The organism is Enterovibrio qingdaonensis, from assembly GCF_028683135.1.
Classification (GTDB): Bacteria; Pseudomonadota; Gammaproteobacteria; order Enterobacterales; family Vibrionaceae; genus Enterovibrio; species Enterovibrio qingdaonensis.
The window spans coordinates 230685-321435 of the sequence record NZ_JAJUBB010000004.1 but is presented as its reverse complement, the minus strand read 5'-3'; the positions used below and the strand labels follow the sequence as shown (position 1 = coordinate 321435).

General features: G+C 47.0%; 69 protein-coding genes and 1 pseudogene (1 of these 70 running past the window's edge). 46 read left to right on the top strand and 24 right to left on the bottom strand.

Annotated features, from left to right (window positions below; all coding sequences use genetic code 11):
* Positions 1-26: 26 nt before the first annotated feature.
* Positions 27-1190, bottom strand: a complete 1164-nt coding sequence (locus LRP49_RS08430) for a D-alanyl-D-alanine carboxypeptidase family protein (protein WP_274141592.1) — start codon at positions 1188-1190, stop codon at positions 27-29.
* A gap of 341 nt (positions 1191-1531) precedes the next feature.
* Positions 1532-1987: a hypothetical protein gene (locus LRP49_RS08425; RefSeq protein ID WP_274141597.1), complete on the bottom strand. Its 456-nt coding sequence runs from the start codon at positions 1985-1987 to the stop codon at positions 1532-1534.
* Between the two features lie 257 nt (positions 1988-2244).
* On the opposite strand from LRP49_RS08425, the gene LRP49_RS08420 reads away from it, so the two are divergent.
* The 3 genes from LRP49_RS08420 (at position 2245) to LRP49_RS08410 (ending at position 3885) form a co-directional block, all read left to right on the top strand.
* A complete protein-coding gene (locus LRP49_RS08420) occupies positions 2245-2574 on the top strand; it encodes a hypothetical protein (RefSeq protein ID WP_274141591.1) in 330 nt (109 codons plus the stop codon).
* 124 nt (positions 2575-2698) lie between these two features.
* Positions 2699-3205, top strand: a complete 507-nt coding sequence (locus tag LRP49_RS08415; protein WP_274141590.1) for a CreA family protein — start codon at positions 2699-2701, stop codon at positions 3203-3205.
* Between the two features lie 101 nt (positions 3206-3306).
* Positions 3307-3885: a DUF1415 domain-containing protein gene (locus LRP49_RS08410; RefSeq protein ID WP_274141589.1), complete on the top strand. Its 579-nt coding sequence runs from the start codon at positions 3307-3309 to the stop codon at positions 3883-3885.
* Here LRP49_RS08410 and LRP49_RS08405 read toward each other — a convergent pair.
* Positions 3863-4525: a fumarylacetoacetate hydrolase family protein gene (locus LRP49_RS08405; protein ID WP_274141588.1), complete on the bottom strand. Its 663-nt coding sequence runs from the start codon at positions 4523-4525 to the stop codon at positions 3863-3865. The two genes, LRP49_RS08410 and LRP49_RS08405, sit on opposite strands and share 23 nt — an antisense overlap.
* 363 nt (positions 4526-4888) lie before the next feature.
* Between LRP49_RS08405 and yieH the strand changes: the two genes are divergently transcribed.
* Positions 4889-5581 carry a 6-phosphogluconate phosphatase gene (gene yieH / locus LRP49_RS08400; protein WP_274141586.1) on the top strand — a complete coding sequence of 231 codons (693 nt, stop codon included), beginning with the start codon at positions 4889-4891 and terminating at the stop codon, positions 5579-5581.
* Between the two features lie 46 nt (positions 5582-5627).
* Here yieH and putP read toward each other — a convergent pair whose 3' ends face one another.
* The 4 genes from putP to LRP49_RS08380 all read right to left on the bottom strand — a co-directional run bounded on the left by putP (position 5628) and on the right by LRP49_RS08380 (position 11990).
* Positions 5628-7124, bottom strand: a complete 1497-nt coding sequence (putP, locus tag LRP49_RS08395; protein WP_274141585.1) for a sodium/proline symporter PutP — start codon at positions 7122-7124, stop codon at positions 5628-5630.
* 63 nt (positions 7125-7187) lie between these two features.
* A complete protein-coding gene (locus tag LRP49_RS08390) occupies positions 7188-7910 on the bottom strand; it encodes a delta 1-pyrroline-5-carboxylate dehydrogenase (RefSeq protein WP_274141584.1) in 723 nt (240 codons plus the stop codon).
* Positions 7907-11014, bottom strand: coding sequence for a bifunctional proline dehydrogenase/L-glutamate gamma-semialdehyde dehydrogenase PutA (gene putA, locus LRP49_RS08385; RefSeq protein WP_274141582.1), 3108 nt, complete (start codon positions 11012-11014; stop codon positions 7907-7909). The genes LRP49_RS08390 and putA overlap by 4 nt, the downstream gene beginning before the upstream one ends.
* Positions 11015-11216: 202 nt before the next feature.
* Positions 11217-11990, bottom strand: coding sequence for an AraC family transcriptional regulator (locus tag LRP49_RS08380; RefSeq protein WP_274141581.1), 774 nt, complete (start codon positions 11988-11990; stop codon positions 11217-11219).
* Between the two features lie 650 nt (positions 11991-12640).
* On the opposite strand from LRP49_RS08380, the gene LRP49_RS08375 reads away from it, so the two are divergent.
* Both LRP49_RS08375 and LRP49_RS08370 read left to right on the top strand, forming a co-directional pair.
* Positions 12641-14479: an SUMF1/EgtB/PvdO family nonheme iron enzyme gene (locus LRP49_RS08375; RefSeq protein ID WP_274141580.1), complete on the top strand. Its 1839-nt coding sequence runs from the start codon at positions 12641-12643 to the stop codon at positions 14477-14479.
* Between the two features lie 467 nt (positions 14480-14946).
* Entirely contained in the window at positions 14947-15657 is a 711-nt protein-coding gene (locus LRP49_RS08370; protein ID WP_274141579.1) for a helix-turn-helix transcriptional regulator, read from the top strand.
* A 33-nt stretch (positions 15658-15690) separates the two neighbouring features.
* Here LRP49_RS08370 and pdxH read toward each other — a convergent pair whose 3' ends face one another.
* Positions 15691-16329: a pyridoxamine 5'-phosphate oxidase gene (pdxH, locus tag LRP49_RS08365; RefSeq protein WP_274141578.1), complete on the bottom strand. Its 639-nt coding sequence runs from the start codon at positions 16327-16329 to the stop codon at positions 15691-15693.
* 101 nt (positions 16330-16430) lie between these two features.
* Here pdxH and LRP49_RS08360 point away from each other — a divergent pair, with 101 nt between their 5' ends.
* From LRP49_RS08360 to LRP49_RS08325, 8 genes are all read left to right on the top strand, one after another.
* A complete protein-coding gene (locus tag LRP49_RS08360) occupies positions 16431-18260 on the top strand; it encodes a sensor histidine kinase (RefSeq protein ID WP_274141577.1) in 1830 nt (609 codons plus the stop codon).
* Positions 18235-19539 (top strand): sigma-54-dependent transcriptional regulator, encoded by a 1305-nt coding sequence (locus tag LRP49_RS08355; RefSeq protein ID WP_274141576.1) that lies wholly within the window; start codon positions 18235-18237, stop codon positions 19537-19539. Before LRP49_RS08360 ends, LRP49_RS08355 begins: the two co-directional genes overlap by 26 nt.
* Before the next feature lie 181 nt (positions 19540-19720).
* Positions 19721-21112 carry an HlyD family type I secretion periplasmic adaptor subunit gene (locus tag LRP49_RS08350; protein ID WP_274141575.1) on the top strand — a complete coding sequence of 464 codons (1392 nt, stop codon included), beginning with the start codon at positions 19721-19723 and terminating at the stop codon, positions 21110-21112.
* Positions 21113-21160: 48 nt separating this feature from the next.
* Positions 21161-22477 carry a TolC family outer membrane protein gene (locus tag LRP49_RS08345; RefSeq protein ID WP_274141574.1) on the top strand — a complete coding sequence of 439 codons (1317 nt, stop codon included), beginning with the start codon at positions 21161-21163 and terminating at the stop codon, positions 22475-22477.
* Between the two features lie 4 nt (positions 22478-22481).
* On the top strand, positions 22482-23075 hold the full coding sequence (locus LRP49_RS08340) for an OmpA family protein (protein WP_274141573.1): 594 nt from the start codon (positions 22482-22484) through the stop codon (positions 23073-23075).
* Positions 23076-23091: 16 nt separating this feature from the next.
* Entirely contained in the window at positions 23092-23760 is a 669-nt protein-coding gene (locus LRP49_RS08335; protein ID WP_274141572.1) for a transglutaminase-like cysteine peptidase, read from the top strand.
* 6 nt (positions 23761-23766) lie between these two features.
* Positions 23767-25701 (top strand): bifunctional diguanylate cyclase/phosphodiesterase, encoded by a 1935-nt coding sequence (locus LRP49_RS08330; RefSeq protein ID WP_337992943.1) that lies wholly within the window; start codon positions 23767-23769, stop codon positions 25699-25701.
* Complete coding sequence (locus LRP49_RS08325; protein ID WP_274141570.1) at positions 25694-27811, top strand: type I secretion system permease/ATPase; 2118 nt, start codon at positions 25694-25696, stop codon at positions 27809-27811. Before LRP49_RS08330 ends, LRP49_RS08325 begins: the two co-directional genes overlap by 8 nt.
* 71 nt (positions 27812-27882) lie before the next feature.
* Here the strand turns inward: LRP49_RS08325 and LRP49_RS08320 are convergent, their stop codons facing one another.
* The 6 genes from LRP49_RS08320 to LRP49_RS08295 all read right to left on the bottom strand — a co-directional run bounded on the left by LRP49_RS08320 (position 27883) and on the right by LRP49_RS08295 (position 35541).
* Complete coding sequence (locus LRP49_RS08320) at positions 27883-29544, bottom strand: DUF342 domain-containing protein (RefSeq protein WP_274141569.1); 1662 nt, start codon at positions 29542-29544, stop codon at positions 27883-27885.
* A gap of 291 nt (positions 29545-29835) precedes the next feature.
* The gene (locus LRP49_RS08315; protein ID WP_274141568.1) at positions 29836-30231 is read right to left on the bottom strand and encodes a PilZ domain-containing protein; all 396 of its coding nucleotides are present in this window, start codon (positions 30229-30231) and stop codon (positions 29836-29838) included.
* 136 nt (positions 30232-30367) lie between these two features.
* Positions 30368-31114: a phosphatase gene (locus LRP49_RS08310; RefSeq protein WP_274141567.1), complete on the bottom strand. Its 747-nt coding sequence runs from the start codon at positions 31112-31114 to the stop codon at positions 30368-30370.
* 7 nt (positions 31115-31121) lie between these two features.
* Positions 31122-33185, bottom strand: coding sequence for a GNAT family N-acetyltransferase (locus tag LRP49_RS08305; RefSeq protein WP_274141566.1), 2064 nt, complete (start codon positions 33183-33185; stop codon positions 31122-31124).
* Positions 33186-33360: 175 nt separating this feature from the next.
* Entirely contained in the window at positions 33361-34329 is a 969-nt protein-coding gene (locus LRP49_RS08300) for a ParB/RepB/Spo0J family partition protein (protein ID WP_274141565.1), read from the bottom strand.
* Positions 34330-34332: 3 nt separating this feature from the next.
* A complete protein-coding gene (locus tag LRP49_RS08295) occupies positions 34333-35541 on the bottom strand; it encodes an AAA family ATPase (RefSeq protein WP_274141564.1) in 1209 nt (402 codons plus the stop codon).
* A 1326-nt stretch (positions 35542-36867) separates the two neighbouring features.
* On the opposite strand from LRP49_RS08295, the gene LRP49_RS08290 reads away from it, so the two are divergent.
* The 7 genes from LRP49_RS08290 (at position 36868) to LRP49_RS08260 (ending at position 45514) form a co-directional block, all read left to right on the top strand.
* Positions 36868-38850, top strand: coding sequence for a replication initiator protein RctB domain-containing protein (locus tag LRP49_RS08290; RefSeq protein ID WP_274141563.1), 1983 nt, complete (start codon positions 36868-36870; stop codon positions 38848-38850).
* 401 nt (positions 38851-39251) lie between these two features.
* A complete protein-coding gene (locus LRP49_RS08285) occupies positions 39252-39593 on the top strand; it encodes a glyoxalase superfamily protein (RefSeq protein ID WP_274141562.1) in 342 nt (113 codons plus the stop codon).
* 38 nt (positions 39594-39631) lie between these two features.
* Positions 39632-40894 (top strand): ABC transporter substrate-binding protein, encoded by a 1263-nt coding sequence (locus LRP49_RS08280; RefSeq protein WP_274141561.1) that lies wholly within the window; start codon positions 39632-39634, stop codon positions 40892-40894.
* Between the two features lie 60 nt (positions 40895-40954).
* Complete coding sequence (locus LRP49_RS08275; protein WP_274141559.1) at positions 40955-41875, top strand: carbohydrate ABC transporter permease; 921 nt, start codon at positions 40955-40957, stop codon at positions 41873-41875.
* Between the two features lies 1 nt (position 41876).
* On the top strand, positions 41877-42707 hold the full coding sequence (locus tag LRP49_RS08270) for a carbohydrate ABC transporter permease (RefSeq protein WP_274141558.1): 831 nt from the start codon (positions 41877-41879) through the stop codon (positions 42705-42707).
* Between the two features lie 8 nt (positions 42708-42715).
* Positions 42716-44347, top strand: a complete 1632-nt coding sequence (locus LRP49_RS08265) for an alpha-glucosidase (protein ID WP_274141557.1) — start codon at positions 42716-42718, stop codon at positions 44345-44347.
* A gap of 9 nt (positions 44348-44356) precedes the next feature.
* On the top strand, positions 44357-45514 hold the full coding sequence (locus LRP49_RS08260) for an ABC transporter ATP-binding protein (protein ID WP_274141555.1): 1158 nt from the start codon (positions 44357-44359) through the stop codon (positions 45512-45514).
* A gap of 68 nt (positions 45515-45582) precedes the next feature.
* On the opposite strand, the gene LRP49_RS08255 is transcribed toward LRP49_RS08260, so the two are convergent.
* Both LRP49_RS08255 and LRP49_RS08250 read right to left on the bottom strand, forming a co-directional pair.
* Positions 45583-47118: a glutamate synthase-related protein gene (locus tag LRP49_RS08255; RefSeq protein WP_274141553.1), complete on the bottom strand. Its 1536-nt coding sequence runs from the start codon at positions 47116-47118 to the stop codon at positions 45583-45585.
* A 101-nt stretch (positions 47119-47219) separates the two neighbouring features.
* Positions 47220-48854 (bottom strand): alpha-amylase family glycosyl hydrolase, encoded by a 1635-nt coding sequence (locus LRP49_RS08250; RefSeq protein ID WP_274141552.1) that lies wholly within the window; start codon positions 48852-48854, stop codon positions 47220-47222.
* Positions 48855-49126: 272 nt separating this feature from the next.
* On the opposite strand from LRP49_RS08250, the gene LRP49_RS08245 reads away from it, so the two are divergent.
* The 5 genes from LRP49_RS08245 to LRP49_RS08225 all read left to right on the top strand — a co-directional run bounded on the left by LRP49_RS08245 (position 49127) and on the right by LRP49_RS08225 (position 55727).
* Positions 49127-50842 (top strand): PAS domain S-box protein, encoded by a 1716-nt coding sequence (locus LRP49_RS08245; protein WP_274141551.1) that lies wholly within the window; start codon positions 49127-49129, stop codon positions 50840-50842.
* Between the two features lie 210 nt (positions 50843-51052).
* Positions 51053-51232 (top strand): periplasmic nitrate reductase, NapE protein, encoded by a 180-nt coding sequence (locus LRP49_RS08240; RefSeq protein ID WP_274141550.1) that lies wholly within the window; start codon positions 51053-51055, stop codon positions 51230-51232.
* A 39-nt stretch (positions 51233-51271) separates the two neighbouring features.
* Positions 51272-52450, top strand: a complete 1179-nt coding sequence (gene torC / locus LRP49_RS08235) for a pentaheme c-type cytochrome TorC (protein WP_274141548.1) — start codon at positions 51272-51274, stop codon at positions 52448-52450.
* Positions 52451-52463: 13 nt separating this feature from the next.
* Positions 52464-54941: a trimethylamine-N-oxide reductase TorA gene (gene torA, locus LRP49_RS08230; protein WP_274141546.1), complete on the top strand. Its 2478-nt coding sequence runs from the start codon at positions 52464-52466 to the stop codon at positions 54939-54941.
* A gap of 78 nt (positions 54942-55019) precedes the next feature.
* A complete protein-coding gene (locus LRP49_RS08225) occupies positions 55020-55727 on the top strand; it encodes an SOS response-associated peptidase family protein (protein WP_274141545.1) in 708 nt (235 codons plus the stop codon).
* Between the two features lie 4 nt (positions 55728-55731).
* Here the strand turns inward: LRP49_RS08225 and LRP49_RS08220 are convergent, their stop codons facing one another.
* Positions 55732-56145 carry a globin family protein gene (locus tag LRP49_RS08220; RefSeq protein ID WP_274141544.1) on the bottom strand — a complete coding sequence of 138 codons (414 nt, stop codon included), beginning with the start codon at positions 56143-56145 and terminating at the stop codon, positions 55732-55734.
* 326 nt (positions 56146-56471) lie between these two features.
* Here LRP49_RS08220 and LRP49_RS08215 point away from each other — a divergent pair, with 326 nt between their 5' ends.
* From LRP49_RS08215 to LRP49_RS25315, 4 genes and pseudogenes are all read left to right on the top strand, one after another.
* Positions 56472-57038 carry a GNAT family N-acetyltransferase gene (locus tag LRP49_RS08215; protein WP_274141542.1) on the top strand — a complete coding sequence of 189 codons (567 nt, stop codon included), beginning with the start codon at positions 56472-56474 and terminating at the stop codon, positions 57036-57038.
* Positions 57039-57069: 31 nt separating this feature from the next.
* Complete coding sequence (locus LRP49_RS08210) at positions 57070-57867, top strand: alpha/beta fold hydrolase (protein WP_274141541.1); 798 nt, start codon at positions 57070-57072, stop codon at positions 57865-57867.
* A gap of 141 nt (positions 57868-58008) precedes the next feature.
* Positions 58009-59532 (top strand): annotated as a pseudogene (locus tag LRP49_RS25320) (PAS domain-containing protein); the annotation flags it as partial.
* Positions 59533-59565: 33 nt separating this feature from the next.
* A complete protein-coding gene (locus tag LRP49_RS25315; protein WP_420791533.1) occupies positions 59566-60441 on the top strand; it encodes a methyl-accepting chemotaxis protein in 876 nt (291 codons plus the stop codon).
* Between the two features lie 88 nt (positions 60442-60529).
* Here LRP49_RS25315 and LRP49_RS08200 read toward each other — a convergent pair whose 3' ends face one another.
* Positions 60530-61189 (bottom strand): N-acyl amino acid synthase FeeM domain-containing protein, encoded by a 660-nt coding sequence (locus tag LRP49_RS08200; protein ID WP_274141537.1) that lies wholly within the window; start codon positions 61187-61189, stop codon positions 60530-60532.
* Positions 61190-61419: 230 nt separating this feature from the next.
* Between LRP49_RS08200 and LRP49_RS08195 the strand changes: the two genes are divergently transcribed.
* Positions 61420-62997 carry an FAD-binding oxidoreductase gene (locus tag LRP49_RS08195; RefSeq protein ID WP_274141536.1) on the top strand — a complete coding sequence of 526 codons (1578 nt, stop codon included), beginning with the start codon at positions 61420-61422 and terminating at the stop codon, positions 62995-62997.
* 72 nt (positions 62998-63069) lie between these two features.
* Here LRP49_RS08195 and LRP49_RS08190 read toward each other — a convergent pair whose 3' ends face one another.
* Entirely contained in the window at positions 63070-65883 is a 2814-nt protein-coding gene (locus tag LRP49_RS08190; RefSeq protein ID WP_274141535.1) for a methyl-accepting chemotaxis protein, read from the bottom strand.
* Positions 65876-66463, bottom strand: coding sequence for a hypothetical protein (locus tag LRP49_RS08185; RefSeq protein WP_274141534.1), 588 nt, complete (start codon positions 66461-66463; stop codon positions 65876-65878). Before LRP49_RS08185 ends, LRP49_RS08190 begins: the two co-directional genes overlap by 8 nt.
* Positions 66464-66703: 240 nt before the next feature.
* Here LRP49_RS08185 and LRP49_RS08180 point away from each other — a divergent pair, with 240 nt between their 5' ends.
* A complete protein-coding gene (locus LRP49_RS08180; protein ID WP_274141533.1) occupies positions 66704-67813 on the top strand; it encodes an agmatine deiminase family protein in 1110 nt (369 codons plus the stop codon).
* Between the two features lie 36 nt (positions 67814-67849).
* Here LRP49_RS08180 and LRP49_RS08175 read toward each other — a convergent pair whose 3' ends face one another.
* Positions 67850-68743, bottom strand: a complete 894-nt coding sequence (locus tag LRP49_RS08175; protein ID WP_274141532.1) for a LysR substrate-binding domain-containing protein — start codon at positions 68741-68743, stop codon at positions 67850-67852.
* Between the two features lie 382 nt (positions 68744-69125).
* Here LRP49_RS08175 and LRP49_RS08170 point away from each other — a divergent pair, with 382 nt between their 5' ends.
* Positions 69126-70034, top strand: a complete 909-nt coding sequence (locus LRP49_RS08170) for a DMT family transporter (protein ID WP_274141531.1) — start codon at positions 69126-69128, stop codon at positions 70032-70034.
* Positions 70035-70070: 36 nt separating this feature from the next.
* Here the strand turns inward: LRP49_RS08170 and LRP49_RS08165 are convergent, their stop codons facing one another.
* On the bottom strand, positions 70071-70994 hold the full coding sequence (locus LRP49_RS08165) for a LysR family transcriptional regulator (protein ID WP_274141530.1): 924 nt from the start codon (positions 70992-70994) through the stop codon (positions 70071-70073).
* A 98-nt stretch (positions 70995-71092) separates the two neighbouring features.
* Between LRP49_RS08165 and LRP49_RS08160 the strand changes: the two genes are divergently transcribed.
* On the top strand, positions 71093-71812 hold the full coding sequence (locus LRP49_RS08160; RefSeq protein ID WP_274141529.1) for an SDR family oxidoreductase: 720 nt from the start codon (positions 71093-71095) through the stop codon (positions 71810-71812).
* Positions 71813-71872: 60 nt separating this feature from the next.
* On the opposite strand, the gene LRP49_RS08155 is transcribed toward LRP49_RS08160, so the two are convergent.
* Complete coding sequence (locus LRP49_RS08155; RefSeq protein ID WP_274141528.1) at positions 71873-72838, bottom strand: alpha/beta hydrolase; 966 nt, start codon at positions 72836-72838, stop codon at positions 71873-71875.
* 325 nt (positions 72839-73163) lie between these two features.
* Here LRP49_RS08155 and LRP49_RS08150 point away from each other — a divergent pair, with 325 nt between their 5' ends.
* From LRP49_RS08150 to LRP49_RS08100, 11 genes are all read left to right on the top strand, one after another.
* The gene (locus LRP49_RS08150; protein ID WP_274141527.1) at positions 73164-73616 is read left to right on the top strand and encodes a hypothetical protein; all 453 of its coding nucleotides are present in this window, start codon (positions 73164-73166) and stop codon (positions 73614-73616) included.
* 135 nt (positions 73617-73751) lie between these two features.
* Positions 73752-74156: a cupin domain-containing protein gene (locus LRP49_RS08145; protein WP_274141526.1), complete on the top strand. Its 405-nt coding sequence runs from the start codon at positions 73752-73754 to the stop codon at positions 74154-74156.
* Between the two features lie 341 nt (positions 74157-74497).
* Entirely contained in the window at positions 74498-75844 is a 1347-nt protein-coding gene (gene gdhA, locus LRP49_RS08140; protein WP_274141524.1) for an NADP-specific glutamate dehydrogenase, read from the top strand.
* 475 nt (positions 75845-76319) lie between these two features.
* Positions 76320-77807 (top strand): ABC transporter substrate-binding protein, encoded by a 1488-nt coding sequence (locus tag LRP49_RS08135; protein WP_274141523.1) that lies wholly within the window; start codon positions 76320-76322, stop codon positions 77805-77807.
* A gap of 8 nt (positions 77808-77815) precedes the next feature.
* On the top strand, positions 77816-78760 hold the full coding sequence (locus tag LRP49_RS08130) for an ABC transporter permease (protein WP_274141522.1): 945 nt from the start codon (positions 77816-77818) through the stop codon (positions 78758-78760).
* Positions 78757-79593 (top strand): ABC transporter permease, encoded by an 837-nt coding sequence (locus tag LRP49_RS08125; RefSeq protein WP_274141521.1) that lies wholly within the window; start codon positions 78757-78759, stop codon positions 79591-79593. Before LRP49_RS08130 ends, LRP49_RS08125 begins: the two co-directional genes overlap by 4 nt.
* A complete protein-coding gene (locus LRP49_RS08120; RefSeq protein ID WP_274141520.1) occupies positions 79590-80972 on the top strand; it encodes an ABC transporter ATP-binding protein in 1383 nt (460 codons plus the stop codon). The genes LRP49_RS08125 and LRP49_RS08120 overlap by 4 nt, the downstream gene beginning before the upstream one ends.
* An 804-nt stretch (positions 80973-81776) precedes the next feature.
* Complete coding sequence (rdrA, locus tag LRP49_RS08115) at positions 81777-84341, top strand: antiviral RADAR system adenosine triphosphatase RdrA (RefSeq protein ID WP_274141518.1); 2565 nt, start codon at positions 81777-81779, stop codon at positions 84339-84341.
* Positions 84341-87118, top strand: coding sequence for an antiviral RADAR system adenosine deaminase RdrB (gene rdrB, locus LRP49_RS08110; RefSeq protein WP_337992942.1), 2778 nt, complete (start codon positions 84341-84343; stop codon positions 87116-87118). The genes rdrA and rdrB overlap by 1 nt, the downstream gene beginning before the upstream one ends.
* A gap of 303 nt (positions 87119-87421) precedes the next feature.
* Positions 87422-87976: a non-canonical purine NTP pyrophosphatase gene (locus LRP49_RS08105; RefSeq protein ID WP_274141515.1), complete on the top strand. Its 555-nt coding sequence runs from the start codon at positions 87422-87424 to the stop codon at positions 87974-87976.
* Entirely contained in the window at positions 87976-88764 is a 789-nt protein-coding gene (locus LRP49_RS08100) for an SIR2 family NAD-dependent protein deacylase (RefSeq protein ID WP_274141513.1), read from the top strand. The genes LRP49_RS08105 and LRP49_RS08100 overlap by 1 nt, the downstream gene beginning before the upstream one ends.
* Before the next feature lie 229 nt (positions 88765-88993).
* Here LRP49_RS08100 and ppsR read toward each other — a convergent pair whose 3' ends face one another.
* Complete coding sequence (ppsR, locus tag LRP49_RS08095) at positions 88994-89830, bottom strand: posphoenolpyruvate synthetase regulatory kinase/phosphorylase PpsR (RefSeq protein ID WP_274141511.1); 837 nt, start codon at positions 89828-89830, stop codon at positions 88994-88996.
* Between the two features lie 183 nt (positions 89831-90013).
* Here ppsR and ppsA point away from each other — a divergent pair, with 183 nt between their 5' ends.
* Positions 90014-90751, top strand: the 5' portion of a protein-coding gene (gene ppsA, locus LRP49_RS08090; RefSeq protein ID WP_274141510.1) for a phosphoenolpyruvate synthase. 1656 nt of this gene lie beyond the right edge of the window; 738 of the gene's 2394 nt are visible here — the first part of the coding sequence; the start codon lies at positions 90014-90016; its stop codon lies off the right edge, out of view.

The following is a 90751-nucleotide window of genomic DNA, read 5'->3' as shown; positions in this document are numbered from 1 at the left end:
CTCACAGAGAGGCCTTTATAAAGGCGTTAGAAAATGGCAGACCATTTGGTGTGAAACCACAGCACTATGCCATCCCACACGCGACCAATCCATGAGGTTTGCTCTATCGACTCTGCGCTAATTAACGATACGGAGTTAACAACTTCACCGTTGCTTCGCCATTCGACGCGCCCCAACGGCTTGCCCTTTTCAATGGGTGCAACAACAGGCCCATCGATAACAACAGATTTAGTGACACTATCAGCTTGGTTGCGCGGTAAGGTGAGGTAAATATCATCTTTGTATGTCAGTGCCACTTCTTCCGTTTGCCCTTTCCACACTTTTACTTGCGTTTCTAAGCCGTCACGTTTTGCAACTTGTTGGCTGTCATAAAAACGAAAACCATAGTTCAACAGGTTTTTTGAGGCACTTTCACGCGCTTGCTGACTCGATGTTCCCATAACAACAGACACCAATCGCATTCTGCCTTCTGTCGCAGAGCTGGCTAAACTGTAGCCCGCATCTGAGGTGTATCCGGTTTTGCCGCCATCAACATCCAATGAGCGATCCCAAAGTAACTTATTGCGGTTGTATTGGGTGATTTTCGCCCACGTAAACACTTTTTCGCTGTAAAGATCGTAAACCTCGGGTAGCTCTTCAATGATGGATTGCATCAGTACTGCCATGTCCATCGCGGTCGATTGAATGCCATATGCGTCTAAGCCATGTGCATTTACAAATTGGGAGCTGTCCATACCCAGCTTTTCTGCCCAGCTATTCATCAGGTTTACAAAGGCCGATTCGCTGCCTGCAATATGTTCAGCGAGTGCGACAGCAGCATCGTTGCCCGATTGAATAATCAAACCTCGCATTAGATCTTTTACGGTGACCACATCGCCCGGCTTGATAAACATTTTTGAGGAGTCCGGAAATTTTGCTGACCACGCATTCTCACTGACATCGACCCTATCGTCCCAAGCAAGTCTTCCCAGCTTGATTTCTTGGCCTACCACATAAGCTGTCATCAGTTTGGTCAAACTCGCCGGTGCGAGTGGTTCATTGGCATCTTTTTCCGCAATCACCATGCCTGAATGGAAATCCATCAGAACGTAACCTTTCGCAGCGATTTGCGGCGGATTCGGCTTAACCGTTAGTGCTTGAGCAGGAAACAGTGTCACAAGAGAAAGTACAACAATAGCAGTCCGTTTCATGAATAGCTCTCTTCCAAAATCACGTAAATATCACCAGAGGAAGGCAATAATTCCTTTTTATGTTCAGACAGATACTGCAAGGTTTCGTTCCGACATATCATCACTACCTTCTTCATTTTCGCGATCCCTTTCTCACAGACTAACCGCTCGCACCTTGGGCCTACTGGCTTAGACCGCTCTCAAACGACCTCCGACAGCTGCAAAGAATGTCGTAAACAAATGTTGCTGACTTAAATTTGCGGAAGAATATTGACCGTACCTGCAGGACGTCTCGTTATTAGGCGAAAAAAAAAGCCAACGAGACGTTGGCTTTCAGGTTAGGTATTGCAAGGTGTGTTTGGTTAAGCGCTTTCTGCAACCGGCATGACATGTGCCAGTTTCAAGTAGGAATGCAGTTCGCCATTTTTGTACTCAATCGCCGAATGGATGTTCACCGCTTTATTGGCGATAACACGGCTATTGTAGGTGTTTTCACCTTTTCTTATGTCGAGGTCCAAAATGCCTTGTTCGAGTTTCCACGTACCGACAGTCGGAAGACGGTTGAACAGTGTATATTCCTCAAGCGTACCATCCTCATGCAAACACAGTTCAGTCACATAACCAGCACTGCACGACTTGATATAACGATGACCTTTCAATTCGGACGCAGAAAAAGAGCGTTTACTGGCCATCCAGTCAAAAAGGGCAATGGCGTCCACATTGGAAACGTCAGGGAGTTTGTCGAGACTCAGCATCGCTGCTGTCTTGGATTCCCGCATAAAAAGTTGCAGGTAAGAGCTATTAACCTGTTTTTGCATCTTCTGAATTATCATCGTTCCTTGAAAAATAAGAAGATAACGCCAAACAGGCCATGGCTTCATCCTTCTTATCGCAGGAATGTTAACCCGCACAGAAAACAAACAGTCAGGTACGCCGAGGGAAGAACAATAAGGTGAAATAAACCTTACCTATCAGCACAAAGAGGCAAGCCTTAAAAATGTCCACTCGTCTCAGTTGAGAGACAAAAGTCTGTGAACTATCTTTAAAGGTGTAGTCACTACTCAGGGGCAATTTCATGCGCTATCTTATTGTAAAATCGTTATTTATCGGCGTGCTCGTCATACCAACGCACGCTGTTGCTGAAAGAGATAAACTGGGCGAAGTTGTCACCGAGCGCAACGAAACCATTTGCAAACAGAAGTTCACACAAGAACTGTTCACACAACAACGTATTTTTAGCTCCGATCGGAATGGGTCAGACAAACGACGCATTGCAGAACGCAAAATCGAAGCTGCCAGAAATAAATATAATCTGACGGCTAGCTACTGCGATGCCTACGATGAACTGATCACCTTCAACCCAGAGACACTAGACCGAAGGCCGGGAGACGCGCAGTTCGAATAATCGATACCAAGGCCTTCACGTTGTGACAATCCATCTTGATGACAAGTCGTTGTTAGACATTTGACCGCATGCACTGATACAGTGCCAGTTTGAATCCACTAACAACGACTTACAGGTGTTTACGATGCGTCATCGCTTAACCTTTCTTTCTAGGTTGTCCAAAATTCGCTCTCTTATTGCCGTGTCGCTGGTCTCCGTCGCGCTGGTTGGTTGTTCAGATGATGAGGTCGGTGATGTTTCTCTCGGTCTATTCACGATGAAGGACATCAAAATTTCCTCTCTCGAGGATGAAGTTGTCACGGGTGTGACATGTCACATTGCCTCTATCGAAGCGAATTTGAGCCTCTCAGACCCAAGTGACAGCTCCATTTCTTGCCGCCAAACAGGTGATATTACGGCTGATATGATCGCCAATATTGATAAGAGTGCATCGGGTGAGGTGGTATTTAAAAAGTCTAAGAGTATCTTCTTCAAAACCATGAAGGTACGACGTATCTACGATCCGAAAAGTCAGACGCTGCTCTATTTGTCCTATACAACCAAAGAAACCGAAGGCAGCTTTAAACATAGTTTGTCTACTGTACCACTTTGGGGTACCAAAGCGTGGCAAGAGCCAATCGAGACCAAATAAGCAACACTTAAACCCAATTTGCAGTGTAAATCATCACTGCTGATTGGGTTTTTCCCTTTGGGCCGTTAACATATCCCTTACACCTAGAAAGGGAGCCCAACATGCATTCCAACGCATCCATCCAACACATTGAAGAACAGACCACTGCATGGTTAGAAAAAGTCGTGATTGGATTAAACCTTTGCCCTTTCGCCGCAAAGCCTCAACGCAACAAACAAATCAAAATTGAGGTGTGCGAGAGCACCTCAGACCAAGACGTGATGGAGTCCATCATCACTGAATTGACGCTACTTGAAAACAGCGACGTGGCTGATTTGGAAACGACGCTGGTCGTTACGCCTAACTGTTTTCAGGACTTTGACGATTACAACCAATTCCTTGATGTCGCTGACATGCTGATTGACCAATTCGGTTGGCGCGGAATCTATCAAATCGCGAGTTTCCACCCAGACTATTGCTTTGCAGATGTTGAGCCAGAAGATGAAAGCAATTTGACCAATCGCTCACCGTATCCCGTGTTTCATCTGATCCGGGAAGCAAGCATAGAAAAAGCACTCAAATACTATGGTGGTGATGCCGAGGCCATTCCCGACATCAATATTGACCGCGTCTGCTCGCTGACTGCTGAAGAAAAAAACGCGTTGTTTCCTTATCTTTTTAAGGGGCACTCACACAACTAAAATGCGCGAGCGTCTCATCCTCTAAGGTTAACGCCAGCGTATCACCATCATGCAGTTGCCCCACACCTTTAGGGGTCCCTGTCAGCACAATGTCCCCCGGTAGTAACGTGAAGTACTTGGTCAAATGACAAAGTAGCTCAACAACCGGGGTGATCATCAAATGGGTATCACCCCGCTGCCTTGCCTCACCGTTCACATCCAAACCATACCGTATTGATTTCAATTCATGTGCGAACGGGATAAATGGGCTTTGTACACAGCTACCATCAAAGGCTTTCGCGAGCTCCCAAGGCAGGCCTTTTTGTTTCAATGCCGATTGTGTTTCGCGGCGTGTGAGATCCAATGCAACACCGATTCCTGCAATGGCTTGACGTGCGTTGGCCTCTGTCGCATGACTCAATCCCGCACCAATCAAGATAGAAAGTTCAGCTTCATAGTGAATGGGGGCTAACCGATCGGATAGAACCAAATCACCTGATGTGCCGACCAATGCAGTTTGAGGTTTTAGAAAAAGCACAGGCTCATCTGGCACAGGGTTACCTAACTCTTTTGCATGGTCGACGTAGTTTCTGCCGATGCAAACCACTTTGCCGACAGGTAAATCGACCTTTGTTCCCTGCATCCATTCGTGTGCGTACATTATCTCTCCTTGCTTCTTCCATGAATCTAAAACGCATTAACATAGTATACGGAATGTCCAATTAATACGGGATGCTTACACACTCATATCTTCAAAGAACATTCACAGGCTCTCGTTGATCTTCCTTGATCATCGTTCCACTTAAAAGACAAGGTATTTCAATAACTCCTGACATGGGAACGATGGTAGTTTTACAGGCGTCTCACTCTTAATAAAATCAGACCCAGCATTGATTTTTATCGACTAACTGCGCCTTCGGTAAGACGCGTTTAACAGTTTCCAAGATCGCTCGTTGTCGGATTTCTTGGTCAGAGCAAGGATTACAGTACGACCTTTTCAATCAACTAGGTGAACTGAAATCAAATGAATGCTTTTGACTTTGAAACTCCCTTGTCATGCGTCATTTTTGACTGCGATGGAACCTTGGTTGATAGTGAGGTGCTCTGTCAGATGGCGATGGTGGAGGTATTCGCTCATTACGGCGTTACGCTTGATCTTCAGGAGTGCTTAGACAATTTCCAAGGCGGTAAGCTGGCGGACATACTCATGCATACGTGTGAGCGATACGGGCTTGCCATCTCGCTTGATGAGCTGGAACCACTCTATCGCGACAAATGCGCCGCGTTGTTCGAAACCAAACTTAAGCCCGTCACCGGTGTCCCCGATTTAATTAATATGCTTGAGAATATCGGCGTAGACATCTGTGTTGCATCCAACGGACCCGTTAGCAAGATGGAAATGACACTTCAGCTGACGGGCCTGATGCCACATTTTCGTGGGAAGCTGTTCAGTGCATTCGATGCGAACAGCTGGAAACCCGCCCCAGATCTCCTGCACTATTCGGCAATGAACATGGCAGCACCTATTCACGAGTGCTTGTTCGTGGATGATACGCTGCTTGGCGTTGAAGCGGGTATCAACGCAGGTATCCGCACTATTTATTTTAATACGGGCAACAAAGAGGATGTCGACCATCCGTTGGTTCGTTCAGTTCACTCAATGGATGAGCTCTCGATACTGTTAGAAAAGCTGCCATTGTGTAATAGCTGGGCATAGAACAAAAAAAGGGACGCATCTGCGTCCCTTTCTCATCCGCCTTTGATTAAGGCAACGTCTTTAAGCTTTGCTCATAGTCGTCGTATCGTTGCATTACGCTATCGCTTGCACCGCCAGTCAACTTACTGACAACCACAATCGAGATCCATGCGAAGATAAAGCCCGGTACGATCTCATACAGGTCGAAAATTCCCCCTGTAATTTGCTTCCAGACCACAACGGTTACACCACCAACGATAACACCGGCAAGTGCACCATTTCGGTTCATGTCTTTCCAGAACAGAGCAAGCAATAGCGCAGGACCAAATGCCGCACCAAATCCTGCCCACGCGTAAGACACTAGGCTTAGTACCGTGCTGTCAGGGTTCATCGCCAACATAAGTGCGACGATTGAAATACCGACTACCGCGAAACGGCCAACCATGACGACTTCTTTCGTCGAGGCGTCTGGACGGAAAACTTGTTTGTAGAAGTCTTCTGCCAGAGCCGAGGAAGATACCAACAACTGAGAATCTGCCGTACTCATTACCGCCGCCAAAATCGCCGCTAACAAGATACCCGCAACAATTGGGTGGAATGCCGCATTAACTAGGAACATGAAAATGGTCTCGCCATCGGCCAGTTCGCCACCCATGTGCTTATCCACGTACAAAATGCCAACCAGACCAATCAAAACGGCACCCGCCATTGAAATGCCGCTCCAGCCCACCGCGATGCGTCGTGCTGCTGTGATGTCATGGTTGCTGCGTGTGGCTTGGAAACGCGCAAGAATATGAGGCTGACCAAAGTAACCAAGTCCCCATGCCACCAGCGAAACAATCGCAATCCACGACAAAGGTTGACCACTAATGTCGTGGAACAAGGTCAACAGTTCAGGGTTTTTCGCTTCCAACGCCGCAGGCAGATCCGTGAATGAGCCGTCCATGGTAGCAATCGGCACAATCATCAGTGCCGCTGCCATCAGAAGACCTTGTACCAGGTCTGTCCAAGATACAGCAAGGAAGCCACCGAATAGGGTGTAAGAAACCACACAGACGGTACCCACGATAACCGCGGTACTGTATTCAAGACCAAACACAGTTTCAAACAATTTGCCGCCCGCTACCAAGCCAGAACTTGTATAGAAAAGGAAAAACAGCAGGATGAAGAACGCCGAAATGGTCTGAAGCAATTTCGATTTATCTTCAAAGCGACGCGACAAAAATTCGGGGATGGTCAATGCATTGTCTACTTCAATACTGTAAGTACGAAGCCTTTTTGCACAAATCAGCCAGTTTAAGTAAGTACCCGCTAACAAACCGCCCGCCAGCCAAAGCGATTCAATACCCGCTGCATACGCGTAGCCCGGCAAACCAAGCAGCAACCAGCCACTCATATCAGATGCGCCTGCAGACAAGGCCGCAGGCCAAGGACCCAGTGAGCGACCACCTAAGAAGTAGTCCTCAGAGTTTGACGTACGTTTGTATGCGTACACGCCAATGGCAAGCATAAGAATCAGGTACACGATAAACGTGGCACTGATTGCAACGCTATTTTCAATCATTCCAATTTCCCTCAATAACTTCGGGCACCAATATCCAGTGCCCAATTCCGGATTGTCTTAGTGTTAATGTTCACCACTACCGAGTTCCAGAAGCGTGGCATTGCCACCTACGGCGGTGATGTTTATGGTTCTCGTTCGCTCAGTGATAAAGCGAAGAAGGTAAGTTGGCGACGCGATTAGTGATAATTGTTCCACGTTGTCTTCAGCAACGAATTGGACCAATACCCCATCACGTTCTGCCAGTTTTTTGTTCCATGCAATCAAGGTTGCATCATCGGCAACAACAGCGACACCACTGATTGGCGCATGCGCAATTGCTGCGTTTAAATATGTTTCTGATAGGATTTGTACGACGCGATCGTGAGAGCTAACTTTCACAAAGTCTGCCAATAAAGCATCTGCAGAGTGCGCCATCTCTTTTGTCACAATGAGTAATACACAGTTTCCGGCAACCAACGCTGCCGCCAATTGTCCTGCCATGGCGGTGAGTGTCAGTGAGCTGTCACCGCTGACGATAAACAGTCCTCTGCCTGCCGTGTAAAGCTCATTGGTTTCACCGGTCGGCCCTGGCATTTCATGCACGGGTGCAATCAGATCTCTTGCGCATTGCGCATGAAAACGAATCAATTGAGCCGCTTCATTAAACGCCTTTCCTCGCTGAGTAATGGCGTCCGCCCAACCTAAAAGCACGTCGCAACGCACTTCAACATTTAAGGTGTTCCACGCATCCCATACCGCCAAGCTCTGTGCTGACGTACGCTCAATCATGTCGTTATTTACTGTCATGCTGATACCTCCTCACGAGTAAACCGGTAAAGGTAATGCGGCCCACCTGCTTTAGGCCCCGTTCCCGACAATCCCTGACCACCAAATGGTTGAACGCCAACCACTGCGCCAACCTGATCACGGTTGATGTAACTGTTACCGACGTTGACGCGCGATTCGATATACCGATACGTCCCTTCATTGCGACTATGGATACCTAACGTCAACCCAAACCCAGCCAGATTGATCTCATCGATCACCTTGTCGAGTTCATCGGCGTTGTAGCGAACGACATGAAGGATTGGCCCAAAGTGCTCCTGGGTCAGTTGAGCGATACCGTCAATTTCAAACGCCACCGGTGCAATGAATGTCCCGCGACGCGCTTCGCTGTCCATTGGTGCTTTGGCAATGAAGGTGCTGCTTTTAAACAGGCTGTTAATATGATTTTGCAGCTTCGCTTGCGCTAACTCATCAATCACTGGGCCTACATCCGTCTCGTGCAGGTATGGCAAACCAACACGCATCTCAGCCATCGCCCCTTTGATGAGGGTAATCACCCGATCGGCGATATCCGCTTGCAGATAAAGAACACGAAGTGCTGAACAACGTTGACCTGCTGAAGCAAAGGCCGAGCGTAAAACATCACGCACCACTTGCTCCGGTAACGCAGTGCTATCCACTAACATGACGTTTTGACCGCCGGTCTCCGCGATAAACGGGACGGGAAGCGCGTCTCGTGACGCTAAGGTCTGATTAATACGCTGAGCCGTCGGTGTTGAGCCTGTAAACGCGACACCCGCAATACGTGCGTCTTCGGTCAGGGCTTGGCCGACATCTGCGCCTTTACCCGGAAGAAGGTGAATCACACCTGGCGGGATACCGGTTTCTAGCAGGAGTTCAATGGTTCGACAGGCAATCAGCGATGTTTGCTCCGCTGGCTTTGCTACGACAGTGTTTCCCGTCACCAGTGCCGCTGAGATTTGCCCGATAAAGATTGCCAGCGGAAAATTCCATGGACTGATACACGTAAAGACACCGCGCCCTTCCCGTGTCAGTGATACGCGCTTCCCATCGAAACGGGTTAACGTGTCTGCCGACACCAACACAGATTTTGCTTGAATGGGGTAGTAACGCAGAAAATCGACCGCTTCACGCACTTCATCAATACTGTCATGAATCGTTTTCCCTGCTTCTTTGTGACATAGTGCTGCCAATTCACCAAGGTGACTTTCTAGCTTGTCTGAAAGTGCAAGTAAGTACTTACCGCGTTGCTCAGTTGATAGCGCATTCCACGACGCAAAACTTTGTTGAGCAGAAGACAAAGCCGCTTCAATGTCTTCCTGACTCGACCAACTCACGGTACCAACTTGAATGCTATGGTCGTAAGGCGCAACAACCTGATGAGCGTCACCTGTGCGCTTCTTGCCATTAACAATTGGACCGGCTTGCCAGTGCGTATCCCAATGCGCATTTACTGCGTCAAGATACACAGACCATTCGCTTTCAATGTCAGTCGCGACCCCCATCGAGTTTTGGCGTGAACCACCAAAAATATCGACAGGAAGCGGAATGCGCGTGTTGTTTAAGGTGGAATTCGCCAGCAGCGTATCAACAGGATGTTGTGTTAAATCGCCAATTGGGCAACGTGCATCCACCAAGCGATGGACAAATGAGCTGTTCGCCCCATTTTCTAGTAATCGACGAACCAAATACGGCAGCAAGTCTTTGTGACTACCTACTGGTGCATAAATTCTCACTGGCTGCCCAAACTCCGCTTTCGCGTGGTTATAGAGCGCATCACCCATACCATGCAGGCGTTGGAATTCGTAGTCTGTGTGTTTCGCCATTGAATGAATAGCGGCGACTGTCTGCGCATTGTGGCTTGCAAACTGTGGGTAGATCAGGCCGTTGATATGCGAGCTCAGTAAAAAGCGGGCACAAGCAAGATAGGAAACGTCCGTGCCTTCTTTGCGTGTGAAAACGGGATACCCTGATAGGCCTTTTTGTTGGGAAAGCTTAATTTCGCTATCCCAATACGCGCCTTTTACAAGACGCATCGGGATTGGGGTAGCGTTCGCTTTTGCCAACGACGCCAACCAGACAATCACGGGTAATGCACGTTTTGAATACGCCTGAACCACCAATCCAAATTGTCCCCAGCCAACAACGGCTTGGTCTGTGAACAGTTTTTCAAAAAGCGATAAAGAAAGTTCAAGGCGATCGGCTTCTTCAGCATCAATAGTGATAGCAACGCCCAGTTCACGTGCCTTTTTTAACAGCCCCAGAACCGTCTCAAACAACTCAGACATCACACGGTCTTTGTTGGCAACATCATAGCGAGGGTGAAGTGCTGAGAGCTTAATAGAAACAGACGGAGCTGGCCCGGAGCCCTCATTAAGATGACGAGCGACAGTTTCAATAGCCAGCATGTAATCATCAAAATATTTCTTCGCATCACTGGCTGTTAGTGCTGCCTCACCAAGCATATCAAAGGAGTAGGTAAACCCTTGTGTACGCGGTGCTTTTGCGTTTCCTAACGCCTCATTAATGTCCCGGCCAAGCACAAATTGATGCCCCATGATTTTCATGGCTTGATGCATTGCCTGGCGGATCACCGGTTCGCTCATTTTATTGACCAGCCGGTTGAGGACGTTTGTCGAACTGCCCTCAGTACGCTCATCCACGTTAACCACTTTGCCGGTCAGCATTAACCCCCAGGTTGAAGCGTTGACAAAAAGCGAGTCTGAGTTTTTCAGGTGCGCTTTCCAATCCGCAACCCCCAGCTTGTCTTTGATCAGCGCATCTGCCGTTTTGGCATCAGGAACACGCATAAGCGCTTCTGCCAAACACATCAGCAGGATCCCTTCACGGGTATCAAGGCTGTATTCGAGCAGCAAGGCATCAATCATCTGAATGGCGTTTTTGTCTGCACGCACATTTTCAATCAATGCAGAGGCAGACCGTTCCGTTAACCTGCGTTCTTCGTCAGTCGGTGTAGCAAGCGGCAAAAGCCTTTCAAGCAAGATCGCCTCATCCACACAATAGTGTGTGGAAATGTCCGGCCACAAAGCCGCAGGCATCTGCTCGACATAGTTGGGGTCCAACACGTCGGTCGCTTTTAACATAAGCAGGATCCTCTCTCCTTTAACCACGAGGCAGTGGCATATGTTACATATATGTTAGAATAACGACCGATTCTAGGTAGTACGCGGTGGGGAGTCTTTCAAAATTCTGCGGCATTATTGCAAAAAACTCCGATGATTAACAAACAGAGAACCAGCGCTTGTAGCGATTAGTAACAAATTAGTGAGGATTTAATGATTTAGATCAGTGTTGCTGGCGGAACCGGGCTGGCGAAACACCAAAAAAGCGAGTGAAGGCTGACGTGAAACCGCTTTGAGATGCGAAGCCGCAGCTGTCTGACACTTGGGCTAGGCTCAACTCGCTATTACAAAGCAAATCTTGGGCAAGTTCGAAACGTTTTCTCAACACGTATTGATGCGGCGTCATCCCCATTTGGGATTTAAACAGCTGATGAAACTGGCTCTCTGCCAAAAAGACAGACCCGGCCAACTGCGCAACACTGATCTTGCGGTTGATATGCTGCCGAATATACAAATCAAGCACATCCATATTCAAACGCTGACGTTGCCTGATAGTAGGCAGCTGATCACGCACGTGCCTTTCCATCACACACAGAAGGGTGTCAGCACAAGCACGACCAAGAAGTTGATCCTCAGGATTGGCGACCATTTCAGCCGTCAACGCGCGAACAAGCGTTTGTGCTTGGTTGTCGAGTTGAAAATAAGCGTCACGTCGAAATAGCGTATCGACTTTCTGCATCATAGTGACTTCGCCGTGCAACACGGACTGAGGTAAGTTGATAACCAGAATCTCGTTCTGGCCAATCCCTGAAAAAGCATGCAACTCAGATTCAGACACCAAACATCCTTGCCCCGGCCCGACGAGGTTACCTCGGCCCGAAAGTTCGAATTCTGTCTGTCCTTGCAATCCGATCACGACCTGCCGATAGTCATGCGCATGAAGCGAGGGATGACTGGGCAAAGCAATAACCTGAGAGTGCTTGAGATCTGATGCCATGGCGAAAATGTTTGAGAAACTAAGACGGTGCCTATTTTGCCACGCATTGAGGAGATTCGAGAAGCAAAATCATCTCGGAAACATGATCAAGTAGTGTGTAAACTACGGCCGATGTCTTTTCGACCCCAAATATGAGGAGGATCTCTCTGTTTCATCCTCCAATTACCATGCGTAAGCAAACATCACCCCGAACAAAAAACAACCTTAAACCAGACTAAACCACTGAGTTTAAGCAGTTTAATGGTTAGTTCCCATTGCAGGAAAGATGACTTTTTACACTTGATCATTCTTTCGGTGATCCCAACCCATGATCTTTTCATGATCATCGTTCCGGTGAAAACGGATCCTCCTCGTTACAAATTAACGAGTAGCAACGCAATTATTTTCTAGAAAATTGCGCCAAATTTATGGCGCAAGGTTAAAATAAGCGTCAATTAAAACGTTATTTTTTATTTTTTATTACCGCTTTCACTGTGTTGAGCTAATTTTTACATTAATTATTGAGTTGCCAGTCAAAATAAAGAATTTGAATAATAACGATAAGCGTCAAATAATTAGTATCATGAATAAGCGTATTAACATATCCATGTTAATGTAGCGATTTGGGACACAGGTTTTCTAAAGAAATTCTGAGAATAAGCAAGGGACTTATGAAAAGTAATCGCATCACCGCTCTGGTTCTTGCGTTAACGCCAATACTTCTTAGCAGTCAATCGCTTGCCAATGAAGCCACAGTCGCGACTGACGATCCCGTTGTTGCGTTGGAACAGAAGCTAGCGGATAAAAGAAGTGAAATTAGCTCACATGCGCAAAACCTTCAAACACAGAGAGATAAGCTTGATGCTTTGTTAGCTGAACGCGAAACATTAGCAAAAAGTGCAATCGATCTCGAAAAGAAACGTAATCTGGCTCAAGAACGACTGGATGAGCAATTCCGTCGTTTAATTGAAAATCCAGATACGGATTTAACCCAATACAGAGATGACTATCAGGTAGCTTGGAATGCGGTAAAACAAAACCAAAGTACCACGCTTACCAATGATCAGGCCGTCGCTGAACAGCAGCGTATTGTTGAAGGTGAAAATCGCCAGAAGCAATTGCTGATGACCTCAATGGACAATCTGCAAGAAGCCAAAAAAGAAGCGCGTGTTAAACGTCTTCGTCAAGAGCTAACTGTTGCCGATACCATTGAAGTTGTTCACACCATCACCTGTAGTGAATCTATGACGCTTGCAGCTTGTGCTAATCAAGGTAAAACCTTGACCATGCAAAAAGCCGTAAACACTTTCCAATCTCAAGTTCTCGATAACGTCACAGAGTCCACCACAGCAAAACTGAACGCAAATCGAGTCTCTTTCAACATTCATGTGATGAACAACAACGTCGTTGACAGCGGCTTTAGCGGTACAAACCGTTATATCACCCGAATGCAGGCAGAGATGCGCAGCCAGCCAGATGAAAATGCGGCCTGTAAACTGCTCGACTTTGCGGAAAGATATTGTGTAGAAAAACCCTTCACGTCAGCGAAAACTGCCCCAAAGCAGCAAGCGAAACGTTGGGTGAACATTAAAATCCGCTCAAACCGCTATGATGATAACGTCACCATTAATGGTGTGACCTACGGCTCAACGCCAGTCGAGATAATGCTACCTGCAGGTCAGCATCAAGTTTCCGTCGATAAGCCAGGTTTCGAATCGTATAGCCGCCAAATGTACATGAATAAAGATTCGGTCGTTTGGGCAAACCTTAAAGAGCAGGAGAACCAACCTCAGCCGGGAAAGCAATTCGCTGACAAACTCACCAATAACCGACAAGCCCCGCAAATGGTTGTTGTCGGCGCAGGGCAATACCGTGTCGGGTTTGATGCCAAGCAATCAGTTATGGTTGATCAGCCATACTCTATTGCCGCTACCCCAGTGACGGTTCAGCAATTTGGTGAGTTTGTTACCGCGACAGGTTACGTGACGAATGCAGAAGAAGGCCAAGGTTGCACCACATTGGAAAACGGTGAACCAAAGCAGCTACTGAATCATCACTGGCGTAAACCAGGCTTTTCCCAAACTGACAGCTCTCCGGTTGTGTGTATCACCCAAGAAGACGCCATGGCGTACTCAAAATGGTTGAGCTCACAAACAGGCTTCAATTACACCTTACCTTCTGAAGTGCAGTGGGAAGTCGCCGCACGTGCAGGCAGAGAGTCTGATTACTGGTGGGGTAACGATATCGGTGTGGGTAACGCCAATACCGGTTGGAGCGGTTCTGAGTGGTCTAACAAAAGTACCTCTCCCGTTGCTAGCTTCCCAGCAAATCCGTTCGGTATCTACGACACTGCGGGCAATGTTTGGGAGTGGGCAGAAAGCCATACACCTGTCGCTCGAGGCGGTGCTTGGAGCTTCTCACCGAGCAGTGCTCGCGTTGCAGAGCGATTGGAGTTGAAATCGGATCTCAGCGCAAACTATGTTGGTTTCCGCGTAGTACGCCAAATATAACTTTTCAGTTTACCGAGTCCCTAAAAGCCCACGAAAGTGGGCTTTATTTTTTTTCTTAGATACGTCAAACAGCTTCCTTTTTGAATGCAAACCCTCAACGTTAAAGGGTTTTCACTGTCATTCTTATTAATAAACTGCGAAATAGTACATTTCCCCCCTGCCCGAATTTCTGGCGACTGCGTATATTGAGCATCGAGCAGCGGATATTGCAGTATCTTGCTGTTTCATCACTGAAATTTACCTCGGTGAACAACCATCTCCTCGTCTCTTGAATACCCTCGAGCATGACGATAGATGGTCTCTTCTACACGTCGTACAGGATTTCACTCCTAGGAGTAAACTCTGTTTTTTACCGGCTCCCTACGAGCCGGTTTTTTTTTATCAACATCCAATTTGTGATACATGCCATGTAACACTTTTCGTTTTTACAATACACTGTCACTTAACCGACTTATTCAGCCTTCCCTATGAACAACGCGACGCCAATTCCCCCGACTCAAATCTCTATCTTTGAACAACTTCCCGGATGCTGGGGGTGTAAAGATAAGGATTCCAAATTTGTCTATGTGAATAAGAACTACGTTGACTTAATTGGCCTTGATTCCCCTGATGCGCTGATTGGAAAAACCGCGTCAGAGCTGTCTCCTGAACTGGCTAAATATGCCGATAACTTCTCCCACCAAGATAAATGTGTCATAAAAAACCAACGTAAAATCCGTGTCTTAAATGTTCACCCGTACTCTGATGGTAGTTGGCAAGCGCATATCGTTACCAAAGTCCCTTGGTATGATGAAGCGGGAGATGTGCTTGGCGTGATTTTTAACTGGGAGTCGGTCGATGAAAGTGCCTTGCTGGACATTGGCCCGTGGATCTGCAAATTGGCCGGGGCAAACGTCCAAACAAAATCGCGCTCACATCCTCCCAATACAAAAGCACTGCTGTCGAAAAGAGAATCTGAAGTTTTATTCCTTCACTTATATGGTAAGAAACCCCAGTTTATTGCGCATATGTTGGGCGTTTCTGTCAAAACCATCGAAAACCATTTCGCCAACCTTCGCATTAAACTCGGTGCGAATAGCAAAACAGAACTTGTCGATAAGGCTCTTGAACTGGGAATTGGCTCAAAAATCCCAAAAACACTTTTAAAGCAACAATTTAGCCTTATTATCGAAGCATAAAAAAAGCAGCCTACGCTGCTTTTTCGTTTCCGATTACGGTGCCAGACGTTCGATGTCCCAGTGACCTTTATCTTCATCTTGGTAGATAAATCTGTCATGAAGACGGTGTTCACCACCCTGCCAAAACTCCATCGACGACACTTTCACACGAAAACCGCCCCAAAATGTAGGCACAGGCACTTCGCCTTTTTCAAACTGCTTTTTCAGCTCCATGTACTTTCCTTCGAGAGCAGATCGCGCTGACAAGCGTTCACTCTGATGGCTCGCCCATGCTGCAAGCTGGCTTTCCTTTGGACGGGAAAGGAAGTATTTCATCACTTCAAGCTTACCCAACTTTTCAGCCGTTCCTGTGATATGAACCTGACGCTCGAGCATATGCCAAGGAAAGTGAAGGCTAATTTTTGAGTTATGCGCCAGCTGTTTTGCTTTACGGCTACCCAGGTTGGTGTAGAAGACAAATCCTTCGTCATCAACATGTTTTAGCAAGACAATCCGCTGAAAAGGCTGGCCATCCTCATCAACCGTCGCAACAGTCATCGCAGTGGGATCAGGTAGCCCTGCATCAATGGCCTGTTTGAGCCAACGCTCAAAGAATTCAACAGGGTTTTCAGGCAGGTCTTTGCGTCTCAATCCGCCTTGGTTATATTCTCTTCGAATATCAAACAAATCCATCTGGAGCTCCGAGTAACGATTTTTCCCCCATTTTGCTGCCCACGGACGGTTTTCTCAAGTGAAAACCCTGTTGGAAACAGTGTTTGCTAAAGAAGGATATTATGCAGAAGCGGCTCAGTGTTTTTTTTGTCACCTTAATTGGGCTTGTTCTAACTGCCTTTGTCGCTTCTTTTACTTACGTGTCTATAGAAAAGCGTTACCTCCAAAAAATTGAAAGTGATGTTTTTCAGCTGCAAGAGAAGTTGGCAGCAGAGCTAGCACGCTATAGTGAAATCCCCGTTGTATTATCCGCAGATCCTAGACTGAAACGCCTCCTACGCGCCCCAGAAAGCGAGCGGCTGTTTAACGAGACCAATGACTTACTTAGTGATTGGAACGCGCGCCTAAACAGTGATGTGCTGTATTTAATGAATCGCAACGGCATGACCGTGGCATCAAGTAATGTTGCGTCTGAAACCAGCTTTGTCGGACACAGTTACCACTATCGCCCTTATTTTCAACAAGCCACTCTTGGCCAGAAGGGGCAGTACTATGCATTGGGTGTTGTTTCTGACAAACGCGGATATTATTTTTCTTATCCTGTCATAGATGGAGACAAGGTCTCGGGTGTACTGACGCTGAAAGTGGACCTGTCAATCATTGAGCGCATTTGGAATCAACAGCAGTTCGACTATCTAATTGCCGACCCGCTAGGTGTCATTTTTTACAGCTCGCGTGATGAGTGGCTTTATCAATCATTGACCATATTGACTGAACCGCAGAAGCAAACAATTAGAGACTCCAGACGCTATGGCGATACCAAGCTTCGAAGTCTGACAACATTCAGCGATGCGGATGCCTTATCAGAAAAGCGCAAACTTTCCATCGCCAACAAAAACCAAGAGCGCGAAATGATGCTGGTCTCTACGACCCCCCTCGGTACTGAAGGCTGGCAGATTTATGGGTTCACCTCAGTGTCTGATTCTTTTCCTGTCGTCATACAAGCTACGTTTATCTTCGCGCTGTTTTATGCCCTGCTCGTGTTAGTTATCGCCGCATGGCTTCAGAATGTGCGCACCCGAAAAGAACTGGCGCGACTCAATGATGATTTGGAAGTGAAAGTCGCCTCAAGAACCGCATCACTAGAAGAGACAAACTCAGCCCTTCGCGCCAGCATTTCACAATATGAAAAAGCTCAGGCGGCGTTAAGGCAAACTGAATCAGAACTGATCCAAGCGGCGAAACTTGCCATGCTAGGAGAAATGTCCGCCAGCATTAATCATGAAATAAACCAGCCACTTGCTGCGATGAGAACCTACACAGAGAACAGTTTAAGGCTGATGGAGAAAGCCCGATATGCCGATGTTGGTAAGAATTTGTCCACCATTAATGAGTTAATTGGGCTTATTGCTGACATCATTGCTCGCTTCAAAGTGTTTGCCCGAAAACAGGATGTAAACAGTCGAAATCGAGCGGATATCAACGCGGTGATTTCGGCGTCGATTACCTTGTCAGAAGCCAGCTTTATCAAAAAAGGGATCCACGTAAACTGTGCTCTGTCGCAAGAGGATCTCTACGTAAAAGCCGATCCTGTTCAACTAGAACAAGTGATCCTCAATTTGATGAGTAATGCCGCACATGCACTGTCTTCGGTCACGGATCCGACAATAGGCATTGAAACCGAAGTCAGTGCCGATCGTGTCATCCTCCATGTTTGGGACAATGGCCCCGGGCTTGATAACGATACGAAGAAACGGATATTTTCTCCATTTTTCACCACTAAGCCTGAGGGGCTAGGCTTGGGATTGACCATTTGTCGCCGAATCATTGAAAGCTTTGATGGTGATCTGCAAGCGCAAGACCACACGAGTGGCGGCGCAGATTTCACCGTTACGCTACAGCGATTAATAGAAGGGAAGCAACGCGATGACAACCGAGATTTGGATTATTGATGATGAGCGTTCAATCCGAGATTCTCTCAGTCAGACACTCGATATTGAAGGCTTTATGCCGAAAACATTTGCCTCTGCGAAAGAGGCATTGTCACAGTTAGACAGTGCCTTTGAAGGTGTCATCATCTCCGACATTAACATGCCTCAAATGGACGGTATCGCGTTTCTCAACCATGCGCTTGCCGTTGACAAGGAATTCTCAATCGTCATGTTGACCGGACATGGCGATATTTCTACTGCCGTTTCAGCGATGCGTGGAGGGGCGTATGATTTCCTCGAAAAGCCCTTTTCCACCGATCACCTGCTAGACGTTATTCGTCGAGGACTGGATAAGCGAAATCTTGTCATTGAAAACCGAGAGCTACGGCGAGAACTCGAACAACAAAGTGCCCCCGGACCACGAATTCTTGGCAATTGCGCCGAAATTAAACAACTTCGTCGCACCCTTTCTTATTTGAAGGACAAAGAATCCCCACTGCTCATGCAAGGTGAACGCGGTACAGGTAAAGAGTTGGCGGCCAGATTCATGCACGATCACAGTGAGCGGCAAGACGAACCCTTCATCAGTTTAAAATGCCGATTAGTTCCTGATTCAGGCATTGAGCAAGAGTTGTTTGGCAACCCCACCGACACCAATACCTTTTCAAGTAAGCATGGAAAAATCTTCTCTGCGCGCAAGGGCACCTTGTTTCTCGACGGAATTGAAGCGTTACCGCAGGCGACTCAGCGTAAGTTATCGATAGCACTTCGGAATACCGTCGATATGCCAAGAGTGATCGCTTCAACGCGGGTCGATCTTCAACAAAGTGCCAGGCTGCAAAAGTTTGACCAGAGTCTTTATGAAATACTATCCAGTATTACACTCCATTTTCCTCCGCTACGTGAAAGAGAAGAGGACACCTACCTCATCTGCCAAAACTTCTTACGCACAACGGCTTCGCGCTTTGGCATCGCCCCACCCAACTTGAATGCGGACCACAAAGCAAAGATGGCCCAGTACACTTGGCCAGGTAACGTCACTGAACTGCGCAACTTTGCGGAACGTTGGGTTTTGATGGGTGAGGAGCAAGCATTATCTGAATCTGTGACGAGTGAAGAAAATGACCACACCTCACTGGCTGAAAGACTGACAAAAGTGGAGCGTTCAATCCTCTTTGATGCGTTAAATCGGCACAATGGGAGACTCAAAGAAGTTCAACAAGAACTGGGACTTGCCCGAAAAACCTTGTATGAAAAATTAAAAAAACACCACCTTGATAAAGAATCTTTCAAAGCATAAATTTCGTTCGACCTTCTTTGTACCACCCGTATTAACTGATCAATACAAGAATCTCAGCTTTCTCTTCGATGAGAAAGTTGAGACAGATCAATGTCTATAGACTGTCAGCCATTAGAGAGAATCACAGACTTAAACTACGCTTAAGTTAGCGAGTTTCATTGATTTTATGGTTGGCCCATTAATGAGAAAAGGCGATAAGCAGGCGGATCGACTACCTGCAAGTGAGCACCTAGATTATATCGATGACAAAACTGCCGCACTTTTACTTTCAACGCCCAAAAGTGCGCGCGTTTTGCTATGGGTGATTGTCGGTTTTATTACCGTCAGTGCCGTGTGGGCTGCATTTGCCGAACTCGACAAGGTGACCGTAGGACAAGGCAAAGTGATTCCTTCCTCTCAACTTCAGGTTGTTCAAAACCTTGAGGGGGGATTGGTGAAAGAGTTGCTCATTCGCGAAGGTGACGTTGTCGATAAAGGACAACAGCTCTTATTGATTGACGACACCATGTTCAGATCTGACTTTCGCGAACGGCTTCAAGAATTAACCAGCCTCCAAGGCGATGCTGTCAAATTACAAGCACTCATTGAATCTGTTGTCGTCAGTCCTGAAGCAGATTGGCAAAATGCCGTGACGCTCCAACGTAACGATCTTGTTTTTGATGAAGAATTTGTAAATGACCATCGAAATGTCGTCTCACGTCAGCGCGACGAATATCGGGAAAAACTGAACAACCTCGACAACCAATTGTCCGTCACTGCGCAGCAAATCCGTCAAAAAGAGCAAGAACTCATTGAAGTTAAAGCCCGCGTTCAAAACTTAAAACAAAGCTACAACTTTGCGCGAGAAGAATACAGCATCACCAAGCCTCTGGCCGACGAAGGGGTTGTACCTCAAATTGACCTGTTAAAACTGCAACGGCAGGTCAATGACACCAAACGGGAACTCTCATCTGCAGAGCTCTCTCTCCCTTCAATCAATTCTTCGTTACGCGAAGTGGTTTTCAAACACATCGATGTGGCATTGAAGTTCCGAGGAGAACAGCAGGAGCGCTTAAACGATGTCGAAGATAAGTTACTCGCCATGACAGAAACCCGTGTCACGCTTGAAGACCGCGTAGAACGAACCGTGGTCGTCAGCCCTGTTGATGGCACAATCAAAAAGCTACACGTCAACACCGTCGGCGGGGTTATTCAGCCTGGCATGGACTTGGTGGAAATCGTGCCCAGCGAAGATAATTTGCTCATCGAAGCCAAAATTGCCCCTCAAGATATCGCCTTTCTTCGCCCAGGCCTTACCGCCATTGTGAAATTCAGTGCTTACGATTTTACGGTATACGGTGGGTTAGATGGCATTCTCGAGACCATCAGTGCAGACACGATTCAAGATGAGGAAGGCAATAGTTTCTACCTCGTAAAAATACGAACGGCATCCAATAACCTTGGTGATGGCAAAGATCTTCCCATCATTCCTGGAATGACAGCGTCAGCTGACATCATCACCGGCAAACGAAGTGTGCTCGACTATTTATTAAAACCCATATTACAAGCGCAAAAATCCGCATTGCGGGAATAAGAAAAATATATTTTGTGAACCCAAAAAGGTTCACCTTAGGGAGATCGCATGTTGAAAACAAAGACACTTTTTTTCGCTTTTGCTCTTACCAGCTGCAATGCTTGGTCAGTCTCTCTTGAAGAAGCTGTCGCCATTACCATCGCGACTGACCCAGAGCTAAAAAGTGCATTCAATGACTTTATGAGTAACAGGCAAAGCATTGGTGTCGCACAGGGCGACTATTACCCGGATATCGATCTCAGTGCTGGGTATGGCTACGAGTACATTAACAACAGTACGACAAAAGCAAGCGGTGACAAAAGCTACAACCGTAAAGACGCCACCCTGAGCCTGACTCAGTTGATCTGGGACGGAAGTACATTAAACAACATAGACAGAACCAAGTATGAGGCGGAGGCACAACGTTTCCAGTTACTTTCCGATGCACAAGATAAGACGTTAACGCTAACCGAAGCTTATGTCGCAGTGCTCCTCGCACAACAATTACTCGCGCTGTCTGAAGACAATGTCGGTGTTCACGAAAAAATCAAATCAGACATTGAACGACGTGCGGAGTCTGGAATTGGCTCAACCGCCGATTTATCGCAAGTTGAAGCCCGTGTCGCGCGCGCTATCACAAATATGCTCGCAGCAAGAAGCAATGTCATTGATGCAGAAACAGAGTTCTTTCGATTAGCAGGCATTGAAATAAGAAAGCCCGTTGACCCTGAAGTCGATCAGCTTTTCTTGCCGACATCGTTGAAAGAAGCACTCGATGTCGCATTTGAGCTTAACCCTGTCATGAAGCTCGCCACGCACGATATTGATGCCGCACGCGCTCAATATCGTCAAAACAAAGGTAATTTCTACCCAACGTTCACGGTGGAAGCAAAACAAAATTGGACCAATGACGCGAACGGCGTCGAAGAAAGCGTCGACGAGTTCAGTGCCATGTTGCGTGTAAGGTGGAACCTTTACAACGGTGGCTCAGACCAAGCCAACACTAAGCGCAGTGCTTATCAATTGAACAAATCGAAGGACATTTTCGATAACGCTTCCCGCTTACTCAAAGAAAGCACCCGCCTAGCGTGGAGTGCGTATGAATTAACAGAGGAACAGAAGAAATACCTCGCCGATCACGTTGACGCAGCCTCTGAAACGGTTATTGCCTATGAAAAGCAATTCAAGATTGGTCGTCGCACCTTGTTGGATCTGCTTAATACAGAAAACGAACTGTTTGAAGCGCGTCGTTCTTACCTCGACGCCCACTATGCCAACATCAATGCAAAATATCGCGTACTCAACAGCACTGGCACGCTACTAGACGCGTTAAGAATTGATGTGCCTCAAGAGTGGCTCGAGCCAGTCTTAAAAAATGAAGGTTAGATCAATGAAACATGTTTTCCTAACGTCAGGGATACTTGTGGCTATCTCTGGTTGTTCAATTTCCGCTAACGTTCCCCCACTTGCGGAGCAACATTCTGACTTACTTGACGAAGACGCTGATGGCGTCATTAACGCGAGAGACTTATGTGACAACACGCCAAATACCGTCATCATCGATAACGATGGGTGCCCCAGCTATGTTTTGTTTGAAAACGACAGTTCACTCAGGATTCAGTTTGCAAACGACTCGGCAATTGTAGAACCTGCCTACCGTGAAGAACTGGACAAAATGGCAGAATTCCTTCACCTTTACCCTGAAACCTCTCTTGAACTTCAAGGACATACAAGTTCACTCGGGACAAATACGTACAACAGTGAACTGTCTGTTCAACGTGCTGAAGCCGTAAAAGCGCAATTGATTGACAGAGGGATCAAAACCGACCGTCTCGCGATTGTAGGGCTTGGCGAGAACGATTTGGTTTTGGCTGACACCACGGAGACATCCCAGCTTGTAAATCGCCGTGTGGTTGGCAGAGTAAAAGGATTTAAAGGAGATATTGAGGAAGCATGGACCATTTTTACCCGACGGGAACAGTAACGACTAAGGAAGCCTAATGCAAAAACGGGTCACCCTGTTTTTATTGTTCCTTCTACCTGCACTAGGATCTTTTGCGACTAACGACACTGACGATCTCTGGGTCAAAAAAGTTGCAGGGTTTTACGGTGATCGAGCAGGAAAACGTGTTGCAGCATGGAGAGATGTCGTCGCGAAATCAGCCAATCTTTCCGAGAAAGAGAAGCTCGTTGCCGTTAACGATTTTTTCAACCAGCTGTATTTCGTTAATGACATAGATTTGTGGGGTAAAAAGGATTATTGGGCAACACCTCTCGAGTTTTTGGGAAGTGCTGCCGGAGATTGTGAAGACTTTAGTATCGCTAAGTACTTCACGCTCAGAGAGTTAGGGATAGACGATAAAAAGTTGAGGCTGGTCTACGTAAAAGCCATCGAACTCAACCAATTTCACATGGTTGTCGCCTACTACCCTACAGCCTCTTCTGAGCCTGTGCTTTTAGATAATATCGACCCGAAGATCTTGAAAGCTTCAAAACGACGAGATCTGCTACCTGTATACAGCTTTAACGGTAGCCGACTTTGGTTAATGAAAGAACGCGGTAAAGGTGAACTGGCAGGCAAGTCTTCAAGGTTGGGATTGTGGAACGATCTTCGACAACGAATGGGGTCAGTAAAACTCAATAGGCCGATCAAAAACTATGATGGGTAAATGTCTATGACTTTATACCGACAGCTATTTACATGGATGTTGGCAATATTCTTCCTGTTGATCCTTGCGGTCACCGGGATTGAATTGAGCACCACACGAAACTTTCTTCTCACTCAGCAAACCGCTGAGGTGAATAATACAATCAACTCAATGGGACTGGCATTGTCTCCGTACTTGGAAGATGATGACAAAGTCGCCACAGAATCTGTTATCAATGCACTATTTGATGGAGGCTTCTATCAGGAAGTCCGCCTGAAAATGCTGTCTGATGGCAGTGAGATCATTCGCCAGTATCCTGTCACGGTTGAAGGCGTACCAAATTGGTATATTTCTCTCGACCTTTTCCCTGTTATCACCGAAGAACGAACATTTACCAGCGGATGGTTACAGCTCGCTGAAGTAAAAGTGGTTTCTCATCCTGGGTATGCTTACCGAGAAATGTGGCGAGCAACGATTCAACTTGGGATTTGGATTGGCGTGCTCTTTATCATTGCGATGCTCATTATCGCAATGCAACTCAGTCGATCTCTGCGTCCGCTTAAAACCATTACGAACCGAGCACAAGATATCGCGCGCAACAAGTTCAATAACGAACCTATCCCGCTTCCGCCGACAACCGAACTAAAAACGGTTGTAAAAGCCATTAACCAAATGAGTAATCAATTGGAAGCATACTTTGAGCAACAAGCCAAAGAAGCGGACAGACTGCGTGAGCATGCGTATCGCGATACCGTGTCAGGGTTGGGCAATAGAAGTTTCTTCGTTGGTCAGTTGAAATCTTGGCTTGCAGAGTCGGCCATTGGTGGCCTAGTTATGGCCAAAGTAGACCTCATCACTGACACTTATCAAAACCAAGGATTTGAGCAAGGTGATGCCTTAGTCAGCCAGTTCTCCAAAAAATTGAACACCACCATCAATGATGCAGACTTTACGGCGTCAAGAATTTCCAAAGACGAATTTGTCATTCTCGCTCCCAATTCAACCGCTGAAGATTTGCAGGTGCTCGGTGAGAGTCTTCTAGCAATTGTTACGGATATGCAGCATGACCCTATGGGTATCAGCCCGCCTAAAGTCGCTATTGGTCTTGCTGTAAACAGTTCGGAAAACCGAGATGCAAGTCAGTTACTTGCTCAAGTCGATAACGCGTTGACGCAAGCACGGAATACGCCGAAACATCCGGTGTCTATGATTGACCAAACGGCAAACGACGCATCGATGGGTAGACAACAATGGAAAACGCTTATTCTCGATGCCATTGCCCACGATTGGTTTAAATTTAAGTTCCAACCTGCTTCTAATAGCGACCAGAGCGTCCTTCACCAGGAAGTCTTCTCCGCCATCGAACGCGGTGAGGACTACTATGGAGCCGCTCATTTCCTGGGTGCCGTCGAACAACTCGAATTGGGCGAATCTTTCGACCGCTATGTTGTTGCACATATGATTGAACGTTTAACGGACGATCCGAAACTAGGGCCTTTAGCGATTAACTTGACGCAGAACAGTGTTACCAATGCTTCGTTCATTCGTTGGCTAACAACTGTCATGCAGAAACACCGAGATATGGCAGGCAGGTTGTTCTTCGAAATTCCAGAGAGTGTATTTGTTCGCTACCCAGACCACGTGAGTCTGCTGACCGAACAAGCTCACAGATTTAATTTTGGATTTGGCGTCGATAACTATGGCCGGAACTTCCAATCACTTGACTACCTCAATAAATTCAAGCCGTCATACGTGAAAATCGATTTTGCCTATACCAGCAATCTGGACGACGAATCACAAAGCCATGTGCTAGCCTCAATATGCCGGACTGCACATAACTTAAATATCACGACAATCGCGACTCGAGTTGAAACGGAATCGCAGTTAAACAAGTTATCCGAACTGTTTGTAAGCGGCTTCCAAGGTTTTATCTTCGAGAAGAAATTGGAGAATCATGGTTAAAGATCCGCTATTGCAATCTTTGGTCTATGTAAGCCGATACTTTGGTCAGCCGAATTCGCCTGACGCATTGGTATCCGGCTTACCCATCTCTGATGGCTATCTATCGCCATTCCTATTCCCACGCGCAGCCGAGCGTGCAAGCATAGATGCAAAAGAAGCTCGTATGGAGTTATCCGACGTGTCCGTGCTTCTTTGTCCCTGCATCTTACTGATGAAAAACAATGAAGCATGCGTGCTTCTCGATATAAATCACGAACGGGGTGAAGCTGAAATTGTCGCTCCCAATACCGATATCACTTCAGATATTGTTAGTCTGGCTGACCTCAATGAAGAGTATAACGGTCGGCTGTTTTTACTAAAAAAGCAATTTCGATACGATGAACGTTCTCCAGAGATATTGAAAGAACGCAGCGGCCACTGGTTTTGGAGTACGCTGTGGGAGTCTCGTTCAATCTATCGTGACGTACTCATCGCTTCGATTTTTATTAACGCCTTTGCGATAGCTACCCCTCTATTTTCTCGCATCGTCTACGACAAAATCGTGCCGAACTTGGCCTTCGACTCACTGTGGGTTTTGGCCAGTGGCATATTTGTTATCTTTATTTTTGACCTAGTGCTTAAATTGCTTCGCAGCTACTTTATCGACATTTCAGGAAAAAAATCTGACCTGTTGATTTCTGCCCGAATATTCCAAAAGGTCATGGGAATACGGATGGAAGCCAAGCCGCCATCAGTGGGTGCGTTTGCAAGGCATATGCAAGAGTTCGAATCAATTAGGGACTTTTTTACTTCCGCATCGGTATCAGCACTTATTGACCTCCCCTTTGCTTTCTTTTTCCTTTTCATCATCTGGATCGTTGCCGGTCCCTTGGTTATTGTACCCATCGTTGCGGTCGCGTTTTTGATGATTCACGCCATGCTTATTCAAAAACCGCTGAGAACCACAATAGAAGAAGGCTCTCGTCTTTCTTCCCAAAAAAATGCCAACCTGATTGAAAGCTTGGCTGGTCTCGAAACCATCAAGCTGTTCGGCGCAGAAAGTCAGTTTCAATACCGTTGGGAAGAAGCCGTTGCACATATGGCTAACTGGGGCATCAAAACGCGCCGTCTAACAGACTCCGTTCAAAACGCCGCAGGCTTTATTCAGCAGTTTGTGTCAGTGTCCATGATTGTGTTCGGGGTGTACCTCATTGCCAATGGTGACCTCACTATGGGTGGCTTGATCGCCGCCAGCATGCTTAGCTCTCGTGCAGTTGGGCCTATGGTTCAGCTATCATTGCTCTCTACGCGTTATAACCAAGCCAAGTCTGCTATGGGCATTATTGACCAACTGATGGAAATGCCATCAGAGCAAGAAGAAGGTCAACGTTACATTCACCGTCCGATTATTCGAGGAAAAATCGAATTTGATCGCGTGAACTTTAACTATCCCAACAGTGAAGTGGCATCTCTGCGTGATGTGTCTTTCACTATATTGCCTGGAGAAAAGGTCGCTATTATTGGCAGAATTGGCTCTGGTAAGACAACACTAAGCCGTCTGCTAATGGGTCTATATCGCCCTACAGAAGGCTCTGTACGTATCGATGAAACCGACATCAGCCAAATACACAACATCGACATACGGCGCAATATAGGCTGTGTTCCGCAAGACCCCGTATTGTTCTTTGGTTCGATCAGAGACAACATTACGCTTGGACGCCCTTTATCAGATGACAGAGACATACTGGATGCAGCCAACCGCTCAGGTGTAACCACCTTTACACAAAGAGACCCTGCAGGATTGGAGCGTCAAGTAGGTGAAGGCGGCGGGCAGTTGTCTGGTGGACAACGTCAAGCGATTGCGATTGCAAGAGCCATGTTAGGCCGCCCTCCTGTTTTGTTGCTGGACGAACCAACCAGTGCAATGGACAATCGCTCAGAGCAATACATCAAACAACAATTGTCGACACTTCGTCGCGATGAAACCCTGATCATTAATACACATAAAACCGGCATGCTTGATGTTGTTGATCGGATCATCGTCGTTGAGCAAGGCAGCATAGTCGCAGATGGACCTAAGCATTCTGTGCTTCAAGCATTAAAAGACGGTAAAGTTCAAAAGGTCGGCTAATCAAAGACAAACCAAAAAAAGCAGGCGGATTAGCCTGCTTTTTATCGTCATTTACACTGTAAACACTTCGTCTATTTCAGCTTTTCAATTTGGATTTCTTTTCCATTCGTCACAAATTTACAGGGGCCATATTCGTTGTTAACGGCCAGTTGAGTATCACCGATTTGGCAATGCACACCACCGAAACACCCTTTGAACACTTCAATACAATGGCTTCTATACAATGAACTCAGCTCTGAGGAGCTTGAGTCCATTTTTGCTTTTAGTGCGGCGATACGCTCAAAATGATGGGTTTTCGTCCACGCCAAACGTTCAATCAGTTCGTCTGGGCGCTTATTGGCAGGTTGCTGAAGCAGTTTCATCTCAGCATCTTTGACCTTCATTAACTGCTCGTGTTCATGCTCAAGCTCCTTGGTGATACCCAAGGTCTTGTCGATAATTTCACTTAAGCCAGTAAATGCAGCGATACGCGTATGAACACCGGATGCAGCCCCAAGATTAACCACTTGGATCCCACATCGCGCAATGTGATTACCGCCGGTCAGGGTGCCGCTTCGTTTTGATTGATCACAGATAATCAGGTCGCTGCCAGTCTGTGTATAGCAGTGCATCGCATGCTGACTAATCGCAATGTCGCCATCTGCAACAATCTTTGCATACTGAGCAAACTTAGCTATCACAGAGCCCTTAGCTCGAATCTGGGTGTTTATCTCCTGATCAGACTGCACTTGTCGCCCAAGGATACCGTTATGAATAACGATGTCGCCCCCCGCTTCGAGCACGGCCGATTCAACAACCCCGCCCACGGTGATGGAGCCTGTCGCCTGAACTTTCATACCCGCCGCTACATCACCATTAATGACGACGCTGCCTTCAAAGTTAACGTGCCCTGTTGCGACAGTGACGGCTTTCATACAAAGCGCATTGTCGACCTCAACACCGTCGGGGTGCAGTATTGGCATACCCGATGTCAGCGCAATAATGACGTTTTCATCATTCGAGCTGAACGCACTTCCAGGGAACAGACGTAATGGAACGTCTTTGCCCGGTGGTGTTGTGATTATCTCTCCCGTGACTTTAAAGCCTTCGATTCCTTTCGTAGGCGGGATTCGCTTAGCAAGAGGTTGACCTTCTTGAACCGTGATCATCTTGCCAAGGTCACGCATGTCAACCGTACCGTCCTCTCTTTCTTGAGGACGCAATACCCGCGTTTTACTGTCTTGAACAAGATAGGCAATTTTGGAGTCATCGCCCGAAACAGGCCATTTACCCGCGGCGATAGGGACTTCTAAATATTCACCCGGCTTTAAGCGGGATGATGCAGTGAGGAGCTTTTGGAGTGTTTGCTTTTTTACGCCGCGTACAATCTGCGATTTTTTCAATGCCCCTAAGAGATCGTTCCCTTTTATTGGATTACCGCCGCATGCGCCATCCACACGCAAAAAGGCAGTCATTTTCTGCTCGTCGAGGCGTGCACTGACTAATGCGTCTCGACGCTCTGCGACGACTACGTCGTCGGGCTCACCTTTCCAATCATCATTTGACGCATTAATTTTAACGAGTACGTTTTCGATGGTTTCTTCAAAACGGAAAAAATTGGCGACGTTATGCTTCGTCAGCCATTCGACGATATGTTTTTTCTGAACATGGGGCGCGTTTTCGTCTGCCTTTGGTACCACCGACATGTATACCCTGCGACCATCGTTTGAAAGCCGCAAAAGCTGTTGCAGCATGTAATCCCCTAAAATAGAACATTAAAATTACGAACTAACATCACACTCGCATTCTACCCAGATGACATACTCAGACTAAACACCACTAGGCCCAAGTTAGAATTAGATCTCATTTAATTATTGATTGGTGACTTAATTATGGCGCAAGTGTCATATAAATGAATTATAGAGAGTTTTACCCAATCTGCCGCCTTCTCGGACGGATAATTAGGAACTAATGGACAGATTGCGTTTAAGACAGGCCTGTTGCTATTTCAAATCATAGAGTTAGAAAGCTCAGGCCATAAAGATTTAGCGGAACAATGAAAGGTTTTGGTGAATCTCTTCTGACAACCATTCATCCAAACATAATCCGTATCTGAACTCGCCATCTTGAGATGCGCGTTGGTAAATTAAAGAGCCTTTAAGTGGTGCCATCCCTGTTATCTGAATTAAACATGTCGAGTCCAGCTCCAACTCGTAAGACGTGGTTAGCCCTAAGCCGCTTCTGCTTACGTCTCTTATGCAAACGCGCAAGCCAAAGTCTTCTTCATCAAACTCTGCAGGATAAACATAAGACGTCTGATGAATCCTTGCGTGAAGTCCCGAATGCCCTACCGTGAGGCGTTCTTGAAAGCGTTTACTTTCAGGGTGATGATTTTTATGCGCTAAAACGCCGTTATCGATATTCTCAGTATTCCCAGCCATACTGCCTCCTTTGGTTCGCTTTACAGCTGTCAAAGCAGCAACCCTACTAGTATATGAGGAATTTATTACAGCAATTGTATTGAAACTTAGATGCTGACTTAGAAACCAATGGCTGTTTACAGTGTAAATTGACCCACTAATCCATAAGGCTCTTTATTATTTCCTGCCGTTGGTTTTGTCGCTTCTGAACATATTCCAAAAACAAGCCTTCGTTACTGGTAATAATTTGATCAGGAGACAAGCCCACTTTTTTGATGAGAGCGCGCACGCTGTCAAACCGACCAATGTCATTCGCGAAATGTGCATCAGACCCGGTCGTAATCAATGCGCCGTATTGCTTTGCTAGCAAGGCTATCTCACCACAAATTGACTCGCTACCCGCACGTGAGCCATTAAAGGAAGAGTTGTTTAGCTCTAATGCAATACCCTGCTTTGCTGCAGCCTTCACGACGACTTCAATATCTATCGGGAAAGAAGGATTGCCCGGATGCCCAATTGCGTCTGCAATTCCATTGCGAATGGTATTGACGATGGCTGTAGTATGAACCGATTCAGAATCAGGGCGGAAGACAGGTTCATGCAGGCTGGCATTAACCCAATCTAAATGCAAATAGACGTACAGCGGCATATCAAGATTTCCCGCTTCATCCATTATATTGGCCTCAACACCCCGACAAATACGTACCCCCTCAAGCACGTCTGGAATCACCCTTTGATTGACAAAGTGCCAGTGATGAGGAGAGCCCGGCATGGTCGACGCATGGTCTGTGACACACATGTATGTCAAACCGGCTTCTTTTGCCGCCTTCGCATTCTCAGTGACTGTGCTATAAGCATGACCACTTGAAATGGTGTGCGTGTGCGTGTCCGCGATAATTTGCATAAATTCCTTAGTCCTTTATTACTGTCGCGATCCACTGTCGCATCGCATTCTCAGCGTCTTTTCGGCCATTAAAACCATGTTGTCTTGCCACCGTTTCCCAGCCATGACGTTGCAACAACTTAGCTGAAAGAAGCAGACAGCACTGACTGTGTATTTCATTGTGATTCGAATTCTTTTCAAGCCAATGAATAAACCATTGCCAAAGACTACCTACAACAAGATCAAACCCAAGCGCACCTGCCGCGAACAATCTGACTTGGTCCATTGCCAGTTTTGAAGGTGGTGTCGCTTTGGAAATTTTGGAGACAAGCTGATTGAGTAACATTGTATCCATATCGCGATACTGTTCAGATAACTGGTGCAGAAAATTGGAAGATAACAGTTCAAAAAGTTGTGGAATCCAAGCTTGCTTATGAGCAAGAGACTTGATCATTTGTAATGAGTAAGCACCGCTAGCCGCATCCCTTTGCACACCCAAGCGAACAGATTGATAAGAAAGGCTCGACCAAAAAGAAAGCAAAGACAATGTACAACCGAAACTCGTACCGATGACACTGATACCCGATTCAATTGCCCGTTGCTCTAATGAAGCGATAAGCGTTTGTCCAACGCCTTGGCGACGAATACTAGGATGAACAGCGATGCGAACAACACGTAACAGAGGCTGTGTAAGAGGTGCCTCAATACCGGAATGTGACGCTAAACTTTGCGCCAACAGGTGGCCTTTAATACGACGCTTTCCAAGCACCACAGCGGTGGCTAATTCAGGGTCAAATTCCCCTTCTTTCATCCCTAAAACAGCACCAACGAGTACGTTACCTTTAAACGCGCCAACAATGAGTTGATGTTCAGAGTTGAGTAATTGGACCAAATCGTTGGGTGACGTTTGATAGTGTGCGGTCACTAAAAGAGAGAACAACTGGCGTAGGAGGCTTTCATCTTCAACCAATTGGTTCTTTGTTATAACTCGCACCGTGAGCACGCCACTATCAGGCGGTAACTCGGGTTCTGCATCAAAGAGAAATGCATCAAACAGCCAGGCTTCCAACGGGTCGTTTATCGCCCAGCGTACAGGCATCACAAGTCGACATTCCTTCCAGCCCTTAGCGTTGTCAGAAAGCATATGCCTAAAGCGTGAACTAAACGCGCGACCTGTTCCTTCGTAGCCGTGCTCGGTTGATGAAAAAACAATGCGGCTGTAGTTATCTAGCATACGTTCTAGCATTGGCATTGGGATCGCCGCTGCTTCATCAACAAACAAAATATCGCAATCAGGGGACTCTCTGAGTAGCGCGTCAGGAGCAACAAACGTAACCGTTCCGCCTGATGAGGACTGCAGAGTGTATTTCCCTCTACGTTGAACGCTCGTATCGATAATTGCATGCTTAAACAAGGTTTCGATGTTTGAGATTGAAGGCGATGTGACGACAATGCGCTTGTTGCTCGAAGCAATAATTTGTCCCGCCGCGATTCCAAGTGCCGAGGATTTTCCCCTCCCCCGATCAGCGACTAACAACAGGGGACGTCTCCTGTGCCCATTTAGCACCTTGTTAATCCCATCTATTGCTATGCGTTGATCTTCTGTTACGCCATCAACAAAGTGTGCTGACTCAAATTGGTCCGAAGTGAGCGTTGGAAGATGAACACCCTGGGTTTGTGAAAGCAGTGCCGCATTTGCATGCGAATAGAAACGCGAAAAACGCGTCATAAAAGGCGAGTTTTCAGTGCTTACCAAGAATATAAGCAATTCACCGCCTTTCACGCATCCGCTGATTGCACACACTTTATCGACGTCGATTGATTGACGAATATCGAGAACAAGCGAACCCGTTTCTTGCCCGAGAAATTGTTTAGCTTTGGACCATGGCAACGCCGAGCGTTCTTGCCAATCATCACTCACCAGAGTCACATCAGGTAATGCATCAAGCATCAGCACAATAAAGTCGTTGTCCCCTTTTACAAAAACGGGAAAACGCATGTTGTTGTTCGTCGCTGACATTTTCAGAGCGAGTAAAGCCGACACATATTCTGTAATCACGGTATCTTCAATCGGTTTAATTCGAGCAAACACTCGTTGCACCTGACCTTCCATACTTGACCAAATGTGGTAAAGAAAAGTCCCAGAACAAGGTGTTCAGCTCAAGAATTCAAATAAGTACGAAGTGTTAATCATACCGTAATCAATATGGATACAAAAAAAAACGTGCCCCTGAGGACACGTTTATTATCGATATCAAATGGGACATCTATCCCAAGCGCTGTTGAATAAAATCAAGAATCGCTTGTGTATCATCCGCGTTTAGCTTTTTAAGGTTGATGGCAAGGCCATCGCCTTTGCGCCTGTAGCTCGCCCGGCCCTTCACAAGGTCGACCGAAGGTGCTTCTTGCTGTCTGCTCGTCGGTTTGAGTGCTTCGCACCATTGCTCGAGGATCAATGAAACTTCTCGAGTAATTCGACTAACACCCACTGCATCAACAGACTGCCATACAGGTTGGTTATTTAGCTTATCTAGAAGCTCGTTTTGCTGCGCTTCATCCATGGCGAAATACAACTTATGTAGTTTCACGATGGTAGGACGGCCTAGCTCGCCAACACTTGGGTAAGCTTGCAACAATAGTAATGGCAATGCTGCGGCCTTAAGGGCACCACTCACCAGAGCTTCGCTACACTGACACACCTTTGCCAGTTCTTTTTGATCAGCAACATCACCACGTTCCAACATCGCCTGCATTTCTTTGCCACGTTCGAACAAAGACAGTGGTTTGTGCGCGTTTGCTACATCAGACAAGAATTTCGCATGCTTGCTATTAATGTCTTTTGCTACATAAACCAGGAAATCTTGCTCAGCAAGAATACAGGACATTCGGCGACGACTACCGTCAAGTACTTCGATTTTATCGCCTTCTAACCAGCGACCTACCGCTGGGTATTGCTGTCCTCGCTCTTTCAGTGTCACAAGGATATCTGACAGAGCTAACTTGTTTAGAAAAGACTGTTCACGAGCATTTTCGGCGAAAACAGACGTGCGCTTAGCCACATCCGCCGCAGGAATTTTAACGAGCTCAAACTCTGCGGTAGACTCACCCGCGATAGACAGTTCGATTACCGCGGCTTTATCTGAAGCGGCCTTTTGTGCTTCCTGTGCTGTTGTCGCTCGGCGTTTATCGACTTTGCCAAACAATCGAGCGTTTAATTCTGATGTTTTGATAGCCATTTATCACTCCTGATTGCGCTGCGACCAATGACTGTGAAGCACACGTTCTAGCTCCAAGCCTGCACGATGAACGGCTTCTTGCGCCGTTGAAAGTGTCTTTTTACCGCCTTCAAAGTCCTGTGATGTCAGGTCAAACACGGTACTGTATGTATCCGCACACGTTTCGAAAGCACGGCTACGTGGGATTGTGGCCATCATAACCTGATCACCCAACAGGTAATTCATTTCAGTTAATACAGAAACCTGCTTCTTATTATCGTCCTCAAACATGGTTGGCACCAGTCGGACAAATTCAAGCCCAGGCCAGTTCTCAGGGAACATTTCGTAGACCGTAGGAAGATGCTGGAAGAAGTTTACGGTTGACGCCCAGTCTAGTCGCTTCGCAGCACACGGGATCAAAAGCGCATTCGAGGCATACATTGCATTCCACACCAATGGATCAATGTGTGGGCCGGTGTCGATCATGATGATGTCAAACTCATCAGCAATCACATCAATGACTTTCTCTTGCAGCAATTGAACGATATCCAATGAACCATTTGTCGCGAGGTTTTGCCACGCTTCCGCATTAAACATCGCATCTTCAGGGAACGCCGCGATAGTTTTCAAATTCGGATATTGCGTTGGCAACAGAACATTCTTCATCATGAAGTCTTTATCTGCTTCCTGCGGGGTGTTTTCCAACATGACGTCAACAGCAGAGTAAATACCCTCTTGCTCGGTAACGCTAATTTGTGGGTTTAGGAAAAGACGCAAAGAGCCTTGTGGATCAAGGTCAATCAAACAGATACGGTAACGTTTTTCCAAATTCAGTGCCATGCATGCAGCAAGATGCACCGCACTCATCGACTTTCCTGTTCCACCCTTTTGGTTCTGAATATTGATCACCCAAGGCTTATAGCCCGCACCTTTTCCTTCATGGAATGCCGGCATCTTTGCCGCTTCCATAATTTGGTGCGCTTCATCTAGCGTGATCGAGTAATGGTTTGCATTGTTCTTGGTGAACTGGTGGCCAGCCTCTTCCATTCGAGTAATGGCTTCATCAAGCTTGCGACGCGTTAACCCAGAACGCGTTTCCATCAGGGCCTTAGACATAGGAGGAAAGAGCTGGTCATGACGCTCTTCCATGACTATTTCGATACGATCAGCCTGAACCTGTTTTGTTTGCTCTGCTATTGTTAGCAGGTTTTCTATCGTCTTTTCCCTATTCATTTTTCTTTTCGCCATAAAAGAGAATTAAACGAATTGTACAGCATTTTACCCATCGCGCAATAAAACGCTGAACGTACGACTCATTATTTAAGATGGCGGTCACTTTATGACAAATTCATAAAAATGAATCAGTTAAATTTGTCTATCATTGCGTGTGAAAAAACTCAGATTTAAAGTGTTACAGCGTCACCTCTTTACAATGTAAACTGCAAAATAACTGACAAATTCATCGTTTTCACCGGAACGCTATAAAAGTCCGGCTAAATTACGGTGCTACGCCATTCAATTTCAAGTTTTTCAAATTGCGACAAGAAAACAACTCTCTAGCTAAAAAGCTCTATCTTGATCATGCTTTCGAAAGCATGATCAAGATGGTCATGTAAACTAACATTCGGGGGCGTAAATGTTAGTTATTCTCCTTGATCATCTTTCCAAACAAATTTGAGCCGAAAGGAACGATGATCAAGAGCGTTAGTAAGCTTAACTCTTCACCAAAAAAACAAATTGAAGATCCTAATTTATCGAAACAATGATCAAGTAGTCATTTCACGATTCTACGGTTCGGGGACTTCGCGGAACGATGATGAACCTCGTCAAAATTACGGCTGATGCCTTTTCAATACTGATTTTATCGAGAATCAATACGATAACAGGAGAACTCTACGGGGATTGGTGTGGTTTTTACCTTGATGTTGAAATGCAATAGCACCTACTTGATCATCGTTTCGATGCTCGGACACATATTCACAGTCGACTAAAATACGCCATGTGTCATTTCAATTTACACTCTAGCTTGTCGTTCAACTGGGATAGTTGCCGATTTAGCGTCTACATAGTATTCAAAACAGGTCGAAATCACGTTTCCCTGATCATTTTTCCGGACCAGAAGAGTGAGAAGAGAGTTGGATTTTCTATTTATCCAATGATGATAGAATTCGATCTGTGGATAACATGTGAAAGTAGCTTGATCATGCTTTTGAGGCATTGATGATCACGCTTTCGAAATGATGATGATCATGTTTTCGAACTTCTAATGATCATGCTTTCAAGAACTTAATGATCATGCTTCTGGGAAAGCCGTGATCATTCTTTCGGATCGTGCAAAAATATATTTCTTTATAAACAGCAAGTTACAATCAGAAATAAAACCAGATCATAAGATCAATTAATCATATAGATCACTATTAATCATAAAGATCAGTTAAAAATCTTCTTCAAAAAAGATCTTTCTTTCTTTTTAATTTTTTATTACTCTTCTCGGAAAGATGGCTCAATTACGGCCTCTTGTATTTCGATTACACTTATGCATACAAGGAGCTGTGGCGAATGGCCTCGAGTCCTTCCGAAAAAATCCTGATCGTTGCCCCTCGTTCTCACAAAGACGGGCACCTCTTTGAAGTCCATGGTCAACTGATAGATTGGTTGCCCCAGTATGAACATTTTAGAGGCGTTACAAAAAGTATTCTTGAACTTCTGAATCTCATTTCTTTGAGAGGCTTTGCGTCAAAAGACGGATTCGTTTCTACGACAGAACTGGTTGAAGCCACAGACGGCCATTTAACCCGAGCTGCTATTCAACAACGTCTTCGTGCGGCAGTCCAAATTGGACTCTTTACACAACAAGGTGTTAGGTTCGAAGAAGGCTTGGCAGGTAAAACAATGCTTCATCGCTTTGTTAACCCAAGCCAATTGATCTCCGTATTGGGGTCAGCGGGTCTCCAGTCAGAAAAAACCAAAGTCATTGCGAAACAAAAGCGTTCTAAAGCGTTGGCTCAAAATCATGTTAACAAGCAATTGCTCCACGAACATGGTTTGGGGACACCACCAATGATGCCTGATGAGAAAGATCAGATTCTCATTTCACCAACCAGTTGGGCCGGTATCATTGATCAGGCTTTAGCACCGCCTAGAACGAAGAAAAGTTACCAGAAATCAATGGTGGCGATCAGTGGTTCAAAAGCGATCATTGAGACTCGATCCTCAAAGTCGATCATGACCGTCGACGATCTGATGACGCTTTTTGCGTTGTTTACTTTGACAGTTCAATACCATGATCATCACTTGCCGAATTATGAGCTTCAAACTCAGAAGATTGGTAATAAAACGCCCGTGTACATCACTGATATTCTTTCGTTGCGTGGCAAAAAAGACAGTGGTCCTGCGCGAGACTCGATCCGTGAAAGTATCGATAGGATCGAGTTTACCGATTTCCAACTGCATGAACTGACCGGCCGCTGGTTGAGTGAGAACATGCCTGAAGGATTTAAAAGTGATCGATTCCGATTCATCGCTCGAACGATCACTGCTTCGGAAGAGGCACCGAGAGAAGGAGAGGATGGTGAGATCCGCATCAAACCCAATCTCTATATCATGGTGTGGGAACCGTCATTTTTCGAAGAGTTAATGACGCGCGATTACTTCTTCCTGTTTCCACCGGAAATTTTGCGCCAGCATACACTGGTATTCCAGCTGTATAGCCTCTTCAGAAGCCGTATGTCGCGTCGTCTTGAAGATTCTATTACTCTGAGTGACCTCAACCAGAAAATGGCGAGAAACATCGAATGGCGGCGTTTTTCGAGTGATTTGGTTCGAGAGCTTCGTAAGATGGCGAAGAAGGAAGCACAAGCTGAAGATGTGTTTGCGGTTAACTTGTATGGCTATCATTTGACGGTTTATCGGATGGATGATGATAAAAAGCATCCTGACTATCGGATTGATATCAAGTGTAACGTGGATGAAGTGATCCGCTATTCTCGTGCCAAAACGTACAACGAAGGGAAGCGATCGTTGGCTCCAACTATGCCAAACCCGCTTCGTAACGAGATCTTGCCCAAACAGGACCTTGATCAGCTTTCCGAGATCATTGATGGTGAGTTCGAACCGATTCAACGCAAAGAGAAGCGGGGAGGACGTCTAGGTCGTCGCGTTAAGCAGCGTAAACATCTTGTCGAAATCAATGCTGATGAGCTGACGATCACCCTGTCGAAATATACGTCCCCCGAGGCTCTGCAGCGAAGCATCACTGCATTGTCGGCCATGACGGGTCATCCCGCGGCAACCATTACGGAAGAATGTCAGGCGTTTATGGACAAGTTAGACTGGCTAAGAGTCGATGGTGAGATCATGCCGTATGAAACGCTAAGTAAAACGATTGAGTTCTACAATGGGCATCAAGATGAAAAGCATTTGTCTATTGAACGATTGATCTCTGGTCTTGCGGTTCGTCGTAAGGTGTGTCGCCAGGTTTTCGATGGCCATTTGGATGCTAGCGTACTTACCGTATTAGATGAAGTCGCCTCAGGGGGATAGAACTCTCACCGAGTGCTGACAATACACTGACATGAGGGTTAGCCACGACGTCTAGGATTGAAGGCGAATAGATACCTTTGTCCTATTGGCATTTGGGCTCCCAGATGCACTTTTGCTAACCTTTTCAACGAGCCTTTGGGCTCGTTTTTTTTGTCTTTTGTTTGCATCAACGGAAGATATTCCCCGCTTGCCATGTTGCATCCCTGTTAATTGAATGCTAGCGTTTGTTTTGAGCCGCAGATATCGGCCTGCCGCCCACGCTGGCAAAGCAACGCAATATCTACCTACTACATACCTCAAATGAATTGGTTGTCACCCGGAAGGGATGTGTGCAGCGAGTGGGCCGCCGTATACGTTTTTGTCGGTAATGTATTAACCATAGTGACACCACTAGCCAAATTATGCTCGATATCAAAACGTTGAAACATCAGGCTAAATGTCTAAAGCGTCAGATTCAGTGCTCGCACATGCAGGCATTGGAGCTCGTTGCGCGTGAGCAAGGCTTTGAGAATTGGCATGTGTTGTTACGGTTTGCAGAAGATACCCAGCGAAATAACCTGTTGCGCAGTGAAGCGTCGAATAAGCAAAGAATGGTGCTGGAAGTGCCTCTCTATTCGTCGGTTCCTGTGGGTTGGCTTATCGGCAGAAACACCTACTCAACGTCTGCTCATCATCAACAAGGAACGATCAAAGAAACGATCAATGAACTGGAAGTTCCTGTGTCTTGTTGGCGAGATAGTTAATTGAGGTAACACCGGGATGACACGACAGGGAGTGATCCATGAAACGTGCTATCTTCGGAGCGCTAGCCGCTTCAATGCTGTTAAGTACCACGGTATACGCTGAAACTATCTCTATTTCATGCGGTGCTGTCGGACAGGAGCTTGAGCTTTGTCAGGAAGGTGTCGAGGCTTGGGAAAAAGAAACCGGGCATACGGCGAAAATCGTCACCACCCCGAATTCAACCACCGAGCGCTTGGCCTTGTATCAGCAACTTCTTGCTGCGGGTGCAAACGACATTGATGTTTTCCAAATTGATGTCATATGGCCTGGGATCTTAGGTAATCACTTTATTGACCTCAAAGAATACTCCAATGGGGCGCAAGATCTTCATTTCCCCTCGATCGTCGCAAACAATACCGTCAAAGATCGTCTGGTTGCCATGCCATGGTTTACCGACGCTGGTGTGTTGTATTACCGAAAAGATCTCCTAGAAAAATATGACGAACAACCGCCGGAAACGTGGGAGCAACTGACTGAATCCGCCCAAAAGATCATGGATGCCGAACGTGAAGCGGGTAATGACAAAATGTGGGGGTTTGTCTGGCAAGGTCGCGCCTATGAAGGCTTGACCTGTGACGCGTTGGAATGGGTAGCATCGTATGATGGCGGCACCATTGTGGATGAAAATGGCAAGATCACGATTAACAATGATAACGCGAAGCAGGCCCTGACGACGGCAGCGGGCTGGATCAATACCATATCGCCACCTGGCGTATTGAACTATGGCGAAGAAGAGGCGAGAGGGGTATTTCAAACCGGAAACGCCGTCTTTATGCGTAATTGGCCATATGCTTGGTCACTGGGCAACAGTGACGACTCACCAGTCAAAGACAAAATTGGCGTAGTGGCTCTTCCAAAAGGGGGAGAGAACGGGAGTCATGCCGGCACCTTGGGCGGATGGCAACTCGCGGTTTCAAAGTATTCTGAGCACCCTGAGGTGGCAGCAAGCCTTGTCATGTATTTAACCTCACTTGAAGAACAAAAACGTCGCGCAATTGTCGGCTCCTATAACCCCACCATTGAATCTTTGTACGAAGACGAAGAAGTGCTGACTGCCGTACCGTTTTTTGGCAGCCTCTACAACACCTTCGCTAACGGGACCCCGCGTCCTTCCACAGCGACTGGCGCGAAATACAATCAAGTTTCCAATGCCTTTTGGAATGCAACTCATAGCGTGCTCTCTGGCAACGTGACGGCCGACGCCGCGCTTACCAAGTTAAATAAAGATCTCAAGCGCATCAGCCGTGGTGGCCGCTGGTAAATCTCTATATCCCTCTCAGGCGCGCTGTGCGCCTGACAGTTGCATTTAAAAGGAAATACTATGGAACATACCAGCGCATTGACGCGCAGGCGCGTACGCGCCGCCTGGTGGTTTCTGACGCCTATGCTCATTACGCTCGCGATGGTGGCGGGTTGGCCATTGCTGCGTACGTTTTGGTTCAGTTTGACTAACGCAACATTGGACGGCAGCGGGGCGGCGGAATTCATAGGGTTAGATAACTACTTCATACTCGAAGACGGCGAATATTACGGCATTTTGTTCGACCCAACATGGTGGCAATCGGTGTGGAATACACTCTATTTCGCCGTTGTGTCGGTCAGTTTGGAAACCGTGTTTGGTGTTATCGTTGCTTTGGTACTTAACACCAAGTTCAAAGGACAAGGTTTGGTGCGCGCCGCCGTATTGGTGCCTTGGGCTATTCCCACCATCGTTTCTGCAAAAATGTGGGGTTGGATGCTTCACGATCAGTTTGGGATCGTGAATGACTTTCTGATGACATTGGGATTGATCGCTTCTCCGTTGGCATTTACGGCAGACTCGGATCTTTCTTTGAATGTGGTTATCGCTGTCGACGTTTGGAAAACGACGCCATTTATGGCATTGCTGATCCTTGCGGCTTTACAAATGTTGCCCTCTGATTGCTATGAAGCCGCCAAAATTGACGGAATACACCCAGTCAAAGTCTTCTTCAAAGTTACCCTTCCCTTGATCATGCCTGCCATCATGGTCGCCGTTGTTTTTAGGGCACTAGACGCATTACGCGTGTTTGATTTGATCTATGTTTTGACGCCATCAAACGAAGCGACGATGTCAATGTCTGTATACGCAAGGCAGAATCTTGTTGATTTTCAGGATGTTGGATACGGATCGGCCGCGTCGACGTTGCTGTTCCTTATTGTGGCTTTGTGCACCATTGCGTATCTGTATATCGGACGCAGAAACATGAATGAGGGGGCATAGGATGTCTAAGAAATGGTATTTGCGCGCCGGGTTTTACCTCTTGGTGTCGGTGATTGTGCTGTTCTCAGTATTCCCATTTTATTACGCTATTTTAACCTCATTCAAATCAGGATCAGCCTTGTTTGAGGTGGAATATTTACCGTCAGTGTTTGATTGGAGCAACTACGCGTCAGTGTTCTCAGGCGGCACCTTTGGCCGAAACTTGTTCAACTCCGTGTTGGTTTCGACGGTCGTCGTGGCGATTTCTCTGCTGCTTGGTGTTACTGCGTCTTACGCATTAGGAAGGATACGCTTTCGCGGTAGAAACATCGTATTGCTCACCATTCTTGGGGTGTCGATGTTCCCTCAGGTCGCCGTTTTATCTGGCTTGTTCGAGCTGATTCGCGCGTTTGGGCTTTATAACTCCATGCCGGGTCTCGCGTTGGCTTATATGATCTTCACGTTGCCATTTACCGTGTGGGTGCTCACAACGTTTATGCAGCAACTCCCTCTGGAGCTCGAAGAAGCGGCAATTGTCGATGGTGCGTCCCCTTGGCAGATCATCACCAAAGTCCTCATGCCCTTATTGTGGCCTGCTTTGGTGACAACGGGACTGTTGGCGTTTATCGCAGCATGGAACGAATTTCTGTTCGCACTGACCTTTACCTTGACCAATGAGCAGCGCACCGTGCCAGTAGCTATCGCCTTAATTTCAGGGGCAGGTCAGTACGAGTTGCCATGGGGAACCATCATGGCAGCGTCAGTAATTGTCACCGTACCATTGATTGTCATGGTGCTCGTCTTCCAGCGTCGTATCGTTTCTGGCTTAACCGCTGGCGCAGTGAAGGGGTAATCAAGAACATGAAAAACAATCAACAATTGTGGTGGAAAGGCGCGGTTATCTACCAAATCTACCCTCGGAGCTTTTACGACGCCAACCAAGATGGAATTGGGGATTTGCCGGGCATCACTCAACAATTGCCGTATGTGGCGGCGTTGGGGGTTGATGCCATTTGGCTATCTCCTTTTTTTAAGTCTCCGATGAAGGATTTTGGCTACGATGTGTCGGACTATCGAGATGTGGATCCTTTGTTTGGAAACTTGGAGGACTTCGGAAACCTGATCAAGGTGGCGCATGATCTTGGATTAAAAGTCATGATCGATCAGGTGCTAAGTCATACCTCGGATGAACACCCTTGGTTTGAACAGAGCCGTATCAGCCGAGACAACGTCAAATCAGATTGGTATGTCTGGGCTGACGCTAAACCAGATGGAACACCTCCAAATAATTGGCTATCCATTTTTGGCGGGTGCGCTTGGCAGTGGGAAAGTCGCCGACAGCAATACTATTTGCATAACTTCCTTGTGAGTCAGCCGGATTTAAACTTTCACAATCCGGAGGTGGTTGCGCATCTTCTGGATACCGTCAAATTTTGGCTGGATCTGGGTGTCGATGGGTTTCGACTGGATACAGTGAATTTCTACCTACATGACAGCCAACTTAGGGACAATCCTCCACTTCAAGCGGGGGATACCAAATCCTTAGGAGTGCCCGGTGCCAATCCCTATTCGATGCAAAAGCACAAGTACGATATCTCACAACCAGAAAATGTGGCGTTCCTTACCAAACTTCGCGCGCTGCTTGATCAGTATGACGGTATTACCACCGTGGGAGAGATTGGCGATGACAACCCATTGGCTCTGATGGCGCAATACACCAGTGGCAATGACAAACTTCACATGGCGTATACGTTCGATCTATTGAACGTGCATCGCTCGCCTGCATATATCGCGTCTGTGATCGAAAGGATTGAAAAGGCGATAGGTGATGGCTGGGCGTGTTGGGCGTTATCAAATCACGATGTGGTGCGCTGTATTTCCCGCTGGGGGGCGACGGAAACGAGTCAGTTTGCCTATGGCAAGGTGTTACTTGCGCTTTTGACCTCGCTTCGAGGCAGCGTTTGTTTGTACCAAGGTGAAGAATTGGGACTGCCAGAAGCCGATATACCCTTTGACAAGATACAAGACCCCTACGGCATTCCGTTCTGGCCAGAATACAAAGGGCGAGATGGATGTCGCACGCCGATGCCTTGGTTATCAGGTGACCTACATGCCGGATTCAGCAGCCAAGAGCCTTGGTTGCCTATCGGCGATTCCCATACCGAACTTGCGGTAGATACTCAGGAACATATGCCAGGCAGCATGCTGGCGCACTATCGCCAGTTCCTTCGTTGGCGAAAGCAACACAGTGTACTGGTCGCCGGAGAAATGGGTGATGTACTTTCATCCGTCCAAGGGCTTCGGTTTGTGCGAAGCGATGAAAACGCCCGCATATTGGTCGCCATTAACCTGAGTGATTCGGAGATGGAAATTACGCTACCCGAAGGCTCTTGGCATGCGCTTCGTGGTCACGGATTTCAATTCAACCTCAAGAACGACGTTGTCACGCTTCCGCCTTATCAGGCGGCGTTTGCGTCGGATTTAACTGAGTAAGGATGCATTATGGCTGAGGTTATTTTAAATAAAGTAAACAAGAAATTTGGCAAGGTCCATGTGACGAAGGATGTGGATCTGCACATTGATAAAGGTGACTTCGTGGTGTTTGTGGGGCCGTCAGGTTGTGGTAAATCCACCTTGCTACGGCTGATTGCAGGGCTGGAAGACATCACCAGTGGTGAGTTAATGATCGATGGCCGAGTTTGTAATGACTTGCCGCCGCCTGATCGGGGGATTGGTATGGTCTTTCAATCCTACGCCCTTTATCCGCATATGACTGTGTACGAAAACATGGCATTTGGCCTCCAACTGGCGAAAACAGAGTCTAAAACGGTAGAAGAAAAAGTGTTAGGGGTAGCGAAAGCATTGCAATTGGAGCCATTGCTTGAGCGAAAACCCAAAGCCTTATCCGGTGGTCAACGCCAGCGTGTGGCAATAGGTCGTGCGATAGTGCGTGAACCAAAGGTATTTTTGTTCGATGAGCCATTATCGAATTTGGATGCATCACTTCGTGTTCAGATGAGAATGGAGATCGCACGTCTTCATGAGCGTTTGGGGGCGACCATGATCTACGTTACACATGATCAGGTGGAAGCCATGACATTGGCGACCAAAATAGTCGTTTTAGATGCTGGACGGGTTGAGCAAGTGGGTTCGCCACTTGAGCTGTATAACCACCCCGCGAATACGTTTGTGGCGGGTTTCATCGGTTCTCCAAAAATGAATTTTTTGACCGCAGATATTGTTGAAACAGGAGAAGTCACGACGCGAGTACAGATTCACCGAGGCCAAGAGATCGACGTGTCAGCCAATACGTTGTCGGCAAATGTGGGTGATCCCTGTGTGGTTGGTGTTCGTCCCGAGCACATCCGTTTCGGAGAAAAAGATGCGATTCAGGAAGGCGGCGTAGAACTGAGTGTGGTGGAACAACTCGGCAACGAGTGCTTGATGTATTTTAATACACCTCAGAGCAATGAACCGGTGGTTATCCGCGTTGAAGGGCAAACAGGGATCAAGGCGGGCGATAAACGCTGTATCGAGTTTCCCGCCGATTATTGTCACTTGTTTAATCGGGATGGGAAGGCTTTCAAACGATCTGTCGTGGGGGAAACATCAACGTCGATGGTTACTGAATTGGTCGCTGAATCGATCTCAAAACAGTAAGTGAGTTTATTTTCATCTCAAAAACAAAATAGGCTGCTGATGCAGCCTATTTTTCGATGGTGTTTTCATCAATGAGGGACGACACCTGAATAAGGAATACCTGCCAATTCGGCGATGTCTTTGTGGAACGTCGCAATGTCATCAATGTTGAATTGAGACAAATGATCGTGGCCACATGCTCTTGCCATCACCTGCATTAAATGGGTTGATGCAGTAAAGAAGTTATACAGCCTTTCAGCGGCTACCTCGACATTGAGCCGCTTGCGAAGCTCAGGATCTTGTGTGGCGATACCAGAAGGACACATGTTGCTGTTACACATGCGCGCACCAATACAACCAATGGCTTGCATAGCACTATTTGACACGGCAATACCATCTGCACCAAGAGCCAATGCTTTAATAAAATCACTGGGGACACGAAGGCCACCCGTGACGATTAAGGTTACGTCTCTGACACCTTGCGAGTCGAGAAAGTGTCTTGCTCTGGCTAATGCAGGAATGGTTGGGACGCTGATGTGATCACGGAACAATACAGGTGCAGCACCTGTGCCACCGCCTCTTCCGTCCAAAATAATGTAATCAGCACCCGCATCAAGCGCAAATGCGATATCCGCCTCAATGTGATTCGCACTGAGTTTAAACCCTATGGGTACGCCGCCACTGGCTTTACGCACATCATTAGCAAGCGCAGCGAAATCGGCGGCTGTTTTTAAATCAGGGAAGGTCGCGGGAGAGATGGCATCATTTCCTTCAGGAATGCCACGAACCTGAGATATTTTACCGTGGTTTTTTATGCCAGGCAGGTGGCCACCAGTCCCTGTTTTTGCGCCTTGGCCTCCTTTAAAATGAAACGCTTGGACATCTTTAACTTTGGATAAGTCAAATCCGAACTTGGCGCTGGCGAGCTCATAGAAGTATCGGCTATTAGCAGCATGTTCTTCGGGTAGCATGCCGCCTTCGCCTGAGCAAATACCTGTTCCTGCTTTTTCAGCACCGCTTGCGAGGGCAATTTTGGCTTCCTCAGACAGCGCGCCAAAACTCATGTCAGACACGAAAAGAGGTGTGGCCAATGTCAGTGGTTTTTTGGCATTGGGTCCGATAACCAGTTCTGTCCCGACAGCCGCATCATCCAGTAATGGCTTAGTCGCCATTTGTGCCACCATAATTTGAATTTGTTCCCACTCAGGAAGCTTGTATCGAGGTACACCCATTGAGGTCATAGGGCCATGATGGCCAAACTTGCTTAGTCCATCTTTCGCGAGCTGGTGGATCAGCTCAACATGGGGCTCTTCTTTCGTAGCTTTGGCGGCTGGGGCAGCATCAACATGTTGTACTTCCGGCATCGGTTTGCCGATATTCTCGCTGGTATATCTTGCATGGGTACCGTCACAAAACGGTGCATTGCCAGTGTGTTTGCATGCGCAGAACCAAGCGTCACCGTCTTTGTCTGCCTTGTATGCCAGTGGCGTAAAGGAGGTTCCTGCATGCGAGCCATCGCAGTACGGCTGTGATTTAGAACGACCACAGCGGCAGTAATAATATTCCTTGTCCTTTTCGAGCGTGACCTTAATTGGCTGGTTGCCGGACACAATAGGGTCTGTCATTGTTTTCTCCTTACACGACATTGTTATCCTTTCCTGACGTGTTTCCGTCATTAAGAAAGTCACTACAGTATGGCAAAGCGCAAACGATGGGTTTCTAGCATTTATGAGTCATTGCTAACATTCGCTTTTTTTAGTTCTCCGACCCAAGCTTGCCAAGGGGGTAAGTTGAGTGTCGATTGAATTTCCTCGTCGATCTCCATCATTTGAGGAAGGTGTATTGTCTTTGCTGGGCTAGGTAAATTGAGTTTTATCGTTGCAGCATGAGGGGAGCCGTTTAGAGCGATGATAAGTGTCTGCCCCTCATGTTGACGCTCAATCACCATCAAGGTTTGGTTAAAGGCCACTAAACGGCAACTGCCAAAAAGCAATGCAGGCTGAGATTTACGCCAAAAGAGCAGAGCCCGAGTGAACTGCAATACTGACAATGGCTGACTTTCCTGTGCAAGAACAGAGAAGTCAGCGTGATTCGGGTCAGGTGGCAACCATGTTCGTTTTTCACTAAACCCGAAATACGGCTTATTGTGGTCCCAAGGCATTGGTGTTCTGCAGCCGTCACGCCCTACGTAATGTGCGATCACTTGTTGACCGAATAAATCCCGTCGGTGTTCGGGCGGAACGTCCGCTTCGGGCAAGCCAAGTTCTTCACCCTGATATAGGGTAACGACGCCTCTCAAGACAGCCAGAAGCGTGAGCAGCAATTTTGCTGCATCGGGTTGATTGTGTGCATCCTGCCAACGGCTCACAACACGCGCAATGTCGTGATTTCCTGTGCTCCAGCAACCTAAACCTGGATGCACCGTTGCAAAAAATTGTTGGAGTTGCTCTCCAACTTGTTGAAAGTCTTGGCACATGCTGAGTGACTCGAAGACATTCGCGGCGTCTAATGCGTCCGCCTCGCTGGTATAACGATCGATGGTCGGGTAGGGCGAGGGATCGCTCAGTGAGCCCAATAGCCACTTTTTTTCTTCGTAACTGTCAGCTATTACCCTGAGCTGTTTGAGCAAGTGAATGTTTTCCGGGCGGCTAATGTTGTAGCGCTGGCTTTGATATCGGTAGGGGTCTGCTCTATCAGGATCTTGCCAGCCAAGGTGTTTGGATGGGTTATTTCTCAGTTTATCGTCATGCAAAAACAGATTTACCGAATCCAACCGCAACCCAGTGACGCCAAGTTCAAACCAAAAACGTACGTTAGCAAGTAGTTGCCGAACGACATCGGGGTTGCGGTAGTTTAAATCTGGCTGATTACTGAGCGTATTGTGAAGATAGTACTCGCCTCGAGTGGGGTGCCAACGCCATGCTGACTCACCAAATATCGTCAACCAATTGTTGGGTGGTGTCCCATCGGGCTTTGCTGGAGCCCATATGTACCAATCTTTTTTTGCATTGGCTTCACGCTGGCTGCTTTCTATAAACCAAGGATGTTGAGTGGATGTGTGGTTTGCCACTAAATCCATAAAAACGGCAATATTCTTCAGTTTTGCCTCTGCAATCAGCGTCTTGAAACTTTCAATGTTTCCGTATTCAGGGTTGATTTCACGTAAGTTGGTGATGTCGTATCCAAAATCACTGAGTGGAGAGTCAAAAATCGGAGACAGCAAAATTCCGTCGACACCGAGACGTTGAATGTAACTTAGCTTTTCTTTTACGCCATCGAGATCGCCCACGCCATCCCCGCTACTATCAAAAAAACTTCGAAGATAGACATAGTAGAGAACGGGTGAGGAAAGTGGGGTCATAGCTTCTTATTGGTTTCCAGATGGTTAGGTGAGGAAGGCTTCGTTACTTCGATAAGATTAGCTTAGGTTGTGTCATCGTGAGTGCGCAAATGCGACGTGTTTACAGTGTAAACCCACTATTACCTTATGAAGACTATGGTTTTTGGTGCAATTTATTAAGTAAAGAAAAGGGTTGTAATTTGTTGGACTTGACTTTGGTGTCTACTATTTGTACAGGTGTCGCCAAAGTGTGACAACAATACTTTAACGATGAGCAATGTGGGATCAGAGCTATGGGATTGTTTGGTAATAGCCAAGACAGTGTAATGAAGCAAGTGCTTGATAAAGCAACTGACGCCGTTGTTTACACTGATAAAAAAAATAGGGTTAGCTACATCAATGCTGCCGCAGAGCAACTGTTTAACGTTTCTGCCAAATCGATAACTGGACAAGACATCGAATCTCTCCAATTGGGGGCGATTCAAGAAGGTGTGACTCGCTTGGAGAAGCAAGCGAAAGATGGTTCAGTTATCTGGATTGAGTTGTCGACGTCTCGTATCAACGTGTCGGGTGGTACAGGTTGGTCGGTGTTTGCGAAAGACATTTCTTCTACCTTGCAAGAGCAACAACGTGTTGAGCAGATGCTGTCGCAATCGGTCAACAGTGTGGTCTCTATTGATGGCAATAATAACGTGACCTACATGAACGCTGCCGCAGAGAAGCTCTGGGGGTATCGTGCCGATGAGGTGATTGGTAAGAATGTAAAAATGCTGGTACCAAAAGAAATCCAAAAGTTTCATGACACCTATGTGAATACGAATCGGCAGACCAGAGTTGACATGATTGTGGGTACCAGTCGAGATGTAGAACTAGAGCAAAAAGATGGCAACAAGATCTGGGCGAACCTCTCTCTTTCTCGAACCGAGGTGGGCGGTGAGGTCGGTTATACCGCCTTTGCCCGTGATATCACAAAGGAAAAAATTGCCCGAGAAGAGAATGAACAGGTGCTTCGTCAGGCCATTGATGCCGTGATAAGTATTGATCAGAACAACTTGGTTACGTTTTTTAACCCAGCGGCAGAAGCACTTTGGGGTTACAACTCAGATGAAGTAATTGGTAACAATGTAAAAATGTTGGTGCCAAAAGAGTTTCAGCCGAATCACGATAACTATGTAAACAATAATCGCCGTACTGGGAACAATAAGATAGTTGGCTCTGCCCGTGAGCTTGAGCTAGAACGCAAAGATGGCGTTCGTATTTGGGTGAACTTCTCACTCTCGAAGGTAGATATAGGTGGCAGCATCGGTTACACAGCGTTTGTTCGTGATATTACCGAGCAACGCATGGCGCAGGAAGCCATAAACCAAACCTTGTCACAAGCCTTGGATGCAGTGGTTACGATTGACGACAACAACATTGTGACCTTTTTCAATCCAGCTGCGGAAGCTCTTTGGGGATATGTCGCAGACGAAGTGATTGGGCAAAACGTGAAAATGTTAGTTCCACCAGAAATCCAAAGTAATCACGATAACTTTGTCAACGCTAACCGTACGACGGGATTGGATAAAATAGTTGGTTCTAGCCGCGAAGTGCCTATTCATCGTAAAGATGGACAGATTTATCACGGCCTGTTATCGCTATCCCGAGTAAAATTGGACGGCCAGACGATATATACCGCGTTTGTTAAAGATGTCACTGCGCAAGTTCAGCAGCGCGATGGCATGGGTGAAATTATGGATGGCGTTGCAAAATCGAGTGCTGAAATTTCTAACATCGCGAAAGTCATCGATGGCATTTCAGAGCAAACCAACCTATTGGCCCTGAACGCCGCAATCGAAGCTGCGCGTGCCGGTGAGCATGGCCGCGGTTTTGCGGTGGTTGCAGATGAAGTGCGTCAACTCGCATCGCGATCTTCGGAATCCACTAACGAGATCAATCGCCTGTCAGATGACACTCAAAAACTGTTAACGGAACTATCAGAAGTCCTGAAAGTAGCAACAGGTCATTAAAACATCGAGAGGGAGACAAGGTGTCATCGGTCTCCCTTTTTCTTTCCCCTCAAAATATCGCCTACCATACTGTAATAAAAGCAATTGTATTGATATATGCATCAATAAAGAGACACGGACTGTGCTTCTCTCACCTAGACTTGTCATGAGCATAATCTTATTCCTGTCGGAGCATCTAAATCTCCGCTGGAGGTAACGAGGGACAATGTCATGAATAATAACGAATCCGATATCGTCACTGAGCCTGAAAAAGGGAGTTTTGAGTGGCGTGCTTTCTTCTTTATCGCCGTTTTTCTCTTTCCAATTTTAAGTGTCGTCCTCATAGGTGGCTATGGGTTTCTGATCTGGATGAGTCAGGTGTTTATTTTTGGGCCTCCTGGTCACGGTTAAAAAAACAACCCGCTTTGACATCAAAATGAGCAGACGATCATGAAAGAATTTATTCGTAAACTCTGGGCCACGCTCAGACGTCCGGCAACAAAAATCAGTTTAGGGACTTTAACACTCGGTGGGTTTATTGCGGGTGTGATCTTTTGGGGCGGTTTTAACACGGCCTTGGAACTGACAAACACTGAACAGTTTTGTATATCGTGTCACTCAATGCGAGACAACGTTTACCCTGAGCTTCAAAAAACGGTGCACTGGTCAAATACCTCTGGCGTGCGGGCAACCTGTCCGGACTGTCACGTGCCCCACAATTGGACAGACAAAATCGCGCGTAAGATGCAGGCCAGTAAAGAAGTATTTGCTCAGATATTCGGTGTGATTGGGACGCGGGAGAAGTTCCTTGATAAGCGATTGGAGTTGGCGCAGCACGAATGGGCGCGTTTCTCTGCCAATGGCTCCGCTGAATGTAAGGCATGCCATAAGTACGAAAGTATGCAGCTCGAAAACCTCCGCCCAGCCGCGCGGATTCAGATGACCCATGCTGCGAAAACTGACCAAAGCTGTATCGATTGTCATAAAGGGATTGCACACCAATTACCTGCAGAAATGGACTCAACAGGTGGCATGCTTGGTAAGTTGATCTCGCTGTCTCACAGTACCAGTTACGATAAAGACAAACCCCTTTACAGCGTCAACTTCTTAGAACTCTATACCGATGACGCATTGAAAAACGATGGCGGTGTGCTTGAACCTGCCACCATGGTGACAGTGCTTGATGACAACGATGATGCCATCAAGGTTTCGCTGACAGGGTGGCGGAAAATGAAAGGCTTTGGCCGTGTGGTCTATGAAGACTTTGGTTTAAATATTCCCTCTGCTGCGCTGTCAAAAGCGGTGGCGCAAAGTCAAAGCGATATCCGAACGTTTGAGACCAAAGAAGACGACCTGACTGGCCTGACATGGCAACGTATCGAAGTGGATCTTTGGGCGAAAAAAGCGGATTTCGTAGAAAGCATCGATCCTGTATGGACAGAAGCAAAACAAGCGTATGACACCAACTGTAGCCTGTGTCACACCCAGCCAGATGTGGCGCATTTCGATGCCAACACTTGGCCTGGTATGTTTGACGGCATGATGGGCTTTGTGAACTTCGATCAGGCAACACAAGTGCTTGTATTGAAGTATCTCCAGAAGCATTCCAGTACGTTTGTTGAACATTAAGGAGAACTGACTCATGACCATGAATCGCAGATCGTTTCTTAAAGGCATGCTGTCGGTCAGTGCGGCGACCGTGATTGGCCCCAGCCTGCTCGTTGCGACAAACGCGGAAGCCAACTCTGAATTACTTGACGGTGTATGGCGGACATCGGGGTCTCACTGGGGCGCCTTCAGAGCACGAGTGGCTGGCGGCAAAGTGGTAGAAGTTGTCCCCTTTAACCATGACAAACATCCAACAGAAATGCTGGAAGGGGTGAAGGGGTTAATTTATAACCCTTCACGTGTACGCTATCCCATGGTGCGTCTGGATTGGCTTAAGCGAAGCGAGGGCTGGAACACCACGCGAGGCGATAATCGCTTTGTGCGGGTAACGTGGGATCAAGCCTTAGATCTCTTCTACAGCGAATTAGAGCGGGTTCAGAAAACCTACGGTCCATCAGGTTTGCTGGCAGGGCAAACTGGCTGGCGTCAGACCGGGCAATTTCATAGCTGTACAACGCATATGCAGCGCGCATTGGCCATGCATGGCTTCTTTGTAAAGAAAATCGGGGATTACTCTACGGGGGCGGGCCAAACCATCATGCCTTACGTGCTGGGCTCTACCGAAGTGTACGCGCAGCAAACATCGTGGTCTCTGGTGTTGGACAATGCTAAGCAAATCGTGATTTGGGCGAATGATCCGGTGAAAAATGCGCAAGTAGGGTGGCAATGTCCGACTCACGATGTGTACGGTGAATTCGCAAAACTCAAAGAAAAAGTTGAGAGTGGAGAGATCAAAGTTATTTCTGTGGACCCTGTTGTCAGTAAAACGCAGAAATATCTCGGCTGTGATCATCTGTATATCAACCCCCAAACCGATGTTCCATTCATGCTGGCGATCGCTCATACACTTTATACCGAGGATCTTTACGATAAGAACTTTATCAAGGTGTATTGCTTAGGCTTTGAAGGCTTCATTGATTATGTAACGGGTAAAACCAAAGACAAAGTTGAGAAAACCCCGGAATGGGCGGAGAAAATTTGTGGCGTCCCTGCGGATAAAATCCGTGAGTTTTCGCGCATGTTGGCAAGCCAGCGTACCCAATTGATGTTTGGTTGGTGTATCCAGCGTCAACAGCACGGCGAGCAACCGTATTGGATGGGAGCAGTCATTGCGAGCATGCTGGGTGGTATCGGGTTGCCGGGTGGTGGTATTTCGTATGCGCACCATTATTCGGGTATCGGTGAGCCAGCAACCGGGGCTGCTGGCCCTGGGGGCTTCCCTCGAAACCTTGACCCTGGCATGGAGCCCAAATACAACAACAGCGACTTTAAGGGCTACGCAAGCACTATCCCCGTCGCGCGTTGGATAGAGTCTATTGAAGAGCCGGGCAAGGTAATTAACTACAACGGCAGCAAGGTCAAACTGCCACCGATAAAAATGGTGGTGGTCAGTGGTAATAACCCTTGGCATCACCACCAAGATCATAATCGGATGAAAAAGGCCTATTACAATATTGAAACGGCCGTCACCATTGATTTTGCGTGGACAGCGACCTGTCGCTTCTCAGACATTGTGTTACCGGCGTGTACCCAATTTGAACGGAATGATATCGATCTCTATGGTGCCTATTCCGCCACAGGTGTGTTAGCGATGCACAAGCTGGTGGACCCGCTTTATCAATCCCGAACAGACTTTGACATTTTTAAAGGTCTCACCGCGCGCTTTGGCTTGAATAAGGACAAAGAGTTTGCGCAGGAAATGGGCGAAATGCAGTGGGTGGAGAAGCTCTATAACGAATGTGTGGCCGCAAACAAAGGCAACTTTGAGATGCCAGACTTCAAAACCTTCTGGAAAGACGGCTATGTGGGCTTCGGTAAAGGGAACACCTATGTTCGCCATGCCTTGTTCCGTGAAGATCCTGAGCTCAATCCGCTTGGAACGCCGTCTGGGTTTATTGAAATTACCAGTCGTAAAATCGGCAGCTACGGGTATGAATACTGCCAAGAGCATCCAATGTGGTTTGAGAAAGCCGAACGTTCTCATGGTGGCCCAGGGTCGGAAAAATACCCATTTTGGCTGCAATCCTGTCACCCTGATAAACGTCTTCACTCTCAAATGTGTGAATCACCTGCGTTACGGGAAACCTACACCGTACAAGGCAGAGAGCCCGCGTATATCAACCCTGAAGATGCCAAAGAAAAAGGCATTAAAGATGGTGACCTGATCCGAGTGTACAACGATCGTGGACAGTTAATCGCAGGGGCGGTGGTGTCAGACCAGTATCCGCGAGGCGTGATACGCATACAAGAAGGTGCGTGGTATGGGCCGACAGGCTCAGAAATTAATGCCATCGATACCTATGGTGACCCAAATACGGTAACGCTGGATGTCGGCACCTCTGAGCTTGCACAGGCCTGTAGTGCGTATACCTGTGTAGTCGAATACGAGAAGTTCAAAGGTGACGCACCGGCGGTGAACGCATTTACAGGACCAATCGAAGTAACGCTGTAAATTTTTTGAATCCAATGAACGATAATGGGAGCTGCTTTTTGTGGCTCCCTTTTTTGTTGCGTATATTCAGGAGACTAGTTGGCAAAAGGACGAGATATGTGCGGGCGTTTTAATGTCACAGATGACCCTTATATGCATGCGCTATTGCAAGGGCTTGGTGTTGACTTAGGGCCATTACCCCTAAGGGTTTGTGAGGATATCGCACCGACTCAGCGAGTAAGTATGGTCATCGATGAGTGCGGAGAACAAATACTGTGCGATGCCACGTGGTGGCTTCTATTAACCCAAGAAGGTCGTGATTTTAAACCCCTGTCGAAATATGCCAGTTTTAATACGCGTAGCGACAAACTTAATGTGCCTCGAAGTGCAGGATTTATCCCTTTTAGGCAATCACGTTGCATCATTCCGGCATCCGGTTTTATAGAGACGGAAAAAGGAAAAGCATTTTCCATTACTCCAGTTAATCAGGCCATTGCGTTTGGAGGTTTGTTTCGAGAGTGGGTGCATGATGACACTGGCGAAATGGTTCGCTCGTGCTCAATTATCACGTTACCGCCTCACCCAAGCATTGCCCCCTATCACTCGAAATCCATGCCGCTGATACTGCCGAATGATCCCGACGTGCGAAATATGTGGTTAGACAGGGAAAGAGTAAACACGGATGCCTTGATGTCGCTGTTAACATCAAGACTACCGTTAGATGTCTATGTCACGCCGATCAAGCGGGCGTCAGAAAACGTGCCCACAGGAAGGCCTGTGTTATTGCCAAAAGATGATTTAGCTTGAGTGTTCAAGCCGCCATTTCGGCTTTCATCGTGTCTGCGACGAAGTGAAGCATTGTTGCCCAAGCATCGCGTACTTGTGGGGTAAACTCATCGCCCAACCCGACTTTAAGTGTATGCAGCAACGCATTGCAGACGGGCGTAAAGTGCGACGGTTTAACGCCATAGCTCACGTGACGTTTGGCCAACTCCTTCAAAATAGGGACCAATGTGTCAGGAGAATCCAAGCTATTCACTGCTGCACTTACCATCGCCATAAGCTTGCGTCCCTGCTGCTTCATGTCTCCTTTAAATAACCGCTTAAGAGTCGGGTCATAGGAAAACAGGGTGTCGTAAAAAATCTCTGCTGCTTTCAACGAGATAGGTTCAACTTTTTTGAAGCTTTGCGTGATCAATGTGACTTGCTGTGGCGTTAAAGACATGATCATTTACCCTAAAAATTGAGTGTGTTTTAGTAGTTGGTATATCAATAGGGTAGATAAGGAGAGACGGTTTTCCAGTTTACGAGACAAAACTGTGTCAGAGGCAGGGTGTTGAGGTTTCGCGTTTTCGCGTAAAAATTCTGATCTCACCGAGGTTGTGATGACCTTTTTTCGCGATATTGTTGACGTTGCGATAGGTTAGATATGAACACCAGTGAATACGCAAGAAAGCATATTCGATTTGAACAATGACGTGTTAAATCAGTGGCTGGGGTTCAACCTGCATAAAAAGACCGCATAGGAGCGGCTTAGAAACAAGGACGATTATGTTACAGCTAGACGATATTTGCTTGCGACCAGCCCGAACGGATGAAAGAGACCATCTTTGGCATTTCATCTATGTTGACAATGAATGGAAACAGCACGACGCTCCCTACTTCCCACTAGAATATCAATCTCGCTTCCAGTTTCGCCGCAATCTGTTTAAGCGATTGAAGGCAGGTGAAACGGCCATGGTGATCGAATATCAAGACATGGCGATAGGCTATTTGTCGTGTTATTGGGAAGATCAGTCAACCCGTTGGCTAGAAGTGGGTATAACACTTTTCACGTCTCAATATTGGGGAAAGCAACTTGGGCGAAAAGCACTCACACTATGGATTACACACCTTTTTGATCGAACAGACGTTGCACGCATTGGTTTAACAACGTGGTCGGGAAACCCTCGAATGATGAAGTGTGCTGAGGCACTCGGCTTGCAGGAAGAAGGGCGTATCCGCAAAGTTCGGTATTACAAAGGCGAATACTATGACTCCCTTCGTTATGGTGTTCTGCGTGAAGAGTGGCTGGAATTGCAACGAGAAGATGTGCACACCCTGCGTTGCGCTGGTTAGCCTACTGGGTTTTACAGTGTAAAGGTGCAAGATGCCCACGATTATCAGTGCTGATATACCGATCCATTTTGAACGAAGGGGTAGTGGCTCTCCCCTTGTTTTTCTGCATGGCTTGGGCTCTAGCAGTGTCGATTGGTCCGAGCAAATCGCCTTCTTCTCTCAAAATTTCGATGTGATTGCCCCCGACTTTCCATTACATGGCCAATCGGGAGGGAAAATTGAGACATTTTCGCTGCCTCACTGCGCTGACGTTATCCATGACCTGCTTAATCAATTGTCTATCGAAAAAGCGACGGTGGTTGGGGTCTCGATGGGAGGAATGGTCGGGATGGAATTAGCCATTCGCTACCCAGAGAAAATCGCTAAATTGGCCGTTGTTAATGCCTTGGCGGAATGTAAGCCCCGCATGGCAATAGAATGGTGGATGTTGTTAACTAGGCGATTCTTATTGAAATTTGTTTCAGTGGCTCGCATAGCAAAAATGATGGGAGATCAACTTCTTCCCGGCGAGGCGTTGAAGGAGAAGCGCATTGAGGCGGTGGCTAGGTGGAGCTTGAATGATCGAGCCAGTTATATTGCCTCGTTCAATGCGCTTCTAGGCTGGCAGGTTCTCGATAAGCTTGCTTTAATCAGGTGCCCACTTTTTCTTATTAGTGCTGAATTCGACCATACCCCGCCAACATCTAAAAAAGTCCTTGCCGCACTGTACCCCGATGGCGAGTTTTCAATGATCGCAGGCATGCGCCATCTTGTGCCATTAGAATCCCCCGATACCTTCAATCAAATCCTCAACGACTGGCTACATCGCCATGCGTCATCACGCCGCTAATCTTTATTGTTGTTAGGGTGATTTTCCCTCGAGATATTCTCGGTTGATATTACTGCTAGCTACCTGAATTTTTTCGCATCTTGAGAGGAAGAATGCAACACATAGACTAGAATTTTCAGTATCTGAACAGGAGTTTAACTAATGCGAACATCGATACTTTCTAGCCTATCCCGATCACTGAGCTATCTTTTGGGAACCCAGTCAGTGGTAACGAGTGAAGCGGAAGCCAAGCTAATTGCGTTGGATAAAACCCTTGCCATGATCGAGTTTGATACGTCAGGAAAAATTCTTTACGCAAATAAAAACTTCCTGACGGTCATGGGATATTCGCTCGGTGAGATTAAAGGCAAACACCACTCAATGTTTGTTCAGCCCGACTTTGCAAAATCTCAGGCATACAGAGACTTTTGGATCAGGCTTGCGCATGGGAAGTCATTTAGCAATGAGTACAAACGCATTGGTAAGAACGGTCGTGAAGTGTGGATCCAAGCGTCCTACAACCCGGTTCATGCGCCAAATGGGCAAGTACAAAAAATCGTAAAATTCGCGACGGATATTACCCGCGATAAAACCCTCAACTTGGATCATGCTGGCCAAATTGATGCTATCAATCGTAGTCAGGCGGTGATTGAGTTTGATTTACGCGGCAATATTCTTGATGCCAACGACAATTTCCTTGCCGTGATGGGGTATGAACTGAGCGAGGTCAAAGGGAAGCATCACGCGATGTTTGTTGAACCGGAATTTGCTCAGTCAAAAGAATACAAACAATTTTGGGAGTCTTTAGGGCGTGGAGAGTTTCAAATAGCGCAATACAAACGTTTGGGTAAAGGGGGTAAAGAGGTTTGGATTCGCGCGTCTTATAACCCCATTCTTGATGAAGCGGGTAAGCCCTTCAAAGTGGTGAAGTTTGCAACGGATGTGACGGAACAACGCATCCGTAATGCGGATTTTGCAGGGCAGATTGAAGCCATATCAAAATCGCAGGCGGTCATTGAGTTTGACTTAGACGGCACCATTCGCCATGCCAATGGTAATTTTTTAAAGGCGATAGGCTATCGGCTGGAGGAAATAAAAGGCAAGCATCATTCAATGTTTGTCACGCCAGAAATCCGTAACTCAAAAAATTACAAAACGTTTTGGCAGCGTCTTGGGAAGGGTGAGTTTCAAAGCGGAGAGTTTGAACGTGTAGGCAAAGGTGGACGCCAGATATGGATTCAGGCCTCTTACAATCCAATTCTGGATGCATCGGGAAAGCCATTTAAAGTGGTGAAATTTGCAAGTGATATCACTGCGCAGAAATTGAAGAATGCCGATTCTGAGGAGCAAATTGCTGCGATAGGGAAATCCCAGGCGGTTATTGAATTCGATATGAAAGGAAACATCCTTTCTGCCAATGACAACTTTCTTAACGCGATGGGTTACACCCTAAAAGAGGTCCAAGGGCGTCATCACTCCATTTTTGTCGACCCAGAGTATGGTGTGTCTCGGGAATACAAACAGTTTTGGGAAAAGCTGAACCGTGGCGAATTCGAAAGTGCGGAGTTTCAGCGATTTGCTAAAGGTGGTCGAGAAGTTTGGATTCAAGCGTCATATAACCCAATCTGCGATTTGTCGGGAAAACCTTTTAAAGTGGTGAAGTACGCAACCGATATTACTGCTAAAAAACGGGCAGTGGCACTTATTAGCGCGAGTTTAATGAGCTTGTCAAAAGGGGATTTGGGTTATCACATTGAAGAGGAGTTGGATGAAGAATTTGAGCCAGTACGACGGGCCTTAAATTCGACGATCGAACGTTTAAATGAATTGGTTCTCGATATTTCTAAAGCCTCCTCCTCTGTTAGTGCTGCCGCGAGAGAAATTCGGTTGGGAACAACAGATCTGAGTGACAGAACGGAAGCTCAGGCCACCAGCTTGGAAGAAACAGCAGCAAGCATGCAAGAGATCACCGCAACCGTACAGCAAAATGAAGATACGTCTGCAGGTGCCGTTAAGTTAGCGGCCGAGGCCACACAAAAAGCGGAACGTGGTGGAAAGGTCGTCATTGAAGCCGTGGCCGCAATGGCTGACATTGAGAACTCCAGTAGGCAGATTTCAGACATCATTGGGGTGATCAATGAAATCGCGTTCCAGACTAACCTATTGGCACTAAATGCGGCGGTGGAAGCAGCAAGAGCCGGTGAGCAAGGGCGTGGTTTTGCGGTGGTTGCTGGTGAAGTTCGAAATCTGGCACAACGAAGTGCAAAGGCATCGGTTGAAATTAAAAAACTGATCAATGCGAGTGTGTCAAAGGTGAAAGACGGCACGCACTTGGTGCGTGAATCCGGTGATAACTTGGTTGAAATTGTTGAAGCAATCAAAAACGTATCCGACATGATTAACTCCATGAGCATAGCGACAAAAGAGCAGTCTCAAGGAATAGGCGAGATCGGTCGAGCAATCACTGAAATGGACAACATGACGCAGCAAAATGCGGGCTTGGCTGAAGAAACCACGGCAGCCAGTGAGAATATGTTGGGAGAAGCAGAGGCTTTGTTAGAACTGGTGACGTTCTTCAAAACCAAATCAGCCTAGTATTGTCGTTGTTTATTGTTTCTCATAAAAAACCAGCAATATTTGCTGGTTTTTTTCATGCAGACACACAGGGTGAACTTTGAGTATTCTATGCCGACGCTCTTAGTGCGGCGATGTCATGGTGCCTAAATATGGGGCTTAGATTAGGCATCAGAGCATCGAGTTGGCTCCTTTCCATCATTGTCTGTTCTAGAAAAGGATCGATTTTTAAAGGAACGGTCATTAAACAAAGATCGATTGCGCAATGTGGTCTCGGTGCAAATGGGGTTTCGCGTGTTAACCCCAAACGCTCGTAGAATCGCTTGTGCTTTTTCCCAGACGCGCAAACCATCAAGACATCATCAAAATATTCTGTAAATGCAAATGCGTTGGCATAGAGAGCCAGTGGCGCAATTGATGACATACCTCTGACTTCCGGCAGCACTGCCAAACGGCCAATTTCCACGATCACTGGGTGTGTTTTACTTAGTTCAGCAAACTTTTCAGCAAAGCCTCGTTCACAGGGGACAGAAGGCCATTCCAAATCAGCACACTTCACACTGACTCGCGCGGTGGCCATAGGTTTGCCCTGATCTTTCAACAAGAACGTAAAGTGATTACTTTCTTCGTCATATTCATCTTTGTATAAGCCTGACCCTGACAGTGGCTCGTAGTCAACATCGGTATAAGCTTGATACCGAATGTTGTAGGCTGTGATCTTCTCTTCATGTGTTAAACAAAGGTGATTAGAGAATTTAGAAAAGTCCATGTCCACTCCTTAATGTATGCATTGGCATACTAAGCAAATCTCGGTAAGCAATGAAATAGACAGATTGAAATGCCGCGAGAGTGCACACTATGCGGGTATCAACAATGCAAAGGTATTACAGAAAACCAAATACACTCTCCCAATTTCTTCTTCACGGTTCGCAATCCAATTTATTCTTCATTCAAACAATGGCTTACTGTTTGAATGCAAAAGGATGAGAGGAACAGTTGATGTCATCAGTCGCGGTGATCAGTACCCTATTTAGTGCAGAAAAGTGGAGCGATAATGACGCGTTGCTGGATGAGTATGCGCTTGCGCTCAATGGCAGCCGTTGTCGCCCCGCCGCTATCGTTTGGCCGGAGAATGAAGATGACCTTCTGGAATTGGTAAATGCGGCAAATCATCACCAGTTTACTATTCACATTCTTGCTCAGGGAAAAAACTGGGGATATGGCACTGCGCAGGCTACTGCCTCAGACCAAGTGATCGTTAACCTAAAGCTGATGAACAGCGTGCTTGAGATTAACGAAGATGACGCGTATGTCCGAATCCAACCGGGGGTCACACAGTCTCAACTGCATGACGCTATCATGAGCAATGGTGCTTCTTTACAGTTAGATATCACAGCGGCAGGGAAGCATACCAGTGTCGTTGGCAACGTTCTTGAGCGTGGTTTTGGACATACAAACTACAGTGATCGATTCGGCAGTGTTCTGTCGATGCGCGTGTTATTGCCGACGGGAAAAATTATAGAAACGGGGATGGGTGCCTATCAACAAAGTGTTGCCAAGCATGTTTATCCTTATGGTATTGGTCCTGTGCTGCAAGGGCTATTTTCCCAATCCAACTTGGGCATCGTCTTGGAAATGACGCTAGCATTGCAGCCAGCCCCAGATTTTGACCTTAACATTGTTATCCTTTGCAAATCATATGCTGACGCACCCAAGGTGGTGTGTGAAATGGCGCGTTTGAAAAGGCTCGGGATTGTGACGAGTGGTGTTCATACCGCCTCGATGGCGCGAGCCATGGGGGAAAACGCGAAAAACGTCGCGGGTGCTTGGGTGGTCACTACAACCTTATCTGGGCCTAAATCGATGGCGAAAGCACGCTATCGTGAAATGAAGAAATCACTGAATAAGACGGTGCCCGGACTGAGGTTTGTTGCGCTTACGCGCCAGCGTTGGAATATCATTCAATGGGTTAATAAGTATTTAAAATCACCGCACATTGAGAGCCTGAAAATTGTATGGGATCTCAAGCAAGGCACGCCGACGGACGACGCCATCAAAACGTTGCTTGACCACCCAACAGCGCATTCACAAATGAAGACGAAGGATTTTCCCGCGTACTTCCGCTGGATATGTGCCGTCACAAGCAGCAAAACACAAGATATTGAACGCATGCTGGAGATTTGCAGGCCGCTATTTGCCGAACATGGTTACGAAGAACGCTACACCATGACAAACGTCACTGAGCGAGCCGTGGTGCTTATCGCCAATATTCGTTATGAGAAAACCCCAGAGTCAGTGGTGCGAGCGAAGGCGTTTTATAAGGCGTTGGATACCGCCCTTCTTGAGCAGGGCTTTTGTCCATACCGAAGTGGTAGTGGTTTGTTTGGTGATATTTATCCTTATATAGAACCTAATCACTTGGCGTTACTGGATCAATTGAAAAAGGCGATGGATCCAAACCAAATCCTCTCACCGGGGAAATATTGGTGTGGTCAGTTGCCCTCACAACCGCAACCGCAACCTCAACCACAAACAGAAAAGGTGGATCGTGAAATGCTTGCGAAGGCTGATGGCTAATCCGTTGTCTGCAAAATCAAACGGGCTTTAAGAGGCGTGATGGCCTCTTAAAGCAGAGAACCTCTGTTGAGGCTATTTTCGGCCACGTTTTTTGCTTTTGGGCATATCATCGGCAACATCGTGTTGGACAGGGATTGTAAAGAAGGCAACCATTTCTCGCATTTCTTGAGAAACGCTAAGCAAGCCTTCACTTGCATTGGTGGCTTCCTCCACGAGGGCGGCATTTTGCTGTGTCATTTGGTCCATTTTAGTGATGGCGTTGTTGACCAGATCAATACCGGCGCTTTGCTCTTGAGCAGCCTCGCTGATTTCTTCCATCCTGCTACCCATTTCTTCCACCATCGATACGATCTCTGTGAGCGTTTTTCCTGACTCCCCAACCAGCGATGCGCCAACGACCACTTTGGCGTTGCTTGCGTTGATAAGGTCTGTAATCTCTTTTGCGGCTTTCGCTGAGCGTTGTGCAAGGTTACGAACCTCACCAGCGACAACCGCAAAGCCGCGACCTTGTTCGCCTGCTCTTGCAGCTTCGACGGCAGCATTGAGCGCAAGTAAGTTGGTCTGGAACGCAATATCATCAATCACGCCGATAATCTCCGCAATTTCTTCACTGGCAGAGCTGATATCGTCCATGGCATCGACAGTACGATTAATGGCACTCCCGCCTTCCCTTGCTTTAGCGCGCGCTTTCATGCTGAGGAGTTTGGTCGCAAATGCGCTTTCTGCGCTTTGTTTTACTATGGTGGTCATGTTTGCCATGCTGGAGGCGGTATCTTGCAGCGATGAAGCTTGGACTTCGGTTCGTTGACTCAGGTCTTGATTTCCCGCCACGATTTCCTGTGAAAGCTTAGAGACGGTTGTTGCTGTTTGACGAATCTTGCTAATGACCTCTGTGAGAGTGTCGATGGTTTGGTTCGTGTCTTGCTTAAGTTGGTCGAACTTTCCTGAGTAGTTCTTTTCCATTCGTCGGGTGAGATTACCTGTCGACATTGCACCAAGCAGGTTTTGCATATCTTCAGTGGTACTTTCGACGTTAGAAATGAGCATGTTCAGCCCTTCTGACAAGTTGTAGAAAAAGCCGCGTTTGCCATCCATTTGTAAGGTGTTGCTAAAGTCTCCTCTGGCTGCACCCGCGATAGCATCATCAATTTCTAACTCTATCGCCACCTCATCTGTTCTGTCTTTCCACTCCAGTACGGTACCAATGCGATCACCAGAATGGACGAACATGGGAACAGCGTTAACAGAGAAAACTTTTTCGCCAATGAAAAATTCACAATACATTGGTGTGATAAGTGATGTGAGTTGCGCTTCTGTCAATGACGCACCATGGAAATTGGCAATGGGTTGTCCGATGATGTCTTGCGCACTAAAGCCCATGAGCTCTTTGGCGAATTCTGCTTCGGCATCTTGCAAAAGGTGATAGGTTGCTGCGTTTGCATAAATTATGCGGTGATCCGTGTCTGCCATTAATATGCAGTTGGATGCGCTATCAAGGGCTTGACGAACTTTTGCATTTTCGTTGGCGGTGGTTTCTGCTGCATATTCCGCTGCTTGTTTGGCGCATTCAGCACGTTCTACGTTCTCGAGCGAGGTGTTCGTCGCTTCTTTTATTTTTAAAAGGTCGCCTCGAAACTCGCCTTGCATCCGCACTGATAGATCACCGCTTGCCAGACGTTCCATTACCTTTTGCATTTCGCTTAACGCATCTTGAGTGGCATCCATAAACGTATTAAACGCTTCGGCCGATTGACTTATTTCATCATTTCCCCGCACGTTTAAGCGCACCGCATAGTCCCCATTTTCTGCGACATGCTTAAGCCGCATTGTCGTTCCTCTCATAGGACGAGCGATAGAACGCGTGATGCTGTAGGCAATTAGGCAGCCTAAAACTGCGCCAACGATACCCGTAATCTTAAGTACCAGCACCATGGTGTTGTTTAATGACTCGAGGTGGCTCACCTCTGCTTGAAGCGCATCTGACTGGGATTGCAAGATATTGTTTACGATGGCGAGTGAGGCATCGGCAAGCGGAGCCGCTTTAGCACCTAATAAATACTGCGACATGTTCCAACGGTCGGAATCCCGCACCATAAACATTTCATCGACGATGTCAGGGAAGGTTTCTCGCTCTTGTGAGTAGCGGGTAAACATCTCCTTTTGATCGTTCGTAAACAAGTAGGCAATTTCGCTAATCTCATCGAATCGAATGCTATTGGTTGTCCAATGTTGGAAAAAAGCGGCTTTAAATACTGGGTTGCCGCTTAAAAGATAAGATCTGACAGCCCCAAGACTGAGAGAAAGTGATGCGCTTGAGTCGGAGATTAACCCAAGCAGTTTTTTACGTGATGGTGTAGAAGGTAAGGTTTGTTCAATAGCACTTAACCTATCGAGGTTTGAGACTAAGCGAAAAATGGACGGTGCTGCTTTTTCCCCAAAGATCTTCATCGCAGGTTGTTCATCCACCGTATGCGCAAGGTTTTCTACTTCGTCCTGCGCGGCACGGTACTGTCGTAGACCTTCCTTTAGTTGTTCGAGCTTTTCATTGTAATCGGCAGTCTCTAGCTGGTTCAGATGCAACAATTTGAGTTGTGTATCAATGTTTTGCCAGATTTGCTGCCTTTTATCGATAAGTGTTTTGTCGCCGAGAACAAGATACCCACGGAGAATGGCGAGGGATTTGTTAAGTTCACTGTTTAGTTCTTTTCCTGCAATGGAGGTGGGGACGGAGTTTTCAAGTAACGAGGTTCCCACTTTCTGTAGCTCAGCTAAGCGCGAATTGGTAAAGACAACGGCGGAGATAAAAATGGCGATGAGCAATCCAAACCCCAAAGCAAGTCGTTGGCCTATTGTGAATTGAAAACGACGTAATTTCTGCTTACTCATCGGTGCTCCTCTCCTCTGATAGCAGTGTGTTTAGCTTGCGAACAATGAGATCAACCAGTGCAAAGACATCTGACGGTGTTTTGTTTTGCTTTTTTGAATCAGAATTATTGGCATAAAAATCCCCGAATACCTCGTCTGGTGAAAGGCTATTCATCACTAAAGCCAGTGTATCGAGGCATTCTCCCGCCTGAAGAAAAACCTCTGCTGGAATCGCCAAGTCACGTTCTCGCTCAATGCGATGCGTTGGCCGAACCTTATGTTTCAGCGCGAGTTGGTCGACAAGGTCTGAAAGGCGGCTAAGTGCAACAAACACATCTTCGGGTCGGTAGTTTTCGACAGTGATTTGGCGAGTAGGCAACCATGCCGAGCGTTCAGGAAATTGGTGGGTTGCGTAATGTGTTACTAAAGCATCTACGCTTTGCATAAGCGAAAACACTTGGGTAGGCGTAAGCGGCCCGTAGTAGTCAGAATGACCAAATTGTTTGTCGCTGTCTGAAATAGCGAGAGTCGCCCCAGTTGTGATGGGGGATGCAACAAGCAGAGCCAAGACTGCCCAACGAGGCAAAGTGTTTCTAAACATTATGAAAAATCGGCAGCGTTGTAAGATTCTCATTCTTATTGTTACCCATCAAATGCCGTGTTTAGGGCAAGCATTCTTAGTATTGAAATATGTGCTTCGTAGATAAGTCTAGTTAGATATGCGGCAAATAGCCTGTTTGAAATGAATGCCTTAACGTTAGGGAAAGTCGTCAATTACGCGGGCTAAGTTTATCGTTAGTGTGTACGGGTAATTCTGAACGTAATGACAAGGGAGTGTGGAATGATTTCTCGGCGTCGTTTTATGCAACAAACGAGTGCGTTGGCAATGAGCTTGCCTTTCGGATCTGCAATGGGAGAAACAAATTATGCCAAGAATTGGTATATGCCCGATGAAGCAGCCAAGCATGTTCGCACCTGGATGGTATTTGGTGCGCATAAAGCGATTTGGGGCGCGAGGTTGCTACCGCAAGTTCAGAAGAACCTAGCCACGATTGCACTCACCATTGCGAAATATGAACCCGTTTCTATGCTCGTTAGACAAGAAGATTTGCCCCTCGCTAAGTCCCTGATGGGAGACAAGGTTGAGTTGGTGGTCGGCCAGATGAATGATCTTTGGGCGCGAGATATTGCTCCTACATTCGTGACCAATGCAAAAGGGGAAACCGCGGCAGTTGATTTTAATTTCAATGGTTGGGGTAAAAAACAAGCTTATAGAAAAGATGCCACGGTCAGCGCGAAAATCGCGAATTTGGCACACGTACCTGTGATTAACACGTCACTGGTGATGGAAGGCGGGTGTATTGAAGTCGATGGTATCGGTACTGCCATTATTTCTGAAAGCTGCACATTGAATGACAACCGAAACCCGGGCATCTCAAAAGCCCAATTTGAAGACCTTTTAATGCCTTTGCTCGGCCTAAGAAAAATCATCTGGCTTCCTGGTATAAAAGGGCGAGACATCACCGATGGTCACACCGATTTTTATGCAAGGTTTGCATCGCCTGGCAATGTGGTGGTGAGTATCGACACCGATCCGGATTCGTACGAATATGCGCTGACGCGTGAACATGAACGCATTTTAAGAAACGCTACCGATGCGCTGGGTAGGCAGTTAAACGTGTTTCCTATGGCAACGCCAGATAGGGTGCGAGAAGAATATGATGATCCTGATTTTGCAGCGGGCTACGTGGGATTCTATGTGTGTAATGGAGCCGTCATTATGCAGCAGTTCGGCGATAAAAAAGCAGATAAGAAAGCGCAAGATACCCTCCAAGCCTTGTTTCCTGAGAGGGTAGTGGAAGCGTTAAACATGGATGCGTTAGCGGCGGGAGGGGGCAGTATTCATTGTGCAACGCAGCAGCTACCCCGTTCGATAGCAGAAATTAAATAATCACAGATAAGGCTTTACTGTCGCCAGCGGCTTTGTTTAGCCACTTATTACATCATCCTGAGCGGCAATTTGTTGCAACCAGCGACCGAGCTTCACAATGTCTGATTGCTTGGCTCTGTGCTTCTTATACACAAAATACAAGCTATCACCTGTTGGCATCTCATGCATGGGGATTCGCACCAGTTGCTCGCGGTCGATTTCATTCATGAAGTAATGGTTTAAAAAGGTAATACCATGTTCGTACCGAGCGGCTTCCGTTGCCAGCAGCATATGACTAAATGTGTGAATTTTAACGCCTTTCGGGAGGTCAAAGCCGCCCAGTTTGCACCACTGTGCCCAGTCATTTTTCATCAAAGAAGTAACAGTCAGCAGCGGGTAGTCCCACATCGCGTCAGGCAAGGGCTTGTCTTTAATTTGTTGCCAGATTTTATGGCTGCATACAGGGTACAAATATTCGGTATAGAGCAGTTCATATTGGTAATTTTTACCCGGCTCAAAATCCAGAATAAAGCAATCCGCCAACTCGTCTGATAGTTCGGAATTGTTTGCGAACATTTCAAGCGACAAATCAATTTCCGGATGCATTCGTCTAAAATCAGCCAACTGCGGCATCAGCCACTTTACTGCGAGCGAGCTGAATACCGCTAAACGCAACTGACCAGATACCCCTTCTCGTATCTGATGGCTTGCGCGAGAAATCGCCTGAAGGGGATCGCTGACTTCATCGTAATAATGCTGTCCGACGGAAGTTAGCCTAAGGTGCCGCCCTTGGCGTTCAAAAAGCGACTCGCCGAGAAACTCTTCCAATATCCGGATCTGGTGACTAACTGCACTTTGGGTCACGTTCAGGGACTCTGCCGCTTTCGAAAAGCTATTAAGGCGGGCGACCATGTCGAAATATTGAACAGCTCTTAGCGGAGGTTGCTTCATTATCTAAAAATCTAATGCTGATTGAATATTCATCATTATACGTCATGTTAATACGGGGATACTATGCAAGTTCTGTGATTTATACCCAAACAACCTGAAGATGCAGGATTCAGCGAGTTTGACTGGCGTTGTGATCGCGGCGTCCCTTTTTAGGTGTAGTCATCTCCATCAAAAAGGAACAACAAAGAGCACAGCGTCAGTCAACTCGCCCGAAGGGAGGGCTTCAATGCGCCCACTTCTTCGTTAAATTACACGGAAATAGAACGACTATTCCTCGTGAAATTTGCCTCGAATTGAACGCATTGATGACCTCTGAATGCGAGCATCTTCGGGTTGTTTGGGTATATGTTTTATCGTTTCGCGACGAACTGGAGCTTTTATCGTGCGTAATATTTCTGTTGGGTTTGCGATGACCTTATTGGTCATCGGTAATCTCAGTGCCACTTTCTCTGACGCCTTGGTGAAAACCATGGAAGGCGGGCCTGATGGGGCTATCTTCCAATTTGCGTTGTTTCGCCAATTGTCTGCCGTTCTCATTTTGATCCCTTTCTGTTTAACGGCACCGGCAAAGAATTTAACGTTGGGACTGAAATGGCACGCTTTGCGCGCACACGTCTGGTTAGTGGGCGTTTTTTTCTCGGTGGTCGCGCTGACTACGTTACCGTTGGCAACCGCGAATGCGATTTTCTATGCCGCACCCTTGATCATGCTTCCGTTAGCGGCGATTTTTCTGCGTGAAAAGCTGTCAGCTTCTTCGATTGTGGCTGCCGTCGTCGGTTTTTGTGGTGTGTTGATCTTAGTGCGTCCTTCTGAATTTTCGTGGGCGGCGTTGTCAGCAATGATCGTGGCGGTCACGTTAGCGGTGAATAACCTTCTGATCCCCAAGATCCCGCGCGAACAAACCGTACCGCAAACACTGCTGCTGCATAATTTGATAGGTATTCCTGTGGCCTTTGCGTTGGCTGTTTACGAAGGTATGCCGTTTAGCTTTGATTTGTTCTTGCGTGCAAGCGGTTCGACAGCGTTCATCCTTGTGTATGCGGCGACGTGTGTTGTGGCGTATCGCGCTGCGGAAAGCAACAAAATTGCCAGCGCAGAATATAGCGGATTGGTCTGTGCGGTTGGTGTCGGATTGGTGTTGTTTGGTGAGGTGCCAGATATGCTGATGGTAGTGGGTACAACGTTAATTGTTGTTCCACTGTTGTGGCTGGCAGGCCGAGAAAAGCACAAAGCTAGGAAAGCCAAAAAGCAGGCACTTGCCGCGGTTGAAGAAGCGGCAGAGCCGGTATAAGTTGGATGAAACAAACGCCCTCATACGAGGGCGTTTTTATTTCTTCACAAGCTGTGGCGGGATCTCTGCCATCAAAAATTGAATGAGTGCTTTTAGCCTGACTGGCTGGTGGCGGTCTCTGTGATAGAGCAAATACAAAGGCACTTTATCGACTTTCCAGTCCTCAAACACCGACTCCAACCTCCCTTCTGACACAGCCTCTTGGCAGTACAAATCGGGCAACCGACAAATACCATTACCTTTCAATGCTGACTGATACAGCACGTGGCCATTTTTGCACTGCAGGTTGCCTGACACCTCGACTTCAATGCTTTTATCCATTTTGTTAGCGGGCACATACTTCCACTTTGTGACCGAACCCGTCAGGCAATGGTGATCTTTAAGTTGTGATGGGTGAGAGAGCCTTCCTCGTCTGTTTAAGTAAGACGGTGACGCGTAGGTGCCAATGCGTATTTCTCCCATTTCCCTGCCGATTAAACGCGAGTCTTCCAGTGCCCCCATACGCAGAACCAAGTCAAAGCGTGATTGAACCAAATCAACACGCTCTGAGCTGAAGTCTAACTCTATGTGGATGTCCGGGTGCTCTGCGCAAAATTGATGAATCGCATTTCCAACCAAAGTCTCGCCAATGATGCCACCTACACAGTTAACGGCGATGCTACCTTTCATTAGGTCGCCATCGGTACTTGCGTGGCTAATGGCGTCGTCGATTTGCATTAATGCTGCCTGACATCGCATGAAAAAGGCTTCTCCGGCGTGCGTGAGGCGTTGCGATCGTGTGGTTCTAATAATCAACTGTATGCCAAGGCGCGCTTCTAGTTGGCTTAACTGCCGCGACATATGAGCACGCGAGGTATTTAGCTTGTCTGCTGCTTTTGAAAAGCTACCCGCTTCGGCAATTGCAACGAAGGCGCGTATGTCTTGAAGATTGGTAGAGAGGGAATCGTTATTGGTGCTCATCGCGTAACACAGAGTTTTATTGTGACATATATATCAACAATGATGACCTATTTACAATGCAGCTTCAATAACGATGAAACACAACACAGAGGTGTCACATGAAAAAATTAGCGGTTATTACAGGCGCAAGTTCTGGTATTGGTGAAGCTATTGCACGACAACTATCAGCACTGGGCCACCCACTGTTGTTGCTTGCTCGCCGCGTAGAGCGTCTGGAAGCTTTGAACCTGCCAAACACCCTGTGCAAAAAGGTGGATGTAACCGATAAAGCAGCATTTGATGCAGCGATTGCAGAAGCAGAAGCGCAGTATGGCGACGTTGACCTTTTGGTGAACAACGCAGGCATGATGTTGCTTGGTGACGTTGCAACGCAAAATGTCGCGGAATGGCAAACCATGTTCAATGTGAACGTTGTGGGCCTTCTAAACGGTATGCAAGCAGTATTGGAGCCGATGAAAGCGCGCAATGGCGGCACCATCATTAATATCAGCTCTGTGGCAGGTCGTAAGACATTCCCGAATCACGCCGCTTACTGTGGTACTAAATTTGCGGTTCACGCGATTTCTGAAAACGTCCGTGAAGAAGTGGCTGATGCCAATGTTCGCGTGATTACCATTGCGCCGGGTGCGGTTGAAACTGAACTGCTTTCACACACCACCAGCGATGAAATCAAAGCGGGCTACGATAGCTGGAAAGATGAAATGGGCGGGGTACTGGCACCGGATGATATCGCCAGCGCAGTATGTTACGCATACAGCTTCCCGCAAAATGTATGCGTGCGTGAGATCGTGATGACGGCAACGCGTCAGCAGCCTTAATCGACAGAAAAACAAAAGCCATCCTAGTGATGGCTTTTTTGTTTGTCATTCGGCGTTTATCTAAAATGCTTTCCCGAAAAAGTCGATGATATGCTCTGCCTGTCTGAATGTGATCACATGCCCGCTTCCATGATCGTGTTCGCTCACCTCAATGCCTTTCTCTTTTAGGGTTTTCACCAGATATCGGCTTCCATCTGGAATCCACTTGAATTCATCTTCACTTCCATATTCCACATAGATAGAGGTCAGCTTCTCTTCTTGCTTGAGGTAGGCGGCGACTTTCTCGTCGATATCCCCGTAGCCAGATTCCCATTTTTCAACCACGGTGGGATCGGTTGAATCCCATTCATACCACATTGTTCCCGTGTTGCTATGAGGGTTAGGCGCGAATGCCGCGCCATAGGCATCAAAGACTGGCAACCAACCTTGTTCTCGCCATTGAGTCACTGCGCTTTGTAGACCGTTTTGGTCAAATAGCCCTGGGCTCAATGAGAATACGTGTTTGAATTTATCGGGGTGTCGAAACGCAATGTTGACCGCGGCAAAGCCACCCATCGAAAAGCCAACAATCCCCCTGTGATGGGCAGAGTCTAATGTTCTGAAAGTGCTATCGATGTAACTGAGTACATCGGTGGTCACAAAGTCTTCCCAGTTGCCCGTGACAGGTGAATTCACAAAAAAACTGCCACCAAACTGGTTCGCGCCATTGATGCCAACGATGATCATTTCTTGGATGTCATTCTCTGCAGAGTACTTATCTAGTTTAGTTCCTGAAAGGACGCGGGCTTCAAGCGGGACACCTTGGAAACCATGTAAGTAATACACGACGGGATAGCGTTTTTCGGAGGTGAAATAGCTAGGGGGTAAAGCGACGTAAATGAACTGCTCGGTGGGTGTTTCGAGCAGATTATTTTCTAACGCTGGTGCATCGATTTTGATGTACTGAGTGCGTGATGTGTTTGCGTAACTCAATGCGGAGACAAAAAAACTAAACACCATGAAACATAAGACGACAACTTTTCTCATTGCTTTTCTCCTGAGCAGTTAACCCAGCCGCACGTATAGAGAATTCTATCGAAGTCTTGTCTAGTATCATCTTCTATCTAGGCTGTTTATCAATACTGCGAGCACCCTCGTCAATTTTCGTAACTGACTGAAAATCGTCGATAGCACTGGTGCATTCCTGCTTTTTGCAACGGTTACTCATGGCATCTCGTGCAAAGTAATCGCTACACACAGTGCTGATTGTTTCGAACATTACCAATGCTGACACATCTCGCTAGTAGAAAAAAATCATAATAAAGAAAGATGGCTAGTCGTGATTTAGATGTTTTTAATCAGTGGTGGTTGTGTGAGACAGGCCCTTAAAGTTATCGGCATAACGCTCGGTATTCTTTACTTATTGTTCGCGGTGTTTGTAATTTGGTCGAGAATCAGCATCGAGGAAGCACAGAAAAAAGCAATACCCTTTGTAACAGAAAGCATGCCTTTGATAGGAAATTGGAACTTTGATGAATTTGCGTTTTTATTGACGCCTGGCGCACTTGATACATTTCGCAGTGAAAGGGGCCAAAAAATCACAGCATATATGTCAAAAATTGGCGAGCTAAAGGCGTTTAATGAGCCTGAAGTGCTAAACGTTTCTTCTAGCACTGAGGATATTGATACTGTCACGCTGAAGGTTGATGCAGAGTTTGAGAATGGGCTCGGCACCGTGATGATAGTACTGATAGAAACTGAGTCTGGATACCTTATTCACCGTATACATTTAAACACTGATTTCTTTCTTCTCCCGACCGATTAATCGCTGGCCTTTTCATTCCTTTTCGACAACAGCGCGTGCAAAGTATGTTCCCACTTTTGCCGCAACCTCTGGTGCTGCGCCGCTGGTAAGATATCGACAGACTTTGAAAACGTGATTCCTAACGCGGAGGCTCACATGTCCAGCAATCGAGTATCAATGCAAACCAGCGAAGTATGGCAACAGCTTAAATCAGAGCCGGATTTGCCAGAAGGCTTTACTTACCGTGGCACATTGCCGACCGATCCTACCGGTGTCGAATTGATGCTGGAAGGGTGGGATGCTGGCACGTCTGAGCCGCCTCACTGTCACCCGGGTGACGACATGACGGTCATGAGCCAAGGGGAAATGCAGGTACAGTTCTATGTGGTTGAGGATGGAAAACTGGTGAAAGATGGCCCAGTCGAAGTCTTCAAGCAAGGCGATACTGCCTACATTCGAAAAGGGCAGATTCACAGTGTAAATTACGTCGACACCTGCAAGCTTGTGTATGTCCACAACGGTGCGTTTGATTTTATTGAGAGTAATTTGCCGTTGGCGTAAACGCTGATCGTTTAGTGAAAAACCAGCAAGCGGTGCATCAATGCGATGCTCATTGAGAGACAAAATGACTATTGATGCACTTCAATGCTTAAGATGTCCGTAGGGAAGTATGTGAGATGACCGTTTTCTAGATATGCGACTCTACGGATTTACATTACTCCTAACGCTAAATAAACAAAACAAAATATTTTGTTCTTGAAGTTTGATGTGTGATTAAAACCGATGCATATCCTTTAGGAGCGGTGATCATGAACCTGATATAAACGCTGCTGAAATATTCATACTCAACCAAACACATACTTATTCTCTGGGCAGTTTTATTTACGTAAATGGAGTTCGTGATGACCGAAGCTGTGCTTAAAGATGCATTTTTGGCCCGAGTTGCCAAAAATAACCCACACCAGCCTGAGTTCCTTCAGGCAGTAACCGAAGTAATTACTTCTATCTGGCCCTTCGTTGAGAAGAACCCCAAGTACATTGACGCGGGCATACTCGAACGTTTGGTTGAACCAGAGCGTCTCATTCAATTCCGAGTTAGCTGGGTAGATGATCAAGGGAAAGTGAATGTTAATCGCGCTTTTCGCGTACAGCACAACTCTGCCATTGGTCCTTACAAAGGTGGCATGCGTTTCCACCCTTCTGTTAACTCATCAGTGTTGAAATTCCTTGCGTTTGAACAGACCTTCAAAAATGCATTAACCACCTTGCCAATGGGTGGCGGTAAAGGTGGCAGTGATTTTGATCCGAAAGGAAAAAGTGACAACGAAATCATGCGCTTTTGTCAGGCGTTGATGCTGGAACTCCACCGTCATTTAGGCGCAGACACCGATGTGCCAGCGGGTGATATTGGTGTGGGTGCGCGTGAAGTTGGCTTTATGACGGGCATGATGAAAAAGCTTTCTAACAGTGCTGAATGTGTGTTCACAGGTAAAGGTCTGTCTTTTGGCGGCAGTTTGATCCGCCCTGAAGCGACAGGTTATGGCTTACTTTACTTTGTTGAAGCCATGCTGAAAGAAAAAGGCCAAGCACTAACAGGCAAGCGTGTGGGCGTTTCGGGTTCGGGCAATGTCGCTCAGTATGCCATTGAAAAAGCGATGCAGATGGGCGGCAGAGTGATTACCGCGTCAGACTCATGCGGCACGGTTTACGATCCGGAAGGTTTTACGCCAGAAAAACTCGCCATTCTTATGGACATCAAAAACGTCAAACGCGGGCGTGTCGCTGATTACGCGCATAAAATGGGCCTGACCTACAGCGAAAACGGAAAGCCGTGGCAGTATGAAATGGACGTTGCTCTGCCATGTGCAACGCAAAATGAGTTGGATGCCCATGATGCAGAAATGCTGGCAGGCAATGGCGTTCAGTTAGTCGCCGAGGGCGCGAACATGCCAAGCACGGCAGACGCTGTCGCTGTGTTCAATAACGTCGGTGTCATGTACGCACCGGGTAAAGCGTCTAACGCGGGAGGCGTGGCGACGTCCGGCCTGGAAATGAGTCAGAATGCCCTTCGTTTAGGCTGGAGCCGCGACGAAGTTGACCAGCGTTTACAGGAAATCATGCGCCGCATTCACGATACTTGCGTGGAATATGGCCGTGATGACTCAGGCAAAGTGAACTACGAGCTAGGTGCAAATATCGCGGGCTTTGTAAAAGTCGCCGATGCGATGTTGGCACAAGGCGTTTGCTGAGTTTCGTTCTCTGGCAAATCAAAAAGCCACCGTAAGGTGGCTTTTTTGTCCCCCGTCGTCAGGGAACTAGGTGACCTGCTCATCTTGCTCGAAGCACTATTCGCATTTATTTCGCACATATTCTTAAAAATGATCAATGCCTAGAGCTTCTTACCTTGGTGCTGAATGGGTAAACAAACTCGGTTCAACTGCTTTGTGAGCGAAAGAAAAAATATCTTTTGGGTTCAATGCCTTTTCGACGTTAACCATCACGTAAATGCCACTCATCGGCAATGTGTCAGCCAGCTTTCGTTATCAAAACACAGCAATCATGCCGCTTTTAGATGGTATTGACAACTAATTGCAATGTTATAACATAACAAAATATGCATGGAGGCATGTCAACACTTACCACACTTCTCTAACCAATCTGCGCCTGATTGTCTTGCCCTCCATTTTCGCTAGCTGACCTCAAAATATTCACTAGGAGAGGATGATGATAAGGACACTATCGTTTGCCTTAATTGCGGGTGTTACCGCGCTGTCTGTACATGCTGAGGATGGGGTGCTTGATGTTGTTGCGCCCTTTGAACTCAAAGGGAAAGACCCGATTACTTCCGGTGGCATTTTGCTCAAAATGGATGTAACAGAGACGCTTGTCGATGCAGAAGCAGATGGCAGGTTGATTCCCGGCCTCGCGGATGCTTGGGAGGTGTCTGAAGACGGGTTAACGTGGACGTTTAAGCTGCGAGATAACGTTCTTTTTCATGATGGGCAGCCAATGAACGGCGATGCGGTTGCGCAATCGTTAGACTGGTCTCGAAACAATGGGGGACTGCTTGCGAAAACGCCTATCAAGAACATTTCAGGCCAAGGCAATACGGTGACCATTACGCTTTCAGAGCCTTTCGCCATGCTACCTGCCATGCTTGTGGAGTATCGTTCAGCAATCATCTCACCTTCGTCGATTAAGGATGGCAATGTCGTAGAAGTTGTGGGTACGGGTCCATACAAAGTGGCCGAGTTTTCCCCGCCGATCAAAATGACCGTCGAGGCGTTTGAAGACTATTGGGGGAAGTCCGCGGTGATAGACAAAGCGGCCTATCATGGCATTAGCCGTGCGGAAACGCGCGCGCTGATGGCGGAAAGTGGCGATGCAGATGTCACCTTGAGCCTAGATCCTGCCTCTTTCAATCGACTGCAAAACACGAATAATCTCGACGTTGTTTCTACGGCTATTCCACGCGTATTGATGCTCAAGGTCAACGGAGAAATATTCGATCAAGCTACGCGAAAAGCACTTTCAAAAGCCATAGATAGAGCGGGCATTGCAAAAGCGGTATTGCGCTACGAAACCGGTGCAACGCAAATGTTTCCCAAAAGCATGGCTGCGTGGCACAACGACGCATTAGCCCCTTTGGCTTACAACCCGGAAGAAGCAAAAGCGGATTTAGCAAAAGCAGGGTGGAATGTGAATGCAGATGGGATTTTAGAGAAAGATGGCAAAGCCATGGAGATTGAAATCCTTACTTACCCCGATCGCCCAGAACTGCCACTGGTCGCCGCTGTCCTTGAACAACAGTTTGCGGAAGTAGGAGCCGTGCCTGTCATTAACTCAACCAGTTACACTGAAATTCCTGCCAAGCATAACAACGGTACACTTTCTACCGCACTCTTTGCTAGAAACTTCGCGTTAGTGCCAAACCCAGTGGGCACACTTCTTCAAGACTACGCGCCAGGCGGTGACTGGGGAGCCATGGGATGGCGCAATGACGATTTTACCCAAAAGGTCAAAGCAATGGCTGCGGGTGGCGCGCCAAACGGGACACGCGAGCACCTTGTCGCGACGTTACACGACGAGCTTCCTGTGCTACCGATTGCCTGGTATCAGCTCAACATGGCCGTGACAGATAAAGTCTCTGGCGTTGTGGTCGACCCTTTTGAACGCACCATAGGTTTGTCTGAAATCACTTGGGTGAAATAGGGGGTGTTTTGACTAAACCGATTCTGAATGCCCTGATGTGGCGCTTTTCTCAAGCCATTGTGGTGGCCATCCTCGTTGGAGTGTTGACCTTTGCCATGATGATGGCGTTGCCCGGCGACATGCTATTTCGGATAGCAGGGGCAAGGTTTGGCTATGACAACATCAATATTGATAATGTTGAGTTAGTGCGTTCACAAATCGGAGACCCTTCCGGCGTGTCAGCTTTCTTAGGATGGCTGAAAGATCTCTCCACAGGGAATCTCGGCCAATCATTGGTAACCGGTCAATCGGTGTGGGGGGAAATTGTTCATCAACTTGGTGCAACTGCCCAACTGGCAGGCGTGGCACTACTGCTCTCGCTGTTGATTGGCCCTCCGTTGGGAATTTGGGCCGGACTGCACCCTGGAAGCTGGTTGGATCGCGGGACGCTTTTTATGGCCGCAATGTTTAAAGCCACGCCACAGTTTCTGTTGGGGCTTGGACTCATCGTTGTTGTTTCGGTGGGTTTGGGTTTGCTTCCTGCCGCAGGCTACGGCAACGCAGAGCATTTCATTCTTCCCGCACTGACTCTTGCGATGGGATTGGCTGCGAATACCACGCGCATCACTCGTGAAGCGGTTGTGCAGGCGAAAAACTCAGATTGGTGGCGTTTTGCGCGCTGGAAAGGACTGAGTGAGCGGCAAGTGCTGTTGCATCATGGCTTACGCCATATCTCTGTCCCGCTCATCACGCTAGTCGCTGCTCAATTTGTGGCGTTGATGGAAGGTGTGGTGGTGGTTGAAACCATTTTTGGCTGGCCCGGCATTGGTCATGCATTGGTGCATGCGGTGTTCCATCGAGATGTTCCCATGGTGCAGGGCACAGCACTCGTTATGGGGTTAGCGTTCGTGTTGGTGAATGCCATGGCCGATGTCACCACCCGCATTCTTGACCCAAGGGCTCCTTCCAAATGACGTCACACGCAAATTGCTCTGAACAGAACACAAGCGTCCGCTATTTCACCAGTAAACTGAATGGCCGTTTACTGGGTGTTGCGCTTTTGGCCATTGTGCTGATTTTTGCCTTTGCAGAGCCATATCTAAACCTTGTTAATCCAACCAAACAAAGCTTGTTGAATGCGCTTCAGCCACCTTCAGCTGAGATGTTGTTTGGCTATGATCATCTCGGTCGTTCAATGTCAGCCCGTTTGTCGGCTGCATTGCGTCTGTCGCTGACCATTGCTTTCGCCACCTTGCTGACCGCCGCCTTTATCGGTGTTGCATTGGGTATCTTGGCGAGTTGGCGTGGAGGATGGATTGACCGACTGCTGGTACTTCTGGCGGATTCCGTGATGGCGATACCCGCACTCCTTATTGTGCTTATCGCGGGTTTAATTTTACCTAATCAACCGTTGGCATTTTGGGCGGGATTGTCGCTGACACTCTGGATTGAAATATTTAGACTGACTCGCGCTACCGTTCGAGCTCAGATAGCGGCACCCGCCGTAGAAGCTTCAAAGCTGCTGGGGTTTGGCCCTCTCTATATTTTCCGTACACACCTTTGGCCAGAGCTTGCGCCTGTTCTCACTACGACCTTTGCGTTGACGTTCGCGGCTGTGGTGATGGGGATTGCCGCACTTGGTTTTGTCTCTGTCGGTGTTCGCGCGCCAACACCTGAATTGGGCTCCATGATGGTGGAACTGCTCCCTTATTGGAGAGAGGCTCCTTGGGCACTTATCCAACCCGTTGTCGCAACCCTGATGACATTGCTTGCACTCACTCTAATTGCGGGGAGGACAAAAGCATGACGTTACTTAGTGCAGAACTGAGCGTTTTTCACGAGTCTGAATGCTTGGTCGAACACATCGCCATCAAGATAGGGCGAGGTCAGGCTGTCACGCTTATTGGGGAGACAGGGTCGGGGAAAAGCTTGTTTGCACAGGCGATCCTCGGCACCTTGCCAGAGGAGCTGCACGCTAAAGGTGAATTGCAGTTAGAGTCCGCAACAATCGACTTACGTCATCCTTCGGATATTGAACCGCTTTGGGGGCGTAAGATTTCTGTTCTGCCACAAGAACCATGGCGTGCTCTTGATCCGTTGATGCCTTCGAAACAGCAAGTGGCAGAAGTGCATCAACTCGTGGCAAACAAGGCGGATGCGCCGCGTTTAGCTGAAGAAGCACTCGCCGCAATGGGACTGTCGGAAGCCAAACACCGTTTTCCTTTTGAACTGTCGGGAGGCATGGCACAGCGGCTTGCTGTCGCCGCTGCGCGAGCTGGTGGAGCAAAGATCGTGGTTGCTGATGAGCCAACCAAAGGGCTCGATATTTCGCGCAGAGATGATGTGGCGGCGCAACTTCGTTCAGTTCCAGAATCTGGAGGCGCACTTCTTACCATTACGCATGACCTACAACTTGCTGAAGCGTTGGGTGGTGAGATCATCGTCATGCGCGAAGGGCGGGTGGTTGAAAAAGGCCCCGCGACATCAGTGTTGAGCAGCCCCAAAGAGCAATATACCGCTGAGCTTATTGCCGCTGAACCTCGCCATTGGCAAGAAAAAGAGCCTGCGACATTGGGGTCGGTTGTGTTGCAGGGTAATCAACTCACGATTGTTCGGGGAAAGCGTCATCTATTCAATGACATGTCGATCACTCTTCGTGCTGGTGAGGTTGTGGGGTTATGCGGGCCTTCAGGTGTGGGAAAGTCTTCTCTCGGCGATGTACTCTTAGGTCTTTTAGAGCCCCAAGAAGGAAGCGTTGTGCGTTCAAGTACAGCTTCGCAAATCAAGTTTCAAAAACTGTGGCAGGATCCGCCGGCGGCGTTTTCTCCTCATCAAACGATTGGTCGCGGGCTGAAAGATCTCATGTTGCTGCATGGCATCTCTCGCGATCGCCTTGAACCTCTTCTTTCGCAACTGCGCATTGATCCCGAGCTGTTGAATCGAACACCAGATGCTGTTTCTGGTGGTGAATTACAACGTCTCGCAATTGCAAGAGCATTGTTGCTTGAGCCTGTGTTTTTGTTCGCAGATGAACCGACATCTCGGCTCGATCCTTTGACTCAACGTGACGTGATGGAAATGCTCACCAGCTTGGCGAAAGAACGCGGCATCGCCATGTTATTGGTCAGTCACGATCCTAGCTTGATAGACAAATCCACTGATCGCCAGATAACCTTGGGCTGGTAGCCTGACTCACCTTGCTGGATTAACACGAAAACGAATCATGTTTTCGGTTTTTAACGTATGTGCCCTAGGCTTTCATCATGTCTTCCATGCCAATTCAGATAGTATTTTTCTAGAAAACCCAGCCGCCATGAGTACAAGAGACACATAGGGGAATTTCAGCGCACCGCTACCGTAATAGACCGAGAAGCCGACACTACCAATATAAATAAACGGAATCGCGACAAGACAAATCTTTGCTGCGGACAGGAGTATGTTGGAGGTATCAAGGTAGCGGACACTCATCATGTTGACGAGCTGAATACAAAGCGTTGCTACTGCGAGCGTGCGCTAAGTTTGAGAATGTGCATGTGACGTGCCTGTGTTTGAGTAAACGCAGACAGAAACGGTCTCCTGATGCACTGTCTGAAAGGTTAAGGTAAGTCATGTTACTTATGGCGCTGGGCTTCTATATGGGTGGCTATTTTTTGTCCATATCGTTCGCGCTAATAGGTGTGAATAGAGTAAACGCTAAATTGCCCCATTCCTTGTTTCAACTGATTTTGCACATACATCACCAAAGCTCCATCTGACTTACTTTTTCTAGTCTAACTATGTGACCAAACTTACCAATCCACTGCACCAAGCAAGCCTTACAAAGCCCAAAGAAAGATGGGCCTAAAACAATATATTCTTCTGATGGATTTTGTATGTTCATTGTTGGCATTGATATTGTGAAAGTGTGCTTCATATGCAACTGAAAATGTTTTTTTGTGATAGAATGGCTGAAAATTTATCGTTTAAAAATCAATTAGCTAGGTGTCTTTCATGAGCCAGAACAAGATATACATTCCTCTAAACGCAGGCGAATCCGCAGTCTTACCTGACGCCAATACCTTGCTACCTCGTAACGAGGTGTACAAACCGCTGGCTCAAATGATCAAAGAAGCAGTAGATAAGGCAAATTCTGCCACAAACCGAACTCTGAATGAGCTCCGTGAGCACAATGCCATCTCGATAGATGGTGCTCGCGGCACTGGAAAGACCGCTGTACTGGTAAATTTGAAAAGCTATCTTAAAAATGAAGATGTGTTGAAGGAGGTGCACATCCTTGACCCAGTAGACCCGACCCTACTTGAAGATGGTGAATCTTTATTTTTGCATATCATTGTTGCGGCAGTGCTGCACGACAAGGACGTTAAAGAAGCGCAAAGAAAAGAGCCAAACAAGGCTCGCAGCTTGAACCAGACGCTTGAGAAACTCGCCCAGTCACTCGAGTCTGTAGAAACTGCAAAAGAACGCCACGGTATGGATAAGGTGCGTGCAATGTATAGCAATAAGTATTTGGCTGATTGCGTGCAGGATTTCTTCCGTGAAGTACTTGGCTTGTTAGAGAAAAAACTGCTGATTTTGCCGATTGATGATGTTGATACCTCGTTGAATCGTGCTTTTGAGAACCTCGAAATTGTGCGACGCTATTTGGCAACGCCTCATGTGTTGCCCATCGTCTGCGGTGATCGTGAACTATACAACGATGTGACTTGGCGCGATTTTCATGGCCGATTGACTAAGGACTCCAACTACCGTCGAAAAGAGGCCTATGAAAAGGCCATAGATTTGGCCGCAGAGTATCAGCGCAAGATTTTGCCATTCACGCGGCGTCTATCTATGCCGCCAGTTGATACATATTGGCAGCAAAGCGATATTTATTTGTGTGATAGTCAGAAAACCGAAGTAATGTCGCTGCGCAACTTTATCGCTTGGATGGAGATCTTTTTGTCTGGGCCAGTGAATGGCCTAGAAGGTAGCAAGTTAACATTACCGATTCCATCGATTCGTGCCTTAACACAACTCGTTAGACATTGCAGTGACCTCATTCTTGATTTACCTGCATCGATCCGTTCTGCTGGAGATGAGCTAGAAGTACGAAAAAAATGGCAAATGCCGCCTGATGAACAAGATGTAATGAAGCCGTGTCAAAAAACTGCCATGGTGCAGAGAATGGCTAATTATTTTTGCTATGAACCTAAGGCCGGTGCCGTTTATTTGTTGCTGCTTGCAAAACAGCATTGGAACGCAGTGCCGAACTCTAAGTCATCTAACCAGCGCGGCAGTATTTTCGATACCCCTTTATTCCAGCCACTAACACAGGCGACAGCCAATTTTGAGCTTTTCGACAAGGCGGATGATCTTTCCGCTTGGCCGGCATTATTGAAAGGACGCTTACCTGAAGAGTGGTTAGCAGGAATCAAATCACACAAGACTATTTTACCGTACCCGGTGGCAGAGGTTGGGGTAAATTCAGGCAGAGGGTGGAATTACAATAAGGAAGTTCGGGCTCTTTCGAGCCAAGGTTTGCAAGATGAACAAAAGAACAAAGCAAGCTTTTTGATCGCTTTACTGGCTCAGAGTAATTTCTACACCAACGCCAAGCAAACCATGCTACTAAATATCGGGCGGGTATTTGAGTTGCTTATTGCCAGCATTGTTGGGCCATTATCAGCGGAAGATATTCATGCCATTGTGGGTAGAGCGCCTTTCTTTTCTACTGCGGCGCTGGCTCCGACGAAGAAAATTACGTTTGACGAAAAAACAAGTAAGCCCGCAAGTAGTGCAGATGAAACCTCGCTAGATACTCCAAACGAAGAGTACGATATAGATTTATTAGTCGAGCAACTACATCGAGAAATAGAAGCATGGCGCATTAGTTGTCATGTAAATCAAATCGACCTGTCGCCTTGGTTGGTTTACAAGGTATTCAATAAAGTTTATAGCCAAGTAGCGAGTGCGGAGTTGGAACCAAATGGTATGAAACAGATTGGAACTGCACTGAATATGGTGGCTCATGTCTTCTATTCAACTTGGTTTGCCTTTGGCAGTTTTGAAAAAGGGGAATTATTTGGTCTGAAAAATGTAGTAGCAACTACCAATATCAACCGTGAAAATCTGAAGAACTACGAACAACACGACCAGTTTAAAGTTAATGTCCTGCCATTCTCTCCAACACTAAATCAAAAAGAGAAGCAAAGTAGTGAATACAATAATAAAGTTTCTTTTGGGGAGAATTGCAGAGTTGTGAGCTATGTATTGTCAGAGCACCCGTTGAAGAAGTGGATTGATGAAGTCATCAAGTTTGATTGGCCAAAGGATGAGCCATCCAAAACTCAGAAGACAAATCAAAATGAAAGTGCAGCTAAATGGTTAGCTGGAAAATTAAACATTACAGAAGTTCAAGCACAAGAGCCCGCCGAGTTAGAGAAGGCTCTTGTCACAAAAAATCAGTCTGAATGCCAGATATTGTTAAATGACATGGAGGACCGATATAAGAGAAAATCTAAAGCCAAAACTGCATTGTTAACAGCAATCAAGTCAAAATACCCAGAGCAATTCTGATGCTTCAGCGCACTCTAACTGAACATGCCGCCGAGTGTTTTTTTGGCGATGAAAGGTTGTCCGCTTGGCTGTGGCAGCTCTTGCTGCAGCCCGATGAAGGACTTGAGTATGACCGCTGGCACCGGTTGCAGTGTGAATACTACCATTTGCTGGTAGAGGGCGTAGAGGCGCGTTTTCCGCGTAAGCACCGGTTAACCGATGTGCGCCAGCTTATGGGGCGTATGCTCGATGGTGATTTGCTGCTGACATCGAAACTTCCTTGGTTGGACGAGCTGCAACAGCGCCTAATGCAGCGTAATGGCGACTTGCTATGCTACCGAGAGGGCGAAGTACAGGCGTATGTGCGCCTCGCAGCGGGTATTGACCCGACACTTGTGGCCGGCTGGCACTTGGCGCAATGGCTGGATGAGGTGCCGCAACCGCAGGCCAACGATGTCCGACGCGTCGTATCGGCACAAACTGCCTTTTTCGCCCCGCCCGGCAACCGATCGACGCCGTTTGCTGAAGGTCATCTGCATTTCTGGGGCCTCACCGCAGATAGCGCGATTCTCGATGACTACTTGCTGGGCAGTGGCGAGTTGACTCTCAGTGCTAAGGAGAATCTGTGGCGACACGAACAGTATGACAGCCTGCAGCCCTTGTTGCATCGTGCGCGGCAACTGCTGGTGTTGTTGCTTAAGCCAAGTGTGCCGCTATGCGAGATGCAAGATGAACAAGACGCTCAACCCAAAACTCATAAGAGCAATTGGTCATGGCGTCAGGAAGATTGGCCACAGCTTTTGACACAGCTCAATCTTACTATGAATACTCCCATCCGCAAGCCGGACTGGGGGTTGCTAACTGCCAGCCAGCATATGGCAAGCTTCGGTAGTGCAGATTGGCTGCTAGGCGAGTTTGCATTTGCGATGGGTCGTTGCGAGGCCAATCGCTGGCTTTGGCTACATCTCTATCTTTGCCGCCGTTACGCCGAAGAAAACTCGCACCCACTACAACGTGCTGCCATTCTGTGTTTTTGGCAGACAATTAACCAACTACGCCGTAGCTTGATCATGGATGGACAGGGACTGACGCGCTTTGCTGAGCGGTCTTTCAGCTCAGCAATGCAACGCAATCCCAAAGGACATGACAATATCCGCCGACTGTTGCCAGCTACTGCGGATGTAGCTGAGCTCAAGTCTGGACCGATGGCATTCAAGCCTGCGTTTGTTGGCGAGATTGCTCGCGGTTTGCTTGCGAATGCCAGTTTGTCGTTGCCAAGACCGCCTTACATTTTTGGCGAGCCTGATATTCAGCTAGATATGCAAGCTTTGGCTACTATGCAGGCTCTAGAGCGTTGGCAATTTTGTGGCCACTTCTCTCGTTCGGTTCCTCATAAACAAAGCCAACGCCCGAAGTCAGATGGCAAAAAGCTGTGGAAAGAGGCTGAAAAATTGGTGCGCAATCTAGAAAGTGCATCAGGCTGGAATGCGGCCGAGTTTTTGGGCGGAAAACTGAACCCGAATTTCCATTTTCAACCTGCAAGATGGTTTCGTGGGCTGGATGTGGCGGGGGATGAAAACGCGCTTAAGATCGAGTGGTTTGCGCCAGTACTTCGTTGGTTGCGTAGTGGTTTCAAGTCACTGCCAGATGGCGAGCGCGCCAGCAAGGGTTTTCATCTGAGCATTCATGCCGGAGAGGATTATGCTCATCCAGCATCTGGCATGCGTCATATTGACGAGACGGTGCGATTTTGTGAGATGCGTGAGGGAGACCGATTAGGACATGCGTTAGCACTAGGCATAGTACCGAAACAGTGGGCTGCACGACAGGGTGAAATGATGCTGCCGCTGGATGAACATCTGGATAATCTGGTATGGCTCTGGCATCACGCCAGTATGCTGAGCGGAGTGCTGCCGCTTGCGCAGCAAGTATTACCCCTGTTCGAGCGACGCATTGAGCGTTTTTGGCGGTTGTCATGTTGGTGGCAGGTGCCGGATTTGATGACAGCAAATGGTTGTGGCCGTGATGATAAAGAGCCTATAGAGCAGACTGCCGGTTTTGAAACATCACAGTTGCGTCACGCGATGCCGGTTGATCTACACCAAGCATGGTGGCTGCGACGTAATTGCTACTATCGTTTGAGTGAGGTAGGAGAAAGCTGGGTAGTTAATTCGCAAGAGTCGAGCGCTCTACCAGATCATGTGGTATTAAGTGAGAACAGCACATTAGCAAGCAAACTGTATAGGGCTCGTCATGAATGGCTGAGTACGGTAAACGAAGCGCCGCTGGTAATTGTGCGCATGGGGGACGAAGCTGCAGCGTATAGCGGGCTTCACACCAAGTTTGGTCATAAGGCAGATGAAGAAATTCTTGAAGATGTAGATACTCTGGCTGAGCTGGATTTCATGCACGCGCTGCAAGACTGGCTGCTGACCGAGTACGACAAGCTGGGGCTTATTATCGAAACTAACCCGACCTCTAATGTCTATATTGCACGGCTAAATTCACACACCGAACATCCGATTTTTCGCTGGTGCCCGCCGGACGAATCAGTATTGGAGTTAGGGAGTGCAGCCAACCCGTACGGCTTGCGCCGAGGCCCAGTACGTGTACTGGTAAATACCGATGACCCAGGCATTATGCCGACTACATTAAGGACAGAGTTTCTATTGTTGAGAGAGGCCGCAATAGAACTAGGGATTGGTCGAACTGTCGCCGAACGCTGGCTAGAAGAGCTGAGAATCTACGGTATTGAGCAATTTCAAAGAAATCACTTACCTGTTTTTGAAGCAATATAACCCCCTCGATAGTCTCCTTGAGCTAATGAAACATGTAATGATGAGTTGCTAATGTTATCGCTGATACGCAAGAAGCAAGCTATGACGTAATAGTTTTTCTTTATCCTGTCCTCGTTTGGCTAAGCCTAAGCTGAGCAGTCTCTAACTCTAACAGTTAGGCCGATAGCTTGAAGAATAGCCATGATACTTTATCCAAAACATACACTTGAAATAAACTCTAACGTGGTTAGATACGTGAAAAATCCTAAAGCGGATTTTTTCATTGACCTGCATTGGGATCTAACGGGAGAAAAATTGTAAAAAATGAAAATAAGATTTGTAACTAAAAACCCGTTCAAAGCGAAAGAAGTTGAATCCATGATTGGAGATATCGGAGTTTCTATTGTTCATGCACCGATTAAAATTCATGAAATACAAACAGAAAATATTGAAGATATAGTCAGAGATAAAGTTTTAAAAGCATTTGAGCAAATAGGTCGACCTGTTTTTATCGAGCATACAGGTTTGTACATCGAAAGTTTATCTGGGTTCCCAGGAGGATTGACACAAGTTTTTTGGGACAAACTAGGACCTGATACATTTTCAGAATTATTCGGAAGACGTGAAAATACAGCACTAAAAGCGAAAACTGTCATTGCGTATTGTGATGCGAAAAACATTCGAATTTTTGAAGGCGAAGTCAGTGGTAATATTTCTCCTGAACCTAGAGGAAATATAGAGTTTCAATGGGACTGTATCTTTATACCTGAAGGGTACGACAAAACCTTCGCAGAGTTAGGTGAAGAGAAAAATTCGATATCGATGCGAAAAAGAGCTTTTGAACAATTTTCGCAGTACTTAGTGGAGAGTGTTATCTAATGGAAGACCTAATTCGTTCTTATAAAGATGGTAATGTGATCTTATTTGTTGGCGCTGGCGTTTCAAAAAATTTGGGTCTACCAACGTGGTCAGAGCTAATAAATAAAATTGCTGAAGAACTGGGATACGACCCTGATATTTATAGTACATTTGGTGAGAGTTTAGCGCTTGCAGAATACTATCGTATTAAAAAAGGAACAATCGGTCCTTTAAGAAGCTGGATGGATACAAATTGGCACTCAAGTGCTGTCGATTTACCTTCCTCAGAAATTCACAAATCGATTGCTAATGCAAAATTCCCGATCATTTACACTACAAACTATGATCGCTGGATCGAGCGTTCCCTAGAGCTATACGATAAAAAATTCACTAAAATAGCTAGTGTATCTGATATTCCTCAGATAAAAAATGGTATTACTCAGGTAATAAAATTCCATGGTGATTTTGATAATGATGAATCTATTGTTCTCGATGAATCCAGCTACTATGAACGATTAGAGTTTGAATCACCCTTGGACATAAAACTTAGAGCGGATGTGCTAGGTAAATCGGTTCTATTTATTGGTTACAGTCTTGCTGATGTAAATTTGAGATTTCTCTTCTATAAGCTGGCGAAACTTTGGAAATCTAATAAGTGTGGAGGCACACAACCAAAGTCATATGTGTTCACACATCGACCAAACCCTGTTCAGGAAGCAATCTTAGAACAATGGGGAATAAAAATGATAACGTCTCATGAAGATGATCCACAAAAAGCGTTGATTGACTTTCTATATAAGTTCAAATGATTACAACTAACACATGTGAACTTTTCTCCAATCAATAGTCTTTAGCATTCATTTTGGCTGCGTTAGCAGCCACTGCTCTCGTACAGCAAAGCCGTCCCATTCTCTTTGCCCAATGTGAAGTTATCCGAATTGGACACATTAGAGCATAAGGTCTAACTGATTTCTGTCCAATTCCTTTCTAAGCACCTAAACAAAAGCAATCGCCCTCAATCCTCTGATGGTTCCCGAGCTAAAACAACCTTCTCTTCATCCCCGTTCTCTCCAATATCCGCGTTGAGATTTCCTCTACAGACAACGAGCTAGTGTTGATGTAGGGGATGGCTTCACTGCGAAAAAGAGCTTCAATGGCGGCGACTTCTTGCTGGCATTGTTCACTGCTGGCGTACTCGCTGCCGGAAAGGCGATTCTGTCGGATTTGCGTCAACCTTTCAGGTTCAATCGTTAAACCAAAAAGCTTATGGCGTTGAAATTCAAATTCAGGCAAAAGACGCAGGGAAGCGATGTCTTCGGCGATAAACGGGTAATTCACGACGCGCAGGCCAAATTGCATCGCCATGTACAGGCTGGTGGGGGTTTTACCGCTGCGTGATACTCCCAAAATAATGACATCGGCTTTGTCGAGGTTTTTGAGCGATACGCCATCGTCATGCGCCAGCGTGTATTCAATAGCTGATATACGGTCAAAGTAGGTGTCGGAGTCTTTGCCGACACTGCGAGAGCGTTGCAATTTCGGCTTTGGTTCAATCTTTGTGTCTTCAGCCACCCGCTGAACAATACTTTCCAGCACATCATAGAAAAAAGCAGGCGCCTCCAACAATTGCGCCCTTACGTTCGGGATGACCATGGAAAAGAAGACCAGAGGTTTGACCCCATGTTTTTCATGGGAAAGTTGTATTTCTTTGACCAAATCGCTGACTTTGTCTTGAGTTTCGACAAAGGGGAAAGTTTTCTCGTTTGGCACAAAAGAAAATTGTCCAAGAACAACGTGTCCCAAGGTTTCACATGTGATGGCTGTCCCATCCGAGACATAGAAAACGTCTCGATTTTGAATTTCTGCGCGCTTCAAAGGTTAAGTTCCTCGCAAATTTCGATAGGATGAAATTCAAACTATCTCAACGGATGCATATCTCGGCGATGGTTTGAATATAACAATAACAACATTCAAAGGGCTATTAACGTCTCGCCAGCTTGTGAAGGCTGGAGGCGTTTGTAGCAAGAAAAGGAAGTTTGCTAACACCCAACTGCTGCAATGTTTCTGGAGAAAGACATGCATAAGAACACCCTTTGGTTCGACTCCCTGTCCATGGATGATGTAGACAAAGTCGGCGGAAAAAATGCCTCGCTTGGCGAAATGGTATCTAACCTTGCCAATGCGGGGGTCTCAGTGCCCAATGGTTTTGCTACTACCTCTTACGCGTTTAACCAGTTCCTTGATTACGAAGGGCTGGATGATCGCATTCACCAAATTCTCGATACCCTAGACGTCGAAGATGTTGATGCTTTGCGAAAATCTGGCTCTACAATTCGACAATGGGTGCTGGATGCGCCGTTTCCTGCCGATTTGGAGCAGGACATTCGCGACAACTACCAAACGCTGGTTGATGGAAACACGGCGCTTTCCGTCGCCGTCCGTTCGTCAGCGACGGCAGAAGATTTGCCTGATGCCTCGTTTGCAGGCCAGCAAGAAACCTTCCTCAATGTGAAGGGTATTGATGCTGTGCTGGAAGCAACGAAGCACGTATTCGCGTCGCTGTTTAATGACCGTGCCATTTCTTATCGTGTCCACCAGGGCTTTGACCACAGAGGCATCTCGCTGTCTGCGGGTATTCAGCGCATGGTGCGTTCGGATAAAGCGTCATCAGGCGTGATGTTTACCCTTGATACCGAATCTGGCTTCGACCAGGTGGTGTTTATCACCTCGTCTTGGGGCTTGGGCGAAATGGTGGTGCAAGGCGCGGTAAATCCCGATGAGTTCTACGTCCATAAG

What these genes read in the sequence shown, in the direction of transcription:
- LRP49_RS08430 (WP_274141592.1), bottom strand. Translation starts at nt 1,190, where the DNA reads ATGAAACGGACTGCTATTGTTGTACTTTCTCTTGTGACACTGTTTCCT.
- LRP49_RS08425 (WP_274141597.1), bottom strand. Translation starts at nt 1,987, where the DNA reads ATGCAAAAACAGGTTAATAGCTCTTACCTGCAACTTTTTATGCGGGAA.
- LRP49_RS08420 (WP_274141591.1), top strand. Translation starts at nt 2,245, where the DNA reads ATGCGCTATCTTATTGTAAAATCGTTATTTATCGGCGTGCTCGTCATA.
- LRP49_RS08415 (WP_274141590.1), top strand. Translation starts at nt 2,699, where the DNA reads ATGCGTCATCGCTTAACCTTTCTTTCTAGGTTGTCCAAAATTCGCTCT.
- LRP49_RS08410 (WP_274141589.1), top strand. Translation starts at nt 3,307, where the DNA reads ATGCATTCCAACGCATCCATCCAACACATTGAAGAACAGACCACTGCA.
- LRP49_RS08405 (WP_274141588.1), bottom strand. Translation starts at nt 4,525, where the DNA reads ATGTACGCACACGAATGGATGCAGGGAACAAAGGTCGATTTACCTGTC.
- yieH (WP_274141586.1), top strand. Translation starts at nt 4,889, where the DNA reads ATGAATGCTTTTGACTTTGAAACTCCCTTGTCATGCGTCATTTTTGAC.
- putP (WP_274141585.1), bottom strand. Translation starts at nt 7,124, where the DNA reads ATGATTGAAAATAGCGTTGCAATCAGTGCCACGTTTATCGTGTACCTG.
- LRP49_RS08390 (WP_274141584.1), bottom strand. Translation starts at nt 7,910, where the DNA reads ATGACAGTAAATAACGACATGATTGAGCGTACGTCAGCACAGAGCTTG.
- putA (WP_274141582.1), bottom strand. Translation starts at nt 11,014, where the DNA reads ATGTTAAAAGCGACCGACGTGTTGGACCCCAACTATGTCGAGCAGATG.
- LRP49_RS08380 (WP_274141581.1), bottom strand. Translation starts at nt 11,990, where the DNA reads ATGGCATCAGATCTCAAGCACTCTCAGGTTATTGCTTTGCCCAGTCAT.
- LRP49_RS08375 (WP_274141580.1), top strand. Translation starts at nt 12,641, where the DNA reads ATGAAAAGTAATCGCATCACCGCTCTGGTTCTTGCGTTAACGCCAATA.
- LRP49_RS08370 (WP_274141579.1), top strand. Translation starts at nt 14,947, where the DNA reads ATGAACAACGCGACGCCAATTCCCCCGACTCAAATCTCTATCTTTGAA.
- pdxH (WP_274141578.1), bottom strand. Translation starts at nt 16,329, where the DNA reads ATGGATTTGTTTGATATTCGAAGAGAATATAACCAAGGCGGATTGAGA.
- LRP49_RS08360 (WP_274141577.1), top strand. Translation starts at nt 16,431, where the DNA reads ATGCAGAAGCGGCTCAGTGTTTTTTTTGTCACCTTAATTGGGCTTGTT.
- LRP49_RS08355 (WP_274141576.1), top strand. Translation starts at nt 18,235, where the DNA reads ATGACAACCGAGATTTGGATTATTGATGATGAGCGTTCAATCCGAGAT.
- LRP49_RS08350 (WP_274141575.1), top strand. Translation starts at nt 19,721, where the DNA reads ATGAGAAAAGGCGATAAGCAGGCGGATCGACTACCTGCAAGTGAGCAC.
- LRP49_RS08345 (WP_274141574.1), top strand. Translation starts at nt 21,161, where the DNA reads ATGTTGAAAACAAAGACACTTTTTTTCGCTTTTGCTCTTACCAGCTGC.
- LRP49_RS08340 (WP_274141573.1), top strand. Translation starts at nt 22,482, where the DNA reads ATGAAACATGTTTTCCTAACGTCAGGGATACTTGTGGCTATCTCTGGT.
- LRP49_RS08335 (WP_274141572.1), top strand. Translation starts at nt 23,092, where the DNA reads ATGCAAAAACGGGTCACCCTGTTTTTATTGTTCCTTCTACCTGCACTA.
- LRP49_RS08330 (WP_337992943.1), top strand. Translation starts at nt 23,767, where the DNA reads ATGACTTTATACCGACAGCTATTTACATGGATGTTGGCAATATTCTTC.
- LRP49_RS08325 (WP_274141570.1), top strand. Translation starts at nt 25,694, where the DNA reads ATGGTTAAAGATCCGCTATTGCAATCTTTGGTCTATGTAAGCCGATAC.
- LRP49_RS08320 (WP_274141569.1), bottom strand. Translation starts at nt 29,544, where the DNA reads ATGCTGCAACAGCTTTTGCGGCTTTCAAACGATGGTCGCAGGGTATAC.
- LRP49_RS08315 (WP_274141568.1), bottom strand. Translation starts at nt 30,231, where the DNA reads ATGGCTGGGAATACTGAGAATATCGATAACGGCGTTTTAGCGCATAAA.
- LRP49_RS08310 (WP_274141567.1), bottom strand. Translation starts at nt 31,114, where the DNA reads ATGCAAATTATCGCGGACACGCACACGCACACCATTTCAAGTGGTCAT.
- LRP49_RS08300 (WP_274141565.1), bottom strand. Translation starts at nt 34,329, where the DNA reads ATGGCTATCAAAACATCAGAATTAAACGCTCGATTGTTTGGCAAAGTC.
- LRP49_RS08295 (WP_274141564.1), bottom strand. Translation starts at nt 35,541, where the DNA reads ATGAATAGGGAAAAGACGATAGAAAACCTGCTAACAATAGCAGAGCAA.
- LRP49_RS08290 (WP_274141563.1), top strand. Translation starts at nt 36,868, where the DNA reads ATGGCCTCGAGTCCTTCCGAAAAAATCCTGATCGTTGCCCCTCGTTCT.
- LRP49_RS08285 (WP_274141562.1), top strand. Translation starts at nt 39,252, where the DNA reads ATGCTCGATATCAAAACGTTGAAACATCAGGCTAAATGTCTAAAGCGT.
- LRP49_RS08280 (WP_274141561.1), top strand. Translation starts at nt 39,632, where the DNA reads ATGAAACGTGCTATCTTCGGAGCGCTAGCCGCTTCAATGCTGTTAAGT.
- LRP49_RS08275 (WP_274141559.1), top strand. Translation starts at nt 40,955, where the DNA reads ATGGAACATACCAGCGCATTGACGCGCAGGCGCGTACGCGCCGCCTGG.
- LRP49_RS08270 (WP_274141558.1), top strand. Translation starts at nt 41,877, where the DNA reads ATGTCTAAGAAATGGTATTTGCGCGCCGGGTTTTACCTCTTGGTGTCG.
- LRP49_RS08265 (WP_274141557.1), top strand. Translation starts at nt 42,716, where the DNA reads ATGAAAAACAATCAACAATTGTGGTGGAAAGGCGCGGTTATCTACCAA.
- LRP49_RS08260 (WP_274141555.1), top strand. Translation starts at nt 44,357, where the DNA reads ATGGCTGAGGTTATTTTAAATAAAGTAAACAAGAAATTTGGCAAGGTC.
- LRP49_RS08255 (WP_274141553.1), bottom strand. Translation starts at nt 47,118, where the DNA reads ATGACAGACCCTATTGTGTCCGGCAACCAGCCAATTAAGGTCACGCTC.
- LRP49_RS08250 (WP_274141552.1), bottom strand. Translation starts at nt 48,854, where the DNA reads ATGACCCCACTTTCCTCACCCGTTCTCTACTATGTCTATCTTCGAAGT.
- LRP49_RS08245 (WP_274141551.1), top strand. Translation starts at nt 49,127, where the DNA reads ATGGGATTGTTTGGTAATAGCCAAGACAGTGTAATGAAGCAAGTGCTT.
- LRP49_RS08240 (WP_274141550.1), top strand. Translation starts at nt 51,053, where the DNA reads ATGAATAATAACGAATCCGATATCGTCACTGAGCCTGAAAAAGGGAGT.
- torC (WP_274141548.1), top strand. Translation starts at nt 51,272, where the DNA reads ATGAAAGAATTTATTCGTAAACTCTGGGCCACGCTCAGACGTCCGGCA.
- torA (WP_274141546.1), top strand. Translation starts at nt 52,464, where the DNA reads ATGACCATGAATCGCAGATCGTTTCTTAAAGGCATGCTGTCGGTCAGT.
- LRP49_RS08220 (WP_274141544.1), bottom strand. Translation starts at nt 56,145, where the DNA reads ATGTCTTTAACGCCACAGCAAGTCACATTGATCACGCAAAGCTTCAAA.
- LRP49_RS08215 (WP_274141542.1), top strand. Translation starts at nt 56,472, where the DNA reads ATGTTACAGCTAGACGATATTTGCTTGCGACCAGCCCGAACGGATGAA.
- LRP49_RS08210 (WP_274141541.1), top strand. Translation starts at nt 57,070, where the DNA reads ATGCCCACGATTATCAGTGCTGATATACCGATCCATTTTGAACGAAGG.
- LRP49_RS25315 (WP_420791533.1), top strand. Translation starts at nt 59,566, where the DNA reads ATGAGCTTGTCAAAAGGGGATTTGGGTTATCACATTGAAGAGGAGTTG.
- LRP49_RS08200 (WP_274141537.1), bottom strand. Translation starts at nt 61,189, where the DNA reads ATGGACTTTTCTAAATTCTCTAATCACCTTTGTTTAACACATGAAGAG.
- LRP49_RS08195 (WP_274141536.1), top strand. Translation starts at nt 61,420, where the DNA reads ATGTCATCAGTCGCGGTGATCAGTACCCTATTTAGTGCAGAAAAGTGG.
- LRP49_RS08190 (WP_274141535.1), bottom strand. Translation starts at nt 65,883, where the DNA reads ATGAGTAAGCAGAAATTACGTCGTTTTCAATTCACAATAGGCCAACGA.
- LRP49_RS08185 (WP_274141534.1), bottom strand. Translation starts at nt 66,463, where the DNA reads ATGTTTAGAAACACTTTGCCTCGTTGGGCAGTCTTGGCTCTGCTTGTT.
- LRP49_RS08180 (WP_274141533.1), top strand. Translation starts at nt 66,704, where the DNA reads ATGATTTCTCGGCGTCGTTTTATGCAACAAACGAGTGCGTTGGCAATG.
- LRP49_RS08175 (WP_274141532.1), bottom strand. Translation starts at nt 68,743, where the DNA reads ATGAAGCAACCTCCGCTAAGAGCTGTTCAATATTTCGACATGGTCGCC.
- LRP49_RS08165 (WP_274141530.1), bottom strand. Translation starts at nt 70,994, where the DNA reads ATGAGCACCAATAACGATTCCCTCTCTACCAATCTTCAAGACATACGC.
- LRP49_RS08160 (WP_274141529.1), top strand. Translation starts at nt 71,093, where the DNA reads ATGAAAAAATTAGCGGTTATTACAGGCGCAAGTTCTGGTATTGGTGAA.
- LRP49_RS08155 (WP_274141528.1), bottom strand. Translation starts at nt 72,838, where the DNA reads ATGAGAAAAGTTGTCGTCTTATGTTTCATGGTGTTTAGTTTTTTTGTC.
- LRP49_RS08145 (WP_274141526.1), top strand. Translation starts at nt 73,752, where the DNA reads ATGTCCAGCAATCGAGTATCAATGCAAACCAGCGAAGTATGGCAACAG.
- gdhA (WP_274141524.1), top strand. Translation starts at nt 74,498, where the DNA reads ATGACCGAAGCTGTGCTTAAAGATGCATTTTTGGCCCGAGTTGCCAAA.
- LRP49_RS08135 (WP_274141523.1), top strand. Translation starts at nt 76,320, where the DNA reads ATGATAAGGACACTATCGTTTGCCTTAATTGCGGGTGTTACCGCGCTG.
- LRP49_RS08125 (WP_274141521.1), top strand. Translation starts at nt 78,757, where the DNA reads ATGACGTCACACGCAAATTGCTCTGAACAGAACACAAGCGTCCGCTAT.
- LRP49_RS08120 (WP_274141520.1), top strand. Translation starts at nt 79,590, where the DNA reads ATGACGTTACTTAGTGCAGAACTGAGCGTTTTTCACGAGTCTGAATGC.
- rdrA (WP_274141518.1), top strand. Translation starts at nt 81,777, where the DNA reads ATGAGCCAGAACAAGATATACATTCCTCTAAACGCAGGCGAATCCGCA.
- rdrB (WP_337992942.1), top strand. Translation starts at nt 84,341, where the DNA reads ATGCTTCAGCGCACTCTAACTGAACATGCCGCCGAGTGTTTTTTTGGC.
- LRP49_RS08105 (WP_274141515.1), top strand. Translation starts at nt 87,422, where the DNA reads ATGAAAATAAGATTTGTAACTAAAAACCCGTTCAAAGCGAAAGAAGTT.
- LRP49_RS08100 (WP_274141513.1), top strand. Translation starts at nt 87,976, where the DNA reads ATGGAAGACCTAATTCGTTCTTATAAAGATGGTAATGTGATCTTATTT.